The 107,294-nt window shown below is 73.5% G+C and carries 79 protein-coding genes, 2 tRNA genes and 1 pseudogene (1 of these 82 running past the window's edge); 43 read left to right on the top strand and 39 right to left on the bottom strand.

What is annotated here, in order from left to right; all coding sequences use genetic code 11:
• Window positions 1-1,739 precede the first annotated feature (1,739 nt).
• Genes ACFP3R_RS09935 through ACFP3R_RS09925 form a run of 3 tightly spaced genes read left to right on the top strand, consistent with a single transcriptional unit; the run spans window position 1,740 to window position 6,801 of the window.
• Window positions 1,740-3,269 carry a DNA polymerase Y family protein gene (locus tag ACFP3R_RS09935; RefSeq protein ID WP_380634882.1) on the top strand — a complete coding sequence of 510 codons (1,530 nt, stop codon included), beginning with the start codon at window positions 1,740-1,742 and terminating at the stop codon, window positions 3,267-3,269.
• Window positions 3,269-3,505, top strand: a complete 237-nt coding sequence (locus tag ACFP3R_RS09930) for a hypothetical protein (RefSeq protein WP_380634880.1) — start codon at window positions 3,269-3,271, stop codon at window positions 3,503-3,505. The genes ACFP3R_RS09935 and ACFP3R_RS09930 overlap by 1 nt, the downstream gene beginning before the upstream one ends.
• Complete coding sequence (locus tag ACFP3R_RS09925; RefSeq protein WP_380634878.1) at window positions 3,505-6,801, top strand: error-prone DNA polymerase; 3,297 nt, start codon at window positions 3,505-3,507, stop codon at window positions 6,799-6,801. Before ACFP3R_RS09930 ends, ACFP3R_RS09925 begins: the two co-directional genes overlap by 1 nt.
• A gap of 386 nt (window positions 6,802-7,187) precedes the next feature.
• Here ACFP3R_RS09925 and ACFP3R_RS09920 read toward each other — a convergent pair whose 3' ends face one another.
• On the bottom strand, window positions 7,188-7,754 hold the full coding sequence (locus ACFP3R_RS09920) for a dihydrofolate reductase family protein (RefSeq protein ID WP_380634876.1): 567 nt from the start codon (window positions 7,752-7,754) through the stop codon (window positions 7,188-7,190).
• Window positions 7,755-7,857: 103 nt separating this feature from the next.
• On the opposite strand from ACFP3R_RS09920, the gene ACFP3R_RS09915 reads away from it, so the two are divergent.
• Window positions 7,858-8,427, top strand: a complete 570-nt coding sequence (locus ACFP3R_RS09915) for a TetR/AcrR family transcriptional regulator (protein WP_380634874.1) — start codon at window positions 7,858-7,860, stop codon at window positions 8,425-8,427.
• Window positions 8,428-8,682: 255 nt separating this feature from the next.
• Here ACFP3R_RS09915 and ACFP3R_RS09910 read toward each other — a convergent pair whose 3' ends face one another.
• The 4 genes from ACFP3R_RS09910 to ACFP3R_RS09895 are packed head-to-tail and all read right to left on the bottom strand — an operon-like array spanning window position 8,683 to window position 12,017.
• The gene (locus tag ACFP3R_RS09910; protein ID WP_380634983.1) at window positions 8,683-8,976 is read right to left on the bottom strand and encodes a DUF3017 domain-containing protein; all 294 of its coding nucleotides are present in this window, start codon (window positions 8,974-8,976) and stop codon (window positions 8,683-8,685) included.
• Between the two features lie 30 nt (window positions 8,977-9,006).
• The gene (locus tag ACFP3R_RS09905) at window positions 9,007-9,870 is read right to left on the bottom strand and encodes a bifunctional methylenetetrahydrofolate dehydrogenase/methenyltetrahydrofolate cyclohydrolase (RefSeq protein WP_380634872.1); all 864 of its coding nucleotides are present in this window, start codon (window positions 9,868-9,870) and stop codon (window positions 9,007-9,009) included.
• 16 nt (window positions 9,871-9,886) lie between these two features.
• Window positions 9,887-10,816 (bottom strand): DMT family transporter, encoded by a 930-nt coding sequence (locus tag ACFP3R_RS09900; RefSeq protein ID WP_380634871.1) that lies wholly within the window; start codon window positions 10,814-10,816, stop codon window positions 9,887-9,889.
• A complete protein-coding gene (locus ACFP3R_RS09895; RefSeq protein WP_380634869.1) occupies window positions 10,809-12,017 on the bottom strand; it encodes an MFS transporter in 1,209 nt (402 codons plus the stop codon). Before ACFP3R_RS09895 ends, ACFP3R_RS09900 begins: the two co-directional genes overlap by 8 nt.
• A gap of 108 nt (window positions 12,018-12,125) precedes the next feature.
• Here ACFP3R_RS09895 and ACFP3R_RS09890 point away from each other — a divergent pair, with 108 nt between their 5' ends.
• From ACFP3R_RS09890 to ACFP3R_RS37880, 3 genes and pseudogenes are all read left to right on the top strand, one after another.
• Window positions 12,126-12,629 carry a YbaB/EbfC family nucleoid-associated protein gene (locus ACFP3R_RS09890; RefSeq protein ID WP_380634867.1) on the top strand — a complete coding sequence of 168 codons (504 nt, stop codon included), beginning with the start codon at window positions 12,126-12,128 and terminating at the stop codon, window positions 12,627-12,629.
• Window positions 12,626-12,937 carry a WXG100 family type VII secretion target gene (locus tag ACFP3R_RS09885; protein WP_380634866.1) on the top strand — a complete coding sequence of 104 codons (312 nt, stop codon included), beginning with the start codon at window positions 12,626-12,628 and terminating at the stop codon, window positions 12,935-12,937. The genes ACFP3R_RS09890 and ACFP3R_RS09885 overlap by 4 nt, the downstream gene beginning before the upstream one ends.
• Window positions 12,938-12,948: 11 nt before the next feature.
• A pseudogene (locus tag ACFP3R_RS37880) lies at window positions 12,949-13,338 on the top strand (WXG100 family type VII secretion target); the annotation flags it as partial.
• Window positions 13,339-15,407: 2,069 nt separating this feature from the next.
• On the opposite strand, the gene ACFP3R_RS09875 reads toward ACFP3R_RS37880, so the two are convergent.
• A complete protein-coding gene (locus ACFP3R_RS09875; RefSeq protein WP_380634981.1) occupies window positions 15,408-15,698 on the bottom strand; it encodes a hypothetical protein in 291 nt (96 codons plus the stop codon).
• 385 nt (window positions 15,699-16,083) lie between these two features.
• Here ACFP3R_RS09875 and ACFP3R_RS09870 point away from each other — a divergent pair, with 385 nt between their 5' ends.
• The 4 genes from ACFP3R_RS09870 (at window position 16,084) to ACFP3R_RS09855 (ending at window position 23,875) form a co-directional block, all read left to right on the top strand.
• Window positions 16,084-18,990 (top strand): TNT domain-containing protein, encoded by a 2,907-nt coding sequence (locus ACFP3R_RS09870; protein ID WP_380634862.1) that lies wholly within the window; start codon window positions 16,084-16,086, stop codon window positions 18,988-18,990.
• Window positions 18,953-19,423: a hypothetical protein gene (locus tag ACFP3R_RS09865; RefSeq protein WP_380634860.1), complete on the top strand. Its 471-nt coding sequence runs from the start codon at window positions 18,953-18,955 to the stop codon at window positions 19,421-19,423. The genes ACFP3R_RS09870 and ACFP3R_RS09865 overlap by 38 nt, the downstream gene beginning before the upstream one ends.
• On the top strand, window positions 19,420-20,958 hold the full coding sequence (locus ACFP3R_RS09860) for a TNT domain-containing protein (RefSeq protein WP_380634858.1): 1,539 nt from the start codon (window positions 19,420-19,422) through the stop codon (window positions 20,956-20,958). The genes ACFP3R_RS09865 and ACFP3R_RS09860 overlap by 4 nt, the downstream gene beginning before the upstream one ends.
• Before the next feature lie 82 nt (window positions 20,959-21,040).
• Window positions 21,041-23,875 (top strand): glycohydrolase toxin TNT-related protein, encoded by a 2,835-nt coding sequence (locus ACFP3R_RS09855; protein ID WP_380634856.1) that lies wholly within the window; start codon window positions 21,041-21,043, stop codon window positions 23,873-23,875.
• A gap of 148 nt (window positions 23,876-24,023) precedes the next feature.
• Here ACFP3R_RS09855 and ACFP3R_RS09850 read toward each other — a convergent pair whose 3' ends face one another.
• Window positions 24,024-24,611, bottom strand: coding sequence for a pentapeptide repeat-containing protein (locus ACFP3R_RS09850; RefSeq protein ID WP_380634854.1), 588 nt, complete (start codon window positions 24,609-24,611; stop codon window positions 24,024-24,026).
• Between the two features lie 154 nt (window positions 24,612-24,765).
• Here ACFP3R_RS09850 and ACFP3R_RS09845 point away from each other — a divergent pair, with 154 nt between their 5' ends.
• Together ACFP3R_RS09845 and ACFP3R_RS09840 are read left to right on the top strand one after the other, a co-directional pair.
• Window positions 24,766-25,755, top strand: a complete 990-nt coding sequence (locus ACFP3R_RS09845; protein ID WP_380634852.1) for a malate dehydrogenase — start codon at window positions 24,766-24,768, stop codon at window positions 25,753-25,755.
• 58 nt (window positions 25,756-25,813) lie between these two features.
• Window positions 25,814-26,623: an inositol monophosphatase family protein gene (locus tag ACFP3R_RS09840; RefSeq protein ID WP_380634850.1), complete on the top strand. Its 810-nt coding sequence runs from the start codon at window positions 25,814-25,816 to the stop codon at window positions 26,621-26,623.
• Window positions 26,624-26,900: 277 nt separating this feature from the next.
• On the opposite strand, the gene ACFP3R_RS09835 is transcribed toward ACFP3R_RS09840, so the two are convergent.
• The 6 genes from ACFP3R_RS09835 to ACFP3R_RS09810 all read right to left on the bottom strand — a co-directional run bounded on the left by ACFP3R_RS09835 (window position 26,901) and on the right by ACFP3R_RS09810 (window position 31,813).
• Window positions 26,901-27,125: a DUF1918 domain-containing protein gene (locus ACFP3R_RS09835; protein ID WP_380634848.1), complete on the bottom strand. Its 225-nt coding sequence runs from the start codon at window positions 27,123-27,125 to the stop codon at window positions 26,901-26,903.
• A gap of 67 nt (window positions 27,126-27,192) precedes the next feature.
• Window positions 27,193-27,588, bottom strand: coding sequence for a bacteriophage spanin2 family protein (locus ACFP3R_RS09830; RefSeq protein WP_380634847.1), 396 nt, complete (start codon window positions 27,586-27,588; stop codon window positions 27,193-27,195).
• A gap of 81 nt (window positions 27,589-27,669) precedes the next feature.
• Complete coding sequence (locus tag ACFP3R_RS09825; protein WP_380634845.1) at window positions 27,670-28,626, bottom strand: ABC transporter ATP-binding protein; 957 nt, start codon at window positions 28,624-28,626, stop codon at window positions 27,670-27,672.
• A complete protein-coding gene (locus ACFP3R_RS09820; RefSeq protein WP_380634843.1) occupies window positions 28,623-29,420 on the bottom strand; it encodes an ABC transporter permease in 798 nt (265 codons plus the stop codon). Before ACFP3R_RS09820 ends, ACFP3R_RS09825 begins: the two co-directional genes overlap by 4 nt.
• Window positions 29,413-30,189 carry an ABC transporter permease gene (locus ACFP3R_RS09815; protein WP_380634841.1) on the bottom strand — a complete coding sequence of 259 codons (777 nt, stop codon included), beginning with the start codon at window positions 30,187-30,189 and terminating at the stop codon, window positions 29,413-29,415. Before ACFP3R_RS09815 ends, ACFP3R_RS09820 begins: the two co-directional genes overlap by 8 nt.
• A gap of 142 nt (window positions 30,190-30,331) precedes the next feature.
• The gene (locus ACFP3R_RS09810) at window positions 30,332-31,813 is read right to left on the bottom strand and encodes a serine/threonine-protein kinase (RefSeq protein ID WP_380634839.1); all 1,482 of its coding nucleotides are present in this window, start codon (window positions 31,811-31,813) and stop codon (window positions 30,332-30,334) included.
• 256 nt (window positions 31,814-32,069) lie between these two features.
• Here ACFP3R_RS09810 and ACFP3R_RS09805 point away from each other — a divergent pair, with 256 nt between their 5' ends.
• Together ACFP3R_RS09805 and ACFP3R_RS09800 are read left to right on the top strand one after the other, a co-directional pair.
• The gene (locus tag ACFP3R_RS09805; RefSeq protein ID WP_380634838.1) at window positions 32,070-33,134 is read left to right on the top strand and encodes a type IV toxin-antitoxin system AbiEi family antitoxin; all 1,065 of its coding nucleotides are present in this window, start codon (window positions 32,070-32,072) and stop codon (window positions 33,132-33,134) included.
• Window positions 33,100-33,924: a nucleotidyl transferase AbiEii/AbiGii toxin family protein gene (locus tag ACFP3R_RS09800; RefSeq protein ID WP_380634836.1), complete on the top strand. Its 825-nt coding sequence runs from the start codon at window positions 33,100-33,102 to the stop codon at window positions 33,922-33,924. The genes ACFP3R_RS09805 and ACFP3R_RS09800 overlap by 35 nt, the downstream gene beginning before the upstream one ends.
• A gap of 47 nt (window positions 33,925-33,971) precedes the next feature.
• On the opposite strand, the gene ACFP3R_RS09795 is transcribed toward ACFP3R_RS09800, so the two are convergent.
• Complete coding sequence (locus ACFP3R_RS09795) at window positions 33,972-35,150, bottom strand: LLM class flavin-dependent oxidoreductase (protein ID WP_380634834.1); 1,179 nt, start codon at window positions 35,148-35,150, stop codon at window positions 33,972-33,974.
• 155 nt (window positions 35,151-35,305) lie between these two features.
• On the opposite strand from ACFP3R_RS09795, the gene ACFP3R_RS09790 reads away from it, so the two are divergent.
• On the top strand, window positions 35,306-36,661 hold the full coding sequence (locus tag ACFP3R_RS09790; protein ID WP_380634832.1) for a glycosyl hydrolase: 1,356 nt from the start codon (window positions 35,306-35,308) through the stop codon (window positions 36,659-36,661).
• 7 nt (window positions 36,662-36,668) lie between these two features.
• Here ACFP3R_RS09790 and ACFP3R_RS09785 read toward each other — a convergent pair whose 3' ends face one another.
• Entirely contained in the window at window positions 36,669-37,778 is a 1,110-nt protein-coding gene (locus ACFP3R_RS09785; protein ID WP_380634830.1) for a J domain-containing protein, read from the bottom strand.
• Between the two features lie 59 nt (window positions 37,779-37,837).
• Here ACFP3R_RS09785 and ACFP3R_RS09780 point away from each other — a divergent pair.
• Both ACFP3R_RS09780 and ACFP3R_RS09775 read left to right on the top strand, forming a co-directional pair.
• Window positions 37,838-37,911, top strand: a tRNA-Ser gene (locus ACFP3R_RS09780).
• A tRNA-OTHER gene (locus ACFP3R_RS09775) sits at window positions 37,912-37,984 on the top strand. It abuts the tRNA gene before it with no gap.
• 198 nt (window positions 37,985-38,182) lie between these two features.
• On the opposite strand, the gene ACFP3R_RS09770 is transcribed toward ACFP3R_RS09775, so the two are convergent.
• Window positions 38,183-38,662, bottom strand: a complete 480-nt coding sequence (locus ACFP3R_RS09770; RefSeq protein WP_380634828.1) for a hypothetical protein — start codon at window positions 38,660-38,662, stop codon at window positions 38,183-38,185.
• Window positions 38,663-38,840: 178 nt separating this feature from the next.
• Window positions 38,841-39,641 (bottom strand): metal-dependent hydrolase, encoded by an 801-nt coding sequence (locus ACFP3R_RS09765; protein ID WP_380634826.1) that lies wholly within the window; start codon window positions 39,639-39,641, stop codon window positions 38,841-38,843.
• 279 nt (window positions 39,642-39,920) lie between these two features.
• Here ACFP3R_RS09765 and ACFP3R_RS09760 point away from each other — a divergent pair, with 279 nt between their 5' ends.
• The 8 genes from ACFP3R_RS09760 (at window position 39,921) to yhjD (ending at window position 50,397) form a co-directional block, all read left to right on the top strand.
• On the top strand, window positions 39,921-41,141 hold the full coding sequence (locus ACFP3R_RS09760) for an NADP-dependent isocitrate dehydrogenase (protein WP_380634824.1): 1,221 nt from the start codon (window positions 39,921-39,923) through the stop codon (window positions 41,139-41,141).
• 256 nt (window positions 41,142-41,397) lie between these two features.
• Window positions 41,398-41,712: an SH3 domain-containing protein gene (locus ACFP3R_RS09755; RefSeq protein WP_380634822.1), complete on the top strand. Its 315-nt coding sequence runs from the start codon at window positions 41,398-41,400 to the stop codon at window positions 41,710-41,712.
• Between the two features lie 73 nt (window positions 41,713-41,785).
• A complete protein-coding gene (locus tag ACFP3R_RS09750; protein WP_380634820.1) occupies window positions 41,786-42,580 on the top strand; it encodes an exodeoxyribonuclease III in 795 nt (264 codons plus the stop codon).
• 440 nt (window positions 42,581-43,020) lie between these two features.
• Complete coding sequence (locus ACFP3R_RS09745) at window positions 43,021-44,718, top strand: TIGR03767 family metallophosphoesterase (protein WP_380634818.1); 1,698 nt, start codon at window positions 43,021-43,023, stop codon at window positions 44,716-44,718.
• A gap of 255 nt (window positions 44,719-44,973) precedes the next feature.
• A complete protein-coding gene (locus tag ACFP3R_RS09740; protein WP_380634816.1) occupies window positions 44,974-47,508 on the top strand; it encodes a bifunctional FO biosynthesis protein CofGH in 2,535 nt (844 codons plus the stop codon).
• 353 nt (window positions 47,509-47,861) lie between these two features.
• On the top strand, window positions 47,862-48,074 hold the full coding sequence (locus ACFP3R_RS09735; protein WP_380634814.1) for a hypothetical protein: 213 nt from the start codon (window positions 47,862-47,864) through the stop codon (window positions 48,072-48,074).
• Window positions 48,075-48,252: 178 nt separating this feature from the next.
• Complete coding sequence (gene trpS, locus ACFP3R_RS09730) at window positions 48,253-49,299, top strand: tryptophan--tRNA ligase (RefSeq protein ID WP_380634812.1); 1,047 nt, start codon at window positions 48,253-48,255, stop codon at window positions 49,297-49,299.
• 87 nt (window positions 49,300-49,386) lie between these two features.
• Window positions 49,387-50,397, top strand: a complete 1,011-nt coding sequence (gene yhjD, locus ACFP3R_RS09725) for an inner membrane protein YhjD (RefSeq protein ID WP_380634811.1) — start codon at window positions 49,387-49,389, stop codon at window positions 50,395-50,397.
• 64 nt (window positions 50,398-50,461) lie between these two features.
• Here yhjD and ACFP3R_RS09720 read toward each other — a convergent pair whose 3' ends face one another.
• Together ACFP3R_RS09720 and ACFP3R_RS09715 are read right to left on the bottom strand one after the other, a co-directional pair.
• The gene (locus ACFP3R_RS09720) at window positions 50,462-50,809 is read right to left on the bottom strand and encodes a hypothetical protein (RefSeq protein ID WP_380634809.1); all 348 of its coding nucleotides are present in this window, start codon (window positions 50,807-50,809) and stop codon (window positions 50,462-50,464) included.
• A gap of 46 nt (window positions 50,810-50,855) precedes the next feature.
• Window positions 50,856-51,080 carry an SCO4848 family membrane protein gene (locus ACFP3R_RS09715; RefSeq protein WP_380634807.1) on the bottom strand — a complete coding sequence of 75 codons (225 nt, stop codon included), beginning with the start codon at window positions 51,078-51,080 and terminating at the stop codon, window positions 50,856-50,858.
• 60 nt (window positions 51,081-51,140) lie between these two features.
• On the opposite strand from ACFP3R_RS09715, the gene ACFP3R_RS09710 reads away from it, so the two are divergent.
• A complete protein-coding gene (locus tag ACFP3R_RS09710; RefSeq protein ID WP_380634805.1) occupies window positions 51,141-52,589 on the top strand; it encodes a D-alanyl-D-alanine carboxypeptidase family protein in 1,449 nt (482 codons plus the stop codon).
• A 490-nt stretch (window positions 52,590-53,079) separates the two neighbouring features.
• Here ACFP3R_RS09710 and ACFP3R_RS09705 read toward each other — a convergent pair whose 3' ends face one another.
• The 7 genes from ACFP3R_RS09705 to ACFP3R_RS09675 form a co-directional block, all read right to left on the bottom strand.
• Window positions 53,080-53,862: a succinate dehydrogenase iron-sulfur subunit gene (locus ACFP3R_RS09705; protein WP_380634803.1), complete on the bottom strand. Its 783-nt coding sequence runs from the start codon at window positions 53,860-53,862 to the stop codon at window positions 53,080-53,082.
• A complete protein-coding gene (gene sdhA, locus ACFP3R_RS09700; RefSeq protein ID WP_380634802.1) occupies window positions 53,862-55,601 on the bottom strand; it encodes a succinate dehydrogenase flavoprotein subunit in 1,740 nt (579 codons plus the stop codon). Before sdhA ends, ACFP3R_RS09705 begins: the two co-directional genes overlap by 1 nt.
• A gap of 17 nt (window positions 55,602-55,618) precedes the next feature.
• Window positions 55,619-56,032, bottom strand: coding sequence for a succinate dehydrogenase hydrophobic membrane anchor subunit (locus ACFP3R_RS09695; protein WP_380634801.1), 414 nt, complete (start codon window positions 56,030-56,032; stop codon window positions 55,619-55,621).
• A 2-nt stretch (window positions 56,033-56,034) separates the two neighbouring features.
• Complete coding sequence (gene sdhC / locus ACFP3R_RS09690; RefSeq protein ID WP_380634800.1) at window positions 56,035-56,463, bottom strand: succinate dehydrogenase, cytochrome b556 subunit; 429 nt, start codon at window positions 56,461-56,463, stop codon at window positions 56,035-56,037.
• A 216-nt stretch (window positions 56,464-56,679) separates the two neighbouring features.
• Window positions 56,680-74,673 (bottom strand): hypothetical protein, encoded by a 17,994-nt coding sequence (locus ACFP3R_RS09685; RefSeq protein ID WP_380634798.1) that lies wholly within the window; start codon window positions 74,671-74,673, stop codon window positions 56,680-56,682.
• Window positions 74,674-74,697: 24 nt separating this feature from the next.
• Window positions 74,698-76,356 carry a hypothetical protein gene (locus tag ACFP3R_RS09680; protein WP_380634796.1) on the bottom strand — a complete coding sequence of 553 codons (1,659 nt, stop codon included), beginning with the start codon at window positions 76,354-76,356 and terminating at the stop codon, window positions 74,698-74,700.
• A gap of 18 nt (window positions 76,357-76,374) precedes the next feature.
• The gene (locus ACFP3R_RS09675) at window positions 76,375-76,881 is read right to left on the bottom strand and encodes a YbaB/EbfC family nucleoid-associated protein (protein WP_380634794.1); all 507 of its coding nucleotides are present in this window, start codon (window positions 76,879-76,881) and stop codon (window positions 76,375-76,377) included.
• Between the two features lie 430 nt (window positions 76,882-77,311).
• On the opposite strand from ACFP3R_RS09675, the gene ACFP3R_RS09670 reads away from it, so the two are divergent.
• The 6 genes from ACFP3R_RS09670 (at window position 77,312) to ACFP3R_RS09645 (ending at window position 84,153) form a co-directional block, all read left to right on the top strand.
• Window positions 77,312-78,448, top strand: coding sequence for a BMP family lipoprotein (locus ACFP3R_RS09670; protein ID WP_380634792.1), 1,137 nt, complete (start codon window positions 77,312-77,314; stop codon window positions 78,446-78,448).
• Between the two features lie 100 nt (window positions 78,449-78,548).
• Window positions 78,549-80,156 (top strand): ABC transporter ATP-binding protein, encoded by a 1,608-nt coding sequence (locus ACFP3R_RS09665; RefSeq protein ID WP_380634790.1) that lies wholly within the window; start codon window positions 78,549-78,551, stop codon window positions 80,154-80,156.
• Window positions 80,156-81,226 (top strand): ABC transporter permease, encoded by a 1,071-nt coding sequence (locus tag ACFP3R_RS09660; protein WP_380634788.1) that lies wholly within the window; start codon window positions 80,156-80,158, stop codon window positions 81,224-81,226. Before ACFP3R_RS09665 ends, ACFP3R_RS09660 begins: the two co-directional genes overlap by 1 nt.
• A gap of 11 nt (window positions 81,227-81,237) precedes the next feature.
• Entirely contained in the window at window positions 81,238-82,488 is a 1,251-nt protein-coding gene (locus tag ACFP3R_RS09655; protein WP_380634787.1) for an ABC transporter permease, read from the top strand.
• The gene (locus ACFP3R_RS09650; RefSeq protein ID WP_380634785.1) at window positions 82,481-82,879 is read left to right on the top strand and encodes a cytidine deaminase; all 399 of its coding nucleotides are present in this window, start codon (window positions 82,481-82,483) and stop codon (window positions 82,877-82,879) included. Before ACFP3R_RS09655 ends, ACFP3R_RS09650 begins: the two co-directional genes overlap by 8 nt.
• Window positions 82,876-84,153, top strand: a complete 1,278-nt coding sequence (locus ACFP3R_RS09645; RefSeq protein ID WP_380634783.1) for a thymidine phosphorylase — start codon at window positions 82,876-82,878, stop codon at window positions 84,151-84,153. Before ACFP3R_RS09650 ends, ACFP3R_RS09645 begins: the two co-directional genes overlap by 4 nt.
• Before the next feature lie 234 nt (window positions 84,154-84,387).
• Here the strand turns inward: ACFP3R_RS09645 and ACFP3R_RS09640 are convergent, their stop codons facing one another.
• On the bottom strand, window positions 84,388-85,611 hold the full coding sequence (locus ACFP3R_RS09640) for a hypothetical protein (RefSeq protein ID WP_380634979.1): 1,224 nt from the start codon (window positions 85,609-85,611) through the stop codon (window positions 84,388-84,390).
• Between the two features lie 392 nt (window positions 85,612-86,003).
• Here ACFP3R_RS09640 and ACFP3R_RS09635 point away from each other — a divergent pair, with 392 nt between their 5' ends.
• Window positions 86,004-87,068, top strand: coding sequence for an adenosine deaminase (locus tag ACFP3R_RS09635; RefSeq protein WP_380634782.1), 1,065 nt, complete (start codon window positions 86,004-86,006; stop codon window positions 87,066-87,068).
• Between the two features lie 41 nt (window positions 87,069-87,109).
• Here the strand turns inward: ACFP3R_RS09635 and ACFP3R_RS09630 are convergent, their stop codons facing one another.
• The 5 genes from ACFP3R_RS09630 to ACFP3R_RS09610 all read right to left on the bottom strand — a co-directional run bounded on the left by ACFP3R_RS09630 (window position 87,110) and on the right by ACFP3R_RS09610 (window position 90,763).
• Window positions 87,110-88,327, bottom strand: coding sequence for a primosomal protein (locus tag ACFP3R_RS09630; RefSeq protein ID WP_380634780.1), 1,218 nt, complete (start codon window positions 88,325-88,327; stop codon window positions 87,110-87,112).
• A 65-nt stretch (window positions 88,328-88,392) separates the two neighbouring features.
• Window positions 88,393-88,899 carry a hypothetical protein gene (locus ACFP3R_RS09625; protein WP_380634778.1) on the bottom strand — a complete coding sequence of 169 codons (507 nt, stop codon included), beginning with the start codon at window positions 88,897-88,899 and terminating at the stop codon, window positions 88,393-88,395.
• Window positions 88,896-89,270, bottom strand: coding sequence for a hypothetical protein (locus ACFP3R_RS09620; RefSeq protein ID WP_380634777.1), 375 nt, complete (start codon window positions 89,268-89,270; stop codon window positions 88,896-88,898). Before ACFP3R_RS09620 ends, ACFP3R_RS09625 begins: the two co-directional genes overlap by 4 nt.
• Window positions 89,271-89,274: 4 nt before the next feature.
• Complete coding sequence (locus tag ACFP3R_RS09615; RefSeq protein ID WP_380634776.1) at window positions 89,275-90,438, bottom strand: C40 family peptidase; 1,164 nt, start codon at window positions 90,436-90,438, stop codon at window positions 89,275-89,277.
• A gap of 1 nt (window position 90,439) precedes the next feature.
• Window positions 90,440-90,763, bottom strand: a complete 324-nt coding sequence (locus ACFP3R_RS09610) for a hypothetical protein (RefSeq protein WP_380634775.1) — start codon at window positions 90,761-90,763, stop codon at window positions 90,440-90,442.
• Between the two features lie 139 nt (window positions 90,764-90,902).
• Between ACFP3R_RS09610 and ACFP3R_RS09605 the strand changes: the two genes are divergently transcribed.
• The 9 genes from ACFP3R_RS09605 to ACFP3R_RS09565 all read left to right on the top strand — a co-directional run bounded on the left by ACFP3R_RS09605 (window position 90,903) and on the right by ACFP3R_RS09565 (window position 97,021).
• Window positions 90,903-91,460 carry an SMI1/KNR4 family protein gene (locus ACFP3R_RS09605; RefSeq protein WP_380634773.1) on the top strand — a complete coding sequence of 186 codons (558 nt, stop codon included), beginning with the start codon at window positions 90,903-90,905 and terminating at the stop codon, window positions 91,458-91,460.
• Window positions 91,461-91,514: 54 nt separating this feature from the next.
• On the top strand, window positions 91,515-91,859 hold the full coding sequence (locus ACFP3R_RS09600) for an SRPBCC family protein (protein WP_380634771.1): 345 nt from the start codon (window positions 91,515-91,517) through the stop codon (window positions 91,857-91,859).
• A gap of 59 nt (window positions 91,860-91,918) precedes the next feature.
• A complete protein-coding gene (locus tag ACFP3R_RS09595) occupies window positions 91,919-92,455 on the top strand; it encodes an RNA polymerase sigma factor (protein ID WP_380634769.1) in 537 nt (178 codons plus the stop codon).
• A complete protein-coding gene (locus ACFP3R_RS09590; RefSeq protein ID WP_380634767.1) occupies window positions 92,452-93,231 on the top strand; it encodes a zf-HC2 domain-containing protein in 780 nt (259 codons plus the stop codon). Before ACFP3R_RS09595 ends, ACFP3R_RS09590 begins: the two co-directional genes overlap by 4 nt.
• Window positions 93,232-93,245: 14 nt before the next feature.
• Window positions 93,246-94,031: an ABC transporter ATP-binding protein gene (locus ACFP3R_RS09585; protein WP_380634978.1), complete on the top strand. Its 786-nt coding sequence runs from the start codon at window positions 93,246-93,248 to the stop codon at window positions 94,029-94,031.
• Window positions 94,028-95,362 carry a hypothetical protein gene (locus tag ACFP3R_RS09580; protein ID WP_380634765.1) on the top strand — a complete coding sequence of 445 codons (1,335 nt, stop codon included), beginning with the start codon at window positions 94,028-94,030 and terminating at the stop codon, window positions 95,360-95,362. The genes ACFP3R_RS09585 and ACFP3R_RS09580 overlap by 4 nt, the downstream gene beginning before the upstream one ends.
• Window positions 95,363-95,453: 91 nt before the next feature.
• Window positions 95,454-96,020: a hypothetical protein gene (locus ACFP3R_RS09575; protein ID WP_380634763.1), complete on the top strand. Its 567-nt coding sequence runs from the start codon at window positions 95,454-95,456 to the stop codon at window positions 96,018-96,020.
• A 44-nt stretch (window positions 96,021-96,064) separates the two neighbouring features.
• Window positions 96,065-96,436: a hypothetical protein gene (locus ACFP3R_RS09570; protein ID WP_380634761.1), complete on the top strand. Its 372-nt coding sequence runs from the start codon at window positions 96,065-96,067 to the stop codon at window positions 96,434-96,436.
• A gap of 153 nt (window positions 96,437-96,589) precedes the next feature.
• The gene (locus ACFP3R_RS09565) at window positions 96,590-97,021 is read left to right on the top strand and encodes a transposase (RefSeq protein WP_380634759.1); all 432 of its coding nucleotides are present in this window, start codon (window positions 96,590-96,592) and stop codon (window positions 97,019-97,021) included.
• A 150-nt stretch (window positions 97,022-97,171) separates the two neighbouring features.
• Here ACFP3R_RS09565 and ACFP3R_RS09560 read toward each other — a convergent pair whose 3' ends face one another.
• The 7 genes from ACFP3R_RS09560 to ACFP3R_RS09530 form a co-directional block, all read right to left on the bottom strand.
• On the bottom strand, window positions 97,172-98,038 hold the full coding sequence (locus ACFP3R_RS09560) for a hypothetical protein (protein WP_380634757.1): 867 nt from the start codon (window positions 98,036-98,038) through the stop codon (window positions 97,172-97,174).
• Between the two features lie 241 nt (window positions 98,039-98,279).
• Window positions 98,280-99,143, bottom strand: coding sequence for an aldehyde dehydrogenase family protein (locus ACFP3R_RS09555; RefSeq protein WP_380634755.1), 864 nt, complete (start codon window positions 99,141-99,143; stop codon window positions 98,280-98,282).
• Window positions 99,136-100,569 carry an aldehyde dehydrogenase family protein gene (locus ACFP3R_RS09550; RefSeq protein ID WP_380634977.1) on the bottom strand — a complete coding sequence of 478 codons (1,434 nt, stop codon included), beginning with the start codon at window positions 100,567-100,569 and terminating at the stop codon, window positions 99,136-99,138. Before ACFP3R_RS09550 ends, ACFP3R_RS09555 begins: the two co-directional genes overlap by 8 nt.
• Window positions 100,566-101,537: a deoxyribose-phosphate aldolase gene (gene deoC / locus ACFP3R_RS09545; protein ID WP_380634753.1), complete on the bottom strand. Its 972-nt coding sequence runs from the start codon at window positions 101,535-101,537 to the stop codon at window positions 100,566-100,568. The genes ACFP3R_RS09550 and deoC overlap by 4 nt, the downstream gene beginning before the upstream one ends.
• A gap of 68 nt (window positions 101,538-101,605) precedes the next feature.
• Window positions 101,606-102,244, bottom strand: a complete 639-nt coding sequence (locus tag ACFP3R_RS09540; RefSeq protein ID WP_380634751.1) for a DUF1707 SHOCT-like domain-containing protein — start codon at window positions 102,242-102,244, stop codon at window positions 101,606-101,608.
• A 49-nt stretch (window positions 102,245-102,293) separates the two neighbouring features.
• Entirely contained in the window at window positions 102,294-103,277 is a 984-nt protein-coding gene (locus ACFP3R_RS09535) for a Gfo/Idh/MocA family protein (protein WP_380634750.1), read from the bottom strand.
• Window positions 103,278-103,279: 2 nt separating this feature from the next.
• Window positions 103,280-107,294, bottom strand: partial view of a WD40 domain-containing protein gene (locus tag ACFP3R_RS09530; RefSeq protein ID WP_380634748.1) — the 3' portion only. Its footprint extends 962 nt past the window's final position; only the last 4,015 of its 4,977 coding nucleotides appear in the window; the start codon falls outside the window, past its right edge; it ends in the stop codon at window positions 103,280-103,282.

Here is a 107,294-nt window from a genome sequence, read left to right as displayed (position 1 = left end):
TTTCCGCGCCGCGTCGCCCGCAGCAGGCCACGCTTGCTCTTGTCCTTGCCCCACGAGGGTTCCCCGACAGGTCGGGGCGTCCCACCGCCCCCAGCCGCGCTCCCCCAGCCGCGCTCCCCCTCCCTTCCCCTCCCTCCCTCCTCGACCCCTCGCCCTCCCCCTCCTTCCCTTCCCCTCCTTCCCTTCCCCGTCCCCTCCCTCCTTCCCCTCCCTGGGCTGAATTCGCGCTGTTCCCCTGGTGTTGCGGGTGGTCCTGCGGCCGATGCGCGAGAAAGTGCCCCAACCACTCGTTCGTGGGCATTGACACCAGGCGGTCGCCCCGCGATATGATCACCACGTCGTTCGAACACATGTTCGACAGACAGGTCGCCGGACTTCCCACGGCGGTCCGCGCACAGGGGTGCGCGCGGATCAGTGGGAGGAGAGGCGGGTGTCCAGGTCGGCAACGGCGATGCTGTCCGCGCTCGGGGTAGGCGCGGCGAGCGAGCTGACCGCGGCACCGGCCCGAGCTCTGCCAGTTCGCGGGGAACTGGCAGAGCTCCTCCCGTGGGGCGGCCTGCGGCGTGGCAGCACGGTGTCGGTGCGAGAGTCGACATCGTTGCTGTTCACGCTGGTGGCCGCGGCGACAGCAGAAGGGTGCTGGGCGGCCGTGGTCGGCCTGCCGGGGTGCGGGGTACTCGCGGCGGCCGAGTTGGGGGTGGCTGTCCACCGACTCGCTCTGGTCCCTCGCCCTGGCAGGGACCGGAGCGAGGTCGAGAAGACGGTGGCCGCCCTGCTGGACGGCTTCGACCTGGTCTCGGTGGCCACCCCGGTCACCGACGCCACGGCCCGCAAGCTCTCGGCGAGAGCCAGGCACCGCAAGGCGGTCCTGCTGCCGTTCGCCACCCCGTGGCCGGGTGCGGACGTGGAGCTGAGTGCCACCCCGGACCCGTGGACGGGCCTGTCCCAAGGCCACGGCGTGCTGACCAGCCGAACCGCCACCGTGCGCACAACAGGCCGAGGCGCAGCCGCAAAACCAAGGCAAACCCGCCTACTCCTCTCCGGCGCAACCTCCTCTGCCCCAACCTCCTCTGCCCCAACGCTCTTCACCTCAACGCTCTCCGCGCCAGCCCCTTCCGCCCCGGTCAGCTCCGCCTCAACCCCTTCCGCCCCGGTCGGCTCCGCCCGGACCGGCTCCGTTCCAGCCAGCTCTGTCCCGGCCGGCTCGACCCCGGTCATTTCCCACCCGCCTGGCTCCACTGCGCCCAGCTCCGCCTTGGCCAGCTCCAGCCCGGTCGACTCCGCCTCGCCTGACTTCGGCCCGGTCAACTCCGGCACGCCCAGCTCCAGCACGTCTGGCTCTGGCGCACCTCGCCTTGACACACCTGGCTCCCGCGTACCCGGCTCGATCACACCTGGCTCCCGCGCACCCGGCTCGATCACACCTGGCTCCCGCGCACCCGGCTCCCGCGTGACCGACCCCGGCGCAGCCGGCGACGCGACCACCCGACCCCGTTTAGCCCTGACACCAACCCGCCGCCCGGCCTTCAGCTCCGGCCTCGCCGCCGCCGCGACCTCTCCTGACCCACTCCCGCCGGTTCTGGCCCTGTCCGCCGCCTGAACTCTCTTTCCTTCCTCGCCTCCTTCTCCCCTCCTCCTTCCTCCTTCTCCCTTCATCCGTTCCTCCTCTCCATTCCTCCGGATCAACCGTCAGGGGTGAACCGCTGTACACGCTCGCCGTCTGGTGTCCTGATTGGCCGGTGGTGGCTGCCTCCGCCGAAGCCGCCCTGCTGCCGCACGTGCCCGCCGCTGTTGTGCGGTCGGGTGAGGTTGTCGCCTGTTCCGCGGTTGCCCGGGCCGCTGGGGTGCGGCGGGGGTGGCGCACGCGCGCGGCGCAGGGGCGGTGTCCCGAGCTGGTCGTCTTCGACCACGACGAGGCGCGTGACGCCCGCTTCTTCGAACCCGTCGCGGAGGCGGTGGAGGAGTTGGCGCCCGGTGTCGAGGTGGTGCGGCCGGGGCTGGTGGTCGTCGGGGCGCGGGGGCCCGTTGGTCACCACGGCTCCGCGGAGCGAGCCGCTGAGTGCGTTGTCGACCACGTGGCGGTGCGTGCCGGGGTCGAGGCGCAGGTCGGGTTCGCCGACGGGTTGTTCGCGGCGACCCTCGCGGCGCACCGCGGGGTGGTCGTCCCGCCCGGTGGGAGCCGGGAGTTCCTCGCTCCGCTCGGCGTCCAGGAACTGGACCAGCCCGCCGAGCACCGCGAGGACCGGGCGGAACTGGTGGACCTGCTGCGCCGGCTCGGGCTGCGCACGCTCGGCGCGTTCGCCTCCGTGCCCGAACGCGATGTCGCCAACCGCTTCGGTCGTCGGGCCGTGCCGGCGCACCGGTTGGCCGCCGGGCTGGTGGAACGGCCTCCGTCGCGGCGTCGGCCGCCGCCCGAGTTGTCGGTGGGCTGTGAGCTCGATCCGCCCGTTGACCGGGTCGATACGGCGGCTTTCGCGGCCAGGGGGCTCGCCGAGAGCCTGCACACCCGGTTGGCCGACCGCGGTTTGGCCTGCACGCGCCTCGGTGTCCGGGCGACCACCGAGGACGGCGAGGAGCTGCGCCGGGTGTGGCGCTGCGCCGATCCGCTCACCCCGCACGGCATCGCGGACCGGGTCCGCTGGCAGCTCGACGGCTGGCTGACCCGCAACCGGTTCGCCTCCGGTGTCCGGCTGCTCCAGCTGGACCCGGAGGAGGTCGTCGACGCCACCGCCCTGCAACTCGGCCTGTGGCCGGGCGCGGGACGTGACCAGGGTGAGGCGGCGGAACGGGCGGCGCGCGCGATGGTGCACGTCCAGGGCCTGCTCGGGCCCGGTGCCGTGCTCACGCCGGTGCTCGGCGGTGGGCGCGGGCCTGGTGAGCGGGTGCGGTTGGTGCCCTGGGGTGACGAGCGCCCGCCCGCGTCCGACCCGGACCAGCCGTGGCCGGGGCGGCTGCCCGCGCCGTCGCCGGCGACGGTGTTCGCCGAGCCCGAGCCGGTGGCGCTGCTGGACTCCTCGGGCGCGGACGTCGTGGTCACCGGCTACGCCGAGCTGGTGGTCCAGCCCCACCGGATCGTGCACGCCGGGCGGGCGCGGCAGGTGGTGGCGTGGTCGGGGCCGTGGCCGGTGGACGAGCGCTGGTGGGACGAGGCGACCGCGTTGCGCGCGGCCCGGCTCCAGGTGCTCGGCGCCGCGCCGGGCGGTGAAGAACTGGCTTTCCTGCTGATCCGCACGGGCGGGAAGTGGGCGGTGGAAGGGGTGTACGACTGATGAGCGCTGACTTTCCCGAGCCGGACGGCCGGGTGGACCCGGGGCTGGCGGACTGGCTGGCGGGTTTCGACGTGCCCGAGCAGCGCGGCGGACCGGCGTACCCGGCGAACTTCGGCTGGACGCCGCCGCGCGTGCCGCTGCGCCCGGTCCCGTGGCCCAGGTCCGGGCGGTCGTCGGCCGGGCCGGTGTTCCCGCTGGTCCCCCTGCCCCGGCGGGCGCCGGACGACCTGGTCTGATGGGGTGGAACAACCCGCCGGTCCGGTGGTCGGAGCTGGAACGCGCGTTGTCCGGCGAACCCCGACCACCGGACGGCGGTGACGGCCCCGCGTGGACGCGCCGGCGTGGGCGCTACGAGGCGCCGCCCGACTTCGCGGTCAAGGTCGACGAGCTGGGCGCGACCCGTTCGCGCGTGCCCTACGTCGAGCTGCACTGCCACTCCAACTTCAGCTTCCTCGACGGCGCGAGCCACCCGGAGGAGCTGGTGGAGGTGGCGCACCGGCTCGACCTCGACGGCCTGGCCCTGACCGACCACGACGGCGTGTACGGGGTGGTGCGCTTCGCCGAGGCCGCGGCCGAACTGGGCGTGCGCACGGTGTTCGGCACCGAGCTGGGCCTCGGGCTGTCCGCGCCGCGCAGCGGGCAGCCCGACCCGGAGGGCGAGCACCTGCTGCTCCTGGCCGCCGACCAGGACGGCTACCACGCGCTGTGCCGCACGATCACCACCGGCCAGCTCGCGGACGGCGCCGAGAAGGGCCGGCCGGTCTACGAGCCGGAGCAGGTCGTCGCTGACACCCGCGACCACTGCGTCGTGCTCACCGGCTGTCGCAAGGGCGCGGTGCGCCGGGCGTTGGCGCGGGAAGGGCCGGAGGCGGCGTTCGCGAGGCTGCGCGACCTGGCCGACCGGTACGGCGCGGACCGGGTGTTCGTCGAGCTGACCGACCACGGCTACCCCGAGGACGGCCCGCGCAACGACCTGCTGTGGGCGATGGCCCACGATCTCGGGCTGCCGACCGTGGCCACCAACGCCGTCCACTACGCCGTGCCCGCGCGCGGCCGGCTGGCCGCGGCGGTGGCGGCCGTGCGGGCGCGGCGCAGCCTGGACGAACTGGCCGGCCGCCTGCCTCCCGGCCGCACCGCGTGCCTGCGGTCGGGGGAGGAGATGGCCCGCCGGTTCGCCCGCTTCCCCGGCGCGGTGCACCGCGCGGCCGTGCTCGGCCTCCAGTGCCAGTTCGACCTGCGGCTCATCGCCCCGCGCCTGCCGCCGTTCGACGTGCCGGCCGGTCACGACGAGAACAGCTACCTGCGCGAGCTGACCTACGCGGGCGCCGCCCGCCGCTACCGGTCGATCGGCGAGAACCCCCGCGCGTACCGGCAGGTCGAGCACGAGCTGAGGATCATCGAGGAGCTGGGCTTCCCCGGTTACTTCCTCGTCGTGCACGACATCGTCGACTTCTGCCGCCGCAACGGCATCCTCTGCCAGGGCCGGGGCTCGGCCGCGAACTCCGCCGTCTGCTACGCGCTGGGCATCACCAACGTCGACGCCGTCCGCTTCGACCTCCTCTTCGAGCGCTTCCTGACCTCCGCCCGCGACGGACCGCCCGACATCGACCTCGACATCGAGTCGGACCGCCGCGAGGAGGCCATCCAGTACGTCTACCGCAGGTACGGCCGCCGGCACGCCGCCCAGGTCGCGAACGTCATCACCTACCGGGGTCGGTCGGCGATCCGCGACGTGGCGCGGGCACTCGGCCACTCGGCCGGCCGACAGGACGCGTGGAGCAGGAAGATTGACCGCCGGGGCCCGCTCCGGTCCACGGTGGAGGAAGGCGGCATCCCGCCCCCGGTGCTGGAGCTGGCCGCGCAGCTGGAGGGCTTCCCTCGCCACCTGGGCATCCACTCCGGCGGCATGGTCATCTGCGACCGGCCGGTCAGCGAGGTGTGCCCGGTCGAGCGGGGCCGGAAGGCCGACCGCACGGTGTTGCAGTGGGACAAGGACGATTGCGCCTCCATCGGGTTGGTGAAGTTCGACCTGCTCGGCCTCGGGATGCTGTCGGCCCTGCACCACGCCATCGACCTGGTGCGCGAGCACGAGGGCGTGGAGGTGGACATCGGCGCCCTGGACCTGCGGGACGAACGCGTCTACGAGATGCTGCGGCGCGCCGACTCCGTCGGCGTGTTCCAGGTGGAGAGCCGCGCCCAGATGGCCACCCTGCCCCGCCTGAAGCCCAGGGAGTTCTACGACCTGGTGGTGGAGGTCGCCCTGATCCGCCCCGGCCCCATCCAGGGCGGGTCGGTGCACCCCTACATCCGCCGCCGCAACGGGCAGGAGGACTGGGACTACGACCACCCCCTGCTGGAGGGCGCGCTCAAGAAGACCCTCGGCGTGCCGCTGTTCCAGGAACAGCTGATGCAGATCGCCGTCGACGTGGCCGACTTCAGCCCAGCCGAGGCCGACGAACTGCGGCGCGCCATGGGCGCCAAGCGCTCCACGTACCGCATGGAACGCCTCCGCGAGCGCTTCTACCGGGGTGCCGGGGCCAACGGCGTCGGCGCGGAGTCGGCCGAGCGGATCTACGCGAAGCTGTTGGCGTTCGCCAACTTCGGCTTCCCGGAGAGCCACGCGCTCAGCTTCGCGCACCTCGTGTTCGTCGGCTCCTGGTTCAAGCTCCACCACCCGGCCGCCTTCTGCGCGGCCCTGCTCCGTGCTCAGCCCATGGGCTTCTACTCCCCTCAATCACTGGTCGCCGACGCCCGCCGCCACGGCGTGCGGGTGCTCGGCCCCGACGTCAACGCGAGCCTCCCGCACGCCACCCTCGAACCGGTGGACGGTGAGCAGGCGGTGCGCCTCGGCCTCGCCGATGTCCGGACCATCGGCCGCAGGGTCGCCGAAGCCGTTGTCGCGGAACGGGGCGCGGTCCCGTTCCAGGACATGGCGGACTTCGGCGCCCGCGTCCACCTGACCACCGCCCAGGTCGAGGCCCTGGCCACCGCGGGCGCGTTCGGGTGCTTCGGCCTGGACCGGCGAGCGGCCCTGTGGGCGGCGGGAGCCGTGGCGAAGATCCGCCCCGGCCGACTGCCCGGCACCGAGGTCGGCACCGAGGCCCCGCCCCTGCCCGGCATGGACGAGGTGGAACTGGCCATCGCCGACGTCTGGGCGATGGGCCTGTCCCCGGACAGCTTCCCGACCGAGTTCGCGCGCGACCACCTGACCGGGCTCGGCGCCCTGACCACCGCCGGCCTGACCGAGGTGCCGAACGGCACCAGGGTGCTGATCGGCGGCGCCGTGACGCACCGCCAGCGCCCGGGCACCGCGGGCGGTGTCACGTTCCTCAACATCGAGGACGAGACCGGCATGGTCAACGTCGTGTGCACGCCGGGCCTGTGGGCCCGCTACCGCCGCGTCGCCCGGACGAGCCCCGCGCTGCTCGTCCGGGGTGTGGTGGAGTCGGCGGAAGGCGTCATCAGCATTCGCGCCGAACGCTTGCAGCAACTGGATTTGCGCATTCCCTCCCGTTCTCGTGACTTTCGGTGATTGGGCAGGGCCGTGGGCCGGGGACGTGGTGGCTGGTCGCCGGTGATCAGTGGTTGGTGGTTGGTGGATAAGGACTGGCGGCTGACGGCTGACGATGGTGGCCGGTAGCGGGTGGTTGGTGGTTGGTGGTTGGCCGCTGATGGTTTGTGACCGGCGGACAGGGTCGAGGCTGAAGGTTGGTGGCGGCTGGAAGCTGGGCTGGGCTGGAGCCCGGTGGCGGCTGGGAGTGGGCTGGGCCGAAGCTTGGCTGTGGCTGGGAGCCTGCCTGGGCGTGGGCTGGAGCGGTTGTCGTGTGGGTTGGTTGGAGGGCGGCGTGGCGGGTGCGTGCGGTCACGGGGTCCCGGGAAGCCCGTGAGGCGCGCGTCGGGCCGGGGTGAGTGACCGGGTCAGGCGGCCTCCTCCCTGGTGTACGTGGTGAACACGACGCCTGTGTCGAAGGTCCTCGTCGATGCCCTGGTGAAGCGGGCGGTGGGGAACTCGCCGGCGAACAGCGGGATGCCCTTGCCCAGCACGATCGGGTGGGTTTTCAGCACCAGCTCGTCGATCTCCGGCAGCAGGGTGGCGGCCAGCCTGCCGCCGCCGCACAGCCAGATGCCCAGGCCCGACTCCGACTTCAGCTCGCGGACCTTCGCCAAGGGGTCCGCCACCACCTCTACGTCGGGCGGGGTCGAGACGAGTCTGCTCGACGCCACGTACTGCCTCAGGTGTGGGTATGGGCTCGGTAGACCCCCTGGCACCTGGTAGGTGGCGCGGCCCATCAGGACCGTGTCGAAGTTCTTGTTGGGCGCGTCGATGCCCAGTGCCTCCCGGCCTTGGGCGGGCAGCGTGTCGGGGTACTCCTCGAAGAGCGCGGTCATGTGGTCGCCCTCGAACAGGAAGTCGTCGAAGCCGCCGGTCGGGTCGGCGATGAAGCCGTCGAGCGAGGTGGCGACGAAGTAGGTCAGGTTTCGCATGGTGTCCTTCTCCTTCGGTCTTCTTCGGCCAGGTGGCGGGACCACTCTGGTCGTAGTGCTCCGAATGTAGTACTTTGGGTGCAGTGGTTGTCAAGGGAGGATCATGTCGAGTAACCCGACCAGGCGAACGGCACTGGTCAACGCGGCCATCGAGGTGTTGGCGCGCGAGGGTGCGAGGGGGTTGACGTTCCGGGCGGTGGACGTCGAGGCGGGCGTCCCCAACGGCACCGCGTCGAACTACTTCGCCAACCGCGACGACTTGCTGCGGCAGGTCGGCGAGCACATCCACGTCCGGCTGACCCCGAACGCGGTCAAGCTGGCCGAGACCATGGCGGCCCCGCCGGACAAGAGCCTGGTGGTCCGCCTGCTCCAGGAGTTGCTGGGGCGGCTCCAGGTCGACCGGACCGGTTACCTGGCGCTGCTGGAGCTGAGGTTGGAGGCGACCAGGCGCCCGGAACTCCAGGCCGCGCTGACCAGGACGATCAGCGCGAACCTGGAGCGGGACGTCCAGTTCCACCTGGACGCGGGTCTGCCCGGGGACCGGACCACGGTGGTGTCGCTGTACCTGGCGATGACCGGCCTGATGGTGGAGCACCTGACCCTGCCGGAGGTGCTCCCGGAGGAGCAGTTGGCGGAGTTGATCACCGCGCTGGTCGAGCGCACCGGCGAGTGACGGCGCTGGTGCTGGTGCCGGGGCGCTGGTGCCGGACGCTGGTGGCGGGCGTGGGTGATGGGCGTGGGTGCAGGACGCGGGCGCCGAGCACGGGTTCAGGGTGCTGGTACCGGGTGTGGGCACCGAGCGCGGGTGCTGTGCGCGGGTGCCGGTGTGGGCGCCGAGCACGGGTGGCAGGCACGGGTACGGGTGCCGGGCGCGGGTGCTGGACCCGGCGGGACGTCGGTCCTCGGTGAGCCGGGGGAGGGGGTGCGGTCAGCGGTCCAGTGGTCCGCCGATGATCGTCATCGCCACCGCGATGACCGCGAAACCCAGCCCGGAGTACAGCAGCGCGTCCACGCTGCGCCCCCGGATGGCGATCAGACCGGCCTGCTCGTCGGTCACCAGCACCCGCAGCAGCGCGGCGACCAGCAGCGCGACGCCGATCAGCACCGCGCCCTGCCGCCAGTGGTACTGCACGATGCGCAGGAACCCCAACCCGGCCACACCCAGCACCAGGGCGAACGGCAGGTGCCTACCCGCCGCCGACCGCCAGCGCTGCTCCGGCAACAGCTCCACCGCTCCCGCCCCGCTTCCGCCCTAGTCCCCGGCCGTCGCGAGGTCGCGCTCGGCCGCCTCGACCGTGTTGGTCAGCAGCATCGCGATGGTCATGGGGCCCGCGCCACCCGGGATCGGCGCGAGGAACCCGGCCACCTCCGCCACGTCCGGGTGAACATCGCCCACCAGACCGGCGTCGGTGCGGGTGATGCCGACGTCCACCACGGCCGCGCCCGGCTTGACCATGTCCGCCGTGATCAGGCCCGGACTGCCCGCGCCCGCGACCACGACGTCCGCCCGCCGCACCTCGACGGCCAGGTCCTTGGTGCCGGTGTGGCACAGCGTCACGGTGGCGTTCTCGGACCGGCGGGTCAGCAGCAGGCCGATCGGCCGGCCGACCGTCACGCCGCGACCGACCACGGTCACGTTCGCGCCCGCCAGCGGCACGTCGTAGCGGCGCAGCAGCTCCACCACACCGCGCGGCGTGGCCGGCAGCGGCGCCTCGTCGCCGAGCACGAGCTTGCCCAGGTTGACCGGGTGCAGGCCGTCGCCGTCCTTGCGCGGGTCGATGCGCCCCAGGACCGCGTTCGCGTCCAGGTGCTTCGGCAGCGGCAGCTGCACGATGTACGCGGTGCACGCCGGGTCGGCGTTGAGCTCGTCGATGACCTGTTCGAGCTGTTCCTGCGTCGTGTCCGCGGGCAGGTCGCGGCGGATCGAGGTGATGCCGACCCGCTCGCACGCCTTGTGCTTGCCGCGCACGTACGAGTGCGAGCCGGGGTCGTCGCCGACCAGCACGGTGGCCAGCCCGACCGACACGCCGCGCTCGCCCAGCGCGGCGACCCGCGCGCGCAGGTCCTCGAAGATCGCGTCCCTGGTGGCCCTGCCGTTGAGGATCGTCGCAGTCACGTGCCTCATCCTCTCATCACCGCCGGCCGGGCAGCGCGGCGACCACCACCGCCAGCAGCGTCAACACCGTGCCGACCACGGTCCAGGTCGACAGCCGCTCGCCCGCGGCCGGGGCGACCACGTCCACCACCAGCGCGCCGACGAGCTGACCCGCCACCTGGCACAGCCCGACCAGCAGCACCCCCAGCCACCGCACCGCCAGCACGGCCGAGGCGATGGTGAAGATGCCCAGCGCGCCGCCCGCGTAGAACCAGGGCTCGCCGGGGGCGGCGTCGGGCAGGCCGTGCACCGCGACGTCCACCGCGCACACCACCAGCAGCACCGCGGTGCCGGTGCCGAAGTTGACCATCGTGGTCACCCGCGTGCTGCCCGCCGCCTCGCGGACCAGCCCGTTCACCGCGCTCTGCCAGCCCAGGCCGAGCCCGGCCACCGCGGGCAGCAGGGCCAGCCACAGCGCCGCCGGGTCGCCGAACTCGTCCGCCACCGCGACCGCGACCGCCACCACGGCCAACCCGGCGCCCAGCACGCGCGGCACCGTCAGCGGCACCCGACCGGCCGGGCCCAGCCCCGCCCGGTCCACGAGGAGGCTGCTCACCGCCTGGGCGGCGACCGCGGCCACGGTGAACACGGCCACGCCCAGCGCCGCGACCGTCAACCCCTGCGTGGACACGAAGAACGCGCCGGCCGCCCCGCCGACGCACTGCCACCAGCGGATGCGCCCGTCGCGCAGCGCGTCCCGCAGCCGGGCCAGCCCGGCGCGCCCGGCGGCCGTCGTCGGCACGGTCAGCAGCAGCAGCGCCAACCCGCCCCCGAACGACACCAGCGCGGCTAGGAAACCGTCCCCGAACACGTGCCCCAGCTCGCCGTTCAACCGGCCCTGCACGGCCAGGAACGCCCCGCCGACGAACGCCAGCAGCGCGCCCACCAGCCGAATCCGCTCACCCAACCGGAACAGCCCTCCGTTCCCGCACCCGGCTCGCCAGCACCGCGGCCAGCAGCGCCGCCGCGGCGCTCGTGCCCGCCGCCGCGGCCGGTCCGGAGTGGTCGAGCAGCGTCCCCGCCACCGGCAGCGCCAGCGCCGAGCCCGCGGTGGTGAACGTGGTCATCCAACCGAACGCCTCGGTCTTGCGCTCGTCCGGCGCGAGGTCGCTGATCCGCTCGTTGCCCGCCGCGATGGCCGGCGCGATCGCCATCCCGCCGACCCCCAGGACCAGGCCGATCAGCCACACCGACGACGGCTCCAGCACCGGCGGCAGCACGAGCGCCAGGGGCGCCACGCCTAGCGCCAGCAGCAGCACCCGCCGCGCGTACCGGACCCGCCCGCTCAGCCCGCCCGCGATCAGCCCACCGGCCACCGACCCGACGCCCCACACCGCGGCGAGCACCCCTGCCAGCCCCGGCGAGCCCTGGTCCCGGGCCCAGGCGATGATCACCAGGTCGATCGCCACCAGCGACGCGACCATGCACAACGCGCTGGCCAGCGCCAGCACCAGCGGGGTGTTCGCGAGCAACGTCCGACCGCTCCGCCCCGCCTGCCGCGCCACCGGCTCGTCCAGGCCCGCCCGGCGCACCGCCGCGCCGAACCCGAGCGCGCCGAGCACCGCGAACGCGCCGCACAGCCACAGCGCCGCCCGCGGGTTCCACACCGCCACCACGACCGCGGCCACCGACGGCCCCACGATGTACATGACCTCCTGCATGGACGCCTCGACGGTGAACACCGCCTGCCGCGCGCTGCCGGTGGCCAGGCGCGGGAAGGCCGCCCGGGTCATCGCCGTCACCGGCGGGTTGAACAGGCCGGTCAGGAACGCCACCGCCGCGGCCGCGGGCCACGCCGAGCCGGGCAGCACCGCGGGCAGCAGGCCGAGCAGCGCGACGCCCACGCCGTAACCGGAGGCCGTGACGAGCAGCAGGCGGCCCGCCGGACTTCGGTCTGCCGTACGTCCGCGCAGCGGCCCCGCGACGCCGACGCCGAGCGTCATCGCGCCGCCGACCACCCCCGCCAGCGTGTACGAACCGGTCCACCCGGCTATCAGGAAGGACACCGCCAGCGGCGTCGCGGTGAGGTGGAGCCGGCCCACCAGCGACCACAGCAGCAGCCACGGCAGGTGCGGGACCCCGGCGAGTTCTCGGTACGGACGCAACACGGTGACACACTCTGCCCCCTCGCACCGACAACACGGACGGGATATCCGTGGAACCCGCAGGGCTCCGTTAGCGTCTGCACCTCTGCACGCGCACACGAGGGGACAGCTGTGACCGATCCGACCGGGCGACGAGCTGAGCTGGAGGCGCGCAACGCCGCCATGCGCGAGCAGGTGGACTCCCTCTTGGGCGAGTTGCGCAAGAAGACCTCCGAGCTGCGCGAGACGCAGGAGCGGGCCATGGCCATCACCGCGACCGCGGTGTCCCAGGACGGCTCGGTGCGCGCCACGGTCGACTCGGCGGGCGCGCTGACCGAGCTGGAGTTCTCGCCCTCCGCGTTCGACCGCACCACCCCCGCCCGGCTGTCCCGGCTCGCGACCGAGACCGTGCGGCAGGCCGTCGCCAAGGCGCGGACCGAGCTGAACGAGGTGCTGGCCCCCGCGCAGGCGGGCCCCAGCATCGACCTGTCCGAGATGCTGCCCGGCGTGCCGTCGCTCTCGGACCTCATCCCCAAGCCGCCCGTCGTGCCGCAGACCCCGGGGCCGCCACGCCGCTCCGCGCCTGCCCCCGACGAGGACGACGGCAACAGCGTCATGGACAGGAGTGGCTGGTGAGCGGGTACGACGTCGACGTCCCCGGGCTGCGGCGCGGGGCCGCCCAGTTCGGTGGGGCGGGTGATGCGCTGAACGACGTGCTCAGGGCGCTGGACTCGGCGCTGCGGGCCGAGGGGCAGTGCTGGGGTGGTGACGAGTCCGGGCAGGCGTTCGCGCAGAAGTACGTGCCCAACTCGCAGGCGACGCTGGAGGCGTTCGGGGTGCTCGCGCAGGCCCTGGGCGACATCGGCACCGGCGTGGGGCAGTCCGCCGACGCTTACGAGGGTTCCGACCGGGGCAACGCGTCCGGGATCACCCGGGTCTACTGAGGGGGACTGCGGTGGGCATCGAGATACCGAGCGAGGTCACCTGGCTCTTCCCGATCGTGGTCGGGCAGAGCTGGCCGGAGGGCGACGAGGATGCGCTGAGGCGCATGGCCGATGCCTACCGAACCGCCGCGCAGGGCGTGAAGGGCGTGCTCGACGACGGCAACGGCGCCGCGTCGACCGTCTTCGCCAGCCAGACCGGCGAGGCGGTCCAGCGGTTCGAGGAGTACTGGAGGAAGTTCGCCGACGGCGACGACTCCTACCTGCCGAAGCTGGCCAAGATCTGCGACCAGCTGGCGGAGAGCTGCGACAACACCGCGCTGGAGGTGGAGTACACCAAGCTGTCGATCATCGCGTCGCTGATCGCGCTGGCGATCGAGATCGCCGCGCTGATCGCCGCGGCGTTCGGCACGTTCGGCGCGACCACCGCCGGCATCCCCATCGCGCAGCAGGCCACCCGGCTGATCGTGCAGTTCACCTTCCGGCAGCTGGTCCTGGCGATCCTGCGCGAGGTCGCGATCTCCGTCGGCATCGACGCGGCGATCCAGCTCGTGCAGGTGGCGCGCGGCGACCGGACGTCGTGGGACTGGGGCAAGACGACCGAGGCGGCCGTCTCGGGCGTGGTGTCCGGCCTGGTCGGCGGGTTGTCCGGTGGCGTGAAGCTCCAGGGCGGCGGGCTGCCCGGGCAGATCGCGGCCGGCGCCGGCCGCGGTGCGGTCGAGGGCATGGTGTCCACGATCGGCACGGCCGCCGTGCTGGGGCAGGACATCTCGGCGCGGGACGTGCTGATGGGCGCGTCCGCCGGTGCGGTGTCCGGTGGGATCGGCGGGGCGAAGGACGGACTGTCGGTCGAGCCGCCGCGGGTGAACCCCGGTGGGCCGGACGGCGGGCCGCCGAACCTGGGTCCGGTGCCTCCGCCGCCCTCCGTGGGTGGTCCGACGCCCGGTGGTCCGACGCCCGGGTCGCCGGCCGCGACGCCCGGTGGGCCCTCGGTGAGCAGGGACGGGCTGGACCGGTTGCCCGGCGGGACGACGTCGTCGTCCTCGGTGGCGGCGCCGCCCGCGCCCGGACCGGTGGTCAGCGCGCCGCCCCCGATCGGGGACTCCTCGCCCGGTGGTGGTGCTCCGGCCTCGCCCTCGGCGTTCACCGGGGCGCCCGGTGGGCGGTCCGGTGGGGCTTCGCCGCCGACCTCGCCCGGTGGGGGTGGAACTCCCTCCATCGGCAGTCGGCTCGGTGGTGGGGCGCCCGCCGGTGGTGCGGTGCCGGGTGGTGTCGCGCCCGCTCCCGGCGGGGGTGCCGGTCGGACGCCCGGTGGGGTGCCGGCCGGTGGGTCGGTGCCCGGTGGGTCGGCTTTCACGCCCGGTCAGGGTGGTACGCCCGGGGCGCGGCCTGGTGGGCCGGTGATCGGTGGTCCCGCTGCCGGTGGGACCGCGCTGGGTGGGCCTGCTCCCGCTGGGCCTGCTCCCGCTGGGCCGTCCCCTGTCGGGACGACGCCTGGTGGGGGTATGCCCGGTGGCTCCATGCCTGGTGGCTCGACGCCTGGTAGCTCTACGCCTGGCGGCTCGAACCCCGGCAGCTCTGCTCCCGGCGGCTCTACGCCTGGTAGCTCTACGCCTGGTAGCTCTACGCCTGGTAGCTCCATGCCTGGTAGCTCCATGCCTGGCGGATCGACGGCGAACGGCTCGGCCCTGAGCGGTTCTACGCCTGGTGGTTCGACGGCGAACGGCTCGACTCCCGGCGGTTCTACGCCCAGCGGCTCAACGCCGGGTGGTCCGACCGCCAATGGCTCGACTCCCGGCGGTTCTACGCCCGGTGGCCCGACTCCGGGTGGTTCGACGCCAGGCGCGGGCGGCCCTGTGCCCGGTAGCGCTGTGCCCGGTAGCGCTGTGCCCGGCAACCCTCTGCCCGGAAGCGCTGTGCCCGGCGGATCCGTGCCTGGCGGGGCTGTACCGGGTGGTCCGACGCCCGGTGGACCGACGCCCGGCGGGGTGCCCGGTGCCGGAACGCCTGCCGGGGGAGTCCCCTCCGCCGGTCCGGCGCCGACCGCCGGCCCCGTGTCCGGCGCCGTACCCGGTGCCACTCCCACCGCCGGTGTCGCTCCGGCAGCGCCCCCGGCCGGGGGCGTGGCTCCCGCGACCGGCGGACCTGCTCCCGCGCCCGCACCCGGCTCCGGCGCGCCGATGGCCGGTGGCGCCGGTGGGCTCATGCCGCCGCCCGGTGGCGCTCCCGCGGGTGGCGGCGGTGGCGGCGGGCGTGGTCCTGTCGCGCCGTCCTCCGGGTACTTCGACGATTCCACCTCCGGCGCGAGCCACGACGTCGGCGGGACCGACGCGGTCAGCGCGAGTTCGCTGACCGGCGCACCGGTCCAGCCGTTCCGGGACGTGGCACCCGCCTCCCTGCCCGAGCAGCGCGGACCGGTCCAGCCGCCGACCGCTCAGCCTCCGATCACGCCCCAACCGGGTGGTTTCGGTCCTCAACCCGGTGGCTTCGGTCCGCAACCGGGTGGTCCCGCTGCCCCGTCCCGGTTCGACGCGCCGACCACGTCACCGCGCACGGAGGGTCCCGCGCCCGCCTCCCGCGGCACCGACGCGCCGGCGGCTCCGCCGCGTGCCGACGGTCCCGCACCCCGGGGTGGGGACACCCCGGCTCCCGCGCCGACCCCGGACGGGTCCACGCCGACCGACGGCCCGACCCCCGACAGCACCGCACCCGACAGCACCGCACCCGACAGCACCGCACCCGACAGCCCGGTCCCCGACAGCACCACGCCCGACGGGCCCGCCGACCTCACCGGCACCCCCGGCGACGAGCACTCCCCGGCATCCAGCCACGAGTGGCCCGCCGACCCGAGCACGACCACCGACCCCGGTACGGGCACCACCGACCCGTTCCCCCACAAGAACACCTGGGGCCAACCGGCAGGCGTCGTCCCCGGCTTCTCCCACGACGGCCCCTACCACTCGGTCCACGACAGCACGGGCCCCCACGACCAGTCCGTCGGCACCTACGACCAGCGCGCCGCCGCCCTGGTCGAACCCGACTACCAGCCCTACGGCCCCCACGGGAACCACACCGACTTCGTCCAGGCGCACTCCAACCCGGACGGCAGCATCGCCTGGCCCGCCAACCAGGGCGCGGACGGCCCGCGCGTGGTCGTCGAGCTCCCCGCGGGCACCGTGCTCGACCGGTTCGGCCACCCCGGCGGCGACTTCCTGTCCCCGCTGCGCCCGGACGGCCAGGCGTACGGCTTCGGCGAGCGCGCGATCATGCCGGACAGCCTCGGCAAGGGCTACCACGTCTACGTCCTGGACGCCCCGCTCACCGTCGAGCTGTCCCGCGTCGCCCCGGCGTTCGACCAGGACGGCGGCGCGCGCCAGCTCCAGCCGGTCGCCACCCCGGACCTCGTCGACCCGAACACGGGCAAGATGAGCGTCCAGCGCCTGATCGACCTGGGCCTCCTGCACGAGGTGGACGTGCCACCCGCGGACGGGCGGGTGCTCGCGCCCGACTTCGGCACGTTCGGCGCCGACGGGACCGTCCTGCGGCCCGACACCGCCACGGTCGCGGACGCGCGGGACGGCGCGTTCGACGGCCACACCCCCGCGGACCCGCCGGGCGTCCTGCCCAACCCCGACCTCGGCCCGGTCGCCCACCGGGGCCCGATCCCGCTGGGTGAGGTCTCCCAGCGCGTCGACCAGGCCATCCGCAACAGCCAGGCCACCGAGGCGGGCGTCGCCCTGCACACCGAGGACCGGTTGCGCGACCTGTCCGACCGCATCCCGCGCGGCGACGACCACGTGGTGCTGGACATCCACACCGACGGCGACGGCGTCCGCGTCGGCGACACGCACTACACCCGCGCCGAACTCGTCGAGCTGATCAACAACCACCCGGACCTGGCGGGCCGGCCGCTCGTGCTCGTCGGCTGCGACGCGGGCGCGGGCGGGGAGAACAGCCTCGCCGCGCACGTCGCCCGCGAGACCGGCCAGCGCGTCATCGCGCCGGACACCCTCGCCTGGTCCGACCAGCACGGCAACCTCTACGCCAGCTCGCCCACCGAGACCGGCGGCCCGAAGATCCCGCCGGACGGCGGCTGGCACGCGTTCGAGCCCGACGGCACCTCCACCCCGGTCGGTGAGCACGGCATGCCGCCGGGCCACGAGCCCAGGGGCGACCTGGCGACCGACGACCAGGCCCACCGCGGCCGCCAGGACATCGAGCCGCAGGTCCAGCAGCCGTGGGAGGCGCCGCAGACCGCCCACGAGCGCGAGGTCCGCCTGCGCGACGACGAGTCGTACTTCCGCAGCGGCCAGGACCTGCCCCCGAACACCAGGATCACCGTCCTGGGTGAGGACGGCGCCCCGCGCACCACGATCCACGTGGACGCGAACGGCCGGGTCTACGTGGACGCCGTCGCGCCCAACACCCGCCACGGCGACAACCCCGAGGTCAAGCACCCCGCGCCGAACGCCCACTACCGCGTCGAGGTCGGCCACCGGCACGACGTGTTCGTGGCCAACCCGGACGGCACCCGGGCCACCACCCAGGACACCGTCAGGATCGGTGACCGGGTCGTCCCGATCGAGCGCACCACGCCGATCGAGCCGATCCCCGAACCCGCCAACGGCCGCCAGGTCGTCGACGCGAACCACCCGCTGTCGCCGAAGCCGGGCGAGGCGTTCACCGCCCGCACCGACCTCCCGCCGGACACCCGCCTGGAGGTCTACGACACCGACGGGGTCTACCGGGGCACGGTGCAGACCGACGCCACGGGCCTGCCCCGGTGGGTCGAGGCGCCGGACCACCTGCCCGACGACACCCGGAACCCCGAGGTCACCGACGCCGGCCGGGGCGTGAACTACAACGTCGACCGCGGCCCGCTGCACCAGGAGTTCACCACCAACGCCGACGGCCACCCGCAGACCGCCGTCGAGCGCACCGAGCCGACCACGACCAGGCAGACCCCGGTCACCGACCTCAGGCAGGGCGAGCCGTTCAGCCGGCCCGGCCAGCTGCACGACCCGAGCACCGAGTACGTCGTCTCCGACGAGCACGGCCAGCACCGCGGCCGGTTCCTCACCGACGAGTCCGGCCACGTCGTGTTCGAGGACACCCACTCCGGCCAGCGCAGCCGGGTGAACAACGAGATCACCCAGGCCCCGGCGCACGCGCAGATCACCTCCGACGGCTTCTACGGCCTGGGCAAGGCCGAGCAGCCCACCACCACCTGGCCCGCCCCGGCCAACGGCGAGGTCCGGCTCGCCGTGGAGCGCACCAAGGTCAACGGCGAGTGGCAGTACTCGGTGACGGTGGTCGGCGGTGACACCAGCGGCTGGACGCGGCAGCAGCACGACGCCGTGTCGCGCCCGTACGACAACCGGGACCCCTTCTCGGCCCGCGCCGACCTGCCGCCGAACACCCGGTTCGTGCTGGACGACCACAGGGGCCAGGGCTACGGCACCTTCCAGACCGGCGACGACGGCGCGACCTCGCACGTCCACACGTTCCGGCCGTTCAGCCCCGACCTGAACAACCCGCTGCCCAACGCGGTGCTGGTCGCCGACGACGACTCGTGGCGCGGCCGCACCAACGGCGACGGCGAGACGGTCGCCACGACCGGCAGACCGGACCTGTCCTCCGGCGGCGCGATCCGCCGCGACAGCGCCGCGCAGCTCGACGTGGGCACCCACGGCGAGGTGGACTCGAACGGCCGCAAGCTGTCCGACGGCGGCCACCACCAGGGCAACGAGACCGGCGGGCCCGGCGAGGCGGCCAACCAGTCGAGCCAGCAGCGCGACCAGAACCAGGGCAACGAGCGCCCGGCGTTCGTCACGGAGGAGACCTGGCACCGCATGGAGCGGGACCGCGCGGCGTTCCTCAAAGCCGGCGGTACGGTCGAGATCATCGACACGTTCGCACTGCGGGACCCGCTCCAGCGGCACCCCCACACGTACCAGACCCGCTGGCGCGTGACGCTCGACGACGGCACGACCGGGATCTACGTCAGGAGCTACCCGAATGAGCACAACGCAGCCCTCTGGCCGGCCGACTTCTGAGCAGCGCCACGACGAGCTGCTCCAGCACATCGGCGGCCTGCTGCTGGACGCTGCTCCGGGTGGTTTCCGGCGGATCGACGTGCTGGTGCGGATGACGGTGGCCGTGCAGGACGTGGCGATGACGGTGTACATGCCGGACCGGAGCACGCCCGAGGCGTTCCCGCCGGAGGGCCTGGCCGCGGCGTTCCAGGAGATGCGGCAGGTGCTGCACCAGCCGGGCCGGGGCACGTGGTTCTCGGCCCGGTGCGTGGTCAACGCGCCGGCCCGGATCGACATCACCTACAACTTCGACCACGACCCGCTGTTCGACCCGCCGGTCCCGGCCGCCGACTTCGCCCGGGACCTGCGGGTCTTCCCCCGCGACGACGCCTACACGCCCGACTGGCTGCGCGCCAAGCTCGTCGAGGCGAGCACCGAGGAGCAGAACGCATGACCGCCCCCCAGCTGGACGTCGAGGACCAGAACGCGATCCTCGGCTCGGTCACCACCCTGCTCGTGCAGCGCCTCCCGGGTGACTGGGAGCAGCTGTGGGTGGACTTCCGGATGGTCGGCGGCCACCTGGAGGCGGAGGTCTCCGGGCTGACCCTGTACGGCTCGTCGTTCGAGTGGGAGCTGCCCGCGGAGGCGCTGCCGTTCTTCGTGCAGCTGCGCGACGGCATGGCGCGGCCGGGGCGGGGCACGTGGTTCTCGATGAGGTTCCACCTCGTGCACCCGGACACCTACTCGGCGGAGTTCGACCGGGACCACGAGCCGGACTGGACCCGGCCGCCCTCCCGTGAGCACCACCTGGAGGAGCTGGAGACCTACCCGCGTGACGACGACGCGCTGCCCGAGTGGTTGCGGGAACGCGCGGGCCTGGTCGCGCCGGAGCAGGTGGGGGCCGCCCGGATCGACCCGGGGCTGATCTTCGCCGCGCCGGTGTTCGACGGCGCCGAGGGCCGGTTCCAGGACCGGCCGGCGGTGCACCCGCAGGAGCTGGACGACGTGCTGGCCTACCTGGAGGGCGCGCCGGTCGTGCTGGCCGCCCGGTCCTACGGCACGGACGTGTTCCGGCCGGACGCCACGCCCGCCGTGCCGCTGTCCTTCCACACCGACGGCACGTGGGTGTGGCCCGGCGCGGTGGCCTACTACCTGCGCCACCACCACGTGCCGCCGGTGCCGCAGCTCGTGCAGCACGTCCGCGACAACGGGGGTGTCGTGCCGGAGGTCTCCCCGGAGGCCGAGCGCGCCGCGACCGCGGTGGCCACCGGGCAGCGGCCGGGCGCCGAGCTGCCCGAGTACCGGCCGCGGGAGGTCTCCGAGGCCGACCGGCGGGCGTTGGAGCAGCTCAAGGCGCGGCTCGACCACTTCGGGGTGGGCGAGCAGGAGTACGGCATCGTCGAGCCGAAGCCGGACGCGCTGGTGATCGAGCCCGCGCCCGGCCGGTCCGGCTGGCAGGTGCAGTTCTGGGACGGCAGCCGCGGCCCGAGCGGCAGGCCGCGCGTGTACGAGCACGCCGTGGACGCGGCGAAGGTGCTGCTCGCGGAGCTGCTGTGGCGCCCGGACCAGGACCAGGCGCGGGCCGCCGGGCAGGCCGCCGCGGGACCGGGGGCGGTGCGGCCGGTGCCGGACATCCAGCCGCTGCCCGACGAGCCGCCGCTGTCGTTGTTCCGCGACCGCGAGCCCGTGGTGCTGCCGGTGGGCGCGGAGCTGGACCGGTTCGGCCCGGAGTCCGGCAACCTCGTCTACGCGGCGGGCACCATGTTCGGCAACCGGTCGTTGCCACCGGATTGGCTGAACCGCCGCTACCACGTGTACCGGGTGCGGAAGCCCGTGCCCGCGCTCGTGGGCGTCGCGGTGCCGTGGTTCGGTCAGGCCGGCGGCGGCACGGGGTACTTCCTCGCGGTGTCGGTGGCGGACCTGCTGGCCGACGGGAGCCTGGTCGAGGTGCCCGAGGTCACCACCCAGCCGCCGCCGCCGAGGGTCTGACGGGGCGGGAAGACGTCATTGGTCCGTTCGGCCCAGCGGGGTGCCGTGCGAGCACGGTGGGTCGCGGGGGAAGATGGTGCACGTGTCCGAGCTGAAGCCGCTGAACCCGACCGAGCAGGATGCGCTGGTCAAGCAGATCGGCCTCACGCTGATGCGGGCCGCTCCCGAGGAGTGGCGCCACGTGACGGCGGAGTACCGCGCCACCGGTCGGTACTCGGAGTTGATCGCCGAGGTCCGGTCGACCGACGGCAACCTGCGCGCGTGGTCCCCGCCCCAGGAGGTGGGCAACCTGTTCGCGCGGCTGCGCGCGGGCATGTACCGGGAGGGTCGCGGTAGCTGGTCCAACGCCCGCTACCAGCTCGACCACCCGTCCAGCTACAACCTGGACTTCGACCGCAACGAGCCCTCGTGGCAGACCGCGCCGCCGCCGCAGGCGTACGTGGACGAGATGCGGTTCTTCCCGCGCACGGACGACAACGTGCCCGACTGGCTGCGCCGCAGGCTCCAGCAGGCGCCGCCGGCGCGCGCGTTCCGCACGGCCCGCGTGTTCGACGGCGCGGGTCCCGGCGGCCGGCCGTCGGTGAACCGCCCGCCGGTGGCGGACGAGGACCGCGACCTGCTGCTGAGCTACCTGGACCGGGCGCCGGTCGCGGTGGTGGGGCGCGGGTTCGACGCGGACGTGCTGAACCCGGACGCGCCGCAGGTGGTGCCGGTGGCGTTCCAGACCGACGGGCACTGGATCTGGCCCGCGGCGGTCGGCCACTACCTGCGGGCCTACGGCGTGCCGCCGGAGCCGGAGCTGGTGGAGCGGGCCAAGGCGCAGGACTTCGTGCTGCCGGAGGTGACCGAGGAGGCGCGCGTCGCCGCCGCGGCCAACCTGGGCGCGCCGGCCGCGCCGCAGGGCACCGCGCTACCGGTGGCCGAGCCGCCGGACCCGGCCGCCGAACCCCCGGTGGAGGTGGGCGCGACGGTGGCGGCGGCGCTGCCGGAGCTGCTGGACGAGCCGGGCGGGCGGGGCGACGTCGGGGGGACGGCGAACCCGACCGGCGGCAAGCCGGAGGCGGGGTCGGGCGAGTACGAGCAGGAGGGCCCGCCGTACAGGGTGCGGTTCGAGGAGGACGGCCCGGTCATCGACGACCGGTACCGGCGCGAGTCCTACGTGGACGGCATGGACCTGTTCGCGCCCGCCGCGTACGAGCGGGAGGCCGGTGACACGCAGGCGTGGAGCCCGTTCTCGGAGGAGGAGCCGGAGCCCGCGCCGACCGAGGAGACCGCCGAGGTCGAGGCGGTGCCGGCCGAGGACCCCGTACGCGAGGAGCCCGAGCAGGTCGTCGAGGTGCCCGCCCCGGCGCCCGACGAGGTGACCGCCGAGTTCGAGGTCGACCAGGAGCTGTACGACCAGGGCCGCGCCGACGACGACGAGCCCTTCGACGCGCCGGGCGCCTCGCCCGCCGAGGGCCCGGACGACCACCGCGACCAGCACGACTTCGAGGACCGCGCCGAGGAGCCCGCCGACCGGTTCGCCGAGGCCGCGCCCGTTCCGCACGCGGACCAGGACCCGGGCCGGTTCGCCGCCGAGGAGCCCGACCGGTTCGCCGACCGGGACCACTTCGCGGCGGCGGCGCAGGAGCCGGACCGGTTCGCCGACCAGGGCCGGGACCGCTTCGACGACGAGCCGGACCGCTTCGCCGCGCAGGAGCCGACCCGGTTCATGGAGCAGGCGCCGCCGTTCGCGGACCGGGACCAGCCGGACCAGTTCGCCGCGCAGGAGCCGGACCGCTTCGCGGCGCAGGCCCCGGACCAGTTCGGTACTCAGACGTCGGACCAGTTCGGCACTCAGGCCCCGGACCAGTTCAGCACTCAGGCACCGGACCAGTTCACCGCCCAGCTGTCGGACCAGTTCGCCACGCCGAAGTCGGACCAGTTCGCCGTGCCGACGCCGGACCAGTTCGGTCCTCAGGCACCGGATCAGTTCGGTGCGCAGGCGCCGGGCCAGTTCGGTGCGCAGGCGTCGGACCAGTTCGCCGTGCCGGTGCCCGACCGCTTCACCGAGGCCGCCCCTGCCCAGCCCCAGCCGTTCCGCGAGGCCGCGCCCACCCCGCCGCCCCCGCCCCCGGTGGTGGTCGAGCCCCGCCAGGTCACGCCGGAGGAGGAGCGGGAGCTCGCCGGCATCCGGCGCGCGCTGGACGAGCTGGACATGCCCCCGGCCGCCTACCGGTTCGGCGGCGAGCCCACCGACCGCACGTGGCTGCTGCGCACCGAGGGCCAGCACTGGGAGGTGTCGTGGTTCGACCACGGCCCCACCAACCCGGTCCGCTTCGACCGCGTCGAGGACGCCGCCGCCTACCTGGTCGGCAAGCTGGTCCTCACCCACCGCCGCGCCCCGCGCCCGAACCCGCTGCCCCCGCCGCCACCGATGCCGCCCCAGCAGCGCCCGCGCCCGCCGATGAACAACGGGTTCCGGGAGGAGCCGCCGCGTCGTCCCGGGCCACCCGGTCCGCGCCCGCCGGTCGAGCCGCCGGTCCAGCCCTCCGCCCCGCAGGCGGAGGCCAAGCCGACGCGCTCGTGGCCGATCAGCCCGATGAACGGCGAACCGCCGCTCACCCTGTTCCGGCAGAAGAAGATGGTCGAGCTGCCCGCGGGCGTCGAGGTCGACCGCTTCGGCGACGGTTCGGGCAACCTGGTCTACGTGGCCGGCACCCCGTTCCCGCAGCGCTCGCTCGTGCCGTCGTGGGTGAACCGCCCGTACCGGGTGTACCGGCTGCGCCGCCCGGTCGAGGTGCTGACCGGCGTGGCCGTGCCGTGGTTCGAGCAGCCGGGCGGCGGCACCGCCTACCTCCTGCCCAAGACGGTCGACGAGATGGTGGCCGACGGCGTCCTGGTCGAGGTGGCCAACCAGGAGGCCCCCCTCCACTGACCCGAACGCTCAACTCGGGGGTCCCGAACGTACGACTCGCCCGGCCTGAACGTACGACTCGCGAGGTCTGGGTGTTCGACTCGCGCGCGAGTCGTACGTTCGGGACCACCGTGTCGTACGTTCAGGACGGGTGAGTTCAACGTTCGCGTCAGGTCAGCTGGAGGCCGTGGGCGGCGGCGAAGGCCAGGGCCGTGTCCACGTCCACCCGCGCACCGCGCAGCGAAGCCTGGACCAGTCCGTCGGCGTCCAGGCGCGCCCCGCGCAGGTCGGCGCCCTCCAGGCGGCAGTTCCGCAGGCGCGCGCCGGTCAGGTCGGCGTCGCGCAGGTCCGCCTCGCGCAGGTCGGCGTCCTCCAGGTTGGCCTCGCGCAGCCGCAGACCGCGCAGCGAGACCTCGCGCAGCACGGCGCCGGTCAGGCCGGCCAGGGTGAGATCCGTCTCCTCCAGGGTGATCGGCCGCAGCCCGCAGTCGATGAACACCGAGCCCAGCCACGTGCACGAGGCGAACGCCGCCGACGCCAGCACGGTCCGCCGGAACCGGCACGAGCGGAACGCCGAGGCCCGGTGCGACGACTCGCCCAGGTCGGTGCGGTCGAACGTGCACTCGGTGAAGGTGCAGCCGGAGGTCACCAGGCCCCGCATGTCCGCCTCGGTGAAATCGCACCGGACGAACGCCCGGCCCTCCCACCGCTGCCCGTACAGGACCGCGTCCGAGTAGTCCTCGCCGATGATGTCCACTGTCACACCTTGTCATCGTTCGCCAGTTGGTAACCTCCGACCTGCCGGGCAACCCGCCCGGCGCCGCGGTCCCGGTGTAGAGACCGCCGCTGACAGGTCAGCCTGCCTAGTGGTCATGCCCGAGGACTCCAAGCCACGACATCCGGGAAGGCTCATGACCCGCACGCCCGTGAACGTGACCGTCACCGGTGCGGCCGGCCAGATCGGCTACGCACTGCTGTTCCGCATCGCCTCCGGCCAGCTGCTGGGCGCCGACGTACCGGTGCGCCTGCGCCTGCTGGAGATCCCCCAGGCCGTCAAGGCCGCCGAGGGCACCGCGATGGAGCTGGACGACTGCGCGTTCCCGCTGCTGTCCGGCATCGACATCACCGACGACGCCAAGACCGCCTTCGACGGGGTGAACGTGGCGCTGCTCGTCGGCGCCCGCCCGCGCGCGAAGGGCATGGAGCGCGGCGACCTGCTGGAGGCCAACGGCGGCATCTTCAAGCCGCAGGGCGAGGCGATCAACGCCGGCGCGGCGGACGACGTGCGCGTGCTGGTGGTCGGCAACCCGGCCAACACCAACGCCCTGATCGCCCAGCGCCACGCGCCCGACGTGCCGGCCGAGCGGTTCACCGCGATGACCCGCCTCGACCACAACCGCGCCCTGTCGCAGCTGGCCAAGAAGCTCGGCGTGTCGGTGACCGAGATCAAGAAGATGACGATCTGGGGCAACCACTCGGCGACCCAGTACCCCGACCTGTTCCGCGCCGAGGTCAACGGCAGGGTCGCCGCCGAGGCGGTGGACGACCAGCAGTGGCTGGAGAACGACTTCATCCCGACCGTCGCCAAGCGCGGCGCGGCGATCATCGAGGCGCGCGGCGCGTCCTCGGCGGCGTCGGCGGCCAACGCGGCGATCGACCACGTCTACGACTGGGTGAACGGAACCGCCGAGGGTGACTGGGTGTCGATGGCCGTGCCGTCCGACGGCTCCTACGGCGTGCCGGAGGGCCTGATCTCCTCCTTCCCGGTGACGGTGAAGGACGGCAGGTACTCGATCGTGCAGGGCCTGGAGCTCGACGACTTCTCCCGCGGCCGCATCGACGCCTCCGTGGCCGAGCTGGTCGAGGAGCGCGACGCGGTGCAGGCCCTGGGCCTCATCTAGGAGCGGCGCCACACGGGAGGGCCACCCGCGGGTGGCCCTCCCGTGGCATGTTGAGGGCATGAACACCTGGCCCGTCCCCGCGCCCGACCTGCCCGCCGACGTCCACCCGGCGCTCGCCGCGACCGCCCGCGCCGCCGCCCGCGCCTACGGCGGCGCCCGCGGGGAGTTCACCCGGGCGCAGCTGCGCGAGGAGATCGCCGACGGCGCGGACGGGACGCCGACCATGCGCGTGGACGCGATCGTGGAGGACGCCATCGCGGAGGCGGCGAGGGGCGCGGGCGCGAACCTGCTGTCCGAGGAGGCCGGGTTCCTCGACCACGGCTCCGCCGTCACCCTGGTGATCGACCCGGTGGACGGGTCCGCCAACGCCGCCACGGGCGTGCCGCTGTCGTGCTTCGCGGGCGCCCTCGTGGTGGACGACCAGCCGGTGGAGGCGCTGACGGTGTGGTTCGACACCGGCCGCGCCTGGCACGCCAGGGTGGGCGAGCCCACGCCGTTCCGCACCACCGGCCGCAAGGCGCTCAAGGGCGCGAACGTGTGCCTGCTGCGCCCCAAGCGCGGCACCGAGGAAGCCTGGCTGCGGGTGTCGAACCAGGCCGACCGGGTCCGCGTGCTGTGCACGACGTGCCTGGAGACCATGCTGGTCGCGGAGGGCGCCGTGGACGCGTTCGCCGACCCCGGCTCGGACACCCACCGGCTGATGGACCTGATCGCGGCCCTGGTGACGGTGCCCGCGGCCGGCGGTGTGCTGCTGGACCTGCACGGCCGGCCGCTGACCTTCGACCTGGACCTGACCCGCCGGTGGTCGGGCATCGCCGCCGCGTCGCCCGAGCTGGCCGACGAGCTGGTGGCCACCATCCTCGGCTAGGCCGGGTCGCGGGCGGCTCCGGGGGCGCCTGGTCCCAGGGCGGGCTGGGAGCGTTCCCAGGTGGTGGGTGAACCCCGGCCGGCCCGACCCGAACTCCACACGAACGAGCGACAGCGCGCGGGCCTGGATTCAGCTGATCGGGCGCGTGCCTTTCGGGGAGGAGCACCGGGCGGGGCCACCGCGGCGGGGCCGTCGGGTCCACTTCGGACAGCCGACCCCGGGCGCGGGCGGGTTCGCGCGGTGGGGGTCGTGCCCCGCCGTGCCGCCCCGGCGCCGCCTACCGCGCCGGGGTCGCGTCCTCAAGCCTGGGCGATTCGGGGACCCGCGGCTCCACCAGGCTCTCCGGGCCGGGGTAGACCAGCCCTTCGTGCCCGTCGGAGAAGCGGATCAGGTACGGCGGCGCACCCCGGGAACCGCGCACTTCCAGGATCTCGCCGATCGTCTCGTCGAGGCCCACCGCGCGGCTGTGGACGTGCAACCGGTCACCTACGGTCGCGTACATCTGCAACACCTCCGGTGCGTCACAGCGTAGGACTGTTCCGAAGGTACCGACAGGGTGGTTCTTCCGCTCAGGCGCAGGCGGTGGACAGCTTCGCCACCTGGTCCAGCTTCTGCTGCGACCAGGTCGCGATGTTCGCGGGGCTCAGGTCCTCCAGGGTCACCTGGTTCATGGTGCCCGCCACGCCGTCGATGGCGTCCTTGAGCGTGGCGTCACCCGCCTTGGCGGCGAGGTCGTTCAGCTCCTGGGCCTTCTGCTGGGTCTCCTCCAGGGCCTTCTGCGGGTCGGTCGCGTCGGGGGTGAAACCGGCCAGCTTGAGGGCGTCGATGCACAGCTGCGCCTTGTCGGCGGCCTGGCCGACCTGGTTGGCCGTGTCCTGTGCGCTCTGCACGGCTTCGCACCCGGAGACCGCGCCGGCGAGGCCCAGCGCCAGCACGAGGGTGGCGATCGGACGACCTGCGCGCATGAGTGGCTCCCGTTCTTCGGCGGTGACCGTCTTGGGCGGTGACCGTTTCGCCCGACTCTACCGATGTGGGCGAGACCCCCTCTACCGGCGCGCGTACAGGCGCCGCACCACGTCGTCGATCTCCGGCTCCTCCACGGAGATGTCGTGCACCTCGGTGCGCGCCGCGACGGCCGCGATGAGCGCCGCCGCGGTGGTCTCCGCCCGGCGGAACACCAGGTGGTGGCGCATCCCGTTCAGCTCGGCCCTGGTCGAGGTCACGCCCGGCAGCCCGGTCAGCTCGGCCACCGGCCGCTCCAGGTCCACCACGAGCACCCGTTCGGGTGCCACCTCGGCGCGCAGCGCCGCCAGCGGCCCGTCGGCCAGCACGGTGCCCCGGTCGATGACGACCAGCCGCGGGCACAGCCGCTCGATGTCGTCCAGGTCGTGCGTGGTGAGCAGCAGGGTGGTGCCGCGCCGGGTGTTGAGCTCGGCCAGGAACTCGCGCAGGCGCTCCTTGGACTCCAGGTCGAGCCCGATCGTCGGCTCGTCCAGCACCAGCAGCTCGGGACCGTGCAGCAGGGCGGCGGTGACCTCGCCGCGCATCCGCTGGCCGAGGGACAGCTGGCGGACCGGGGTGTCCAGGAACGGGTCGAGGTCGAGCAGGTCCGCGCACTCCCGCAGCCGCCGCGCGTGGTCGGGCCCCGGCACCCGGTAGACGGCCCGCAGCAGGTCGAAGCTGTCCCGCAGGGGCAGGTCCCACCAGAGCTGGCTGCGCTGGCCGAACACCACGCCGAGGCGCCGGGCCAGCTCGCGGCGCGACCGCGACGGGTCCACACCGGACACCCGGACGTGCCCGGAGGTCGGCACCAGGATGCCGGTGAGCACCTTGATGGTGGTCGACTTGCCCGCCCCGTTGGGGCCGACGTAGCCGACCGCCTCGCCCGCGGCGACGTCGAAGCTCACCGCGTCGACCGCGCGCACCACGCGCTTCTCCCGCCGGAACCGGCCGGTCCTGGTGGTGAGCGTGAACTCGCGGCGCAGGTCCCGCACCTCGATCATGATCCAGTCCCTCGGTAGTGCCGGACGGCGAACCGCCACACCAGGCCCGCCACGACCGCGGTGACCGCCGCCACCAGCGGTGACGCCCAGCCGAGCAGCGCGGGGCCGCCGAGCGGGTCCGGTCGGTCGAGCAGGGCCAGCGCGGGGTAGTAGGCGACGAACGCGCCGGGCACGACGAACGCGAAGAAGCGCCGCAGCCACGGGCCGTAGACGGTGGCGGGGTAGGAGGTGAACGCGCTGCTGCCGTAGGTCACGGAGTTGGCCAGCTCCTGGCCGTCGATCAGCCAGAAGCAGATCGAGCCGGCGATCACCCAGACGGCGGAGAAGATGACCGCGCCGCTGATCGGCGCGACCAGGACGAGCGGCGCGGTGAGCGGCGACCACGCGATGTCGTTGTGGACCAGCGCGTAGACCAGCACGACCGCGCTCGCCAGGGTGCGGCCGATCTTCCGCAGGTGCAGGTCGGAGGCCATGACCTGGGCCAGCGTGCTCAGCGGGCGCAGCAGCAGGACGTCGAACGTGCCGGTGCGGAGGTGGGTGGGCAGCTCGTCCAACTGGCCCGCGACCAGGTCGGCGAGGCCGAACGCGACACCGGCCAGCGCGTACACCAGGACGACCTCGTCGACGGAGAACCCGCCCAGCGCGTCGACCCGGTTGAACAGGACCAGGATGACCGCCAGCTCCACCAACTGGCTCAGCGCGGAGGCGACGCACAGGAGGGCGAACGAGGCCCGGTAGGACGCCTGGCCGCGCAGCCGCGCGGCGATCAGCCTCGGGTAGACGCGCTCAGCCACCCTGCACCACCACCCGGCGCACGGCGCGTTGCAGCACCAGGTGGCCCGCCGCCATCACGGTGACCGCCCAGAACGCCTGGTGCGCCAGCGTGGTCCACAGTGGAGCGGCGGACAGGAAGACGTCGATCGGGGCCTGGAGCACGGCCGGGAAGGGCGTGAACCACAGCGCGGTGCGCGCCCAGTCCGGGAAGAACGCCAGGGGCACGGCCAGGCCGCACAGCAGCCAGGTGCCCAGCGTGTAGAGGCCGTGCAGGCCGCGGTTGTCCAGCAGCCAGAACGTGGTGGCGTTGAGCAGGAACCGCAGGCCGAAGCTGGTGGTCAGGGCCAGCACCAGGCTGACCGCGAACGCGGGGACCGCGGCGGGCTCGGGCCAGCGGAAGGGGAAGAGCAGGGCGCCGAAGGCGACCGGCGGGGCGAACCGCACCACCAGCGCGTACGCGCCCCGGCCGACGTCCTCGGCGAACAGGGCCAGTTGGAGGTGCCAGGGCCGGTAGAGGTCGACCACGACGTCACCGGTGCGGATGCGCTCGGAGAGCTGCCTGTCGCCCCCCAGCACGACGAACGCCATCAGGCCCTGGCCCAGCCAGGTGTAGGTGGAGGCGGCGGCGAGGTCGTAGCCGGCGATCGGGCCCGAGGAGACCGCCGCCGCCAGCACGGCCAGCCTGAGCATGCCGAAGACGACGTTGGTCGCCATGCCGGCGAACATCGCCTGTCGGTAGGTGGAGTACCTGCGGAATCCGGCCAGCGCTAGGAGGGCGTAGGCGCGCACGTCTGTCAACCCTAGGAAGCGGGGCAAGTGGTTTATCGCTCGTTCGGGTGAGAGGCCCTCATCGCCGCGCGGCCGGATGCGGCCACGGTACGAGGTTCGTCGAACTTCGACGGATGTCGTAGTGCGGTGCTGGTCGAGTTGCTCAGGGGCCGAAGGCGCTCGTGGTCACCTGACCGGCCCCGGGTTCGGAGGCCAGGCAGTGGAAGTGGGAGCGGTCGCCCTCGGTGAAGCCCACCGCGGTGATCTCCCAGGTGGAGGTGTCCACGGTCGGCCGGGTGTTGGCCTTCATCGCCGCGGGCGTGCACACGTTCGCGACCTCGGGCGCCCGCGCCAGGTCGTCGCTGGTCACCGCGGGCACCGACCCGGACAGCCAACCGCCCGCGAACGCCTCCCAGAAGTGCTCGACCGAGCAGTCGGCGGCGCGGCGGGCGGTGGCGGGTTGGCCGCCGAAGTTGTTGATGCCGTGGTAGCAGGTGGGTTCGGCGACGCAGAAGCCCGTGTCGCACCCGGTGAGGAACGGGGGCGGCGGGTCGGCGGCGGCCGGTGTGACGTCGGTGGTGCTGCTCGCGGCGGTTCCGCCGGTGTCCCTGGTCGTCCACCACCACGTGCCGAGCGCGACCGCCGCGGCCAGCGCCGCCGCGCCGAGGACGAGCGGCCAGGGCTGCCGGGTGGTCGGCGGGGGTGAGGTCGGGAACGCCGGCGCGATGTACTGCGGGGCCTGTGGCGGCCCGCTTCGCGGGTGTGGCGGCCCGCTCGGGATGCCTCGCGGTGTGTTCGGGCCGGCCTGGGGTGTGTTCGGGCCGGCGTACGGCGGCGTGTGCGACGCAGCCCGCCCGCTGAGTTCCTGCCGCAGGCGGGCGGCGCTGGGCGTCCGGTGCGCGGTGTCGGGTTCCAGCGCCCGCACCAGCGCCTCGTGCAGGTCGCGCGGCACGCCCGGCACCGGCGGCACGGGGGAGCGCAGCACCTCCCCGAGGTGGTCGAACGACTCGATGGGCCACGGCACCGGCCGCGGCGGCTTGCCCGCGAGCAGGTCGTACAGGGTGGCGGCGAGCGAGTACACGTCCGCGGCGGGCGTCGGGTGGGCCATCGCGAACGCCTCGGGCGGGGCGTAGCTGGGGCTCAGCGAGTCGCGGGTGACGGTGCTGGAGCCCTCGGCGTCCAGCAGGGCGGCCAGGCCGAAGTCCGCGAGCTTCGCGGTGCCGTACCGGTCGAGCAGGATGTTGCCGGGCTTGATGTCGCGGTGCAGCACGCCTTCCGCGTGGGCGACCGCCAGGGCGTCCGCGAGCTGGGTGCCGAGCCGCCGCACCCGTTCCGGTGCTTGCGGCCCCTCACGCTTCACCAGATCGGCCAACGACCCACCGGCGCACAGCTCCATGACCAGGTAGGGGGTGCCGTCGGGGGTGAAGGCGGCGTCGTGCACCGAGACCACGTGCGGGTGACCGGAGAGGCGGGCGGCGGCGTGGGCCTCGCGCAGGAAGCGCCGTCGGTCGCGCTCGGTCCGCAGCACCCGGTTGTCGATCTTGACCGCCACCTCGCGGTTCAGCTGCACCTGGCGGGCGCGGTAGACGGTGGCGAACCCGCCCTGGCCCAGCGGGGTGAGGTCGGAGAGTCCCGGCAGCTGCACGCCGGGACTCTAACCGGCCGCGATCAGCCCGTGGACACGTTGCCGCCTTCGGGGCCGGGCAGCTGGAGGTTGCCGGGGCGGTGGCGGGAGCCAGGCCGGTGACCAGCAGGGGGACGGCCAGGGTGACGAAGAACTTTCAGATTTCCGCCGGGTGTACCGAGCACGGCGCTGCCGTGCTCCTGCCATCAGCTGGGTCGACCATGTTGTTGAACTGGGCGAACTTGCGGTTGCCCGCCCCTGCGTTCAAGATTGACACATGTTCAGCGAAAATGAACATGTAGGAATTTTGAACGAGCGCGCCTCGTCGGCCGAGCTGCGGGAGCGGCTGCACCTGCTCGGCCTCGAGGTCGACGTGCGGGTGGGTCGGCGCGCCGCGGACGAGGAGGCGGACGAGGAGGCTGACGTGGTGGCCCGCGTCAGTCGGGCGTCGGGTGCGGCTCGGACGTACGCCGTCGTGGTCACGCGGGCTGTGCCGGCCGAGCTCGCGACGGCCCTCCACCCACACGCTTCGCTGCCCACGCTGGTCGTCGCCCGCTCGATCACCGAGCAGGCCGCGGACCTGCTGCGCAAGCGGGGCATCGATTACGTCGACGAGGCGGGCAACGCCCACATCGCCTGGGGTGACGTGCTCATCGACGTCCGGGGGCGCCGCAGAGCGGGCGGGCGCACCGGCGGTTCCCCGTCGCGCGGGAGCAAGGCGTTCGGCCGTGCGGGTCTACAGGTCGGGTTCGTCCTGCTGAGCTGGCCGTCGATGGTCGGAAAGCCGCTGCGGGGGCTTGCGAGCGCCAGCGGGGTCTCGCTCGGCACGGCCCAGGCGGTCGTCGACGATCTCGCCAAGGCGGGCTACCTGTACGAGGTGATGGGAGAACGCAGGTTGGCAAGGGCGGGAGAACTGCTCAACCGGTGGTCGGAGGCGTATTCGACAAGACTCTCACCAGCGCTGTTCCTCGGTGACTTCGAGGCCCCGGACATCTCGTGGTGGCGGGGTTCGGAAGATGAGTTGACGCGGTTCAACGTCCAGGTGGGAGGGGAAGCCGGTGCGAGCGTCCTCGACCCGCACCTGATCCCGGCCACCCTCACCCTCTACGCCGACGAGCGGCCGCGCTCGCTGATCGGCAAGCGTCGATTGGTGCGCGCCGAACAACAAGCGGGCAACATCCACGTGCGACGACGGTTCTGGACCGTGGAAGGGCAGCCGTGGATCGTGCCGTCCACGTTGATCTACGCTGATCTCCTCGCCTCCGGCGACCCTCGCCAGCGTGAACACGCGGACAGGATCAGGATCAGTGACGATCGACTTGCGGGCCTCGACCGACTGTGAGGTCCTGCGGGCCGCCAAGGTGCTGGCGCGAATCGATGAAGCGGCGCGCGAAGCGCGGGTGCACTACCTGGTCGTGGGGGCGACCGCCCGCTCGCTCATCTCGTTCGACCTGCTGGGCGGGAGTCCCCAGCGCCAGACCCGGGACATCGACATCGCGGCCGAGGTCGGCTCCTGGGATGAATTCGGCAGCCTGGTGCGGAAACTCGACCGGTGCGGCAACAGCGCGCACAAGTTCATCGTCGAGGGCACCGAGGTCGATGTGGTGCCCTACGGCGGCATAGAACAGGAGGACCGGACGATCACGTGGCCCGACGACCACGCGATGAACGTCCTCGGTTTCCGCGAAGCGGTGGGTACCGCGCAGACGGTGCTCCTGCCGGACGGGGTCACGGTCAGGATCCCGTCGATCCCGGCGCTCGCGCTTCTGAAGATCTTCGCTTGGCGAGATCGCCATCGCGACGACACCCGTGACGCGCTCGACTTGGCGACGATGATCGAGTGGTATTCGTCCGGGAAGTACGAGGATCGGCTCTACGGCGAGGACTACGACGCGTTCGAGAAGTTCGACTACGACCTCTCACCAGCAGGAGCGTGGCTCCTGGGGTCGCACATACCGGTTCTGCTCGACGGCAAGGGCATCACCGAGTTGCTTCGCATCCTGGACGACCCGGAGCTGATGGGTCGGTTGGCGAAAGACATGGGATCACCCCGTTCCGAACTCGTGCTGCAGGCCATGGGCCGAGGTGTTCGCGATGCCGTCGACGAGACCGAGCAGGCGCAGTTCGAGTGATGGGCACGGGCAGCGGAGTCGGCGGGACTTCCGTGTGTGCCACCCGCTCACCGGTCGAACTCCGGGATCAGGTCGCCGACCAGCCGCAGGCTCTGCATGACGTCCTCGTGCTTCAACCCGCCGACCTGGTGGAAGGTCATCAGGCGATCGATGCCGAGATCCGCGTAGACCTTCATCTTCTTCCGGCACGTCTCCGGGCTGCCGACGATCAGCGAGTCCTGCTCGTTCAGCGCCTCGAAGATCTCCTCCGGCGTCACGTCCTCGCCCCGCAGCACCCGGCCGATGACCAGTTGCGCCTGCGTCGGCCCGGTCGCGGCGGCGGCTTCCGAACGCAGGAAGTCCCCGGTCAGGCCGCCGCCCTCGGGGGAGTTCAGCAGCTCCTCCTGGTGGCGCATGTTCTCCGCGAACGCGTCGGCCGCCTCGAAGAACGTCAGCGCCTTGACGGTGTACCAGGCGGCGGCGGCCACGGCGCCGTTGCGGATCGCCTGCTCGTCGGTCTCGGCGCAGTGCACGAAGGTGAAGAAGGCGACCTGGTCGTTGACGCGGGCGCCGACCGGCGAGGTGCACGCGGCGGCGGCCGAGCGGTAGAGGTCGACCATCCGGCGCACCCGCTCGACCGACTCCCAGATGGTCGTGCCCAGCACACCGACGCCGCGGCGGCCCGCCTCCTCGAACGACGCGGGGTTGGCGGCGGCCTGCCACAGCGGCGGGTGGGGCTGTTGGAGCGGCTTGGGCACGATGGGGACGTCGTTGATCTCGAAGTCCTCGCTGGAGTGCGAGAAGCGCTCCGACGTCCACATCCGGGGGATCATCTCGAACGCCTGCTGCGCCTGCCGCCGCACGTCGTCGGGGTCGATGTTGAACAGGCGCCACTCCGGGGCGGTGGACCTGGTCAGCCCGAGCTCCAGCCGCCCGCCGCTGAGGTGGTCGAGGGTCGCGGCCCGCTCGGCCACCCGGATCGGGTGGTTGAAGCGGGCCGGGGCGAGGACCGCGGCGTGGCCCAGGCGCATCCGGGACGTGTGCTGCGAGATCGCGGCCAGCAGCAGCTCCGGCGCGGACGACAGGCTGAACTCCTCGGCGCCGTGGTGCTCGACCTGCCACCAGCAGCCGTAGCCGAGGGCGTCGGCCAGGCGCGCCTGCTCCAGGGCCTCGGCGAACCGCGCGCCCTGGTGGCCGTCCCGCCACGGGCGCGGGTCCTGGATCTCGTTGAAGACGTCGATCTTCATCCCGCTCCTCACGCCCGCCGGTCCGCCGAAACCTAACGGTCCGGGAGGCAAAAGGACATGGGCCGAACGGTTGACTGCTTAACCGGTTAATCGCTACGGTCCGAAGACCGTCGCCGTTCCTCCGAAGGCCGCCACCTCGAGGAAGGTAGGAAGCAGTGCGCACAGCCCTGTTGCTGGCAGTCCTGCTGCTGGTCACGATCACGCCGCCGGTTTCGGCGGCACCACCGCCCGTTCCCGTCGTGGACTACCTGAAGCGCATCAGCGGCACCCGCACGGTGACCGGTATGCACAACAAGGAGCCCAACTCCGACCCCGCCCGCCACACCGCCAAGGTGCACGCGATCACCGGCGTCTACCCCGGCCTGTGGGGCGGCGACCTCCTGTTCGCGCAGGACGACGTGAACAACCGCCAGCGCATGGTCGACCAGGCCAAGACCGAGTGGCGCAACGGCTCCCTGGTCACCCTGACCTGGCACGTCTGCCCGCCCACGCGCGGCGTCAGCTGCGGCTGGGACGCGGGCGTGCGGGACCGGCTCACCGACGCCCAGTGGACGCAGCTGGTCACCGGCGGCACGGCGCTCAACAACGCCTGGAAGGCCCGCCTCGACGAGTCCGTGCCGTTCCTGCGGCAGCTGCTGGACGCGGGCGTGCAACCGCTGTTCCGGCCGCTGCACGAGATGAACGACCCGTGGGCGTGGTGGGGCGGCCGGCCGGGCGCGAACGGCAGCCGCAAGCTCTACCAGATCACCTACGACCACCTGGTCCGCACGCGCGGGCTGACCGGCATGGCCTGGGTCTGGAACGTCAAGGACCTCGACCCCGCCCGCATCGCCGACTACTACCCCGGCGCGAACTACGTGGACGTCGTGTCGCTCGACGCGTGGAACGACTTCTGGCCCTCCACCACCTACTACGACACCCTCAGGACCATCGCGAACGGCAAGCCGCTGGCCCTGGCCGAGGTCGGCCGGGTGCCGTCGCCGCAGGAGCTCGCGTCCCAGCCCGACTGGACCTACTTCATGGCCTGGCCCGAGTTCTTCGACGACAAGGCGCTCAACCCCGACAGCGCCGTCCGCGCCACCTACGCCTCGCCCCGCGTGGTCAACCAGGGGCAACTCGCCCCGAACCCGGGCGCCAACCTGGCTCTGGGCCGTCCCGCCCACTCGACGGCCACCGAGAGCGCCGCGCACCCGGCCGCCCACGCGGTCGACGGCAACCCCGCCACGCGCTGGAGCAGCGCCCACACCGACCAGCACTCGCTGTGGGTCGACCTCGGCTCGGCTCGGGCGATCAGCCGGATCAGGCTCGACTGGGAGGCCGCGCACGCGCGCCAGTACCAGCTCCAGACCTCCCTCGACGGCACCACGTGGACCACGGTCCACGAGGACTACGCGGCCGACGGCGGCACCGACGAGGTGGCGGTCCGCGCCACCGCCCGGTACGTGAAGCTGTACGCGTTCCAGCGCGCCACGCCCTACGGCTACTCGCTGTGGGAGATGGGCGTCTACTGAGGGCCCGCTAGGCGCGGGTGATCGGCACGACCTGGTCGAGGAGCAGGCGCAACGCCTCCCGGTCCACCGCGGCCGGGTCCTCGGCCAGCCAGTCGCCGATCTCCTCGACGAACTGGGCGGGCGTCATCGGCGGGACGACGGCGTCCGCCGGCTGCTCCGCGGTCACCGCGCCCGCCCGGCTCGGGTGCACCAGCAGGGCGCAGCGGATGTCCAGCCACGGCAGCAGCTTCCGGTACACCGCCAGGCTGCGCGGCAACCGCGTGCCACCGCCCCGGAACGGGTGGCCGTTGCGCCACAGCGCGCCGTCGTCCTCGGCCTCGTAGTGGCCGGGCAGCCACGACTTCGACTCGATCAGCACCAGCCGCCGCCCGCACAGCACGGCGTGGTCGACGTCGGCGAACACCGACCCCGGCCACGCCAGGCCGTGGAAGACGCGGGCGCCCGGCAGGCGGGTCAGGTAGCGGTTGAGCAGGTCGGCGGTGAGGCGTTCGCAGACCCGGTCGTCGGTGGTCCCGTGCACCACGGCGGTGTCGTGCTCGCGCGCGAACGCCTGGTCCTCGCGCACCGCCCGCAGGTACCGCCGGGCCAGCCGGAACACCGCGGTCGCCGCGGCGGCCACCACGAGCAGCCACGCGCCCAGCGCCAGCGGCGAGAAGTCGACCACGACCACCGGCAGCAGCAGGAGGACCCAGCCGCACACGGCGGCCAGCGCGGGCGCGTGCCCGGGACCCGCGATCGGCGCGTACCGCACGCGCTGCCCCACGTCGACCAGGTGCCACCACGCGATGCCGCCGAGGTCCACCACGGGCTTCGGAGGTACGAAGTCGGGGTCGTCGCCGAGGTTGCGCGCCCGCCCGGTCCGCGCCGAGCGCGGCGGCCGGGTCGGCGAGGTCGGTCGGGCGCCCGGCCGGGTGTGGGTCCAGCCGCGGTCGTAGTCGCGCCTGCGGGCCGGGTCACGCAGGGTGTCATATGCCTCTTGCAGCATGCGGAAGGTGCCGGAGGACCCGCCCGCGTCCGGGTGCATGACCTTGGCCAGGGAGCGGTAGGCGGACCTGATCTCCGCTTCGGACGCGTTGCGACCGATACCGAGGAGCTCGTAGTAGTCGACCCCGCGCACGCGGCAGACCTTAGCGGCACTGTCTGAAAAGCGGTCCGAATGGTTAGGGTTGTCGCCTTGAGCCCGGTAGCGCAGTGGTCGTCGCGCCCTCCTGCTCGGAGGGAGTACGCCGGTTCGACTCCGGCCCGGCTCGGGACCAGGTAGCGCAGTGGTTGACGCGCCCTCCTCCGGGAGGGAGTACGCCGGTTCGAGTCCGGCCTGGTCCGCGGGGTCCGAGCCGCCGGTGGTCGAGCCGCCGGTGGTCGAGCCGGCCGGCGCCGGCCGGGTTCGGGTCGCCGGGTCACCCGGGGTGTCGCACCCCTGCGCCCACGGCGACTCGCGACGTGTGCGGCGACGACTACCGGATGGCCTTCAAGGGCACCGCGGGCGCCCACCCGGGCTGACGGCGTGCCGGTCGACCCCCGTCACCGGGCCTGGAGCACCAGTCGGCCGTTGGCGAAGAACGGCTGGAGGTCGCCGCGGGCGTCGACGCTCTTGATGCCGTGCGGCAGGACCTCCTCGATCGCGCTGAACGCGATGATGTCCGACACCCCGTAGCGACCGCGCAGCGTGCGCTGGCCCGGGAACCGCAGCGCCCGGCCCTCCCGCCGGTCGCGGTGGGCCAGGGCGGCCCGCAGGGCGCCGCGCGTCAGCCCGGTCGGGCCCGTCAGGCGTTGCAGGTCACCGTTGTGCACGGCGACCCCGTAGCCGCGCTCGACCAGCGTCGAGAGCGTGTTCTCCGACGGCTGCTCGGCCAGCCGGAACGACAGCGCGTGGTGGTCCTCCACCGCGTGCACGCACACCACGTGCGCGTGGAACAGCAGCGTCTCGTACAGCGACACCGCCACGGCGTCCGCCGTGGCCGGGTCGCCGTGACCGGCGTCCAGGCCGAGCCAGGTGGTCATCCGGCGACCTGGACAACGTTGTCGCACTGGTATTCGGGCACAGGGTCTCCTCGACGCGGGTCAACGCGGGACGGGGTGCGAGGAGGCTACTCCGATCGGGTGACGTGGTGGTAGCCGCCGAATGGCCGTTGTCCGGACCTTTCCCGAGCACCCCTCGGTGACCCCGTCCGGCCCACGCTCACCCCGGGAGCAGGTCGAAGGAGTCCAGGAACGGCAGCGCGCCGATCCGCTGGAGCGCCGCGGCCGACAGCCAGATGCTCAGGCCGGTGATCACCGGGGCGACCACGGCCAGCTCGACCTTGCCGCCGGTCTGCATCCGCATGACCTTCGGCGGCGCCACCGGGAACCACGTCTTGCCGCCGAGCGGGATCGGCCACAGGATCGGGCAGCCCTGCTCGGTGATCGCGTCGCCCAGGAAGTGCGCCACGCACCCGATGCCCACGGCCAGCCCGCACGCCGCCGCGCTGGCCGGGGTCTGCGCGGTCCACGCCAGGCAGAGGATCGTGATGCCGGCCGACACCCCCGTGATGAGCAGGGCGTCCTTCTTCGGGCACCAGTCGTTCATGATGCCGCGCACGGCCAGGCCGGCGAACACGAACATCAGCGCGGGCAGCGCCCACTTCTGCGACTGCTGCACCACCGCCGTGGTGAACACGGCGGCGGCGAAGGCGAACACCAGGGTGTGGGTGAGGCCGCGGTGGCCGCCGTCGCGCTTGGAGTCCTTGCGGGTGCGCGTGGTGCGGTAGACGAACGCGCTGGTGGTGTTGATCAGGGCCGACGCGGCCTGGCTGATCGGCCCGAACGTCCGCGAGATGCTCGACGACGGGTGGTCGAGGTCGGGCAGCAGGGCGGCGCCGGTGGCCAGCACCGCGCCGACCGCCCAGCTCTGCGGGGTGAGCTGCCCGACGGGGTGCTCGTCGGCGAGCGCGGTCACCGCCGCCCAGGCCAGCAGACCACTCATGGCATGGGTCGGACCCATCGACAAGGCTGCCCCCTCGATCCCGCGACTTGATCACTCGACCGGGTCGAGGTTAGCGGCCCGGACGCCCGGCGCGCCGCTGATCGACGAACGCGTGTTCGAGTGTCGCCCCGGGGCGCGGCCCGGCCGCCGGGCTGGTTGTATTGGCACCGGAACCACACCGGCCACCCGGCCCGGAGGTGTGACGCCGTTCCCTTTTCGGCCCCAGGTGGACGCAAGCAGCCCGACATAGCAGTACGCTTGTCTTGCTTGCACTGTTGCGAGAGGAGCGCCCGGAGTATGGGCAAGATCAAGGTTCAGGGGACCGTCGTCGAACTCGACGGCGACGAGATGACCCGAATCATCTGGCAGTTCATCAAGGACAAGCTGATCCACCCGTACCTGGACGTCAACCTCGAGTACTACGACCTGGGCATCGAGCACCGGGACGCGACCGAGGACCAGGTCACCGTCGACGCCGCGAACGCCATCAAGCAGCACGGCGTGGGTGTGAAGTGCGCCACCATCACCCCGGACGAGGCGCGGGTCGAGGAGTTCGGCCTGAAGAAGATGTGGGTCTCGCCGAACGGCACGATCCGCAACATCCTCGGCGGCGTGGTGTTCCGCGAGCCGATCATCATCAACAACATCCCGCGGCTCGTGCCGGGCTGGACCAAGCCGATCATCATCGGCCGCCACGCCCACGGCGACCAGTACAAGGCGCAGAACTTCAAGGTCCCCGGCGCCGGTCAGCTGACCATCACCTTCACGCCCGAGGACGGCGGCGAGCCGATCCAGCACGTGGTGGCCAACTACGGCCCCGACGGCGGCGTGGCGCTGGGCATGTACAACTTCAACAAGTCCATCGAGGACTTCGCGCGCGCCTCGTTCTCCTACGGGTTGCAGCGCGACTACCCGGTGTACATGTCCACCAAGAACACCATCCTCAAGGCGTACGACGGCGCCTTCAAGGACATCTTCCAGCGGGTGTTCGAGGAGGAGTTCAAGGCCGAGTTCGACGCCAAGGGCCTGACCTACGAGCACCGCCTGATCGACGACATGGTCGCCGCGGCCATGAAGTGGGAGGGCGGCTACGTCTGGGCGTGCAAGAACTACGACGGTGACGTGCAGTCCGACACGGTCGCGCAGGGCTTCGGCTCGCTCGGCCTGATGACGTCGGTGCTGATGACGCCGGACGGCAAGACCGTCGAGGCCGAGGCGGCCCACGGCACGGTGACCCGGCACTACCGCCAGCACCAGGCCGGCAAGCCGACCTCCACCAACCCGATCGCGTCGATCTACGCGTGGACGGGTGGCCTGAAGCACCGCGGCAAGCTGGACGGCACCCCCGAGGTCACCGGCTTCGCCGAGACCCTGGAGCAGGTCATCATCTCCACCGTCGAGAGCGGCCGGATGACGAAGGACCTGGCCCTGCTCGTCGGGCCGGACCAGGAGTGGCTGACCACCGAGGACTTCCTCGGCACCCTGGACGAGAACCTCCAGAAGAAGATGGCCGGCTGAGCTCTTCCGCGGTTCTTCCGGCTCCCGGGGGCCCGGTCGCGTTCGCGCGGCCGGGCCCTCCGGCTTCGCGGCGGGTGGACCGGCCGCGCGTGGCCGGTCTGCCGTGAATCGCCGCTGCCGCGGCTGTCTCTTCTGTGATCGTCGGTCGGCGGTGTCACCTGGTCGGTTCGCCTCCGGGGTGGATTTGGCCCGCCGGCCGTTCTTCAGGCCCTCCCGGCGCTATATCTGCACTTCAGATGAGGTGCCTGGAGGCGTGATGTTGGGTGTTCCCGTGCGGGGGATGGTCGTGCTCGGCGTGCTGGCCGCGGCCGGGTTGATGTACGTCGCCAACGGTGGCGAGAAGCTGGGCGCGGAGGGGGCGGGCACGGGGGAGTGCCGGGTGACCGTGGTCGCCGACATCCTCAACGTGCGGTCGGGGCCCGCCGACACGCAGCCGATCGTGTCGACCATGCGCCGCGACTTCGTGGTGGCGGCCGAGCGGCGGGTGGAGAACGGGTTCCGGATGCTGTCCGAGGGGCGGTGGGCGAAGGAGGAGTTCGTCGTGCCGACCAGGGACAGCGACTGCTCGTGAGGTCGTGGGCGGCGTGCGGGACCGCCCCACCCGCGCGGGTGGGCGGTCGCGGAGCGTGGTTAGGCTGCGGGACGTGCTGACTGTCTCGACCGTCAACGTCAACGGGCTGCGCGCGGCCGCCAAGAAGGGCTACCGCGAGTGGCTCGCGGCCACGTCGGCGGACGTGGTGTGCCTCCAGGAGGTGCGCGCCGAGCCGGGGCAGCTGGCCGAGGAGGACCGGGCGCCCGAGGGGTGGCACGTGGCGCACGCGCACTCCGAGGTGAAGGGGCGCAACGGGGTCGCGGTGCTGACCCGGGTGGCGCCCGAGGCGGTCCGGATCGGGTTCGGGGCGCCGGAGTTCGAGCACTCCGGGCGGTACGTGGAGGTCGAGCTGCCGGACGTCGTGGTGGCGTCGCTCTACCTGCCCAGCGGTGACGTCGGCACGCCCCGGCAGGACGAGAAGGAGCGGTTCATGGCCGCGTTCCTGCCGTACCTGGTGGAGCTGCGGGACAAGGCCGCCGCCGGTGGGCGGGAGGTGCTGGTGTGCGGGGACTGGAACATCGCGCACCGGCCCGAGGACCTGAAGTCGTGGAAGACCAACCAGAAGTCGGCCGGGTTCCTGCCCGAGGAGCGGGCCTGGCTGGGCCGGGTGTTCGGCGAGGCCCGGTACGTGGACGTGGTGCGGTCCCTGCACCCGGACGCGGTGGGGCCGTACACGTGGTGGTCCTACCGGGGCAAGGCGTTCGACAACGACTCGGGCTGGCGGATCGACTACCAGGTGGCGACGGAGGGGTTGGCGGCTCGGGCGGCGTCGGCGGTGGTGGAGCGGGCGGCGACCTACGGGGAGCGGTGGTCGGACCACGCGCCGGTGACCGTGGTGTACGGCTGAGGTCGACCTTCGCGGAACGGCGTCGGGTGGGGTGGGGCCGTGGATACCGTGGTCGTACGTCGTTGCCGAGAGTCGGAGGTCGCCCGCGGTGGACATCTTCGGGTTGCTGGAGAAGTTGACGGACCTGACCTGGCCCGGTACCGGGGGGACGTCCTCGGCGCGGAAGCCGAAGCGGGGGAAGCCGGAGTCGGGGAGCCCGGCGCAGGAGGCTGACGACGCCGGGTCGGGTCGGGTGGGGCGGGGAGCGGGGAGCCCGCGGGGCTCGGCTGACGTCCGCGACCGGTCCTCTGGGCGACCGCGTGGTGCGGAACGGGCCCCGCGCGGAACCGATCCACCCGACGAACGCCTTCGCTCGTTCGGCCGCACTTCACGCGGTGTTGGTGACCCACCCACGGAATCGTGAGAAGTTTTCACGACAACCGAGACGTGGGGAGCGGTCGATGGGGATCAGCCGGCGGCGGTTCTTGCAGGCGACGGGCGCGGCGGGGGCGACCCTGCTGTGGGGCGGGCCCGCCTGGGCCGCCACCACCGGCACGACCCTCGACGTGGCGGCGCTGCCGCTGGGCGGCCAGGGCTACCGCAGGTTGCAGGCCGGACCGGGGTGGCCCGTGGTGGTGCGGTCCGACCTGGCGCCGCCCGGGGCGGGGCGGGCCGACCGGCGCGTGCCGCTCGCCTGCTTCGTGCAGTTCACCGACATGCACATGGTGGACACCCAGAGCCCCGCGCGGTTCGAGTACACCCACCCGCTGCTCGGCGCCGGGGCGTTCCGGGCCCACGAGACCCTCGCCCAGCACACCTCCGCCGCGCTGGTGCGCAAGGTGGACGAGCTGCGCGCGGGGCCGTTCACCGGGCGCCCGATCGACCTCGTGGTGACCACCGGCGACAACACCGACAACCACGAGCTGGTCGAGCTGGACTGGTTCCTCACCGTGCTCAACGGCGGCCGGATCACCGCCAACACCGGCGACCCGACCCGCTACGAGGGTGTGCAGGACTCCGGCGTCGCCGCCTACTGGAACCCGCACTCCGCGCTGGTCGACGACTACAAGGCCAGGGGCTTCCCGGTCGTGCCCGGCCTGCTCGACGCCGCCATCCGGCCGTTCGACAGCCCGGGGCTGCGCGTCCCCTGGTACTGCACCTTCGGCAACCACGACGACAGCGTGGTCGGCACGCTCCCGGACGGCATCCCGTTCATCGACGCCCTCTACACCTCCGACCGCAAGGTGGTGGGCGTCGACGCGACCACGGCCACCCGCGTGGCCAGGGCGTTCACCGACCCGGCGGCGATCCCCGACGCGCTGGCCGCGCTGGTGTCGTCGGCGGGCGGCGGCGGCGTGGTCCGCCGGGTCACGCCGGACGCGCGCCGCAGGCCGTTCACCACGGCGGAGTTCGTCCAGGCCCACCTCGACCCGCGCCACACCGGGCCCGGACCGCACGGGCACGGGTTCACCCAGGACAACGCGGACGGCGTGGACGTCTTCTACACCTTCCGCATCGCGCCCGGCGTGACCGGCGTCAGCCTCGACACCACGACCACGGGGGGCTTCTCCGAGGGCTCCATCGGCCTGCACCAGTACCTGTGGCTGGAGCGGGTCCTCAAGCGCAACAGCTCCCGCTACTACGACGTCCTCGGGCTCCGGCGCCGGCAGGACGTGACCGACGAGCTGTTCGTCCTGTTCAGCCACCACAGCAGCTGGACCATGGACAACCTGCTGCCGGACCGCCGCCGCCCGCTCGACCCGCGCCTGGGCGGTGACGCGCTGGTCGACCTGCTCGGGCGCTTCCCCAACGTGGTGGCGTGGGTCAACGGCCACACCCACGAGAACCGGATCGTCCCGCACGGCACCGGCGAGCGCGCGTTCTGGGAGATCAACACCGCCGCCCACGTCGACCACCCGCAGCACGCGCGGGTCATCGAGCTGGTGGACAACGCCGACGGCACGTTGTCGCTGTTCACGACCCTGGTGGAGGGGGACGCGCCCTACGCGGCGGACTACGGTGACCGGTCGCCGCGCGGGTTGGCCTCGCTGGCGCGGGAGTTCGCGTTCAACGACCTGCACGCCGATCCGGCGGCGGTGGGGGCGGTGGTCGACCGCAACACCGAGTTGGTGGTCGCGGGGCGGAGCCCGGTGCGGTGAGCGCTGGGTGGGGGTGTGCTGGGCGGTGACGCTGGGGCGCCGGGCGGAGGCCGGGTGCGCTGGGCCGGGGGCGCTGGGGGCTGGGCGAGGGGCGCTGGGGTGGTGCGGCGAGCGGTGCGGAGCCCAGTGCCGTGATCGGGCGGGGTGGGTCGGTCGGTTCTGTCGGGTGAACCCGCCCGGGTTCACGTGCCGAGCGGTGGTGCCGGAGGTCACTCCGGGGTCGATCGGGAATTCTCGGCACCTAAGGTCGTTGTCGTGGCCGTGGACATCTCGATCACCCCGCCCGAACCGACGCCCAGCCCGGCGGCGATGCGCCGCGCGCTGCGCCGCGCCGCCGACGGGGCGGTCCTCGACGTCACCGAGGCCGCCGTGCTGCTGCACGCCCGCGGCGGGGACCTGGACGCCCTGTTCGACGCCGCGGGCCGGGTGCGCGACGCCCACCTGCTGGCCGAGGGGCGGTCGGGGGTGGTCACCTACAGCCGCAACGCGTTCATCCCGTTGACGCGCCTGTGCCGGGACCGCTGCCACTACTGCACGTTCGCCACCGTCCCGCACCGGCTGCCCGCCGCGTTCCTGGAGCGCGACGAGGTGCTGGACATCGCCCGGCGGGCGGCGGCGCAGGGGTGCAAGGAAGCCCTGTTCACGCTGGGCGACCGGCCCGAGGACCGCTGGCCCCAGGCGCGGGAGTGGCTGGAGGCGCGCGGCTACTCGTCCACCCTCGACTACGTCCGGGCCTGCGCCATCGCGGTGCTGGAGGAGACCGGGCTGCTGCCCCACCTCAACCCCGGCGTGCTGAGCTGGGAGGAGCTCCAGCGGCTGCGACCGGTCGCGGCGAGCATGGGGATGATGCTGGAGACCACCGCCGAGCGGCTGTGGCGGGACAAGGGCGGTCCCCACCACGGCAGCCCCGACAAGGAGCCCGCGGTGCGGCTGCGGGTCCTCACGGACGCGGGCCGGGTCAACGTCCCGTTCACCACCGGCATCCTGATCGGCATCGGCGAGACGATCACCGAGCGCGCCGAGTCGCTGCTGGCCATGCGGGGCGTGGCGCGGCAGTACGGGCACGTGCAGGAGGTGATCATCCAGAACTTCCGGGCCAAGCCGGACACCGCGATGCGCGGGATGCCGGACGCCGACCTGCGCGAGCTGGCCGCCACGATCGCGGTGGCGAGGCTGGTCATGCCGTCGTCGACGAGCGTGCAGGCGCCACCGAACCTGGTCGGCGGGGAGTTCGGGCTCATGCTGCGCGCGGGTATCGACGACTGGGGCGGCGTGTCGCCGGTGACGCCCGACCACGTCAACCCGGAGCGGCCGTGGCCGCAGGTGGAGGCGCTCGTCGAGCGCACGCGTGAGGCCGGGTTCGAGCTGCGGGAGCGGTTGGCCGTCTACCCGCGCTACGTCACCGCGCCCGCCGGGCAGTGGATCGACACCCGGCTGGCCGGGCACGTCGCCGCGCTCGCCGGACCCGGGGGGCTGGCCGACGCCGACGCCCCGGTGGTCGGCCGCGAGTGGCAGGAGCCGGACGGCGGGCTCGACACCTACGGGCGGGCCGACCTGAACACCGCGATCGACACCGAGGGGCGGGCGGCGGACCGGCGCGGGGACTTCGACAGCGTCTACGGCGACTGGGCCTCGTTGCGCGTGCCGGGGAGCGGTGACGGGGGCGCGGTGGCGCGGCTGCCCGAGGACGCCAAGCGGGCGCTGTCGATCGCCGCGGACGACCCGGCCCGGCTGCTGGAGGACACCGACGCGGCGCTGGCGCTGCTGACCGCGGAGGGCGAGGTCCTGGAGACCGCGGCCCGGCTCGCCGACGAGCTGCGCGCCTCGGTGGTCGGCGACGACGTCACCTACGTGGTCAACCGCAACATCAACTTCTCCAACGTCTGCTACGTCGGCTGCCGGTTCTGCGCCTTCGCGCAGCGCGAGCGGGACGCCGACGCGTTCCGGCTCTCGGTGGAGGAGGTCGTGCAGCGGGCGCGGGAGGCGTGGGACGCGGGCGCCACCGAGGTGTGCATGCAGGGCGGCATCGACCCGAAGCTGCCCGTCACCTACTACGCCGACGTGGTGCGGGCGATCAAGGCGGCCCTGCCGGGGATGCACGTCCACGCGTTCAGCCCGATGGAGGTCGTCAGCGCGGCGGCCAAGGCGGGCGTGGGCGTGCGGGAGTGGCTGACCGAGCTGCGCGACGCCGGCCTGGACTCCATCCCGGGCACCGCCGCCGAGATCCTGGACGACGACGTGCGCTGGGTGCTGACCAAGGGCAAGCTGCCCGCCGCGACCTGGCTGGACGTGGTCGCCACCGCGCACGAGGTGGGCCTCAGGTCGTCCAGCACGATGATGTACGGGCACGTCGACCACCCCGGGCACTGGCTCGGGCACTTCCGGGTGCTGGCCGGCCTCCAGGACCGGACCGGTGGGCTGACCGAGTTCGTGGGGCTGCCGTTCGTGCACCGCAACGCGCCCATCTACCTGGCGGGCGTGGCGCGGCCCGGCCCCTCCCGGCGGGACAACCGCGCGGTCCACGCGTTCGCCCGGCTCGCGCTGCACGGGCGGGTGGACAACATCCAGTGCTCGTGGGTGAAGCTCGGGGACGAGGGGACCGCGGAGGTGCTGCGGGGCGGGGCCAATGACCTGGGCGGGACGCTGATGGAGGAGACCATCAGCCGCATGGCCGGGTCGGAGCACGGGTCGGCGCGGACGGTGCGGCAGCTGGAGGCGACGGCGGCGCTGGCCGGGCGGCCGGCTCGGCAGCGGACCACCACGTACGGCCGGGTGGAGGGCGTGCGGTAGGCCGGGGTGCGGTGGACCGGTTGCGGGGTGTGCGGTGGACCGGGTGGGGGTGTGCGGTGGCCGGGTTGCGGTGGACCGGGCGAGGGCGCGCGTTTGACCAGGTGGAGGGCTCTCGGCGGTGGTCCCGCACCCCCCTGTGGTGCGGCGGGAGATCCGCTGTGGATACCCTGCTTCGGCCGATCCGAACCAACAAGTGTCACAGCTTCGGTAGGTTCTCGGCCGTCCGTCAACAGAGGTTTCACCCCTTGGTGGGTGGCGTGGTGCTGGTGAGGAGCTGGGCAGTGCGCGGTCGCGGTGCGGTCTTGGGGACGGTCCTGGGCGCGGCGTCTTCACTGGTCGTCGGAGGTGTCGCGGTGGCCGCCGACGGTGCCGTGGCGGCCGGTGACGTGATCACGGCGCCCCCGATCTCCCTGGACGCCCCGGTCGGGATCGTGGCTGTGGGCTTCGGTGTGGTGGGGCTGGTGGCCGGGCTGCTGCGGCGGCGCAAGGCCGCGCTGGTGACCGCGGCGTCGGTGGTGGTGGTGGTGGTGGAGGAGAGCGAGCCCCGGGCCGCCACCGGGGTCTGAGGCTGACCGGCCTGGGTTGGTGGGCCGGCTGGGTTAGTCGGTCGGGTTGGCCGGGTTGGCCGGGCCGGGCCGGCTGAGCCGGCCGGTCGGGTTGGCCGGGTTGGGTCGGGCGGGGTTGGCCGGAGGATTGGGCGGCCCGCCACCGGTGGCGGTTGGTCGGCCTGGGAGGATCGTTCCCGTGGCCCCTGAGATCCCCGCTGACAACGCCGGCGAGACCGCCGCCGCTCCGGTGAGCCGGCCCCGCGTCCTGTCCGGCATCCAGCCGACCGCCGGTTCGTTCCACCTCGGCAACTACCTCGGCGCGCTGCGGCAGTGGGTGGCCCTCCAGGAGACGCACGAGGCGTTCTACGCCGTGGTCGACCTGCACGCGATCACCGTCGAGCAGGACCCCAAGGTGCTCCGGCACAACACGCTGCTGTCCGCCGCGCAGCTGCTGGCGCTGGGCATCGACCCGGACCGCTCGGCGCTGTTCGTGCAGTCCCACGTGCCCGAGCACGCCCAGCTCGGTTGGGTCCTCCAGTGCCTGACCGGGTTCGGCGAGGCCAGCCGCATGACCCAGTTCAAGGACAAGTCCGCGCGGCAGGAGGCGGGGGTCGGCGTCGGCCTGTTCACCTACCCGATCCTCCAGGCCGCGGACATCCTGCTCTACCAGGCGCACCACGTGCCGGTCGGCGAGGACCAGCGGCAGCACCTGGAGCTGACCCGCGACCTGGCGCAGCGGTTCAACAGCCGGTACGGCAAGACGTTCCGGGTGCCCGAGCCCCACATCGTCAAGGCCACCGCCAAGATCTACGACCTCCAGGACCCGACGTCGAAGATGTCGAAGTCCGTGCCGGCGGGCGTGGTGGAGCTGCTGGAGGACCCGAAGCGGTCCGCCAAGAAGATCCGGTCCGCGGTGACCGACACCGGGCGCGACATCGTCTACGACCCCGAGCACAAGGCCGGCGTGAGCAACCTGCTGGTGATCTACTCGGCGTTGACCGGCGAGTCGGTCGAGTCGCTGGTGGCGAGGTACGAGGGCAAGGGCTACGGGGACCTCAAGAAGGACCTCGGCGAGGTGCTGGTGGAGTTCGTGACGCCGGTGCAGGCGCGGGTCGCGGAGTACCTGGCGGACCGGGCCGAGCTGGACAAGGTCCTGGCCCGGGGTGCGGAGCGGGCCCGGTCGGTGGCGTCCAGGACGCTGGCCCGGACCTACGAGCGGATCGGGTTCCTGGCCGGGGCGTGAGCCGTGCCGGTCGATCCGTGACCGTGCCGGTCGATTCGTGATCCTCCCTGAGTGGCGTGGGGTCGTGGCGCGCCTTAACTTCTCCCTGTGGCGGACAGCGCTGGGGGCGAGTCGAAGATCGACCGGTTGCGCCGGGAGAAGCCGTGGCTGGACCACGTGTTCCGTGCCGTTCAGCGGTACCAGGAGCAGTACGGGGCGCACTACGCGGCGGCCGTGACCTACTTCAGCGTGCTGTCGCTGGTGCCGATGCTGATGATCGGGTTCGCGGTCGCCGGTTTCGTGCTCGCCTCGCAGCCCGGCCTGCTGGACGAGATGAAGGTGAGCATCGCGGAAGCGGTGCCCGGCGCGCTGGGCGCCACGATCAACGACGTGGTCGAGCAGGCCGTCGCGTCCAAGGGGACCGTGGGCGTGCTGGGCCTGCTGACCGCGGCGTACTCGGGCCTGGGGTGGATGAGCAACCTGCGGGACGCGCTGACGGCCCAGTGGGGCCACGCCAAGGAGGACCGGCCGTTCTTCAAGACGACGCTGAAGGACCTGCTGTCGCTGGTCAGCCTCGGCCTGGCGCTGGTGGTGTCGTTCGGGTTGACGGCGCTGGGCAGCGGGTTCGCGGAGCTGGTGCTGCGCTGGATCGGCCTGGAGGGCGTGGGCTGGGCCCAGGCGCTGCTGAAGATCGGCACCATCCTGCTGGCGCTGGTGGCGAACTGGCTGGTGTTCCTGTGGGTGCTGGCGAAGCTGCCGCGCAAGCCCGTGGGGTGGCGGAGCGCGCTGAAGGGCGCGCTGGCGGCCGCGGTCGGGTTCGAGGTGCTCAAGCAGGCCGGGACGCTGTACCTGAGCAGCGTCACCGCCTCACCGGCGGGTGCGGCGTTCGGGCCGGTGATCGGCGTGCTGTTCTTCGCGAACCTGGTCGCGCAGTTCCTGCTGTTCATCACGGCCTGGACGGCGACGGCCCCGGAGAACCTGTTGAAGGACCCGCCCGTGCCGCCGCCGCCGGCGGTGATCCGGCCGGTGGTCGAGGTGCGGTCCGGGCCCGGACCCCGCGCCGCTGCCGGGTTGGTGGGCGCGGGGGTGCTGCTGGGGGCCCTGTTCCGCCGGCGGTGACCGGTCGGTGCTCGGCTGGTGGTGACCGGTTGGTGCTGGTCGGCCGGTGGTGGTCGGCCGGTGGTCAGGTCCAGAAGACCGCGATGCCGACGTTGAGGACGACCAGGCCGGCCAGGGTCGGGGTGAGCCAGGTGGCGGGCCTCGGCTTGGTCACGTTCACCGCGACCAGGGCCGCGATCAGGACCACCACCACGCCCTTGATGCCGATCTTGACGTGGTCGTAGTCCTGGTCGGTGAGCGGGGCGAGGCCCACCAGGGCGACGCCGGTGAGCAGCTGGAGCGCGCTGCCGTGCAGCCAGCCCTTGTTCAGCGGGGCGTCGGCGCCCGCCCGGCGCTGGACGAAGAACATCGCGATGAGCATGCCCATGCCGAGCAGGTGCAGGAACACCAGCAGTAGGCGCACGAACTCCACGGCGGAGCCTCCAGGGGTGGTGGGTTTCGGTTCGGGGAGTGCCTCATCACCCGCGGCTCGCCCTGAGGCCGCGCAGGCCCAGGACGCCGATGACCGTGCCGAACGTGAGCGACGCGACGACGAGCAGCAGGTGGACGGTGAAGAACCCGGTCGGCCCGTCGTCCCACGAGCGGGGGTCCTTCCAGATGTTGCGCAGGAAGGTCGGCCAGATCACCCAGGACCACACCCCGAAGGCAAGCAGGAAGACGGACGTGCCGCGGGAGAGCTTCACCTGGGCAGTATCCGACGTGGCGGGTGCAGGTCACTCATCCGGGGTGGTTAGCCTGGACGGGTGCGACCCTCCGCGTTCCGACGGTCCGTTGCCCCGGTGTTGGCCGCCTGCACGGCTGCCTGTGCGCTGACGGCCACCGCGGTGCTCGCTGCCGCGCCGGCCCTCGCGTCGGCTGCTGCGCCGGTTCCCGCGCAGGTCGGCGGGCTGGGCACCGTGTTGCCGGGTGAGTCCGTGCCTGTGCTGCGGGGTGAGCCCGTGCCTGTGCGGGCCCGTGGGCTCCAAGCTCAGCCCAGCTGTGAGAACAAGGTGTCACCGCCCCCCGCGGTGGACACCTCCGAGCAGGTGCCGCCCGGTGAGCAGCCTCCCCGTCCGCTGGAGGTGCCGGAGAACCCGGTCGGCGGCGACCGGCTCGGTGAGTGCGGCCTGGTGCTGCCGCCGAACTCGCCCGTCCTGCCGGACGGCATCTCGGCCAGCAACTGGTTGGTGGCCGACCTCGACAGCGGGGCGGTGCTGGCCGGGCTGGACCCGCACGGGCGGCAGCGGCCCGCCTCGGTGATCAAGGTGCTGCTGGCGACGGTGGCCGCCAAGGAGCTGTCCCCGGACGCGACGGTGGTCGCGACGGCCGAGGACGTCGCGCAGGAGTGCACGTGCGTCGGGCTGCGCGCCGGGGCGTCCTACACGGTGGAGCAGCTGCTCCAGGCGTTGGTGATGGCCTCCGGGAACGACGTGGCCCACGCGCTGGCGCGCAGGTTGGGCGGTATCCCGTCGGCGATCCGGAAGATGAACGCCCTGGCGGCCGAGCTGGGTGCGCTGGACACGCGGGCCGTGACGCCCTCCGGGTTGGACGGGCCGGGCACCTCGACCTCGGCGTACGACGTGGCGCTGATCTTCCGGGAGGCGATGAAGCACCCGGACTTCGTCAAGGCCGTGCGGACGCAGCGGATCGACTTCCCGGCGCCCGGTGGCGCGGGGACCGTGCCGGTCGTCAACGACAACCGGATGCTCACGACGTACCAGGGCGCGCTGGGTGGGAAGTCCGGGTTCACGGACGACGCGCAGCACACGTACGTCGGGGCGGCGGAGCGGAACGGGAAGCGGCTGGTCGTGGTGCTGCTGCGCGGGCAGCAGTCGCCGGTGCGGATGATCGACCAGGCGGCGCGGTTGCTGGACTACGGGTTCGAGCTGCCGCCCTCGGCGTCGGCCGATCCGGTCGGGCGGTTGGTGGAGGGTGCGCCGCAGGCGCGGAAGAAGACCACGGAGCCGCGGCCCACCAGCACGTCCACGGCGGTGGGTCAGGTCGCGAACACGACCGACGACACGCAGAGCTCGGCTATGCGGAAGGCGTTCGGGAATGTGGGTGGGCCCATCACGGCGGTGGCCGGGGTGGGGTTGTTGTTGGCTTTGGCGATGTATTTGCGTAGTCGGCGGGCCAAGGCGGCGGCGCGTGCTCGTCGTGCTGCGGCGGCTGCTGCGGCGGGGGCGGGGGTCGGGGGCAGTCAGCCTTCCTGATCGGGGTGTTCACGGGCTTGGGGTGTTCACGGGCTGTCGCTCGCCGCTGGGCTGGCCGCCGGGGGAGGGGCTCGGCTCGTGGTCTCCCGTATGGCCTGCCTGAGGCAACCACCCTTGTCCAGGGGGTGTCGCGAAGGGCGTGCGACACCCCCTGGACAAGCGCGGTAGGGCTGCGCCCAGGCCATACGGGGGACCACGAGCACCCCACAGTGTTCAACTGCGCGCCCCGGTCTCGTCGCACACCCGGTCTCGTCGGCGCCTCGCCCGTGAAGGCGTGCGCGAGTCGAACGTTCGGGACCGTCGTGTCGAACGTTCGGGACGGGTGAGTTCTACGTTCGGGTCGCGCGAGTCGTACGTTCGGACCTCGCGTGTCGTACGTTCAGGTCGGGCGTGTCGTACGTTCGGGACCGGTGAGTTCAGCGTTCGGGACGGTGGGTGCGTCAAGGCCCTCCGGGCCGGGGCTCGGAGGGCCTTGTGCGGTGTGCGGGGGTCAGACGCGCTTGAAGAGCAGGGCGCGCTTGACCTCTTGGATCGCCTTCGTCACCTGGATGCCCCGGGGGCACGCGTCGGTGCAGTTGAAGGTGGTGCGGCAGCGCCAGACGCCGTCCACGTCGTTCAGGATGTCGAGGCGTTCTTCCGAGCCCTCGTCGCGGCTGTCGAAGATGAAGCGGTGCGCGTTGACGATGGCGGCGGGGCCGAAGTAGCTGCCCTCGGTCCAGTACACCGGGCACGAGGTGGTGCAGGCGGCGCACAGGATGCACTTCGTGGTGTCGTCGAAGCGTTCCCGGTCGGCGATGGACTGCACGCGTTCGCGGGTGGGCTCGTTGCCGTACGTGATGAGGTACGGCTTGACCGCCCGGTACGCCTCGAAGAACGGCTCCATGTCCACCAAGAGGTCCTTGTGGACGGGGAGGCCCTTGATCGGCTCGACGGTGATGGTGGTCTGCTTGCCGCCCCCGGCCAGGAGGTCCTTGAGCAGGACCTTGCACGCCAGGCGGTTGACGCCGTTGATGCGCATGGCGTCCGAGCCGCAGATGCCGTGCGCGCACGAGCGGCGGAACGTCAGGGTGCCGTCCAGGTACCACTTGACGTAGTGGAGGAGGTTCAGGACCCGGTCCGAGGGGAGTGCCGGGATCTCGAAGTCGTCCCAGCGGGGCTCGTCGTCGAACTCCGGGTTGAAACGCCTGATCCTGAGGGTGATGGTGATCGCGCCGTCCGGTACCGGGGGCTGGTTGCCGCGGGAGCCGGTCCGTGCTTCAGCGGTAGCGGTCATCAGTACTTGCGCTCCATCGGCTGGTACCGGGTGAACGTCACGGGCTTGTAGTCCAGGCGGATGTCGTCATCCTGCTTGTAGTACATGCTGTGGCGCATGAAGTTCGTGTCGTCGCGGTTGGGGTAGTCCTCGCGGGCGTGGCCGCCGCGCGATTCCTTCCTCGCCAGGGCGCCGACGACCAGGACCTCCGCCAGTTCGAGGAGGAAGCCCAGCTCCACCGCTTCGAGGAGGTCGGTGTTGAACCGCTTGCCCTTGTCCTGGACGGTGATCCGGCCGTAGCGCTCCCTGAGGGCCTGCACGTCGTGCAGGGCCTGCTTGAGGGTGTCCTCGGTGCGGTAGACCGACGCGTTGGCGTCCATGGTGGCCTGGAGCTCGGTGCGGATGTCCGCGACCCGCTCGTGGCCGTGCTCGGACAGGATCAGCGCGAGCTGCTCCTCGACGACGGTGGCGGGGGTCTCCGGCAGGTCGAGGTGCTCGTGGTTGTTGGCGTACTCGGCGGCGGCGATGCCCGCCCGGCGGCCGAAGACGTTGATGTCGAGCAGGCTGTTGGTGCCCAGGCGGTTGGCGCCGTGGACGGAGACGCAGGCGCACTCGCCGGCGGCGTAGAGGCCCGGGACGATGTTGTCGTTGTCCCGCAGCACCTCGCCGTGCACGTTGGTGGGGATGCCGCCCATCGCGTAGTGCGCGGTGGGGTAGACCGGCACCGGCTCCTCGACCGGGTCGACCGCGAGGTAGGTGCGGGCGAACTCGGTGATGTCCGGGAGCTTCGACTCCAGGACCTCGGCGCCCAGGTGCGTGCAGTCGAGCAGGACGTAGTCCTTGTTCGGGCCGGCGCCCCGTCCTTCGAGGACCTCCAGCGCCATGGAGCGGGCCACGATGTCGCGTGGCGCCAGGTCCTTGATGGTGGGGGCGTAGCGCTCCATGAACCGCTCGCCGGAGCCGTTGCGGAGGATCGCGCCCTCGCCCCGGGCGCCCTCGGTGAGGAGGATGCCGAGGCCGGCCAGGCCGGTCGGGTGGAACTGGTAGAACTCCATGTCCTCCAGCGGCAGGCCCTTGCGGAAGACGATGCCCATGCCGTCGCCGGTGAGGGTGTGCGCGTTGGACGTGGTCTTGAAGACCTTGCCGAAGCCGCCGGTGGCGAAGACCACCGACTTGGCCTGGAAGACGTGGATCTCGCCGGTGGCGAGCTCGTACGCGACCGCGCCCGTGCAGACCGGGCCGTTGTCGGTCTCGGTCAGGCAGATGTCGAGGACGTAGAACTCGTTGAAGAACTCGATCCCGTGCTTGACGCAGTTCTGGTACAGCGTCTGGAGGATCATGTGACCGGTGCGGTCGGCCGCGTAGCACGCCCGGCGCACGGCGGCTTCACCGTGGTTGCGGGTGTGGCCGCCGAACCGGCGCTGGTCGATCTTGCCCTCGGGCGTGCGGTTGAACGGCAGGCCCATCTTCTCCAGGTCCAGGACCGCGTCGATGGCCTCCTTCGCCATGATCTCGGCGGCGTCCTGGTCGACCAGGTAGTCGCCGCCCTTGATCGTGTCGAAGGTGTGCCACTCCCAGTTGTCCTCCTCCACGTTCGCCAGCGCGGCGCACATGCCGCCCTGCGCGGCGCCCGTGTGGGACCGGGTGGGGTAGAGCTTGGTGAGGACCGCCGTGCGGGCGCGCTGACCCGCCTCGATCGCCGCGCGCATACCGGCGCCGCCGGCGCCGATGATGACGACGTCGTACTTGTGGTACTGCATGTGCTCTCCGCGGCGGGTCAGTCGGTGATGTTCGGGTCGAAGGTGAAGATCACGTACGTGCCCAGGCTGATGACCAGCACCATCGACACGTACAGCAGCACCTTGAGCCAGAACCGGGTCGCGTCCTTGCGGGCGTAGTCGTTGATCACGGTGCGCAGGCCGTTGCCGCCGTGGATCTGGGCCAGCCACAGCATCGCCAGGTCCCAGAGCTGCCAGAACGGGGACGCCCAGCGCCCCGCGACGAAGCCGAAGTTGATGCGGTGCACACCGCCGTCGAGGATGTTCATGATGAACAGGTGGCCGAGCACGAGGACCACCAGCGCCACGCCCGAGATGCGCATGAACAGCCAGCTGTAGAGCTCGAAGTTGTTGCGGCGGGCGGCCGGGCGGCGCGGGGAGCGCGGCTTGTCGAGGGCCAGGGACTCGCTCATGATCAGTGACCCCCACCGAACAGGTCGGACACCGTGCGGACCATCATGTAGTAGGTGCCGGGGATCATCACCAGCACCCAGACGCCGAGCACCGCCCACAGCATCTGCTTCTGGTAGCGCGCGCCCTTCTCCCAGAAGTCGACCAGCATCACCCGGATGCCGTTGAGCGCGTGGTAGAGCACCGCGCCGACCAGGCCGACCTCGAACAGGTTGACGACCGGGTTCTTGTAGGTCTCGATGACCTTGTCGTAGGCGTCCGGGGAGACCCGGACCAGGGCGGTGTCCAGGACGTGCGCGAACAGGAAGAAGAACGTCAGCACACCGGTGATGCGGTGGGCGACCCAGGACCACATGCCCAGGTCACCGCGGTAGAGCGTGCCGCCCCCTTTGGAGCTGCCGCCCGCCCGCTCGGGTGCGGTGGTGCCGGCCATGCGCAACGGCCTCCAGCGTCAGTGGTGGACTGGTCTGTACTAGGACCTCGACCCGGATGCTAGTCCCGCGCGCGCCACCCGACCCAACGGCCCGACCCGTCTGTGAGCGACGAGACAGCACCTCGGGTTCTTGATTGATTCACCTCACGGTTGCGCTGGTCCCGCTGTGCGGTGCTCATCACACGAAGGGGTGATGAGCACCGTCCACTGCGGACCTCAGACCGGTTGGTAGGCCACCACGCCGTTCGCCAGGACCTCCCGCACGGTGACCGTCTGCTCGGCGGCCAGGCCGAACGGGACCAGCACGACGGGCTGCGGCGAGTGCGGCGTCACGATGGCCAGGTTCACCCTCAGGTGGGTCGCGATCAGCCGCCCGGACAGGTCCCGGGCGTTGGTCGCCATGGCCTCCTCGGGACCCGCCTGCGGCGACCGGTTGCCCGGCTCCACCAGGGCGCGGTGGAAGTGGCCGTGGCGCATCGGGTGCCGGAGCAGGAACTCGGCCACGTGCTTCGGGTCGGCCCCGGTGACCACGGCCGAGCGCAGCACCCGCGGCGGGGTGCCGGTGGCCAGGCCCACCGCGTGGTACAGCCCGTTCGCTGCGGGCGGGGCCGGGGTGAACGGGGCCGTGCCGGGCGGCGCGTCGCCGTCCAGGTGCGGCAGCACGTCGTGCTCCAGGAACCGCAGCTGCCGCTTCGCCTCGCTGACCGGGTCGGAGGCCACCAGCTCGTGCGCGGCCACCACCTTGTGCTCCTGCGGCACGCCGACCTCCACGGCCGGCCGCACCACGTCGCCCGCGGCGTCGACGACCTCCCCGAACGGCGCCGGGGCGGGGGTGGAGATCGCCGGGTTGAACGGGTTGCGGTCGGCCGGCTCGCCGTACTCCGCGCGCGTCGCGGCGTCCGGGTCCCAGGTGGCCGCGCCCCGCCCGTCCGGCGGCAGCCGGAGCGGCTCGCCGAGCTCGTACGGGTCCTCGCCGACGCCCCGGCGGCGGTCGGCCAGCTTCATCCCGGTCTTGGCGTTGCGGCCGTCGACGAACCGCTCCATGACGTTCGGCAGCTGCGCGTGCGTCTGCGGCACCTTGGTCTTGCGCACCACGCCGTAGGCGATGCGGGACAGGTCGGTGCCGGTGGCGCCGTCGACGAAGTCGACCGCGAACGACACGCCGCGCACCGGGTGCCGGTTGTTCTGCGCGTCCGCCTTGAGGCGCTCGCGGGCGTCGTCCGGCGACACCTCACCGGCGGCCACGGCCGCCGCGTGCAGGGCGCTCAGCTCGGCGGCGTTGACCTCGTTCATCTTCTGCGCGAGGCGGCCGAACTCGGCGCCGCCCGGCCCGAACCGCACCTCCGGGTCGGCCAGCGCGACCAGCCCGTCGAAGAACAGGTTCGGCTCCGGCGTGTAGGGCAGCAGCGGGTGGATGCCGGCCTGGTTGCGCCGGGAGTGCATGTCGGCCGCGATGGACTGCTCGAAGCGGGCGAGGAAGCCCGGGTCGTCGAGCTTCGCCCGGTAGGCCCGCTTCTGCGCCGGGGTCGTGTCCGGGTCGGTGTCGATGCGGTGCCGCGTGTCGGCCACCAGCTGCCGCGGATCGGGGACCCGGTAGCCGCCGCCGACGACCAGGGGACGCGACGGCTGCGGGTCGTCGAGGCCGGTCGTGTCGCTGAGCAGGGCCGTGACGTGCTCGAACACGTGCGGGCCTGCCGCGGTGGTGCGGTCGCTCGGGTCGAAGTCCATCACCGCCACGTACGGGTGCCTGCCGTTGTGGGCCATGGCGAGCACGGCGAACTCGGTGGCGTTGTGCTCCAGCGTGGCGTTGCGGGTGGGGCCGAACCTGAAGTCGCCGCCGTGCGGGGGCAGCGCGGCCAGCGCCACCGGCTCCCGCCGCGCCGCGACGACCGGCGCCGCGGCGGCCACGGCGGCGTCGATGTCCTGCTGCCGCGCGGCGTTGACGCCGAAGACGAACGCGACGCGGTCGCGCAGCTCCGCCGGCACGTTCGCCATCACGCCGTCGACGACGTCGTCCAGGTCGCCCAGCTCGCCCGCCCGGACGATGGCGTTGACCACGAACGCGGGCGGCTGGTCGGCCTCGATGCCGCGGCGGGTCAGCTCCAGGTAGTCGTCCCCGGTCACCGGGTGCAGGGTGCGCCCGTTGGCCAGGTCCGCGAACGCGGCGTTGTGCGTCCCGCCCCGGTTGGTGAGGGTGACGGGGGCGGTCGTTCCCGCGTCGGCCATCTCGACGTCGTCGTCCGGGGCGTCCGACAGCTCGCTGTCGCTGTCGCCGTCGCCGTCGGCCAGGCCGAGGTCGTGGAACCGCTTGGTGGGCGGCTGGGACGGACCGGGGCCGAGGTCGGCCCCGCTGCGGGTGCGCTTGACCGCGTTCGGCGGCTGGGCGGAGGGGTCGACCTCGACGGGCAGGTCCGAGGCCAGGGCCCGCATCCGGTTCTCGACGAGCCACAGGTCGCGCGGCTTGAGGCTCACGTCGGCCTCGTCGATGCCCGCGGTCATGGGCGCGTTGTCGCCGACCACGCGGCCCCTGCCGTCCTGGTGCTGGAACACCGGCCGGGGTCCCGCGGTCTCCAGGTACTCGTCCTGGAGACCGAGGAAGTGGCCGATCTCGTGCGCGAGGCGGCGCGGGTCGGTGTCGACGGGCCAGTTCAGCTGGTTGGCGCGGCCGTCCGGGTCGCCGGCGGTGACGGTGGCGTGGGCGTCGGCGGGGTCGTCGGTGAACTCGACCGTGACGTGGAACTGCTCGCCGCCGGGGAGCCGGTTGCCCCGGTTGAACAGGGCTTCGACGCCCTCGTGGGTGCGGGTCTTCAGGTCCAGGAGCTCGGCCGGGTTCGCGGTGCCCGGGTCCAGGTGCAGCCTGACGGTGAAGTCGCGGACCGGGGTGCCGCCGATGTCCAGGACGCGCGTGTCGTAGGCGATGGGGCCGCGCCACGCCTTCATCCGGATGCCGTCCGGGCCGATGGTGGTGGTGTCGAGCACGCCGCCGTCCTCGCCCCGGACCCGGCCGGTGACCGGGGTGGTGGCGCGGGCCGCCGCGATGTCCTCGCCGGGCACGGCGCGGTCGTCGGCGAACCAGTCGGCGGTGGGCGCGGTGCTGTGCCGCCAGGACGGGTCGTCGAGGACCGGGTGGGGGCCCGCCGGTTCCGGTGACGTGATGGTCGTGCCGGTGACCCGCGCGCTTCGCGGGGTGGGGGGCGGGGTCCAGGTCTCGGCCCGCCTGAGGTCCCAGTCCACGTGGACGTCGGTGGTCGGGTCGGCGCCGGCGCGGACGGTGGCCTCGACGCCCCTGGCGGCCAGGTGGTCCCTGAGCAGGGGGGCGTTCGGGCCGGAGACCTCGACGGCGGGGCGCAGGTAGCCCTTGCGGTCGCGCAGGGCGTTCTGCTCGGCGATGTCGTGCGCGAGGGCGTCGAGCCGGGCGCGGTCGGGCCCGGTGAGGTCGGTGCCGCCCGGTGGGAGGTCGAGGGTCAGCTCCGGCTTGGGGCCGCGTTCGGCCCGGGTGGTGGTCGGGCCGGTGGGGTCGGCGGCCCGGGTGGTGGTCGGCGGGGTCGGCGGGGCGGTCCGCGGTGCGGCGGGGGTCTGCGGTGCCGGGGTCGAACCGGGGACGGGCGGGGGTGCGACCGAGGGGCTTCCGGTGGACGTGCCCGTGGTGGACGTGCCTGCCGTGGCGGTGGCCGCGGTGGTCCCGGCGGGAGGCGGCGTGCCGTTGGCCGCGGGGGGCGGGGTGGCGTTGTAGGCGCTCACCTGGCCGTCCACCACGCGCTTGGCGCCCCACCAGGCCAACTGCTCGCCGTCGGCCCTGGCGCGGGCGTCGTTCAGCGCGACCTCGGCCGCGGTGATCAGGGCCTCCCGCGCCTCCCGCGCGCGGACCAGGGCGTCGTGGGCGGCCCTCGCCCGGTCGCGGGCCTCCCGCGCCTCGCGGGCGGCGCGCTGCTGCTCGCGCAGGTCCTCCTTGGCCGTGTCGACGGCGGCCCGCGCGGTCTCCAGGTCGGTTTCCGCCCCGGTCAGCGCCTCCCGCGTCCTGGTCAGCTCGGCGTGGGCCTCGGTGGCGGTCAGCTCGGCGAGCTGCCGCGCCCGCTCGTCCGCGTCGAGCCGCTCCCGCGCCCCGGTCAGCTCCCGGGTCAGCCCCTCGACCTCGTCCCGCACGCCGTCGCGGGCGGCGCGGGCCGCGTCTGCGGCGGGCGGCTCGGCGGTCCGCAACGCCTCCTCGGCCCGCGCCAGGCGCTCGGCGGCGTCGTCGAGGCGGGTCTCCAGGCCCTTGACCGAGGCGCCGCTCTCCGCCGCGTCGTGGGTCGCGTCGTCGAGGGCCTCGTCCGCGTTCTGGGCGGCGAAGTCCAGCCCGGTGACCCGGGTCTTGAGGTCGGTGACGACCTGCCGGAGCCCGGTCACCTCGCCGCGGGCGTCGTCGAGGGCGGTCTCCAGGTCGGCGACCCCGGCCGATTCCCCCAGGTCGGTGTCGATGCCGGTGTTCAGCCCGATCGCCAGCACGGTCAGCGCGTCGTCGGTCCTGGCCAGCTCGGCGGCGACCTCGTTGACGGTGCGCTGGGCGGCGTGGCGGGCCCGGTCGACCTCCACCTCCGCGTCGCGCCACGCCTTCGCCGCCGCCTTGACGTCGTCCTGGGCCCGGTCCAGCTCGGCGGGGAAGGCGCCCAGCAGGGCCTCGACCTCGGGCGCGGGCATCCGCGCGGCCGCGGACGCGGGCACCGCCAGGTCCACCACCCCGAGCCGGCCGCCGACCCGGGCGACCACCCGGTACTCGACGTCGAACTCCACCAGACCGGTGCGGCCCTGCGGCTTGAGGTTGGTCGTCCGGTTGTCGGTCGCGCCGCCGGACACGGCCTGCGAGTCCTCGGACCCGTGCCGCAGCTCGACGCCGCCGGTGGTGAAGTTGACCGTGTCCTCGGGCTGCGGCCCCTGCTTCACCGCCGCGTTGCCGGTGGCGAAGCCCACCGACACGTCCGGCGTCTCGCTGACCTTCGCCTCGCCGCTGGTGGTGCTCACGACGGACGTGGGGTTCTCCAGCTTCACCCCGTCGCTCAGCGCGCCGAGCCGGGGGTTCACCAGCCGCGCGTAGACCCGGACGTCGGCGTCCTGGCCGAACAGCAGCGCCGCCTCGTGCAGGCCGGGCACGACCAGCGACCCGTCGGTCATGCCGGGCAGGTTCGGCTGGAGGTTCTCCTGGCTGATCGTGGACAGCACGGTGTTGAGCGGTCCGGTGCCCTTGCCGACGAGGCCCTGGTTCGCGCCCGCCGCGACGAGCGCCCGCACGGCCGCGTCCCGCAGGTCGCCGACGCCGCGCAGGTTCTCGATCGACGCCGACACCGGCAGCTGGGTGGCCCCGGGCGCCTGCTGCCACGCCCGGACCTCGGCCCGCCCGCCGAACTCGGCGCCGCGCTTGACGGCCGCCGCCAGGTAGGGCAGGCCCGGGGTGGCCGCGGGGTCGTCGACCTTGAGGTTGTCCGCGTGCAGCCGGACGCCGATCTCCCGGGGGCCGCCGGCCGCCCTGGCGATCTCCTGGTCGCCCTTCTCCACCACCAGCTCGAACTCGATCGGCACGGTGTACCGCGCGGCCGGGCCGCCGCCCGCGCGCAGGTGGCCGAACTGCCGGGTGGTGGCGTCGGTGACCGCGGTCGACCGCGCGTGGTTGAGGTTGGCCGACGCGATCACGCCCGCCGTGCCGGTGACGTTCGGGTTCGCGCTGCCCGGCTGCGCCAGGCCCGGCGCCTTGAGCCCGATGCCCCAGCCCGTGCCCCGGCCCCGGCTGTCGGACAGCTTGTCGGCGGCGGCGATCGTGTGCTCGACGTCGACGCCGTCGTTGACCACCCGGTCGAACCTCGGCGTGCCGGCCTTCGCGCGCAGCGTGACCTGGAACGAGTCCTTGCCGAAGGTGCCCGGCTGGTGCACCAGCAGCGGCACGCCGCCGTCCAGCGCGCTGTCGATCATCGCCTTGACCGAGGTCCGGGAGCTGAAGTCGACCAACCGCTGGAGGTTGTTCATCGAGTCCTCCAGCACCGAGTCCGGCACCAGCGGCTCGCCGAACCTCCTGGCGGTCTTGCCGTTGACCTCGGTCACCAGCTCGTCGACCAGGTCGGACAGGTCCGGCACGTCGTCCACGGCGGACAGCCCGAGCGAGCCGGGCTCGCCGGGGGCGACGGTGCGCGGCGGCGCCAGGGCGGGGAACACCGCGGGCACGTTCGGCGTCACGTTCGGCAGCACGCCCAGCTCGCGCGCCACGTCCTCGGTGACCCGCGCGAACACCGCCTTGGGCAGCGTCACGACGGCGCCCTCGGCGCGCGGCGTGCCGCCGTGCCACACGTTGCCCGCGCGGCTCTCGGCGGTGATCGTCACGTCCGCGTCGAGCTGGATCAGCACGGTCCGCCCGTCGGCCGGGGTGACCACGTTGCGGTCCACGGTGCCGCTGACCTCGCGGGCCCGGGACGTCGTGTCCGACCACGGCGTGACCTTGCCCGCCACCGCGACACCGCCCGCGCCGCTCGCCGGGACCGGCTCGCCGGCCGCCGGCGGGGTGGCGTTCGGCCGGATGGGCACGTTGACGCCGCCGGTGATGTCGACGGAACGGTTGGTCGTGGTGCTGTCGCCCGCCTTGTAGCCGCCGGTGACCGCGTTCTCGGTGCCGGTGGTGTCGGAGATCGAGACCAGCCGGGGCTTGCTCAGCGCCACGGACATGCCGACGGAGCCGGTGCGGTCGGTGATCCGCCGGTCGTACTTGAGGCCCTGCTCCTGCATCCCGGTCTCGACCAGCCTGCGCAGGTTGGCCTTGATGTTCTCCGGGCTGAACATCCGGTCGACCTGGTGGCGCGACTCCGTGCCGGGCACGGTCAGCGCCGGGTCGCCGCCGGCGGCCCTGGTGATCACGTCGATCGCCGCCCGGTGCAGCGCGGTGGTGTTGGCCACCGCCTCGACGTGCAGGAACTCGGGCGAGTGCGTCGCGGGACGGGTGGTGAGCAGCTCCTTGACGGTCGGCGCGCCGGTCAGCTGCCGCACCCGCGGCTCGCCCGGCCGGAAGCCCGCCGGGTCGGCGGTCATCGCGGAGCCGTCCGACACCCACAGGTTCGCCGTGCCGTGGACCAGGGGCAGGATCTCGGGGTTGTCCGGGTCGGCGGGGTCGAGCGCCGGGCCGCCGACGGTGCGGGCCACCACGCGCGGGGTCGGGGCCTCGGGCTTCCAGCTGAACGAGGGCGTCACCCGCTGGACCCAGGAGCGCGGCCGGGTGAACGTGGTGATCTCGACCTCGAACTCCACGTCGCCCTGGAACACCTGGGCGTCGGCGCTGCCCACGTTCAACGAGGTGGCGTTGACCGTCGGGCCGCCGGTGTTCCTCGTGGTCCACGAGTGGTTGTACTTCACGCCGACCTGAGGGGTCGGCCGCAGCGCGGCGGCCGCGGTCACGGCCGGGACCACCACCCTGCCCTCGACGCCGCCGCTCCAGCCCTTGGTGGTGGCCGTGGCGCTGTCCAGCCTGGGGCCGCTGGACGCGGAGGCGCGCACGTTGCGCCCGTCGGCCTGGCCCAGGTGGGTCGTGTTCTTCAGCTTCGCCTTGACGGTGACGTTGACGTAGGTGTTGGTGGTGGCGCCGGGGTGCTTGAGCTGGACCTGCACGCCGGGCCCCAGCAGGCTGTCCACGTTGGACCGCAGGGCGGCCGGGGTCAGCAGGGTGAGCTTGCGCTGGTTGGCCAGCCGCGCGCCCACGTCGGCGAAGTCCTTGCCCTTGCCGCTGCGCGGGTTCGAGCTCCGGTCGTTCCAGGTGGGCAGCAGCCCCTCCAGGCCCTTGACGTTGCGCAGCGCGCCCTCCACCTGGGGGAGCACCCGGTTCGCCGGCTCGAAGTCGCCGACCCGCGCGTTGCCCGCGGCGAACGCGCCGGCCAGGTACGGCGGGGCCCAGCGCGGGGTGTCGGTCCGCTCCGCCACGCCCCTGCGGGTGTGCTCCGGCACGGGCAGGTCGAGCGCCGCGGCCTCCGGCAGGCCCAGCCGCACGTAGGTGGTGACGGGCACGGTGACGTTGTCGCCGCTGGGGGTGCGCACCTCCAGCTCGGCGGTCACCCGGTACAGGCCGGTGCCGCCCTTGACCTGGATGCCGGTGCGGTTGGTGGTGGCGGTGCCCGCGCTGGAGCTGTCCGCCGTGCGGGCGGAGTAGCCGAGGGTGGCGCCGACCTGGCCGTTGACCGCGGTGGGCACGCCGATGTTGCCGCCGAGCCCGCCGGTGAGGTCGAACCCGGACTTGGACGTCGCGGTGACGCCCGTGCCGAACGCGGTGCTCTCGTGCACGCGCAGCTGGGCGTCGGAGTGCACGCCGACCAGCTCGGCGGACCGCAGGTGGGCCCGCACCTGCACGGCGGCGCCCTTGCTGCCGTGGGGGCTGACGAGGTCGGGCGAGGTGACCCAGCCGCCGAGCATGGCGCCCAGGTTGTCGCGCACGGTGGTCCCGCTCAGGAACGTCCGCAGGGCGGTGCGGCCCGGCGCGCCGAGCTTGGTGATCGACGGGTGCAGCCTGGCCGCCACGTCGGTGAACAGGGCCTTCCCGTCGAGGTCGACGACCGCCTCGGGGACCAGGTGCTCGACCCGCGCGCCCCAGTCGGCGGCCGGCGGGTTCGGGTTCGGCGCGGTGGTCGGCCTGGAGTCGACGATGGTGGTCAGGTCGTCGGGGACCTGGAGGGTGACGCCCACCGGGCCGCCCGCGTCGGTGAGCACCGGCGTGGACTGCCGGACCCGGCCGGCCGCGTCGGTGAGCGTGACCTGGAAGGCGACCGGGACGTCGGCCCGGGTGGAGCCCTCGCCGGAGCGGATGATCCGCTGGTCGGTGGTCGACGTCGAGGTGGTGGTGCTGCTCGCCGGGGCGGCGAACTGGGCCTTGCCGGCCAGCGAGCCGTACGGGCCCATGGGGGTGCCGGCGGTGGCGGCCAGGCCGAGGTCGCGGGCGCCGGCCAGGGTGCCGGTGCTGGACGAGCTGGTGCCGCTCTGCACGGCCAGGTCCACCTTGGTGGGGGTGGTGGGGGTGGTGAGGGCCGCGTCCTGGTCGGCCGGCGGGAGCGGGGTGGCCCGGACGTTGGCCTCGAACCACTGGTTGCCGATCCTGACCTGGAAGTCGCGGCCCTGGCCCAGGAACGACTCGAACTCGCCCTCGACGGCCTCGCGGATGCGGGTCGCGTCGGCCTCGGCGAGGCCGTCGACGGCGGCGGCGACCCTGGCCGCGCCCCGCACCTCGACCGCGGCGATCGTGCCCAGGGCCTGGCCGGTCTGGAAGAACTCCGGGAGGTTGCGGGTGGTGATGACCGGCGTCCGGGGGGACGGGGTGAGCGTGGCCAGGGGGATCGGCGCGGTGGGGGCGGGGCGGTGCGAGCGGCTCGGGGCGTTCGGGAGCTGCACGTCCGCGTCGGTGTCGGGGGCGCTGGTGGCGCGGGTGTCGGTGGGCGGCGTGTGGGCGGTGTCGGTGCCCGGCGTGCCGGTGGCGCGGGTGTCGGCGGACGGGGTGTCGGCGGACGGGGTGGCGGGGGTCGGGGTGCTCGGGACCGCCGGCGGGGCGGAGCGGGTGCTCGGGACCTCGGCGGCCGGTTCGGGCTTGGGCGGCGCGCCCCTGGTCTGCGGCACGGGCGGGGTGTAGCGGCTGTAGGTCGTCCGGCCGCCGGGGTTCGGGTTCGCCTGGACGTGGATCGCCGGGGGCAGCCGCCTCGGCACCTTGCCCAGCGGGGTGTACGTCGTCGGGGCCCGGCCCGGCTCGTGCACCGTGATCGGGGTCTTGAGCTGCGTCGCGATCGCCTGGGCGGCGAGCTTGTCGGCGTTGGCGGCGCTCTCGGCGCGGTCCCGCGCGTCGGTCTCGGCCTCGGCCCGCGCCTCCGCCTCGAACTCGGCCCGGGTCTCGGCGTCGAACTCCGCCGCCGGGCCTCCGTTCGGCGCGGTGTCCGGGTTGTCGTTGACCCACAGGTCGAGCCCGGGGATCTCCGTCGCCACGGCGGACAGGTCCGGCGCGGCGGGCGGCGTCGGCTGCACGAAGGCCATCCACACGTCGCCGGGCGCGGCCGGGTTGTCCAGCGTGAAGTCCGCGATGGCCTTGGCCACGCGCTTGTTCTCGGCGCCCGGCAGGCCGCGGTCGGCGACGGACTTCACCACGTCCGCGCGGAGCCGGGCGGGGTCGGTGCCGGGCTTGCCGGCGGCCACCGCCCGGAACAGGCCGTCGGGGGCCGGCGGCGGGGCCTGCGGGGAGGCGAGGAAGTCGCCGATCGCGGCGAACCTGCGCTGCACCAGCCCCTCCGGGGTGGACATCGCGGCGTTGACGCCGGTGATCCGCTTCTCGGTGAGGTCGGCCTGGTCGATGCCCGCGACCACGCCCCGGCCGGGCACCTCCGCGTGGAGCGCCCGGTCGAGGTTGTGGTCCACCTCCCGGCTCTTGCCCGCCTTGCTGGTCTCGGTGGTCCTGCCGACGCCCAGGTCCTTGTCGACCGCGGCCGACGCGGCCGGGTCGGTCGGGTGCCACCCGGAGGCGGCCGACGGCGTGCCCACCGGGACGGGACCGGTCGCGAACACCACCCGCAGCGGCTCGCGGTTGGCGGGGTCGTTCTTGGCGAAGGTGTCGCGGAAGTTCGCGAGGCTCGTGCCGCTCTTCTCGCCCTGGGAGGCGAAGTAGCGGTCCGCGACGTTCGCCAGGGCGGCGTGGGTCTGCGGCACCTGGCCCTTGACGGCGTAGCCGAGGGCCAGCCGCGACAGGTCCGTCTCGACCGCCGCGCCCTGGAAGTCCGTGGTGAAGGCGGTGACGCGCACCGGGTGCCGGTAGGTCTTGGCGTCGACCTCCAGGTTGGACAGCTTCGCCTCGTACTCGCGCGCCGCCGCCTCGGGGTCGAGGCCGGACCGACCGATGTCGGCGATCTCCCGGTTGTAGACGGCGCCGAGCTCCTCGGCGTAGAACCGGTTCAGCGACCGGCCGAGCGCGGAGAACTCCGCGCCGCCGTCGCCGAACCGCACGGCCGGGTCGACCACCGGCGGGATGGCGTCGATGAACAGGTTCGGCTCGGGCGTGTAGGGCAGCAGCGGGCTGGTCTTCGCCTGCTCCACGCGCGAGGCCATGTCGTGCTGGACCTGCCGGGTGAAGTCGGCGATGAAGGCCGGGGTGAGCTTCGCCTCCGCCTTGACCAGCTTGTCGATCTTCTTCTGGAGGTCGGGGTCCACCTCGCCGTCGGTGTCCAACTGGCTGTCCCTGGTCGCGTTGAGCTTGGCCAGCTCCCGCGCCAGGCGCGCTTGCGTCTCCGCGAGGAGCGCGGCCTGGTCGCCCACCCGGTAGCCGCCGCTGACCATCAGCGGGCGGGTCGTCGCCGAGCCCTCGAACTTCGAGCCGATGTCCATGCCCTCGGCGACGTGCCGGAAGACGTGCTTGCCGGACGGCACGTCGCGGGAGCCCTCGTCGAAGTCCTGCACCGCGAGGTAGGGGTGGTTGCCGTTGGCGGCCAGGGCGCCGACGGCGAACCTGTTGGCCTCGCCGGTCATGGTCTCGTTGCGGACCGTGCCGTACGGGAAGTTGCCCTTCTCGTCCAGCTCGAACGTGATCCCGGTCAGCGCGATCGGGTGCTCCAGGTCCTGGATCACGCCGTCCAGCTCGGCGAGCTTCGCGCTCAGCTCCGCTTCCCGGCCCACCCTCGCGTTGACGCCGATGACGAACGCGACCCGGCCGTCCAGGCCCTCGGCGTTGGTCATGATGCTGTCGACGACGTCCTTCAGGGACCCGGCGTCGTCGATGCCGACGATCGCGTTGACCACGAACGCGACGGGCCTGCCCTCCCCGACGCTGCGCCTCAGGTCGGCCAGGTAGGTCTGCCTGGTCGGCAGCGACACGTCCCGGCCGTTGGCGAGGCCGGCGAACGCGGGGTTGTACCTCGTGTTGGCGCTCAGCGACAGGCCGGCGAGGTCGTTGGCCAGGGCGTTCGCGTCGGCCTGGGTGTCGGGGTCGGTCATGGCGGCGTCGCCGTCGGTGGCGATCGAGCTGACGTCGTGGTCCCAGGTGACGTTCGAGATCGGGTCCTGGTCGAGGTCCAGGTCCTCGTCGACGTCCATGCCGGTGGCGGTGCCGGTGCTCGTGCCGGGGGTCGACGGGCCGGGCTCGGTGAACCCGGGCAGGTCGTTGCCGCGGGTGCGCTTCGGCACGCTCGGCGCGTCGGTCGTGGTGTTCGGGACGGGCGCGGCGGGGCCGTCGGCGGGTTCCTCGCGCTTGCGCTTGCCGTCGATCGGGGCCGAGCGGGTGCTGCCGGTCGGTGGTGTCGCGGTCGGGGAGGTCGCGATCGGGGAGGTCGCGGTCGGCGGTCGGAGGGCGGGCGCGATCGTGGGGCCGGTGTCGCTCAGGCGGGTGTCGGGCACCATGACCTGGCTGTTCGCCGCGCGCTCGACCAGCCACAGGTGGCGGGGGCGCAGGCCGGGGTCCGTGGTGTGGACGTCCGTGCCCATCATGCCGCCGTCGCCGGTGACGACCGCCGAGTGCGTGCCGTCGTCCGGCTTGCTCAGGAAGATCCGCGCCGGGTCCCGGTACTCGTCGGGCACCCCGAGGTAGTGCAGGGTCTCGTGGGCCAGGACCTCGGGGCTCGCGTCCGGGTTCCAGTGCAGCTGGTCGGTGTCCTGGTCGCCCACCTCGATCGTGGTGTGCGCCTCGGCCGGGTCGTCGGTGAACTCCAGGGTGACGTGGAACTGGTCGCCGCCCGGCAGGTGGTTGCCCCGGTTGAGCAGCTTGTCCACGCCCTGGGCGGCGTTGTCGCGGACCCGGGCGACCGTCTCCGGGTCGACGCCCTCGCCGGGGGTGAGGTGCACCTTGACCGTGAAGTCCTTGACCCACGCGCCGTTGTCGGCCTCGATGCGGCGCAGGTCGTACCTGATCAGGCCCTGCTCGGACCTGAGGTCGGTGACGGTGCTGTCGGTGCGGACGTCGGCGACCTCGGTGTCCACGGTGCGGACGTGCGCGCCGTCCCGGCGGTCCTGCCACTGGCCGGGGTCGACCTTGCCGTCCGTGCCGAACCAGTCGGCGGTCTTGGCGCGGCTGTGCCGCCAGGACTCGTCGTTCAGGACGTCCGCGGCCCGCTCGCGCGGGGGCGCGGTGTCGGTGCCGGTGTCGGGAGTGCCGGGGTTCGGGGTGCCGGGGTTGTCGGCGGTGGGGGTGGAGGGGACCACCGGGGGCGCGCCGCGCGTGGCCGGGGGCGCGGGCGGCGGGGTGCCGTTGTCGGGGTTGCCGTTGTCCGGGTTGCCGTTGTTCGGGTTGCCGTTCGGGCCCCGGTCGGCGCCCGGGTTCGACGGCGGCGGGGCGACCGGGGGCGCGTCGAGCGCGGTGATGGCGTCGTTCGCGCGCACCAGCTGCTCGAACGCCCGGTCCACGTCGGCGTCCAGTTGGGCCTGCTGCTCGGGGGTGGGGTAGTCGCGCTGCGCCTCCAGGCGCGTCTCGACCGCCCGGTCCACCTCGGCCACGGCCCGCTCGCGGTCCAGCTCGGCCTGCGCGCGGTTGTACTGGCCGAGGGCGTTGTCCACGTCGGCGTCGAGCCGGGCCTGCTGCTCGGGGGTGGGGTAGTCGCGCTGGGCCTCCAGGCGCGCCTCGACGGCCTGGTCCACGGCGGTGACCGCGTCGTCCAGGCCCTGCTCCGCCTCGGTGCGCGGCGGGGCGGTCTCGGCCGGGGCCTCCCGCACCGGCGGGGCCTCCTGGACCGGCGCGGGTTCGGGCGCGGCCGGCGGGGCCGTCTCCGGCATGACGACGTCGGCGGTCAGGTCCAGGTCCTGGCCGTGCTGGAGGGCGGTGGCGATCTCGTCGAGCGAGTAGCCGCCCTGGAACAGCGCGGGCATCTCCGGCAGCACGACCGGCTGGAAGCCCTGCTCCAGCAGCAGCCGGGGGAGCAGCAGGTGGACGTTGAGCCGGCGGTTGCCGTCCGCGAACGGGTGGATGATGTGCGAGGTGCGCACCACGCGGGCGATCGCGCGCAGTCGCTCGTGGTCGGTCCGCGCGTTCGCGGCGTCCTGGTAGTAGGTGTCCAGGACGGTGTCGATCAGCTGCGGCGCCTGGTCGGAGTTGTAGTTGGTGCGGATCGACTTGTTGCCGTAGGTGAACGAGTCGAGGATCGTCAGCGGGTCCGGGATGCTGTCGCGCTCGGACAGCGGGGTGGCGAACCACTCCCGCATGTCGATCATCAACGGCCGGTCGCCCACCGTGTCGGTGAGCACGTCCGGGTGCGGCGCGTCGGCGCGCAGCGGGAAGTCGGTCGGCACGATCCCGCCGCCGGGGGCCCGCTGGCCGGACCAGTCGAACTGCTCGTTCAGGTTCTTGGTCGCCAGCTCGTGCATGCGCTTGTAGTCGGCCGACGTCAGCCGCTGCACGGACATGTCCGGCGGGTTCAGGACCTCGTTGTAGGCGTCGACCATGCTCTGCTGGAAGCCGGGCGACTCCTGCGTGTCGTACAGGAAGCCGGGGTCGTCCGGGAACTTCCGCTGGGCCTCCGCGTGGTGGCGGGGGTCGAGGTAGAGCCGCCACCACTGCTCGCGCGGCAGCACGGACTCCAGGTTGCGCGGTTCGCGGGGCGGCGGCGCGGTGTCCGTGCCGGTCGGCGGCGACTCGACCTCGGTGCCGGACGGCGGCGGGGTGCCGAACGCGCGCTCGTGCCACTGCTGGAAGGACTGCTCGGGCGGGGTCTCGGCCCGCTCGACGGCCTCGACGTCCCGGGCGGCCTCGCGGGCCCTGGTGGACGCGGTCTCGACGTCGCCTTCGAACCGCGCGACCACGTCCGGGTCCGCGCCGTCGGTGATGGCCTCGTACCTGGTCTGGACGGCCTGGTCGAGGTCCTGGCGGGCGCTGTCGTAGTTGGCCTGGGCCTCGGACAGCGCGGGGGACGGGGACCTCGGCGCCGGCGCGGCGGTCTCGACCTCGGCATCGGTGCCGGTGTCGGTCGTCGGTGATGCGGGCTCCGGCGTCGGCGGCACGGGGAAGTTGGTGAACACCGAGGTGTCGATCGGCGCGGGCGACGCGATCGGCGGCAGCGGCGCGGGCGCGGGTGTGGTCGGAGCGGCCGGCGGTGGCGGCTGGTTGCGGTGCAGCAGCCGGTTCACCACGTCGCGGAACTTCGACGGCGCGCCGCCGAGCAGCCGTGGGCGTTCGCCGAGGGACCGGTCCCGCACGTCGGCTTCGGCCTGGAGGAGCCGGATCGGGTCGTTGCCCCAGGCTCGGACGTCGTTGGCGGCCTGGTCGAAGCGGGTCTGCGCGACGTCCAGCCTGCGCTGGGCGCTGTCGAGGTCGGCGTTCGCGGTGGAGGGACCGGCCACGTCCACGCGGGCCTGGGCCACGTCGACGTCGCCCAGGGCCGCTTCGAGGTCGTGCTCGGCCTGCTTGAAGTCGCCCCACGCCTGCTCACGGGTGTTGGGGAAGCCCTCGCGCTGCTTGCCCCGGTTCGGTCCGGGGTGGCCGTTGGCGTCGCTGTGCAGGATCGCGGCGAACTCGGCGTCGGCGGCCGGGTCGAGGACGAGGGGGGTGGAGGGGGCGTTCGGCCGGGCGGACTTCGGCTTGGCGGCCGGCGGGGGCGGGGTCGTGACGGGCAGCGGTGCCACGACCGGGGTTGCCACGGCTGGTGTTGCCGCGGCCGGCTGCTGGGTCGGGGGCTGGGGTGCGGGCTGCTGGGTCGGGGGCTGGGTGGTGGGTTGCTGGGTGGGCGGAGGCGTGGTGTTGGCCTCCGGTGCGGCGGGCGGTGCGGAGCCCTTGGGCGGCTGGGTGCCGGGACCGGTGGTCCTGGGGCTGTCGGTCGCGGGTGCGCCGGGGGTCTTGGGCGCGTCGCCCGGGGGCGGGGTGAAGGCCACCGGGGCGGGGGTGGCTGCCGGCGGGGCGCTGGTGACCGGCGGGGACGCCGGCGGCAGGGGCGACTTGGCCGCCGGTGCCGGGGAGTTCGCGGCCGGTGGAGGGGTGGTGGTGGCCGGCGGAGTGGTGCTGACCGGTGGAGTGCTGACCGGTGGAGTGGTGGTGGCCGGCGGCGGGGGTGTGAACCCGGTGGCCGGCGGCGTGGTCGTGGGCGTCGCGGAGGCCGGGGGTGCCGTCACGGGAGGTGTGACGGACGTGATCGGGGTGGGCTTCGGCGCGGGCGGCGGGGTGGAGGGCGAGGTCGGCGGCGCCTTGGTGATGTTCCCGTCCGCCGTGGGCGGCTTGGGCGCGTCGAACACGCCCGCGCCCGGCCCACCGGTGAACCTGCTCGACCGGTCCGCGGGCTGGCCGGCCGGACCGGGAGCGCCCGCCGCCGGGGGTGCGGCGGCGAGGGGCGGGGCACCGACCGGCGGGATGCCGACCGGGGGCGCGGTGGAGCCCGGCTTCGGTGCTGCCGGCGGCGCTGTGGAGGTGCTCGGGGGAGCGGAGGGCGACGGGGTGCTGGTCGGGGGCGTGGTCGTCGGGGACGGCACCGCGCCCACCGGGGCGCCGGCGGTCGGCTTCGGGGCCGGGGCGGACGAGGCCGGGGGTGTGGTGGTCGGCGACGGTGTGGTGCCTGTGGTCGGGGGCGCGGTGGTCGGGGGCGCGGTGACCGGCGGTGTGGTGCCCACCGGGATGCCGGTGGTCGGCTTCGGCGCGGGCGGCGGGGTGGACGACGAGGTCGGCGGCGCCTTGGTGATGGTGCCGTCGCCGGTCGGGGACTTGGGCGCGTCGAACGTGCCCTTGCCCGGCCCGCCGGTGAACTTGCTCGACCGGTCCGTCCCCCCGGCGCCCGGAGCGCCGGGAGCGCCCATGGGGCCACCGGCCATGGGCGGCGCGGTGGGGACGCCGACCGGCCCGCCGGACGGCGCGCCGGAGACGCGGGCCGCCGCCGAACCCGCGCCCGGTGGCGTCGACACCCCGCTCACCGGGCCCGAGCCCGGAGCGGTGCCGCCCTTGCCCACCGGACCGCCCGCTGCCGGACCGCCCGCAGTGGGACCGCCCGCGGCGGGACCGCCGGGAAGGCCGGTCACCGGGCTGACCGAAGGCCCACCGGTGGCCTTCGACCCGCCGGGCGACGGCGATCCGCTCGCGCCCGGGACGTTGGCGATGGGGCTGACCGAAGGCCCACCGGGCGTGCGCGAACCACCCGGCGAGGGCGTGCCGCCGGCACCGGGGAGGTTGGTGATCGGGCCGACCGAAGGGCCGGTCGACCCGCGCGAGCCACCCGGCGCGTTCGGGCTCGACCCGCCCGGGAGCGAGGTGATCGGGCCGACCGAGGCCCCGCCGGTTCCCCTGGGACCGCCCGACGGCGAGTTGGCGCCGGCGCCGGGGAGCCCGGTGATCGGACCCACGCCGGGTCCACCGGGCGCCCTGGACCCACCGGTCCCGTTGGGCCCGGTCGAGCCGGGCGGACCGGTGATGGGGCCGACGGCCGACCCGCCCGGTCCGCGAGACCCACCGGTCCCATTGGGACCGGTCGAGCCGGGCAGGTTGGGCCCCTGCGTGACCCTGGGCCCGTCGGCCCCGCGCGATCCGCCGGGCGTGCCGGGCCCGGTCGCGCCGGAGAGGGTGGGCCCCTGGGTGACCTTCGGTCCGCCGGGTCCACGCGACCCGCCGGGCGCATTGGGTCCGGTCGACCCGGGCAGGTTGGGCCCCTGGGTCACCTTCGAGCCACCCGGCCCGCGCGACCCGCCGGGCGTGCCGGGCCCGGTGGCACCGGGCAGGGTCGGCCCCTGCGTGACCTTCGACCCGTCAGGCCCGCGCGACCCGCCGGAGGTGCCGGGTCCGGTCGCGCCGGGCAGGGTCGGCCCCTGGGAGGTCTTCGGCCCACCCGGCGGGGAGGAGCCCGGTCCGGCGCCGGGTGAGCCCGGCAGCTTCTGCGCGTCCCAGTTGGGGTCGATCTTCTTGAACTGGTCCCGGCTGAACTGGTCGTTGTTGACGTGCGACTGCGCGGTGGCCTTGATCCCCTGCTGCACGTTCCCCATGGCGTTGGCGGCGTTGCTCGCCTGCTGCACCGACGCGTCGTTGGAGCTGTTCAGCGCGGGCACCGCGACGATCCCGATCGGACCCAGCGCGTTCGGCCCCAGCTTCAGCCCCTGCAACCCGCCGGAGATCGCCGCGAGCCGGGACTGGAGGTCGCCCGCCTTGTTCTGGAGGCCCTGCATGGACGACTCGCTGATGCCGAACCCGGAGTTGCCGGTCGGCCCGCCCACCGGGGGCGGCGGCGGGGACGTCGGTGGCGCGGACGGGTTGCTGGAGGGGTTGCCCCCGGGGTTCGCGTCTGCGCCACCGCGCGCCATGGTTGCCTTCCCGAAATCCTGGACTTAGACGTTGACCGAGGGGCTCTGCGCGTCGGCGGACGACGGCTGGGAGTACTTCGACTCGTAAGCCTCGTAGCTCGACTTCGCCGCCTCGTTCGCGGACTCCGCGTCGCGCACCGCCTGCTCCGCCTTGAGACCGGCCTCCTCGGCCTTGCGCGACGCCTCCTCGGCGGTCTTGATGTCCGCGTCGCTGCCGGACGCGAACGCCTTGGCGTTGGCCTCGGCGGCGGCCGCGTTGGCGGCCGAGGCGTCCACGTTCGCCTGCTCGTAGCGGGCGTTCGCCTCCTTGGCCGCGTCGTTCTTGCCGGACATGTCGTTCTCGGCGGCGGTGCGCCCGGGGTCGTCCTGGCCGGGGTTGTTGCGCTTGTGCTCCTCGTACGCGGCCTTGGCGGCCTCGTCGGCGGGCTTGGCCGCGGTCAGCGCGTCCTGGCTGGACCTGGCCGCGTCGGCGAGCTCGCGGCTCTCCTTCGCGGCGGTCTCCGCGGCCTTGGCGGCGTCGGCGCGGGCCAGGTCCGCCTCGGCCTTCGCCGTCTCGTACCTGGCCATCGCGGAGTTGTAGGCGGCCTGGTCGCCGCGCGCGGCGGCGGCGTTGGCCTCCTCGACGGCGGCACCGGCCCGGGTGTTGGCGTCACCGGCCTTCTGCGAGGCGGTGTTCAGCGCCTCGTTGGCCTTCGACGCCTCCTCGGCGGCCTTGTTCTCCGCCTCCTTGGCCTGGTTGTACTTCTCGTTCGCCGCGTTGGCCCTGTCGTTGGCCTCGGTGACCTTGTCGTTCGCCGCGTCCTCGGCCAGCGCGTCCTCGATCTTGCGGTCGACGCCCTTCTGCGCCTTCCAGGACTCGTAGCTGACCTCGGCCACGTCGGCGACGTTCTCGAACCGGTTCCAGCCCTTGCCGATCTTCTCGGTGATGTCGTCGAGGTTCTTGATCCGGCCCATCTGCCGGGCCAGCGCGGCGGTGAGGCGGGCGATCCGGGACGCGATGTTCACGCCCAGCGCCACCGCCTTGCCGATCGCGAAGCCGATGAACGCCGCGATCGAGGCGCCGAAGGTGAAGAACGCCGCCGCGGCCGCCGCGATCGCGCCCGCCAGCAGCGACCCGAGCAGCTGGGCGATCAGGTCTCGGACGATGTCGCGCAGCACCTGCACCAGCACGCCGCAGATGGCGACGATCTTCGCCTTCTGCTCGACCGCGTTGGCCAGCGAGTCCAGCTCCTGGCCCATGCTGTCCATGTTGGTCTTGAACGCCTCCGACGACGCGCCGCTCCACCCGTCGAAGGTGGCCAGGCCGCCGCGGTGGTCCTCGGCGAGCACGCGCAGCTCGGCGGCCCGCGCCTTGGTGGCCTCGACGTTGGCGTTGATGTCGTCGGGGTCACCCATGAGCATGTCGAGCGGCTCTTTGAGGAAGGTCACGTGCTCGATCAGCCAGCCGATGCCCGCGCCGAGGATCGTGCCGAACGGGTCCACCGCCAGCATGGCCATCGACGAGGCCGTGCCGATCGCGGCGAAGGTGATGTCCAGCGCCTTCTCGGTCTCGGTCTCGGCGTCCTTGCCGATGGTGGTGATCATCTCGTCCCACGCCGAGATGAACAGCGAGCCCTTGAACTTGTTCTCCTCGGTGATCTCCATCCCGGGAGGCGCGTCGATGGGGGTCTCGGGGGCGGTCATGGTCCTCGGCCTTCCTGGTCACCAGGGCTGGTTGTCGTCGTCCTCGTCGTCGGCCGGGCGCGAACCGCGCGCCGGCCGCGACGGCGGCCGTGCCTGCTGGGCGTGGAACGCCGGGGCGGGGCGCGCCGGCTCGGGTTCGGGCTCGGGTTCGGGTTCCACGTAGTCGCGGTCGTCGGCCGCGGGCACGTCGTCGTCCGGGATGGCGTCGCTCACCATCCGCAACGCCTCGGTGCCCTCGCCGAGCGGCTCGAACGCGGCGAGCACCTTCTGCGCGGCCTGCTTCTGCGCGGCGCCGGCGGTCTGCATGATCAGCGCGGTGAGGCGTGCCGGGCCCAGGTCCGTGGCGCGGTGGCCGAGCTGGATGTTCACCAGGCCGCCGTTGGGGCCGACGGTGACGGTGACCGAGCCGTCCGGGCTGGACGCGGTGGCCTGGGAGTTCGCCAGGTTGTCCTGGAGGTCCGCCGACTTGCGCTGCAGGTCGGCCAGCTTGGCCTCGAAGTTGTCGAGCCACTGCTGGGGGTCCAAGGTCAACCTCCTGGGGTGGATACCGGTGCAGTGTGGGAGTCCACCCGGAGTCGCCAACGCCGGCCCAACGCGCCACCAACGGGCTAAACCTGCGGAGGTCCGAACCGGGGCCTCGGCGGCGCGGTGCCCGGGGCACGTCGAACGCGGAGGCCGGGACCCCGCCGTTGGTCCCGACCTCCACCCGGGCCTACGAACGGACACCCCCGCCGGTTCACCATCTCACTCTCCGTGACCGGCTACGACACTTGGAAGTCGGAGGATCACCCCGAGTGGCGGTCCGGCGCGGGGGCACCAACGATTAGGTCACGTGCGGACCGGTACGTGCGCGGGTGTCATTACCAAGGGGTACGGTTCGCCACTCGGAACCCGACTACGCCGTCGGGGAAGTCTGCTCGCTGAGCAGGGAGGGAGACGAGCTGTGCGTCCTCGAATGCGTGGCCTCGCGGTGACCGCGATCGCGCTGACCAGCGTTCTGTCGATGGCCGCGTGTGCCAAGGACACCGGTGGGAGCAACACCGGCTCCGGGTCGGACAACGCCGAGGGGTGCAAGCTGGCCGCCAAGCCGCCTGCCGCCGCCGCGGCGACCTCCAGCGCCGCCGCTTCCGACGAGAAGATCGACGGCAGCGCCCTCAAGGTCGGCCTCGCCTACGACATCGGCGGCCGGGGTGACGCGTCGTTCAACGACTCCGCCGCGGCCGGCCTGGACAAGGCCAAGGCCGACTTCGGCATCAAGCCGGAGAACCTCAAGGAGCTGACCGCCGCCCCGAACGAGCCGGAGGACGCCAAGCTGACCCGCCTGCGCCAGCTGGCGAGCGAGGGCTACAACCCGATCATCGGGGTCGGCTTCGCCTACGCCGAGTCGCTGGGCGTCGTCGGGCCGGAGTTCCCGAACGTCAAGTTCGCCATCGTGGACGGCGCGGTCGAGGGCGCGACCAACGTCACCCCGCTGCTGTTCGCCGAGGAGCAGGGCTCCTTCCTGGCCGGCGTCATCGCCGCCTACCGGTCCAAGGCGTGCCACGTCGGCTTCGTCGGCGGCGTCGAGATCCCGCTGATCAAGAAGTTCGATGCGGGCTTCGAGCAGGGCGCCCAGGCCGCCGCGCCGGACATCAAGATCGAGCGCAAGTACCTGACCCCGGCCGGCGACTTCACCGGTTTCCAGGACCCGGCCAAGGGCCAGGAGGCCGCGACCGGCCAGATCGAGTCGGGCGCGGACGTGCTCTACCACGCGGCCGGCGCGTCCGGCAAGGGCGTGTTCTCCGCGGCCAAGACGGGCAACGCCCTGGCCATCGGCGTCGACGCCGACCAGTACAACCAGACCACGGTCGCCGAGTCCAAGGACGTGATCATCTCGTCCATGCTCAAGCGGGTCGACGTCGCGGTGTACGACTTCGTCGGCGCGGTGGCCAAGAACGACCTGGCGAGCCTGCCGAAGATCTTCGACCTGTCCGTCGACGGCGTGGGCTACTCCACCTCCGGCGGCAAGCTCGACGCCGACCTCCAGGCGGTGCTGGAGGGCTACAAGGCCCAGATCATCAAGGGCGAGATCAAGGTCAAGGACAGCCTGTAACCACATCCGGCCTCCGGCGCACTGGGCCCTGCGAGCACCCTCGCGGGGCCCAGTGCGTGGTCAGCCCCGGCCCCGCGGCCGGAGACGAGACGGAGCTTCCATGAGCACCACCACCCCCGCCGTCGTCCTGTCGGGCATCACCAAGCGCTTCCCGGGGGTCGTCGCCAACAGCGACGTCCACCTGAGCGTCCAGGCCGGCGAGGTGCACGCGCTGTGCGGCGAGAACGGCGCCGGCAAGTCCACCCTGATGAAGATCCTGTACGGGATGCAGCACCCCGACGAGGGCACCATCGAGGTGGGCGGCAGGCAGGTCCGGTTCCGCACCCCCGCCGACGCCATCAAGGCGGGCATCGGCATGGTCCACCAGCACTTCATGCTGGCCGACAACCTCACCGTGCAGGAGAACGTCGTGCTCGGCGCGGAGTCGCTGCACGGCATCGGCGGCCGGGCGCGCCGGCGCATCCAGGAGCTGGCGGGGTCGACCGGCCTGACCGTGGACCCGGACGTGCTGGTCGAGCGGCTCGGCGTGGCCGACCGGCAGCGGGTGGAGATCCTCAAGGTCCTCTACCGCGGCGCGCGCGTGATCATCCTGGACGAGCCGACCGCGGTGCTCGTGCCCCAGGAGGTGGACGAGCTGTTCGCCACCCTGCGCGGTATGCGGGAGCAGGGCTTCACGTTCCTGTTCATCTCGCACAAGCTCGACGAGGTGCGCGCCATCGCCGACTCGGTCACGGTGATCCGCCGCGGCACGACCGTGGGCACGGCCGACCCGAGGTCGGTGAGCTCGCGGGAGCTGGCCGAGATGATGGTCGGCAGCGAGCTGCCCAGCCCGGAGACCCGCGAGTCGACCGTGACCGACCGCGTGGTGCTGCGGGTGGAGAACCTGGGCCTGGTGGCCGAGGAGGGCACCAGGCCCGTCCTGGACCGCATCGACCTGGTGGTGCGCGCGGGCGAGGTCGTGGGCATCGCGGGCGTCGAGGGCAACGGGCAGACCGAGCTGGTCGAGACGATCATGGGGATTCGCCGGGCCCACCACGGCCGGGTGTCGCTGGGCGACCGCGACCTGAGCCGCGCGGGCACGCTGGCCCGGCGCGAGGCGGGCATCGGCTACGTGCCGGAGGACCGCCACCGGCAGGGGCTGCTGCTGACCCAGCCGCTGTGGGCGAACCGCATCCTGGGCTACCAGACGCGCCGGCCGACGGCGAGGGGCGCCTGGCTGGACCTGCCGGGCGCGAAGAAGGACACCGAGCGGATCGTCGCGGAGTTCGACGTCCGCACGCCGGGCATCGACGTGACCGCGGCCGCGCTGTCCGGCGGCAACCAGCAGAAGCTGGTGGTGGGGCGCGAGCTGTCCGGCGACCCGGTGCTGCTCATCGCCTCGCACCCGACGCGCGGCGTGGACGTGGGCGCGCAGGCGCTGATCTGGGAAGAGATCAAGAAGGCCCGCGCGCGCGGCCTGGCGGTGCTGCTGATCTCGGCGGACCTGGACGAGCTGATCGGCCTGTCGGACACCATCAAGGTGATGCTGCGCGGGCGGCTGGTGGCCGACGCGGACCCGGCGACGGTGACGCCCGAGGACCTGGGCAGCGCGATGACCGGCGCGGGTGTGGGTGCGGGCGCGGGCGCCGGCGCGGGTGGGGTCGGGGACGTACCCGGGGCCACCGCCGCGGGCGCGCCGAGGTCGGCCGCGGAAGTGGAAGGCGACTGATGGGAATTCTGCGCGGCAAACTGCTGCCGCCCGTGCTGGCGATCCTGTTCTCCGCCCTGCTGTGCGGCGTCGCGCTGCTCGTGTCGGGTGCGAACCCGCTGCGGGCCTTCGGCGCGATGGTGTCGCAGGTCGGTCAGGGCACCACCGCCGTGGACATCGTCAACAGCACGGGGACCTACTACATCGCGGCGCTGGCGGTGGCGATCGGGTTCCAGATGAACCTGTTCAACATCGGCGTCGAGGGCCAGTACCGGGTCGCGGCGGTCGTCGCGGCCGTGGTCGGCGGGTCCATCGTGCTGCCGCCCGGCATCCACGCGCTGGTGATCGTCCTGACGGCCGCGGTGGTCGGCGCCCTGTGGGCCGCGGTCCCGGCGGTGCTGAAGGTGACGCGGGGCGTCAACGAGGTCATCTCGACCATCATGATGAACGGGCTGGCGCTGGGCCTGGCCGCCTACCTGATCGGCGACGACGTCTTCGGCGAGCTGCGCGGCAACAACATCCGCACCCCGGAGATCCCGGAGAGCGGGTGGGTGCCCGGGATCTCGTTCGGGTCGTCCGGGACGGTGTTCGGCCTGGTCTTCCTGGCCGCGGCGCTGGGCGTCGGGTACTGGGTGATGATGAACCGGACCCGGTTCGGCTTCGAGCTGCGCGCGTCCGGCGAGTCCAGCACGGCGGCGGCCGCGGGTGGCGTGAGCGCCAAGAAGATGATCATGATCGCGATGCTGCTGTCCGGCGGCATCGCGGGTCTGGTGTCGATGCCCGAGATCCTCGGGCGCGACCACACCTACAACCTGAACTTCCCCGCGGGCATCGGCTTCTCCGGCATCGCGATCGCGCTGCTGGGGCGCAACCACCCCGGTGGCATCGCGTTCGGCGCGCTGCTGTGGGCGTTCCTGGACAAGTCGGGCCTCGCGCTGGACAACGTGGGCGTGCCGCGGGAGATCGTGACGATCATGCAGGGCGCGATCGTGCTGTCGGTCGTGGTCGCGTACGAGGTGGTTCGCCGGTTCGAGCTGGTCGCGCAGCAGCGCCGGGTCGGTCGGGAGCTCGGGACGGTGGGTGCCGCGTGAGTACTTCGTTGATGAATCCGTCCGAGGCCCCCGCGACCCTGCCGACGCCCCGGAAGAGCCGGAAGATCCCCGGGTGGGCCGTCGGCGCGCTCGGCGTCGCGGGCGCGGTGGTGCTGCTGTCGACGACCTCGTACCTGACGGGCGTGCCGCAGCTGACGTCCACCGGGACCATCCAGACGGCCGTGCGGCTGGCGCTCCCCATCCTGCTGGCCGCCCTCGGTGGTCTGTGGGCCGAGCGCGCGGGCGTGGTGAACATCGGCCTCGAAGGCATGATGATCATGGGCACGTGGGGCGCGGCCTGGGGCGGCTACCAGTGGGGGCCGTGGGCCGCGCTGGTGTCGGCCGCCGTGTTCGGCGCGCTGGGCGGGCTGCTGCACGCCATCGCGACCGTGACCTTCGGGGTGAACCACATCGTGTCCGGTGTGGCGATCAACCTGCTCGGGGCGGGGCTGACCAAGTACCTGTCCACGCTGATCTTCTTCCCGCTGTCGGACAACCCGCGCGAGTCGCCGGCGGTGCCCAAGTTCGACACCTACTCGGCGGCGGGGCTGTCGGACTGGCTCGGGCGGCTGGAGGACGAGCAGCGGGTCGGGCTGTCCGACGTCGCCGGCATCCTGCGCGGGCTGGTGACCGGCGTGTCGCCGCTGACCATGCTGGCCGTGCTGCTGGTGGTGGGCAGCTACCTGGTGCTGTGGCGGACCCGGTTCGGGCTGCGGCTGCGGTCGTGCGGCGAGAACCCGGTGGCGGCCGAGTCGCTGGGCGTGAACGTGTACCTCTACAAGTACGTCGCGGTGATCGGGTCGGGCGCGCTGGCCGGCATCGGCGGCGCGGCGCTGGTGCTCAACCCCGGTCAGCCCGGCTACCTGGAGGGCCAGACCAACGGGCGCGGGTTCATCGGCCTGGCGGCGCTGATCTTCGGCAACTGGCGGCCCGGTGGGCTGCTGGGCGGCGCGGCGCTGTTCGGTTACGCGGACGGGTTGCAGCTGCGGTCCGGCGGGGCGACGTTCCTGGCGCTGGTGTACGGCGCGGTGCTGCTGCTGGCCGTGATCGTGGTGTGGCAACTGGTCCGGCGGCGGTGGTTCGCGGCGGCGATGGGCGTGGTCGCGGGTGGCGCGCTGTACGCGGTGTACTACTCGGTGGACGAGGTGCCGTCCGAGCTGACGACCTACGCGCCGCACCTGGTGACGTTGATCGTGCTGGCGGTGGCTTCGCAGCGGTTGCGGATGCCCGCGGCCGACGGCGTGGTGTACCGCCGTGGGTGACGTCGCTGTTGTCGACTGGGTCGCGCTGCGGGAGCGGGCCGTCGAGGCCGCTCAGGCCGCTTACTGCCCGTACTCCGGGTTGCGGGTGGGTGCGGCGGCGGTCTGCTCGGACGGGCGGGTCGTGGTCGGGTGCAACGTCGAGAACGCCGCCTACGGGGTGGGGTTGTGCGCCGAGTGCACCCTGGCCGGTCAGTTCTTCCTGACCGGCGGGGGGCGGTTGGTGGCGTTGGCCTGCCGGAGCGGCGCGGGCGAGCTGCTCATGCCCTGCGGGCGGTGCCGGCAGATCATCTACGAGCTGGGCGGGGCCGGGTGCGAGGTGGACACGCCCTCGGGCGTGCTGCCGATGAGCGCCGTGCTGCCCGACGCGTTCGGACCGGAGGACCTGCCGTGAGCTACTCGGCCGTGGACGTGATCCGGGTCAAGCGGGACGGCGGGGCGCTGACCGACGCCCACATCGACTGGGTGGTCGACGCCTACACGCGCGGGCTGGTCGCGGACGAGCAGATGTCGGCGCTGGCCATGGCGATCTACCTCAACGGGATGGACGCCCGGGAAACGGCGCGCTGGACGCGGGCCATGGTGAACTCCGGCGAGCGGCTGTCGCTCGACGTCGGGCGGCCCACCGTGGACAAGCACTCGACGGGCGGGGTGGGCGACAAGATCACCCTGCCGCTGGCGCCCCTGGTGGCGGCGTGCGGCGCGGCCGTGCCGCAGCTGTCGGGGCGCGGGCTCGGGCACACCGGCGGGACGCTGGACAAGCTGGAGTCCATCCCCGGGTGGCGGGCGCGGCTGTCCGTGGACGAGGTGGTGGCGCAGCTGCGCTCGGTGGGCGCGGTCGTGTGCGCGGCCACGGAGGGGTTGGCGCCCGCCGACCGGAAGCTCTACGCGCTGCGGGACGTGACGGGGACGGTCGAGTCCATCCCGCTGATCGCCTCGTCGATCATGTCGAAGAAGATCGCGGAGGGCGCTTCGGCGCTGGTGCTGGACGTGAAGGTCGGGTCCGGCGCGTTCATGAAGTCGCTGGAGCGGGCGCGGGAGCTGGCTTCGGCGCTCGTGTCGATCGGCGTGGACCACGGGGTGCGGGTGTCGGCGCTGCTGACGGACATGTCCGTGCCGCTGGGGCGCGCGGTGGGCAACGCGGTGGAGGTCGAGGAGTCGGTCGAGGTCCTGCGCGGTGGTGGGCCTGCCGACGTGGTCGAGCTGACCGTGGCGCTGGCGCGGGAGATGCTGTCGGCGGTGGGGCTCTCGTCGGTCGACCCGGCTGAGGTGCTGGCCTCGGGCGAGGCGTACGAGACCTGGGCCCGGATGATCCGGGCGCAGGGGGGTGATCCGGAGGCTCCGCTGCGCCGCGGGCGGCACAAGCACGTGGTGACGGCGGAGGCGGACGGGTACCTGGTCTCGCTGGACGCTTACGCGGTGGGGGTCGCGGCCTGGCGGTTGGGGGCCGGGCGGGCTCGCAAGGAGGACCCGGTGCAGGGTGGCGCTGGGGTGCTGTGCCTGGTCAAGCCCGGGGAGCCGGTTGCCGCCGGTCAGCCGCTGCTGGAGCTGTACACGGACTCGGCCGGGGCTCTGGACGGGGCTCTGGAGGCTCTGGACGGGTGCTGGTCGGTGGGTGAGGCGCCGGTGGCGCGCGGCCCCCTGGTGATCGACACCGTCCGCTCCTGATCACCGGTCTTGGTGAACGCTCGCGCGAGTCGTACGTTCAGACCTCGCGTGTCGTACGTCCAGGACCGGTGAGTTCAGCGTTCAGGACACGCGAGTCGAACGTTCGGGACCATCGTGTCGAACGTTCGGGACGGGTGAGTTCTACGTTCAGGACGCCTGTGCGGTGGCGTTTTGGCCTGGGACAACGCGAAAGGGCCCGGTCGCACAACGCGACCGGGCCCTTGTCGTGCTGTCTCAGGCGCCTTCGGCGGTGAGGTCGTCGTCGTCCACGTTGCGGTTGTCCGTCTTCGGGCCGTTCTTGCGGGTGCGCCGCTGGGGGCGCGGGAGGGCGGTGGGCGGCGGGGGCGGGGTGGGGGAGCCACCGCCGAGGATGAGTTCGGCGAAGGTCGCCATGGCCTCGTCCAGTTGGCCGCCGATGCGGAGCTCGGATTCCTGGTTGCTCCTGCGGACCATCGTGGCCAGGGCGTCGGCGTCCGGGCGGGAGGACAGGGTGCTGTCCACCTTGTTGATGCCCTGCTCGACCACGCCGGTCAGCTCGGCCAGGCGGGAGGCGAAGTCGTCCTCCACGGAGTCCAGGCGCGTGGTCATGGTGTCGAGGCGCGAGGTGACCTGCTCCAGGCGCTGGGCCAGGGCTTCGAGGCGGTCGGTGGCGTCGACGTGGTCGCGGGTCTCGTCCAGGGCCGCGTGCAGCGACTCGCGGGCCTCGTCGACCTTGCCGGTGATGGTGGAGCGGGTGTCGGCCAGTGCGCCGTGGAGGCCGTCGCGGGTTTCGGTCAGCGAGGTGTGCAGGCCGTTGCGCGTGTCGGTCAGGGCGCTGTGCAGGCCGTCGCGGGTGGTGTTGAGGTTGTCCCTGGTCTCGTCGAGGCGGCCGTGCAGGGCGTTGGTCGAGTCGGTGAGGGAGCGCTGGAGCGCCTCGCGGGTGCCGTCGAGGTGCTCGTGCACGCCCTCGTCCACCTCGTCGAGCCGGCTGCGCAGGGCCGCCTCCAGGACCTCCAGCCGCTCGCGCAGCGGCGCGGTGACGGCGCCCGGGACCTGGTCGACCTTGGTGTCCTGCTTGTCGAGGTGCAGTTCCAGGTCGTCGATGCGCTTGTGGATGTGGGAGAGCTTGTCCTCCAGGCCGTCCATGCGGCCCGCCACGCCCTCGAACCGGCCGGTCACGCCGTCGAGCCGGCCGTCGAGCTGGGCGAACGGCTTGGCCAGCTTGTCGACCAGGCCGTCGACGGCCCTCCCGATGCCCTGCACCGCGTTGTCCTGGGCCTCCAACCTGGAGAGCGCCTCGTCCAGCCGCTCGGCCAGCACGCTGACCTCGGTCCGGTCGGGCAGCTCGGACAGGCGCTTGCGAACGGAACCCAGCGATTCGAGCGGGGACATCCGCGCGTGGATCTCGTCCAGTGCGTCGAAGATCTGCTGCTGCTCGCTCTCACGGATCTCCGCGGCGCGCGTGAGCATGTTGCGCATCCGATCGAAGGACATCGTGGAGTTGTTGTTCTCGTTCACGGCTCGGTGCCTTCGTCCAGGGGAGGGGAGACCTCCGGGAGCCTAACCAGGTTGGGCCGGCGGTCTGTACCAGCCCCTGGGGGGAACCACCTCGGGTGTAGTCCGTTCGAGTTACGGGGCGTGACCCTACCCGAGGGTAACTGTGAGGGGGTCGGTGATGGTCCGCGGTGATCATCCACCGTGTGAGTGACCGAAGTGGGGGCCGTAGTAGCGGAAAGTTCTGCATCACGACTGGACAACGGCGGACGGAAGACCCGAACGAGTGGTTCTGCGCACACTGTATGCCCAGTGTAGCGGAACATGATCGTTTCGGGGCGCCCGGCCCGGCGTGTCGGCGGTATACCGTGGCGGCCATGCCGACCCCGCTTTCCCCGGAGGCCCTGCGCGGCGCGCCCAAGGTGCTGCTGCACGACCACCTCGACGGTGGCCTCCGCCCCCAGACGGTGATCGAACTCGCCGAAGCCCACGGCCACCAGGGCCTGCCCACGACCGACCCCGTCGCCCTGGGCGCCTGGTTCCGCGACAACGCCGACTCCGGCTCGCTGGTCCGCTACCTGGAGGGCTTCGCCCACACCTGCGGCGTCATGCAGGACGAGGCGGCGCTGGTCCGGGTCGCCTCCGAGGCCGTCCAGGACCTGGCCGCCGACGGCGTGGTCTACGCCGAGATCCGCTACGCCCCCGAGCTGTTCACCGAGCGCGGCCTGAGCCTGGAGCAGGCGGTCGAGGCGGTGCAGGAGGGCTTCCGGCAGGGCGTGGCCGCCTCCGACGACCGGATCCGGGTCGGCGCGCTGCTGTGCGCCATGCGCCAGAACGACGGCTGGCAGCGCGTCGCCGACCTGGTCGTGCGCTACCGGGACGCGGGCGTGGTCGGCTTCGACATCGCGGGCCCCGAGGCCGGCTTCCCGCCGAGCCGGGAGCTGTCCACGTTCGAGTACCTGCGGCAGCGGAACGCCCACTTCACCATCCACGCGGCCGAGGCCGCGGGCGTCGAGTCGGCGTGGGAGGCCGTGCAGCTGGCGGGCGCGGAGCGCCTCGGGCACGGCGTGCGGCTGGCCGAGGACATCGACGGCGACCGGGTCGGCCCGCTCGCCGCGTACGTGCGGGACCGGCGGATCGCGCTGGAGATGTGCCCCACCTCGAACGTGCAGACCGGCGCGGTCGCCTCGCTGGCGGAGCACCCGATCCGGCGGATGCACGAGCTGGGCTTCCGGGTCACCCTCAACACCGACAACCGGCTGATGAGCGGCGTCTCGATGACCAGCGAGTTCGCCACGGCGGTCGAGCACTTCGGCTTCGGCTGGGGTGACCTGCGCACGTTCACCGTGAACGCCGCGAAGGCCGCGTTCCTGACGCACGACGAGCGCCGCGCCCTGATCCAGGACGTGGTCGAGCCCGCGTACGCGGCCCTGGAGAAGTGAGGGAGGGGGCGGTCCGACCGGACCGCCCCCTCCTCTTCCGATCAGCGGACCGTGAGCCGGTCCTCGAACTGCGCCACGAGGGTGCGCCAGGCGGTGACCTCGTCGTCGAACGGCGCGCTCGGCGCCAGCCGCGTCGGGTCCGGCTTGAGCACGTAGTTCACCAGCCACCCGAGCCGCTCGGACCCGTTGAGCTGGACCTTCACCCCGTCGTCACCGGCCCACTCGCCGGCGTCCTCCAGCAGCTCCACCGCGAGGTCGAGCTGCGTCGGGTCCACGGCGTCCGGCCCCTCGGAGATGTCCTCGTCCAGGCCGGTGAACACGTAGACGTTGTCCGGGTCGACCTCGACCTCCAGGTCGCCGCCGGTCGCCTTGGTGACCAGCTCGCCCCAGGTGGACACCTCGGCGAGGTCGTTGTCGTCGGCCTCGACGATGAACCGGGCCAGCGCGCGCGGCGAGCCGAACACGTCGATCCGGCCCTTGCGGCCCAGGAACACCGGCTGGTCGTCCAGGTAGCAGCGGAGCGTGTAGTACTCGCCCGCCCCGGTGATGATCTTGATCGGGTCGATGCCGACCTCGCCCCAGAACCCGACCGGCTCCTCGCCGTCGGACTCCTCGTCGCTGTCGTCGTCGACGACGCTCACCGCGGAGGCGTTGGCCTCCTCGAACGCGGCCAGCTCCTCCCGCGCCGACGCCAGCGCGGCCTCGTCGACGTCCGGCGCGGTCACGACCTCGTCGATCGCGTCCAGCACCTCGTCCCACTTCTCCGAGACGACCCGCGAGAGCTCCGTCCACAGCGCCTGGCCCTCGCGCCCGGTGAACGGCAGCGTGCCCTGCGGCAGCAGGGCGAAGCCCTCCGCCGAGTCCAGGACCTCGTGCACCTTCTCCAGGTCGCACACGTCCGCCAGCGACCGCACGATCGAGACCACGTCGGCCAGCTCGCCGATCACCCAGGTGTCGGGCTCCTCGGCGACCAGCTCCGGCACGCCCACCAGGTCGAACTGGTGGTTGTCGTCGGGCGACAGCTCACCGACCGTCAGCGCGGGCACCACGTGCCACGCCGGGTGGTCGGTCAGGTCGTGCTCCTCGGCCTTGCGCACGAACGCCGCGAGGTGCGCGGCGTCGGGGAAGGCGTACAGGTCCTCCTCGTGGCCGAGGAATGCCTCCCACTCCTCGCCCTCTTCCCGCCAGCGCGGTGCCCAGAGGGTGACGACATCACCCTGCGTGAGCCCCAGCTCGATCGGGACGATGTCCTGTGCCATCCGACCTCCCGGTCACGCCATGCCCCTTTGCCATGCGGGGGCAAGAGTACGGGGTCGATCACGGGCTACCGCCGTTGACCACGGAACGGGTCGGCGAAGTAGTCGTCGTCATCGCCGGACCCGGTCGGGTCGGGGCGGGCCGAGGCGCGTCGCGGGGGCTGCCCGGACGCCCGCGGCGGGGTGCCCGGAGCAGGTGGCGGGGTGGGTGGTGCGGGGTGCGGTGAGGGGTGCCGCGGGGTGTCCCGCTGGGTCTCTCGGGAGGCCCGGAGGGGTGGTGGGCCGGCGAACGCCTCGACCGCCGTGGCCAGGCCGTCGCCCAGCGCCTTGGCCAGCTCGTCGTAGCTGCGCTGCACCGCGGCCTCCGCCGCGAGTCGGGCGGTCTCCACGGTCAGCCGGCCGATCGCGTCCGGGCCCCGGGCGAGCGCGGCGGGGTGCAGGTCGAGCGACGTGAGCTCGCCGGTGGCGGTCGCGGTGGCGCGGGCCAGGCCGGTGGGGTGCTCGGCCGCGCCGACCACGCGGGCCAGCACGCCGGTCAGCGCCTCGGCGGCGGCGAGCCGCTCCTCCCGGGTCACCGCGGGCCGCGCAGGTACGGGCCGCCGAAGTCGTCGGTGTCGGGACCGGGCTCGAACCCGAGCTCGGCCTGCGCCCGCAGCGCCGCCGGGTCGGCCACGCGCTCCAGCGAGCGGTGCGCCCGGCCGGCCGCGTCGCGGGACGCCGCCGCGGCCACGCGCACGATCTCGTCCGCCAGCGCCCGGGGGCCCATGGCGATCGCCGCCGGCGACACCCGGACCTCCTGGGGCGCGCCGCCGGGCGCCGCCACGACCGAGACCGCGCCGTCCGGGGACGACGCCCGCCCCCGCACCGGTCCCGTGCGCGCCAGGTGCTCCTCGACCCGCCGCCCGGTCTCCGCGAACCTCAGGGCCGCCCGTTCCGCCTCGTCCACGTCCTCAGCCCGTCGGTCGGTAGAAGCCCATGAAGGCCATGCCGATGTTGTCCGTGCGGATCGGGTTCACCTGCACCGGGTCGCCCGCCTCCACCACCTGCCCGTTGCCGATCACCATCGCCACGTGCCCGTCCCACACCACCAGGTCGCCGGGCAGCAGCTGGCCCGGGGGCACCGAGGCGCCCATGGCCTGCGACGACGCGGGCCTGGGGAGGTCGAACCCCGCGCCCTGGTACGCCCACTGGGTCAGGCCGCTGCAGTCCGTGCCCTGCGGCGGGTTCGCGCCGCCCCAGACGTACGGGGTGCCGAGCGCGGACAGCGCGTTGCGCACGGCCCGCGCGGCGGTCTCGTTGGGCGCCTCGGCGCTGCTGCCGTCGGGCAGGTTCACGCCCACGCCGGTGCCGGGCTGCGGCGGGACGGCCACCGGGAGGCGCGGGCCGACCGGGTCGCCGCCACCGCCGCCCCCGGAGCCGCTGCCACCGCCGCCCCCGGAGCCGCCGCCCCCGGAGTTGCCGCCGGAGTTGCCGCCCGGCCCGGCGGGGGAGCTCCCGTTGCCGTTCGCGGAGGAGGAGGTGGACGTCGTGCCGCCGCCCGGTTCCGCGCCCAGCGGGTCGCCCAGCCCGTCGAACGAGGGCCGCGCGAGGCCCTGGAGCCGGGTGACCGCGTCGGTCAGCTCGGCGCGGACCCGGTCCAGCTCCCGGCCGGTCCTGCCCTCGTACTCGCGGGCCTTCGCGGTCACCTCCGCGGCCACCGCGAGCACCGCGCCCGTCCCGCCCAGCAGCGACGCGGCCACGGCCGCCGCCAGCCGGGGCCACGCCCAGCCGGTGAACTCGTCGACGAGCCCCTGGATCGCGGCCTTGCCGGAGTCCACCGCGGCCACCGCGTCGGCCGCCGCCTGCCGCGTGGTCGTGGCGTTGCGCGCCAACGCGCCCACGCCGCCGGAGAAGGCGCTCACCCGCTGCTGGAACGCGTTCGCCCGGTCGCCGTACCAGGTGGCCAGGGCCGCGTTCGCCGCGCCGGTGTGCCTGCCGTCGACCTCGGTCAGGGCGGTCGCGGCCCGCCCGAACGCGTCCGCGGCGCGGGTGGCGCCGCCGGTGTCGCCCTCCAGCTTGGCCAGGTGGTCCTTCATGGGCCGGACGAGGGCCGCCAGGAAACCGCCGACGTCCACGTCAGGTCCGGTACGCGCGGTCGAGGTCGGCGGCGTTGCCCGCCTCCTGCTCGGCGTAGGCGCGGCTCGCGTCCCGCGCCGCCCCGGCGAGCCCGGCCAGCGCCGTCGCGGCGGCCGCCGCACCGTCCACCTGGGCCTGTGCCGCGCGCTGGAACGCCGCGCCCAGCCCGACCTCGTCGCCGAGCGCGCCGAAGCTGCCCGCCGCCACGGAGGTCGTGCCCGCCAGCGTCGACGTGCCGACCGCGCCGACCTCCTCCGACAACCCGGCCGCCGCGCTGCCGTACGCCGACAGCGCGGCGGTGTCGACGTCGAAACCCCGTTCCACCCCTGGCCCCCTCGTCGCGTTCTCCCGGGCCGGGATCCTGCCCCATCCGGCCGCCTGGCGTGCGCTGATCCGGCAGACCGTGCCCCGATGGGCGGTACCTGGCACGCCCGTACCAGGTGATCATGGGGAGGTGGGTGTTTTGCGCCATTGGGACAGGATCGTGGCGTGGCTCGACGAGCACGCCCCCTTGACCGCGGAGGCGTTCGTGCCGCCGGAGGACGATTCCGCCGTCGAGGCGCTGGAGGTCGCGACCGGTCTGGCGCCGCCCGGTGACCTGCGCGCGTGGTGGTCGGTCTGCGGCGGCACCGCCGACCTGGCCTACGCCGAGGTGCTGCCGCCCTTCTACACGCCGCTGGGCCCGTCTGACGCGCTGCGCTCGTGGCGGCTGAAGCGGCGCTTCTGGCCCGCGGACCCGGACAGCGAGGCGGGCTCGCCGACGGTCGGCTTCCACCCGCGGTGGCTGCCCATAGCGTTCGACGGGTGCGGTGACGCGCTGGCGCTGGACCTGAGGCCGGGCGTGCTGTCGGGGTGCGTGGTGGAGTGGGACCGCGAGGCGGGCGGGATGGTCAAGCCCGAGTGGACCGGGCTGGACGAGATGCTGGACCGGATCGCCACGGCGCTGGAGCACCGCGGCCGGCTCGGGCACTGCGAGCCGCTGGTGGGCGCGGACGGCCGGCTGGGCTGGCGCACCGACTAGGTCACCCGACCGGTGGGGCCGTGCGTTCCGCCCGATCGCGGGTACCCGGTGGCCATGACCAGCTACGAGTACCGGGCCCCGGTCGACATGGCCGCCGATGAGCTGTTCGGGTTCATGGCGCGCCCCGAGAGCCTGCCCCAGCACCTGCCCGGCCTGGAGACGACGACGCCGGAGGTGGACACCGGGGGCCGCCGGATCTCCTGGGAGGAGGGCGGTTACCGGGGCGAGCTGGTGGTCGTCGACGACGGCCCCGGCCGCAGCCAGGTCGCGATCGCGGTGAAGACCGAGCACGGGGGCGACGTCCGGCGCGAGCTGGAGGAGGCGGTGGCCGCGCTGTCCCACCGGGCCACCGGCGAGGCCGAGTCGAGTGCCACCGCCGACGAGAACAGCTGGTACTGATGTGACGCACGTCACCTCTGACTGAGAACCGTTCTCCGCGAGCGGGCGTCTTGCCGGGTGTGAACGAGGAGCAGTTGGTCCGCGCGGTGGCCCGCGGCGACCGCGCGGCCTTCGAGGAGCTCTACCGCCGCACGTCGCCGTGGCTCGCCGTGCGCCTGCGCCGCCGGTGCGCCGACGAGCAGGTCGTGGCCGAGGTGATGCAGGAGACCTACCTCGCGGTGTGGCGGGCGGCCGGGTCGTTCGCGGGCGCCGCGGTCGACGGCACGGCGGTCGGCTGGCTGTGGACGATCGCGGCCCGCAGGCTGGTCGACGCCTTCCGCCGCCGCGCCCACCACTCCCGCGTCCCCCTCGCCGGGGCGCTGCCCGAGCCGGCGCCCGCGCCCGCCGCCGAGGACGAGGCGCTGGCGGGCGCGCTGGGCGACCACGTCGGCGGCGCGCTGCGCGACCTCGCCCCCGAGCTGCGCCAGGTGCTCCAGGCGATGGTGCTCGACGGGCTGACCGTGCGCGAGACGGCCGTGCTGCTCGGGGTGCCCGAGGGCACCGTCAAGACCCGCGCCAGGCGGGCCCGGATCGCGATGCGGGAGGCACTGTCGTGAACGAGCACGCGTCCGTCGAGCTGATCACCCGCTACGCGGCGGGCGAGGACCTGCCCGCCGACCGGGTGTGGGCGGTCGAGGCGCACCTGGAGGGGTGCGAGCTGTGCCGGCTGCGGCTGGCCGACGTGGCACCGCCGCCGGTCGCCGCGCTGACCGCGGCCGTGTGGGCGGGGTTGGAGCCCACCGGGACCCCCGCGCCCGCGCGCCGGGACCGGGCGCCGTGGGCGGCGCCGTCGCTGCTGCCGTGGCTCGGGATGACCACGTTCGTGGTGCTCACCGTTCTGTTCGTCGACTTCCTGGCGCCCCGGGACGAGGTGCCGTCCGTGCTGCTGCTGCTCGCGCCGGTGCTGCCGGTGCTGGGCGTCGCCGGGGCGTGGACGCGGGCGGTCGACCCCGCCTACGAGCTGGTGGCGTCGACCGCGCGGGCCGGGCTGGAACTGGTCCTGCGGCGGACGCTGGCCGTGCTCGTCGCGGTGCTGCCGCCGCTGCTGGTGGGCGGCTGGCTGACCGGCGCGTCACCCGCGTACTGGCTGCTGCCGAGCCTGGCCACCACCTCGGTGACGCTCGCGCTCGGCAGCGTGGTCGGGGTCGGCCGGGCCGCGGTCGCCACCACCGCCGCGTGGGCGGTGCTGGTGGTCGGCCCGGCGGTGCTCCTCGGCGGTGCGCCCGGTGTGCCCGGTGTGCTCGCGCCGGGCGCGGTGCCGGTCTGGGCGGCGGCGCTGGTCGGGGGCGCCGCCGCAGTGTTCTTCAGGTCCGCGTCCTACGCGCGGCTGTGACGGAGGGGAAGATGGTGCGTGCGGTGGGCGCGGCGGAGGTCGCGCCAACGGGGTACGCCTGGCAGGTCCGGGCGGAGGGGTTGCGCGTGCGCGCGGGACGGCGGATGGCCGTCGACGGGCTCGACCTGAGGCTGGGTCGCGGCGTGCACGGGCTGCTCGGGCCGAACGGCGCGGGCAAGACCACGCTGATCAGGTCGCTGGCGACGGTGCTGCGGCCCGCGTCGGGGACGCTGGAGGTGTTCGGCCGGTCGGTGTCCGGGCGGCTGGACCTGAGGGAGCCGCGGCGCGCCCTGGGCTACCTGCCGCAGGACTTCGGCTACTACAAGCGGTTCACCGTCCGCGAGTTCGTCGAGTACGTGGCGTGGCTCAAGGAGGTGCCGAAGCGGGACATCCCGGGCGCGGTGCAGCGCGCCGTCGAGCGCGTCGGCCTCGCCGACCGGGCCGACGACCGGCTCAAGGCGCTGTCCGGCGGCATGGTCCGGCGGGCGGGCATCGCGCAGGCGATCGTCAACGACCCGGAGCTGCTGCTGCTCGACGAGCCCACGGCCGGGCTGGACCCGGGCCAGCGGGTGCGGTTCCGGGAGCTGGTGCAGGAACTGGGCGCGGACGCGTGCGTGGTGGTGTCGACGCACCTGGTGGAGGACGTCGCGGCGGCCTGCTCGGACGTGGTGCTGATCGCCGGGGGCAGGCTCGTGTTCCAGGGCACGCCCGCCGAGCTGGCCGCCGCGGGCGGACCGGACCACGTGGGCGACAGCCCGATCGAGCGCGGCTACTCGGCGCTGCTGGGCGGTGCCTGGTGAGGGTCCTGGGCATCGAGCTGCGCCGGACCTCGGCGCTGGTGGTCGGCCTGATCACGGTGGTGGTCATGCTCGGGATGCTGTCCTGGGGGCCGGCGACGAAGAACAGCACGGCGTGGACGCTCCAGTGGTCGTCGATGGCCGAGTGGACCCGGTTCACGCTGCTCTTCGCCTGGGCGCCGGTGGTGGGCGCGGGCGCGCTGCTGGGGCTGCGGGACCGGCGGTCCGGGGTGGACGAGCTGTTCGGCTCCACGCCGCGGCCGCGCGTGCAGCGGGTGCTGCGCACGCTGGCCGCGTGGGGCCTGGCGCTGGGCGCCGCGTACGCGGTGGTGCTGGTGGTCGGGGCGGCGCTGGTGCGGTCCGACCACTTCCACCGGGGCTGGCTCCCGGTGGCGCTGGTGGGGGTGCTCGCGCTGGTGGCCGCGGCGTGGCTGGGGATGGGCCTGGGGCGGCTGGTGCCCTCGCCGCTGACGCCGCCGGTGGTGGCGGTGGCCGCGTTCGCGCTGGTGGCGCTGTCCCTGCGGCCGGAGGGGGAGGGGATTCGGTGGACGCTGCTGGCGCCGGGCGTGCCCTCGCCGCGCAGCGTGTACGCGCACGTCGCCGGTGCGGTGAGCCTGGGGCAGGCGGTGTGGTTCACCGGGCTGGCGCTGACCGGGTTCCTGCTGGTCGCGCTGCGGCGGCGGTGGCCCGCGGTGCTGCCGGCGCTGGTGGCGGGCGCGGTGGCGGTGCCGCTGCTGCCCGCGACGCCGGCGGGCGCGCTGTCGCCCGACCCGGTGGCCGCCGAGCTGGTGTGCGCGGACGGGCTGTGCCTGACGCGGGCGCACGAGGGGGAGCGGGCGGCGTTGGCGGGCCCGGTGCGGGAGGCGTTGCGGGCGCTGGCGAAGCTGCCGTCACCGCCGGTGGAGGTGCGCGAGGTGGCGGCCGCGGTGCGGGTGGAGGCGCGCGGCCCGGACCCGACCGACGCGGTGTGGGTGCACCTGGACGAGCTCGTCTACTTCCGGTCGCCCGGTGTGGTGGCGCCCGAGGACCTGACCGACTGGCTGATCGCCGGTGCGGGGACGCGGACCTGCTACGGCGAGTACGTGCCGGAGGAGGTCGCGCGGGAGGTCGCGTTCCGCTCCGTCGCCGCGGCCTGGCTGACCGGCGAGCTGAAGCCGCTGCCGGTGTACCGGGTGTGGGTGGGGAAGGAGGCGGACGCCCTGAGCGCCGCCGCCTGGGAGACCCTGCGGGCCCTGCCGGAGGCCGAGCGGGCGGCGCGCGTGCAGGAGGCCCGCGAGGTGCAGGCGGCGTGCTCCGGCGACGCCCTGTCCGTCCTGACGGGAACCCCGAGATGACGAAAGCGTCGCGAGTCGTACGTCCAGGACCACCGTGTCGTACGTCCAGGACCCCCGAGTTCACCGTTCGCGACCCCTCCGGCGGTGCGGCGTGAGCCGGTGGCTGGTCCTCCACGCCCGCTCGCGCCAGGTGCCCGCCTCGCTGGCCGCCGCGGTCGTCGGCACCGGGCTGCTGGGCCTGTCGGCCCAGCCGGGCGGCGACCCGAGGGCGGCCGCGTTCGCCGCCGCCCTCGGCGTGGCCGCGGTCGCGGTCGGGCTCGGCGGGCACGACCGGGACCTCGACCGCACCGCCGCGTTCGGCTGGCCGCCGCGCCGGGCCGCGCACCTGGTGCTCGGCGCGGCGCTGGTCGGCCTGCTGCTGTCGGCCGTGGGCCTGGTGGCCGACCCGGTCGCGCCGGCCGCGGTCGTGCTGCGCGACGTGGTCGGCCTGGGTGGGCTGGCGGCGTTGGGCGCGTGCCTGTTCGGCTCGAACGCGGCGTGGTCGCCGCCCGTCTGCTGGGCGGGCCTCACGCTCGTCGTGCCGCCCGGCGAGGACTGGGTGGAACGCCTGCTGGCCTGGCCGGTTCAGCCGGCGGGCACGCCCTCGGCCACGGTGATCGCGTGCGTGCTCGGCGGTGCGGGCCTGGTGGCCTACAGCGCGTTCGGCTGCCGCCGCTGAGCCTCGGCCCCGACAGGCCCTCCCGCGGTCGAGGACCGGAGCACGTGCCCATCGGTGGAAGGCGCGCCACGAGCAGCCGGTTCGTCACGCTGCCGCTCAACCCGGACTACTCGCACGACGCCGACCACTGCGGGCGGTACGGCATCCGGGTCTACGACGACGAGGTCCGCGCGGACGGCTCGAAGATCACGCTCCAGCCGGCGTTCGGCCCGCGCGACCAGGTGATCACGGCCCGCCACCGGACCGGGGCCACCCTGGAGCGCGCCCTGACCGAGGCGGGGTTCACCGACGTCGAGTGGCCCGGGTACGGGGTGTCGCCCGAGGGCGTCCGGGAGCACGGCGAGGAGTTCTGGTCCGCGTACCCGAGCCTCCCGCACGCCTCCGTGATCACCTGCCGCAAGGGCGCCGCGGGCTGAACCCGCGCCTCGCCGCGCGTCCACCGCGGACGGGCGGCAATGATCTTCGCCGCGGCCGAACGGGTGTTGCCGCTCGGCGGAATTCCCGCACCGCTCGTCGACACGGCGCGGCGGTGAGCTGTCTCACGTGGCCGTGCAGCAGAATGCCGGGCCGTGGCAGACGACCTGGTCGAGAGGTTGGTCCCGCCCGGCCTGTGGACCTTGGTCCAGCCGCGGATCCCGGGGTGGGAGGCGAGGAGGCAGGGCGGCGGCACGGGTCCGCGCGACGACCGCGCCTCCCTCGCCGCGGTGGTCTTCGTCCTCGTCACTGGGTGCGCGTGGCGGCACCTGCCCCCGGTCTTCGGCGTCTCCAAGGCGACCGCGCACCGGCGTTTCCGGCACTGGACGTCGGCCGGGCTGTGGACGTCCCTGACCGACGTCGCCCCCTCGGACCTGGGTGGGGACCGCGAGTTCGAGTGGCTGCGCACGATCGTCGGCGCGGCGGTGCGCCGAGCCGCGGCCGTGGACGACGGACCTGATCGGTCCGGCACAAGCCCGACCGCCACCGCCGGCCGGGGCCCGGAGGAGAGACAGCCCCCTCGATGATCGAATTCTCCGCGACGCCGACCCGCACCGGGTCGGCGCTCGACGTTCCGACACCGGAGAACCGAGGGAGGCACCGTGCGAGGCGGGGACAAGACCGACGACGACTGAACACCGCGGAGCAGCGCCCTGGCCACCCGGCGCGGGCGCTGCTCACTTCAGGTCGAGCCGCACGCCGAAGCGGTGCTTGGCGGGCACCGAGCACGCGGTGAGCACCACGTGGACCCGGCCGCTGCGCCCCGTGCCCACCTCGACCCGGTAGCCGTCGTCGCCCTCGTCGAACCCCACGGGCTCGAAGTAGGCGTCCTCCCCGTCCGGCAGCACGATCTCGTAGCGCACCTCGTCCGCCTCGCGCGCGAAGTGCAGCACGAAGTCGTCGGGCCGCCTCCTGACCACCAGCGGCTCGCACATCCCCGGCCACCGGATGGCCATCTTGATGCGGACGTCGGCGCCCGCCCGCACCGGCGACGGCAGGTGCACCAGGACCTCCAGCCTGCCGTCGGCCCGCCAGGTCCGCGTCACGTCGCACCGCGGCCCGGGTTCGCCGTTGACCAGCTCGGTGCGCACGTCGCAGGCCACCGCGGAGCGCTGCTTCTCCGACTGCTCCCACGCGGGGCCGATGCGGAAGCGGAAGAAGTGGGCCGAGGCGTTCTCCACCCGCGCCCGCACCCCGATGGTCTCCTCCGCCCCGCCGCCGGCGTCGACCACCGTGACGTCGTCCCACTTCACGATGTGCAGCGGACCCCCGGTCATGCCCTGGATCTCGTTGCAGTAGCGGGCGACGAGCTTGCGGTGCAGCGCGAGCTCGGCCTCCCCGTGGTGGCGGCGGGCGACCAGCGTCACGAACGTCGCCAGCGCGGCCAGCGCGGCGATCACGACCGCGGCCGACTTGACCGCCGGCCCACCCAGCACCGCGCTGAGCACGGCGCCCAGCGACAGGACGGAGAGGCCGGCGTTGAGCAGGCCCGCCAGCCCCAGCCTGAGCACCTGTTGTTCGAACGACGAGACGACACCGCGCATCGGTCCTCCCCCGCCGCGGCGTCGCGCACGGGGTCACCGGGCAACGCGCGTGGACGCCGCAATCGTGCCCGAGGGGCGACGAGGGGGTCCATTCGGGAACCGCATGAAACCCATGAGGTCCCGGGATGGGAACAGCGCAGGCCAACCCACGCGGAAAACCGCAGGAACGCGGGCCGGACGAAATACCCGGAAATGCGAAAGCCCCGCCGGTCCGACCGACGGGGCCTCCACGAACGGAGCCCTACACGCCCGTCGGGTGCCAGACCGTCTTCATCTCCAGGAACGCCCGCAGCCTGCCCAGGTCCGGCTCGCGCGTGAAGTCCTCGCCCGCGCGCACCCGCGCCACCCGCTTCACCGTGCCCGCCGCCGACCGCTCCAGGTCCGCCCGCGTCCCCTCCGGCGCGCCGGTCAGGTCCAGCGCGTTCACGTCCGCGTGCGACGCCAGCCACGGCGCGATCTCCGCGGTCCGCCCGGTCAGCACGTTCACCACCCCGCCCGGCAGGTCGGAGGTCGCCAGCACCTCCGACAGCGTGACCGCGGGCAGCGGCCGGTCCTGCGAGGACACCACCACCGCGGTGTTGCCGGTCGCGATCACCGGCGCCACCACGCCGACCAGCCCCAGCAGCGACGACTCCTGCGGCGCGAGCACCGCCACCACGCCCGTCGGCTCCGGCACCGAGAACGAGAAGTACGGCCCGGCCACCGGGTTCGCCGCGCCCAGCACCCCGGCCACCTTGTCGGTCCAGCCCGCGTACCAGACCCAGCGGTCGATCGCCGCGTCGACCAGCGCCTGCGCCTTCTTCGCCGCCACGCCCTCGGCCGCGGCCACCTCGGCGGTGAACTGCTCCCGGCGGCCCTCCAGCACCTCGGCCACCCGGTACAGCACCTGCCCGCGGTTGTACGCGGTCGCGCCCGACCAGCCGGGGAACGCCTTGCGCGCCGCCGCCACCGCGTCCCGGGCGTCCTTGCGCGAGCCCTGCGCGGCGTTGGCGAGGAACGCGCCCTTCGCGTCGCTCACCGGGTACGACCGGCCCGACTCGGAGCGCGGGAACGCGCCGCCGATGTAGAGCTTGTAGGTCTTCGCCACCGCGATCCGATCAGACATCGAGGTACGCCTCCAGCCCCGTGCGACCGCCCTCGCGGCCGAAGCCCGACTCCTGGTAGCCGCCGAACGGGGCGGTCGGGTCGAAGCGGTTGAACGTGTTGGCCCACACCACGCCGGCGCGCATCTTCTGCGCGGCCCACAGGATGCGCGAGCCCTTCTCCGTCCAGATGCCCGCGGACAGCCCGTACGGCGTGTTGTTCGCCTTGGCCACCGCCTCGTCGGGGGTGCGGAACGTCAGCACCGACAGCACCGGCCCGAAGATCTCCTCGCGCGCGATCCGCATCGCCTGCGACACGTTGGAGAACACGGTCGGCGCGAAGAAGAAACCCTTGTCCGGCAACGGGCACGCCGACGTCCAGCGCTCGGCGCCCTCGGCCTCGCCCGACGAGGTCAGCTCCTGGATCCTGGTCAGCTGCTCGCGCGAGTTGATCGCGCCCACGTCGGTGTTCTTGTCCAGCGGGTCGCCGACGCGCAGCGTGGCCACCCGGACGCGCAGCTTCTCCAGCAGCTCCTCGGCCACCGACTCCTGCACCAGCAGCCGCGAGCCCGCGCAGCACACGTGGCCCTGGTTGAAGAAGATGCCGTTGACGATGCCCTCGACCGCCTGGTCCAGCGGCGCGTCGTCGAACACGATGTTCGCCGCCTTGCCGCCCAGCTCCAGGGTCAGCTTGCGACCGGTGCCCGCGAGCTGCCGCTGGATGACCTTGCCGACGTCGGTCGACCCGGTGAACGCGACCTTGTCCACGTCCGGGTGGGAGACGACCGAGGCGCCGACGTCACCCGCTCCGGGGAGGATGTTCACCACACCGGGCGGCAGGTCGGCCTGCTGGATGATCTCCGCGAGCACCAGCGCGGACAGCGGCGTGGTCTCGGCGGGCTTGAGCACGACGGTGTTGCCGCAGGCCAGCGCGGGCGCGATCTTCCACGCCGCCATCAGCAGCGGGAAGTTCCACGGGATCACCTGGCCGGCCACGCCCAGGGGGCGCGGGTCGGGGCCGTAGCCCGCGTAGGAGAGCTTGTCCGCCCAGCCCGCGTGGTAGAAGAAGTGCGCCGCGGCCGTGGGCACGTCCACGTCCCGCGACTCCTTGATCGGCTTGCCGTTGTCCAGCGACTCCAGCACGGCCAGCTCGCGGGCGCGCTCCTGCACCAGGCGGGCGATGCGGAAGACGTACTTGGCCCGCTCGGAGCCCGGCATCCGGCCCCACACCCGGTCGTAGGCGCGGCGCGCGGCCTTCACGGCCCGGTCCACGTCCTCGGCGGTGGCCGTGGAGACCTCGGCCAGCACCTCCTCGGTGGCCGGGTTGATCGTCTTCAGGGGCTCGCCGCCGCCCTCGACGAACTGGCCGTCCACGAACATCCGGTAGGTCGGCTTGAGGTTCGCGATGTCCCGCGACTCGGGCGCGGGCGCGTATTCCCACATGGTCAGTCCACCGTCACGTAATCGGGGCCGCTGTAGTGGCCCGCCAACTGGGTGCGCCGCTGCATCAGCAGGTCGTTGAGCAGCGTGGAGGCGCCGAACCGGAACAGGTCGGCGGTCAGCCACTCCGGACCCGCCACCTCGTGCACGGCCACCAGGTACTTGATCGCGTCCTTCGTGGTGCGGATGCCGCCGGCGGGCTTCACGCCGCGCAGCTGCCCGGTCTGGGTGCGCCAGTCGCGCACGGCCTGGAGCATCACGTGGGTCACCGGCAGCGTCGCCGCGGGCGACACCTTGCCGGTGGAGGTCTTGATGAAGTCGCCGCCCGCGAGCAGCGCGAGCCACGACGCGCGGCGCACGTTGTCGTAGGTGACCAGCTCGCCGGTCTCCAGGATGACCTTCAGGTGCGCCTCGCCGCAGGCGTGCTTGACCTGCGCGATCTCGTCGAACACCTGCCCGTAGCGGCCGGAGAGGAACGCGCCCCGGTCGATCACCATGTCGATCTCGGTCGCGCCCGCGTCGACGGCGAAGGCGGTGTCCTCCAGCTTGACCTTGAGGCTGGAGCGGCCGGAGGGGAACGCGGTGGCCACGCTGGCGACGTCGACGCCGGTGCCGCGCAGCTCACCGGCCGCCGTGGCGACCATGTCCGGGTACACGCAGACCGCGGCGACCCTCGGCACGTCCGGGTTGTCCGGGTCGGGCCGTCGTGCCTTCGCGGCCAGCGACCGCACCTTCCCGGGGGTGTCCGCGCCCTCCAGCGTGGTCAGGTCGACCATGCTGATCGCGGTGTCGATGGCCCACATCTTCGCGGCCTTCTTGATGCTGCGCGTGCCCAACCCGGCCGCGCGCTGTTCCACGCCGACCTGGTCGACCCCCGGCAGCCCGTGGAGGAACCGGCGCAGCGACGCGTCGTCGCGGACGGCGTCCCCGAGCGCGGGTGGCAGCCGCGGTGACGGTGTTGTAGCTGGAGCAGCCATGCCGCCGAGTCTAGGCGGACTGGGACGGGCGTCCCAAGCGAGCGCGTCCCCGCTGCTCAGGAGGGTGATCAGTCCTCGATCTCGCGGTTCTTGGACTTCTTCCTCTTCGGCCGCCTCACCTCGACCGCGCCCATCATCGCGAACCCGGTGATCCGCACGTGCGGCCCGCCGGGGACGGTCGGGTCGCCCTTGTGGGTGGTGTCCTCGAACGCGCCCATGAACCCGACGCCGTCGACCCGCACGGTCACGTCCGGCGGCACGATCACCTCGATGCCGCCCATGAGCGCGTAGGCGTTGATCGTGGTCTCCTGCTGCGCGAACCGCGCCTTGGTCAGGTCGATCACCACGCCGCCCATGACCGCCACCGCGTTGTGGGTGGCGGGCACGACCCACTCGCCCCGCCGCTCGATCCCCGACCAGAACGCGAACGAGGCCGTCGAGCCCGGCGTGCCGCCGATCCGGGACGAGGGCAGGTGCTGCTGGACGGGCACCGGCATCAGCGAGGGAGAGGGGATGCCGAGGTCGGCGGTCAGCGGCACCAGCTCGCCGTAGGTCTTGGCGGCGTAGGTGGCGGCCAGGCGCTCGTCCAGCTCGTGGAGGTCCAGGCGGCCCTCCCCGTGCGCCCGCTGGAGCACCTGGGCGACCTTCTCGCGGTCGGCGTCGGAGGCGCGCATCTGACGGGGGTCGGGCACCAGCTCGTCGCTCACCCGGGTGAGTCTAGGAGGGCCGGGGGCGTTTCACGACGGAACGTCGCGATCAGGCGGGCCGGCGCAGCGGCAGCCCCGCCGCCCGGTAGATGTCGTCGATCACCCGCATGGTGGCCACCGCGTCGTCCGGCGTCGTCGGGAACGGCTTGCCGTGCAGCACGGCGTCCGCGAACGCCTCCAGCTGGTACTCGTAGGACGGCCGCCGGTCGAAGCGCTCGACCCGGCGCTGCCCCTTCAGCCTCACCACCAACCGGTGCCCCGCCTGCGGCGCGAACGGGTTGATCACCCGCACCTCCCCGTTGGCGCCCAGCACCTTCGCGGACACCTTCAGCACCGTGCGCGACCACATCGACGTGACGACGGTGCCGGTGTGCCCGCCGGGGAACTTCAGCTCGGCGCGCATCGCCCGGTCGACGCCCTCGCCCCGCAGCAGCGCCCGCGCCGACCGCACCTCCGGCTCACCGCCGCCCAGCAGCCGCACCAGGCTCACCGGGTAGCACCCGGCGTCCATCAGCGCGCCGCCCGCCAGCTCCAGCGAGTACCGGATGTCGGAGAACCGGGGCAGCGGGAAGGCGAACCGCGCGTCCACGTGCCGCAGCTCGCCCAGCTCGCCCACCACCTCGACCATCCGCGCGGCCAACGGGTGGTACCGGTAGTGGAACGCCTCCATCACCACCAGCCCGCTGTTCCGGGCGGCCTCCGCGACCCGCGCGGCCTCCTCGGCGTTGGCCGCGAAGGGCTTCTCGCACAGCACGTGCTTCCCGGCCTCCAGCGCGGCCAGCGTCCACCTGCCGTGCAGCCCGTTGGGCAGCGGCACGTAGACCGCGTCGAGGTCGGGATCGGCCAGCAGCTCCTCGTAGCCGTCGTGCACCCGGGCGATCCCGTGGCGGTCCGCGAACTCCCGCGCCCGGCCCACGTCCCGGGCGGCCACCGCCGACACCACGACGGACCCCACCGCCCGCGCCGGTCGGACCAGCGCGGCCGGCACGATCCGCGCCGCGCCCAGGACCCCGATCCGCACGTGATCAGCCACGGTCACGACGCTACTACGCCGGGCAGCGGTTCCTCCGGGGCCAAGCGGCGGATTCCCGGGTAGTGGGGGTCGAGCTCGCCGACCTCGAACCGGCACTGCCTGACCGCCCAGAACAGGGCCGGTCCCGCGTCGCCCTTGTACGACCCGTCGGGCAGCAGCACCGCGCCCTCGTGCTGGTGCGCGAACACCGCCAGCTCGGCCCTGGTGCGGGCGTCCCAGATCCGGACCGTGCCGTCGTCGGAGGCGGTGGCGATCCGCTCGCCGTCCGGCGAGCAGGCCACGCCGCGCACGGGACCGGTGTGGCCGACCAGGACCGCCAGCACCCCGCCGTTGCGGCTCCACACCCGCGCGGTGCCGTCGGACGAGGCGGTGACCAGCCGCCCGCCGTCGGGCGAGAACGCCACGTCCCACACCTGGCCCTCGTGCCCTTCCAGCACGAGCAACGGGTTCCCCCGCACGGTCCAGAGCTGGACCGTGCCGTCGTCGGACGCCACCGCGACCAGCTCGCCGTCGGGGGAGAACGCGACCTGCCGCACCCTCGTTCCCCGCCCCCTGAGCACCACGTGGTGCCCACTCCCGTGGATCGTCACGAAACGCCCGTGGGCGAGGGCCACCAGATCACCGGTCGGGGCGCAGTCGATCGCCGTGATGACCCGGGTGCCCCGTGACAGGCCGCGCAGCGGCTGCCCGGTGTCGAGGTCCCACCACGTGACCTTCCCGTCCAGCGAGGCGGTGACCAACTGCCCGCGGTCCTCCGGTTGGCCCAGCGCCACCACGGGGCCGGTGGGGAGGCTGCCGGCTTCGGGGACGAGCACACGGGAGTCGTCCCCCAGGACGATCCCGCGGTCGTCGGGCGCGAACAGCGCCGCCCGGGTGCGTTCGCCGAGCTTCGTGGTCACCTCGCCCGTCGACAGGTCCCACACCCAGCAGAGACCGTTGGCGATGACCAGCAGGCGGCGACCGTCCGCCGAGTAGGACACGGAACCGAGGCGAAGGGGCGGCCGGTTCAGGTGTCCGAGGTGCCGCCCGCCCGGGGCGACCAGGCTGACGAGGCCGTCCCCCGAGATCACGGCCAGTTGCGCGCCGCCGGGGGACAGGACCATCCGGGCCGGGGGGTCGGGGGTGGCGAACTCGGCCACGACCGCGTTGGTCCGCAACTCCACGACGACGACCCGGTCCACCCGGTCCAGGGCCAGCCACCCGCCGTCGGGCGACAGGGCCATGCGGCGAACCGGGAAGTCGGCGAGCACGGTGCGGGTGCCGCCGTCCGGCGACCACCCGACGACCTCGGTGCTCGACCTCGTCACCAGCAGGTCGGCGGTGGTCGCGCACGCCGCTTCGACCCACCGGCCGGGCAGCGCCCCCTGGTGGGCGCCGGCGGCGTCGAGGAACCGGACCTCGCTGCCCGGCGTCAGCACGGCGATCCCCTGACGGCGGTACCGGAAGCCGAGGAGCCGGGCCACGCCGGTCGCGGCCTCCCCGAGCAGGTCCCCGGTCGTGGCGTCCCAGGTGTACGCCCGACCGTCCTCCTCGCGGGTCGCCAGCCGGCGGCCGTCCGGTGACCAGGCGACGTCCGTCACCCGGCGGGCGTGCCGCCGCCACAGCCGCACCGGCTGGTTCGACTTCACGTGCCGCAGCTCCACCACGTGCTCGCGGGCGAGCGCGAGCAGCTCGCCGTCCGGCGAGAACGCGACCGCCGCCACGTCATCGGCCTCGGCGTGGACCAGGGCCCGCGCCGGGTCCCGGCCGCTCACCGCGGCGTCCGCCAGCTCGGGCCGGTCCGCCCCGACCACACCCAGCAGCGCCGCCCGCCGCCACCGGCTCCCGGTCAGCACCGCGTCGGTCAGGTCGCCGCCGATGACCCGCACCCCGGTCAGGTTCGCGTCGGTCAGATCGGCCCCGACGAACCGCGTGTTCACGAAGCGCTGGTCGGACAGGTCGGCCTCGCGCAGGTCCGCGCCGCTCAGGTCCACCTCGCCGAAGTGGTAGCCGCGCAGGTCCTGACCGGACAGCAGGAGCCGGGTCCACACGTTCAGCCGCCGCACGACCTCGGTGGCGTTCTGCTTGGCGGCGTCCGCCACGTCGGGGTCGACCAGCACCTGCCGCGCCCACCGCACCACCGGTTCACGGCCCGCCAGGTCGCACAGGAAGTCCACCATCAGCCGCGTCATCCGGCGGTTCACCACCGCCGAGCCGAACCGCCCGGCGCGCAGCTCGTCCGCGGCGACCTCGGCCACCAGCCACTCCATCACCGACTGGTGCACGAACGCGAACCCGCCGTCCTCCGCCCGCACCAGCAGCGAGCCCGAGCCCACGGCGTGCGCGGCCTGGTCGATCGAGTACCCGCGCTCGGCCAACCTGGTCAGCACCCGGACCACGGTGTCCTCCAGGTCCGCGGTCTGGATGGTGGTCGCCGTCGTCTCCCACAGCCGCAGCGCCAGCGCCCGGCACGCGGACACCCGCTCGTCCCGGTCGAACGACCGCACGCCGTGCCGGTGGTCCTGCCGGTCGACCTCCCGGAACATCCAGGAGTCCAGCAGCTCCCGGTACAGCTCGGCGGCGCTGACCCGGCCGTGCTGTTGCCGGACCTCCAGCAGCCGCTCCTCGTCCAGGTCCGCGATGAACGACAGCATCCGCGGGTTGCGGGACAGGCCGAGCAGGTCGTCGACCGCGTCCAGCAGCTCGAACCGCCGGGCCGCCCGCCGCCCGTCACCGCCGTGGTGGCGGGTGAGGAAGGCGCGGATCTGGTCGTCGGTGAAGTCCTCCAGCACCACCACCCGGCCCGCGGCGAGCGCGGACACCTGCTGCCCCAGCGCGTTGAGCACCTGGTCGGTGGACCGGAAGTGCTGGGTGCGGCTGGTCAGCACGACCTTGGCCCGGTCGGTGACGGCCTGGAGCAGGGTGGTCAGGTAGTCGGCCGCGTTGTCGTAGCCGACGCGCAGCTCCAGCTCGTCGAAACCGTCGAACAGCAGCGCGAGCCGACCGCTGCTGATCATGTACCGCAGCTTGGGCACGTCCACCGCGGGCACGCCCTCGCGCACCAGGTGCTGGGCCAGCAGCTCGTCCAGCGACGGGGCCTTCTCCAGGCTGCGCAGCTCCACCAGCACCGGCAGCAGGCCGGGGTCCTCCTCCGGCAGCACCCGGGTCAGCTGGCGCAGCAGGAACGACTTGCCCCGCCCGAAGTCGCCGAGCACCACCACGAACCGGGCGGACTCCTCGCGCAGCCAGTCGAGCACGCGGCCGAGCAGGTCGTCACCGCGCTCGTCCGGCCGGACCACCGCGTACCGCTGGGACACGTACAGCCCGGCCGGGTAGACGGTGTCGCCGGCGAGCGACTGCGCCTGCTTCACCGCGAGGGGGCGCAGGTCCAGCAGGCCCTGGTACTCCACGAAGCTGCGCAGCCGCACACCGCGGCGCCGGGCGGCGAGCACCAGGTCCACGGGCGCGGGCGGTCCGCCGTGCACGACCTCGGAGGGCACGTACGGGTCCGCCGCGGCGAACGGGTCGTGCACGCGCCGGACGAACCGGTCGACGACCTCGGGGGTGAGCACGCCGGCCACGCCCACCGGCCACTGCTCGAAACCGCCGCTGTCGCGGGGTTTCGACACGCGCACGTAGCCCTCGTCGGGGCGCGGCGTGACGGTCGCGGTCGGGTGCGCCACCCGGGTCGCCTCCAGCACCCGGTCGAAGAACGTGCCCGGTCCGTCCACGTCCTCCGCCGGGGGGAGCGGCGCCCGGACCGCCAGGGTCGTCACCGACCACGGGCGGTCGGTGGCGACGTCGGTCAACCAGGGGCCGGGGCCCCAGCCGTCGGGCCTGGCCAGGCCCTGCGCCGCGCACAGCTGGCGCCCGCCCGCGTCGCGGAGCGCCCTCCCGAACCACGCGGCCTGCCGGTCGCCCAGCGCGGCCCGGTCCACCTCGTGCGTCACCTCGACCGTGGCGTTGAGCCCGGCCACCACCAGCGGCGGGTCCCGGTACTCGAACAGCGTCCACGGCTCGTCCGGGGTGAAGGTGAAG

This window comes from Saccharothrix lopnurensis, from assembly GCF_042658445.1.
In the GTDB taxonomy this organism is placed as follows: Bacteria; Actinomycetota; Actinomycetes; order Mycobacteriales; family Pseudonocardiaceae; genus Actinosynnema; species Actinosynnema lopnurensis.
This window is presented reverse-complemented; position numbering and strand designations above follow the sequence as displayed.

What these genes read in the sequence shown, in the direction of transcription:
- ACFP3R_RS09630 (WP_380634780.1), bottom strand. Translation starts at nt 88,327, where the DNA reads ATGGCACAGGACATCGTCCCGATCGAGCTGGGGCTCACGCAGGGTGAT.
- ACFP3R_RS09640 (WP_380634979.1), bottom strand. Translation starts at nt 85,611, where the DNA reads ATGCGCAACATGCTCACGCGCGCCGCGGAGATCCGTGAGAGCGAGCAG.
- ACFP3R_RS09670 (WP_380634792.1), top strand. Translation starts at nt 77,312, where the DNA reads ATGCGTGGCCTCGCGGTGACCGCGATCGCGCTGACCAGCGTTCTGTCG.
- ACFP3R_RS09915 (WP_380634874.1), top strand. Translation starts at nt 7,858, where the DNA reads ATGTCGAGTAACCCGACCAGGCGAACGGCACTGGTCAACGCGGCCATC.
- ACFP3R_RS09860 (WP_380634858.1), top strand. Translation starts at nt 19,420, where the DNA reads ATGACCGCCCCCCAGCTGGACGTCGAGGACCAGAACGCGATCCTCGGC.
- ACFP3R_RS09865 (WP_380634860.1), top strand. Translation starts at nt 18,953, where the DNA reads ATGAGCACAACGCAGCCCTCTGGCCGGCCGACTTCTGAGCAGCGCCAC.
- ACFP3R_RS09600 (WP_380634771.1), top strand. Translation starts at nt 91,515, where the DNA reads ATGACCAGCTACGAGTACCGGGCCCCGGTCGACATGGCCGCCGATGAG.
- ACFP3R_RS09920 (WP_380634876.1), bottom strand. Translation starts at nt 7,754, where the DNA reads ATGCGAAACCTGACCTACTTCGTCGCCACCTCGCTCGACGGCTTCATC.
- ACFP3R_RS09930 (WP_380634880.1), top strand. Translation starts at nt 3,269, where the DNA reads ATGAGCGCTGACTTTCCCGAGCCGGACGGCCGGGTGGACCCGGGGCTG.
- ACFP3R_RS09660 (WP_380634788.1), top strand. Translation starts at nt 80,156, where the DNA reads ATGGGAATTCTGCGCGGCAAACTGCTGCCGCCCGTGCTGGCGATCCTG.
- ACFP3R_RS09925 (WP_380634878.1), top strand. Translation starts at nt 3,505, where the DNA reads ATGGGGTGGAACAACCCGCCGGTCCGGTGGTCGGAGCTGGAACGCGCG.
- ACFP3R_RS09770 (WP_380634828.1), bottom strand. Translation starts at nt 38,662, where the DNA reads ATGACCACCTGGCTCGGCCTGGACGCCGGTCACGGCGACCCGGCCACG.
- ACFP3R_RS09840 (WP_380634850.1), top strand. Translation starts at nt 25,814, where the DNA reads ATGAACACCTGGCCCGTCCCCGCGCCCGACCTGCCCGCCGACGTCCAC.
- sdhA (WP_380634802.1), bottom strand. Translation starts at nt 55,601, where the DNA reads ATGCAGTACCACAAGTACGACGTCGTCATCATCGGCGCCGGCGGCGCC.
- ACFP3R_RS09635 (WP_380634782.1), top strand. Translation starts at nt 86,004, where the DNA reads ATGCCGACCCCGCTTTCCCCGGAGGCCCTGCGCGGCGCGCCCAAGGTG.
- ACFP3R_RS09765 (WP_380634826.1), bottom strand. Translation starts at nt 39,641, where the DNA reads ATGGGTCCGACCCATGCCATGAGTGGTCTGCTGGCCTGGGCGGCGGTG.
- ACFP3R_RS09705 (WP_380634803.1), bottom strand. Translation starts at nt 53,862, where the DNA reads ATGACCGCTACCGCTGAAGCACGGACCGGCTCCCGCGGCAACCAGCCC.
- ACFP3R_RS09560 (WP_380634757.1), bottom strand. Translation starts at nt 98,038, where the DNA reads ATGCGCGGTGTCGTCTCGTCGTTCGAACAACAGGTGCTCAGGCTGGGG.
- ACFP3R_RS09695 (WP_380634801.1), bottom strand. Translation starts at nt 56,032, where the DNA reads ATGAGCGAGTCCCTGGCCCTCGACAAGCCGCGCTCCCCGCGCCGCCCG.
- ACFP3R_RS09745 (WP_380634818.1), top strand. Translation starts at nt 43,021, where the DNA reads ATGGGGATCAGCCGGCGGCGGTTCTTGCAGGCGACGGGCGCGGCGGGG.
- ACFP3R_RS09760 (WP_380634824.1), top strand. Translation starts at nt 39,921, where the DNA reads ATGGGCAAGATCAAGGTTCAGGGGACCGTCGTCGAACTCGACGGCGAC.
- ACFP3R_RS09805 (WP_380634838.1), top strand. Translation starts at nt 32,070, where the DNA reads ATGTTCAGCGAAAATGAACATGTAGGAATTTTGAACGAGCGCGCCTCG.
- ACFP3R_RS09795 (WP_380634834.1), bottom strand. Translation starts at nt 35,150, where the DNA reads ATGAAGATCGACGTCTTCAACGAGATCCAGGACCCGCGCCCGTGGCGG.
- ACFP3R_RS09830 (WP_380634847.1), bottom strand. Translation starts at nt 27,588, where the DNA reads ATGCGCGCAGGTCGTCCGATCGCCACCCTCGTGCTGGCGCTGGGCCTC.
- ACFP3R_RS09845 (WP_380634852.1), top strand. Translation starts at nt 24,766, where the DNA reads ATGACCCGCACGCCCGTGAACGTGACCGTCACCGGTGCGGCCGGCCAG.
- ACFP3R_RS09555 (WP_380634755.1), bottom strand. Translation starts at nt 99,143, where the DNA reads ATGTCTGATCGGATCGCGGTGGCGAAGACCTACAAGCTCTACATCGGC.
- ACFP3R_RS09685 (WP_380634798.1), bottom strand. Translation starts at nt 74,673, where the DNA reads ATGGCGCGCGGTGGCGCAGACGCGAACCCCGGGGGCAACCCCTCCAGC.
- ACFP3R_RS09825 (WP_380634845.1), bottom strand. Translation starts at nt 28,626, where the DNA reads ATGATCGAGGTGCGGGACCTGCGCCGCGAGTTCACGCTCACCACCAGG.
- ACFP3R_RS09655 (WP_380634787.1), top strand. Translation starts at nt 81,238, where the DNA reads ATGAATCCGTCCGAGGCCCCCGCGACCCTGCCGACGCCCCGGAAGAGC.
- sdhC (WP_380634800.1), bottom strand. Translation starts at nt 56,463, where the DNA reads ATGGCCGGCACCACCGCACCCGAGCGGGCGGGCGGCAGCTCCAAAGGG.
- deoC (WP_380634753.1), bottom strand. Translation starts at nt 101,537, where the DNA reads ATGGCTGCTCCAGCTACAACACCGTCACCGCGGCTGCCACCCGCGCTC.
- ACFP3R_RS09665 (WP_380634790.1), top strand. Translation starts at nt 78,549, where the DNA reads ATGAGCACCACCACCCCCGCCGTCGTCCTGTCGGGCATCACCAAGCGC.
- ACFP3R_RS09680 (WP_380634796.1), bottom strand. Translation starts at nt 76,356, where the DNA reads ATGACCGCCCCCGAGACCCCCATCGACGCGCCTCCCGGGATGGAGATC.
- ACFP3R_RS09755 (WP_380634822.1), top strand. Translation starts at nt 41,398, where the DNA reads ATGTTGGGTGTTCCCGTGCGGGGGATGGTCGTGCTCGGCGTGCTGGCC.
- ACFP3R_RS09835 (WP_380634848.1), bottom strand. Translation starts at nt 27,125, where the DNA reads ATGTACGCGACCGTAGGTGACCGGTTGCACGTCCACAGCCGCGCGGTG.